Genomic DNA, 115343 nt, shown 5'->3' on the forward strand with positions numbered 1-115343 from the left:
TTTGGGTCAAGACGCCCAGTCTTGACCCAAATTCGCGCCTTGCACTTCATCCCAAACGGGACTCGCTCGCACTCACGTCTATTTATGAAATGGGTTCTAGCCACAGCGCTTGACGACCGACGCTCGCGAGTGCTTCAAGTCCAAGATCGTTAAATGTGGCGCACTCCTTGAGTGTTCCTGAAGGCTTTCCGGTCCAGAAAAATTGAGGAGTGCCATGAGGGTCGTCGAGAGGCAAATAGATGCCGGTACGCGGCGGTGTTGTGCCGCTGTGGGCGTTGATGTCGCTTCGAAGTCTCAATGCCGTCGCGTCTCCAAGTGCTTCGGGATGTTTCGCGAGGCATACTGTCAAATCAAAATCATCCCATCCTCCAGAGATACCGGATTTCTTTAATGTTCTGTCGATATTGTGCGCGTACAGGTATAGATCATCGAAGCGGGATTGGAATTCATCTTCCTCCTCCGGTGTCATCCAGTTCAGAGAGTACTCCGACAGGCCGCGCCCACAATTGTACGCATCGGTAAATGAATAGACTTCGAATGCACGCTCTGCAATCTGCGTGGCGACAGATAGTTCGAAGGCGGCAAGAAATGGCCAGCCATTATTGGCCCAGTTCTCCGAGGTGTCACGTGTTCCCCAGCGGCTATTGGTCAGCAGTGCGTCGCGGCCTTGAAGCTTGGCCTTGGCCAACGTCGGGTCGACGAATCGCATCAGCTCGTGCAGGCGTACTTGAAGGCCTTTCAGATATTCGAGGGAGGCGAAATGGTAAAGCAGGCAGACAGACGTGTTTTTTCTGGGGCAGGCTGAGTTCAATGGGGTACTTGCTCATTCTATTTGTCCTGGATTTTTCGCTTCTTGAGGCAAGCAAGATGAGCTGATATGCCAGAGAATTCGGTCTTTATCCTGATCAAGCTGCTTTTCTTTGCATCTTGCGTTCAATCCTGATCTGCATCCCATTGCCAGATGGTGGCACCATATTGGGAATTCAGGGTTGGCATGGTCTCTCCGCGCTTGAACTTGCGTCGGGAATTCAGTTGGGCAGGCGTGAAATAATATCCATCCTCCGGGCAGAGTTCTCCGCTTGCAACGCGTCGCTTGAAATCCTGCGGTGCGCTTAGCGATGTTACCTTCCGTTGATGGGCCACCTTCTTGACCAGCGTCCATGTGCATGGAGCGGTCTGATGCAGAGCTTCTTCACCGTATTTTTCTGAGGTGCCCGGAATGTAGAGAGATTGCATTCCCAGGAATATGCTGCATTCGGGTGCCTCATCAATGTCCGGCCCCAGGAACTGAGCGCTGGAATTGGATTGGTCTGGAACATAGATGCCTGGTCTTGGCGGTTGCTGTCCTGTTCGCGCGGTGGCGGAAGGATCAAGCGCGTAGCCAGGCCAGGTATCCGGCGCATCGAGTGGCCCGCGGTCCTCCGGGGTATAGCGGGGTGACAAGGTTCCGGCCGACCAGTATGCACCTTGAGTAGAAATGATGTTGCGAGCCCGGACGAGCGCCTGACTCAAGAGGTGCCGATACGTAGGTACGCCTTCATCGCCCATCCAATCGGCGGAAAATTCGAGCTGCCCCTTGAAGTCCGAGCGCACTCCATGCGCGCTCTTGAGTCCATCGAAGTCTCCATGAGACAACTTGATATAACCGCTGCAGAGGCCGTCGAATGTATCTCGGAAGTTGGGAAGCACCTGTTCTCCCCAAACGATATCAGGTTGTTCAGGTAGAGCGCGGTTGCGGTAATCAGGAGGCAAGTTTTGCATGAACTGATTCAGTCGTGACTCCACAAATTCAAGTAGCTCTTGCCATCTGTCTCGCAATTGGCCCAGGTATTCAAGAGACGTGTAACGTTCCAAGAGAAAAATTTCTTGTGGATCGATATGGCCAGGAGAGTTAATCATTTCTTTTTTGACTCGTACCAATTGTTAGTGAGAACCGGAACACCAACCAGATCAGTTTTTTGACCGAATTCATCATAGCCCCAATGGGTAGGTTGTCGCTTGCTCACCAAGGCTTTCTTCAGGTCATCTTGGACGGGGTGAAGTAATATCCCGAACGATTACAGATGGCACCGCTTTCCAGTCGAGCTGCCTTTCCTGCCTGATCAAGGGGCACATCTTCAGAGAAGTCGATAGGCTGTCCGTGAAGTTGTTCTACGTAAATCCAATCGCAGGGACGTGAAGTAAAAGCTTGGCGCGCTATAAGACTTGCAGCGAGCTCTGGATCATTTGTACTTTCATTGAAGTACGGATCTGCCATCAAGCGAGGATCTTGAAGGTGACTTTGCACGAATTGATTCATACGGTAATCATCTAGCCACAGCGCTTGACGACCGACGCTCGCGAGTGCTTCAAGTCCAAGATCGTTAAATGTGGCGCACTCCTTGAGTGTTCCTGAAGGCTTTCCGGTCCAGCAAAATTGAGGAGTGCCATGAGGGTCGTCGAGAGGCAAATAGACGCCGGTACGCGGCGGTGTTGTACCACTGTGGGCGGTGATGTCGCCTCGAAGTCTCAATGCCGTCGCGTCTTCAAGTGCTTCGGGATGTTTCGCGAGGCATACTGTCAAATCAAAATCATCCCATCCTCCAGAGATACCGGATTTCTTTAATGTTCTGTCGATATTGTGCGCGTACAGGTATAGATCATCGAAGCGGGATTGGAATTCATCTTCCTCCTCCGGTGTCATCCAGTTCAGAGAGTACTCCGACAGGCCGCGCCCACAATTGTACGCATCGGTAAATGAATAGACTTCGAATGCACGCTGTGCGATTTGCCTGGCGACAGATAGTTCGAAGTCGGCAAGAAATGGCCAGCCATTATTGGCCCAGTTCTCCGAGGTGTCACGTGTTCCCCAGCGGCTATTGGTCAGCAGTGCGTCGCGGCCTTGAAATTTTGCCTTATCCAGGGTAGGTTCGACGAACTGCATTAGCGATCGAAGGCGATCCTGTAATCCTTGTAGGTAAGACAGCGACGCAAAGTAATACAGCAAAGAGACGTGTTTCTTTTGCGTCAAACTAAGTTGGAATGGAATGTCAGACATTTTTGTTTAGTGATTCAGTTTTGTGGTTTGACCCGGAAGACTTGGTAGTCCGATCTTTTCTCCTAATCCTGCTCCTCCGAAATCCGAATAGCCCCATCCGGTATCAAAGGGGCCGCTGATGTTGGGGTGATTGATTGATTCTCGCAGGCTGACGTAGTCTTCTCTTTGTGCGGCATCCAGCTTGTCATACTCTGCCGCACTCAGAGCATTCTGCAATTTTTTGGACTCATCGCCATGGCGAGGGTAGTAAAGCATCGTGTCGTTGCGTGCATCATTACGAGGTATGTTAAAGACGATTTGCTCCCAACCTCCCTCAAGATGCCGGTCTGGAAGGCTCTGCTTAAGTTGGGTGGATGCCTTAGGTACTTCATGGAGCAAGGGCGGATATTTCCGCGAGTGAAGCAGTTCCTTCAGCCATTCGTTGTAACGAACCGGGGCCGCTTCATCAGTGAAGCGAGATTCAAGAATATATTTTGCGCATTCGCCCCAAGCTTTTGCCAACTGGATAAGCGCTTCACGGAATTCAGCCCATCGTGGCGTATGCTCTTCGTCGATGCGATTTTCTCCAATGTCGATACGCTCCAGAAGCTGCGAATAGTGAGACAAGATACGCCGTGCCATAGCAAATTCTCCATTGGCGTCAAACTTGAAAACGCGTTTATCGCCCTTTTTCAGGCGCATAACACCTTCTTCGCAGTGGGCAAGGCATTTAAGAATATAGGCGTACTCGGAATGCGATAAAGAGGTCTCGTTGGTCCAGCCGCGATCATCAGCCTCGCGCACACTGTTCTCGGTGGCGTCCGCCCACGCGTTATAAAACCCTAGTATTCGTTGCCACGCTGTCAGCGAACTTAGTTTTTTTAGAAGATAGAAGAGCTGCTGTCGCTCGGACGGAGAGGGCAGCATAATGTCGTTGATCTTTCTGTTGCCGTATTGAGTCATGGATGAATGAGAACCTGTTCGTTATCTTTTTCCGCCTGTTCACGAGCGCCGACACGTGCAGTTTGCACTGAGCCTGTTCCAGGGGGGCGAAGGTAGCCCCAGATTCCGTTTGCATCTGTCCAGCCGGTTGCATGGAAAGTGAATTCCATGCCAGTCTCTGGATCAGTGAACGTCACTTTGGCTGTCTGTTTTGAACTTGAAAATTCTTTCCCTGTATGGCCAGTTCACTTGACCTGCAGCGGTAATTTTCAGCCAGTTAGCCAGTGAGTCGCTTGTCTGCGCCGGTCCGCAATCTTCATGCGAATGTTCACGAGTACCAACACGTATGAGGGATAATAGGAAGCTTCTGGTCAAGCCGATTCCTCATTCAGCCATCACCCAGCGCACCATCCGCCCCTGATGCAAGGGCAATAACTCACCAGCCTTCAGTTCGATGCTGGCTGTCATATCGGACTCCACCAGCCATCTACCCGTCTTAGTTGCCGCCGTACCGCTTTCAGTCCAGGTGATCTGATCGTTCTCCGAGACATTTTGCGGTGCAGAATGTTTTACTTCAGGCTGGTTGAAACGGTAATACCTCTCCTCTTCTGGAATTAAGCCGTCGATATAGCGGTCGTCTCGCCAGAGCAGGCGCCAGGTAGTGGCAAGATCGATTTCGTCATCCTTGGTACATGCGCAGATCGTCGGTGCTGGAGAAGCTCCGTGCAGATAGTTCATGCACCCCATGAGCGTAAAAGGAGGCAGTGGTGTTTCAGTTTTTCCAAGCAGGGTCATGATCATGGAAGGCTTAGGTGCATCTATAGGTTCCCAGATTCCCGAGCACGGTACCAATGAGCCGGTGCGGACTAACAAGTTATCTTGTGGATCTGGGACAGGCTCTAGAACGTCCGGAAAAGGGGATGCTTTCAGCAACGTTCTTAACCAATCGTTGTACGGAAGTAGTGCCGGCTCATCTTGATAACGAGGTTCCAGAATATTGACGCCGCATTCTCCCCATGCCTGACTGACCGTTAACAACGCTGAGGAGAATTCAGACCAAAGTGGTGTGTACTCTTCGTTGATCCGATTTTCCCCGATTTCTAAACGATAGAGTAACTGTGAATAGTGGCCCGTTGCCCTGGCAGCCATGGCGAATTCGCCGTTGGCATCGAATTTGAATACCCGCTTGTCTCCTAGCCTCAGACGGCGTACTCCATCTTCGCGATGGGCCAGGCTTTTTAAAAGGAATGTGTAGTCCGAATAAGGTAAGGATGTCATTTTCCCCCACCCCCGGGTATCTGCTTCCCGAACGCTACTTTCTGCAACGTTCACCCAGGCTTGGTAAAACTCGAAAATCCGCTGCCACGCAGTCAGCGAGCTGATCTTCTTAAGATAATGGAAAATTTGGCACCGCTCTTTCTCCGATGGGAGCATGATGTCTTGGATATTCATATCGTTGATTTGCCTTACGGCTGGACTGAGACTTGTTTATTGTCCTTGCTAGCTTGTTCGCGCACCATGCCGCAGGTGGATCGGCTGCCGCCTTTTATTGTTTAAAGACATCTTCGGTAATCCAGCAATCACTCATTGCTCGGCTATTTGGAGACAGGATTCTGTAGAGTCGAGCAGGATCTTTTATTCCATCTGCTATCAAAGTGTTGAACGATTCAATATTGCGTGAGGAAATCGGTGGCCATCCTTTTGAAATTTCTTATCAACATCTAACTTCATTTCAGAAGAAACCGGTCCCGGAATTCTTGATATTTTCCCTTGCTGAGCAACGACGGCGGAGGTACGGTCTCCCGCATCAGCTTGACCTGGATGATGAGCTGGAACTATCGGACTATGGGACCAACTTCTGCCGCATGTTCGGCGACGCGCGCATGGATGCGTCCATCGGATCGGTGAACGACAGCGTACGCTTCTTTGGCTTGACGCCGACCAGCATGAAGCTCGAAGGGCTGGATCGCCATCAGCACTTGCAGGATAGTTATCGCAAGCCGCACAAGGCGCGTGCCCGGTTTGCGCAGGCGGATTCTGCTTCAGCGGCTTGATGCAGTTGTCCTTGCTGTGCGGATGACCACTCGGCCTGATCTGCGATCAGGCCGTTTTTTTTTGGTGCAGAGCCCCGGCAGCTGCATCCATTCTCTCAACTTTCGCCTGAAGCAGGCTTTCAAGGAATAGATGGGTCCTGGTAAGCGCTATCGATGACAACGCCGCGTCGTCGCAACGTCTCTTCAGCCTGATCCCGGTCTTGCTTCAATAGCGGCAATTCCGAAGAGAGTGCGTTTTGCCAATCTGATCGCTTTGCAGGCCCAACTATCTGACGTGCCTCTTCCTTGCTGCCAACCAGGGATAACTTGAGGAAGTAAGCGCCTGGCTTGTTTCTGTCAAGTCGTTCCATGTCGCGGGTCAGGGTCAAGGTCAGGTAAGCATGTTCAAGCTGGAGGCACCATGTCGCATCAGCGGGAAGACTCATCCATTCATCCAGGTCAGGCACGTAGGCGGGATCCAGCAAGTGCACCGGTGAGGTGATGGCAAAGTGCAAGGCTTGCGCCCCATTCAGCCGCGGCAGTGAGCGCTCTATGTAGTGACGCCGGCCAGCGGCTCTTATGTTGTTCAGGATGCGCATCATTCTCTGCCTTGCCTCATCGTGCGGGATATGCTCTTCAGCGCCCAAGCCAGCGTAGATGTTCCATTCAATGATATTTTCGTCCGGGAAGTGGGGATCCTCGTTACCAGAAATTCCAAGAACATCATTGAGCATGAATGCGCGTGTGCCGTTGCGTATCTCCACGGCACCCGAGGCATCACGAGGCCAGTCCATTGAATAAAAGTTGACGTTGGGGGCCTGATGATCAGAACTATCTGATTTGGGTAGCGTGCGAGAAGTTCTTTGCCGGATTGGTTGGCGCTGATTTCGATCTGATGGAGCATATTGATCGACTTCTCTGATTTGTCGGGAGAACAGGCGGTCCGGAGCGCGATGATCCAGAACATGGAACTCATCGCGCCAATTCGGAATAGCCGGAATGCTTTCACTGGCATGAGCAATATAAAGTGAAGCTGCAGTGCGGTCTCATTGTCTATTTGGTCTTGCCCAGCTTGGGTACATGAGTCCTCATCTCGCTTTGGGTGGGGTGGACAATTATCAGAAGCCCGGCGGATCTTGATAGGCTTCGTCAATGTTGACTCCCTGTTTGCGTAAGGTGCTTTCGGCCTGCTGGCGCTTTTCTTTCAGCAGTTTTATTTCAGCGCGCAATGCTTGCTGCCAAACCGTCCGCTTGTCAGCGCCCACCAGTTGGTGGAATTGCTCTTTTTCACTCCGGAGGTTGAATTCAATGAAGTAGGCACCCGGCTGGTTGACGTCGTTTAGAGAAAGATCGCGGGACAAAGCAATCGTCAGGTAGCCCTCCTTGCTCCAGAGTTTCCAAAGCGTGCGGCCGGGAAGATGCATCCATTCGTCCAAGGTTGGCTCGTAGTCCGTATCCAATCCATAAACGGAGGGCGTGGACTCTGCATAGCGTAGCGCGTTTTCACCCGACAGCCGGGGGGCATCCGGATCGATATAGCGATGCCGGGAGCCCTTGCGCAGATTTGCACGAATGGATTGAAATTGCTTCCTTGCAGCGTCGTGCATGATCGGACTGCTTTCCGCCAGGCCAGCATTGATGTTCCATTCGATGATGTTTTCGTTGGCAAATGAAGGCGAGTAGTTCCCTGTTGCGCTCAACGCATGGTGAATGACAAACAGTGTCTCCGATGGCCCAATTTCAACTGTGCCGCGCGCGTCCTTGGTCCATCTGGCCGCATGGAACTTCGCACCTGAGGGATGATCGCTCATTGAAAATAGTCCGGGATAGTTCTCAAGGATATCGTCGCCGGACTGGCCGAGTTGGATATGAATGCGCTCGTTCATTGCGTGGTGCTCGGCTCCGCTGCTATTGCCGCAGCCGCCTAGCATTGCGGTCGCCAAAACGAAAATCACCATTCTGCCTATTGCGGATTTGAACGCGGAGCGCACACGAGTCCGCTGGTATTCAAGGGAGTAAAAAGATGAGTGCACGGGGAATTTCCTCAGCTTGATCGTCAGCGGTCAGAGATCACCATGCCAGCAATTCGTACGGGACGTTATTGGAAGACCGCCGGATCCTGATAAGCCTGATCGATGGTGACGTTGTCATTCTTCAGTTGCGCCTCCTTCTTTTCCCGGGCCTGCTTCAAGGCAGGCAGTTCCTTCCTGAATTCCATCTTCCAGTTGTCGAGTTTTTCATCATCTACATAGCCGCGCAGATAGGCGTCCTGCGCCGTCAATGAAGAGGTGACGAAGTAGGCTCCCCTCTTGTGCGGATCGAGCCGGTTGGGATCTCGGTACAGTTTGATTTCGAGGAACACGTGATCGGCGTAAAAGAGCCATGGAGTGCCGTCAGGCAGCGTCATCCATTGCGCCAGCGACAGGTCATACGAAGGGTCGAGCGGATAGCCGGGGTTCTTCAGCGCGTAGGCCAGCGCTTGTTCACCTTTGAGTCGCGGGCGGCTGATCGGGATTACCTTCGACCAACCTGCTGCGCTTAGTGCATGCAGCAATGCGGTAAATTGTTTGCGCGCGTCGTCATGGGAAATCGTTTCTGCATCGCTGACCCCACCATTCACGGACCACTGCGAAATATGCTCTGCAGCAAACCTGGTGGAGGCGGTTCCCGTGACGCTGAGCACGGACGGCATTGAAAACGATCGCGGACCATGGTCTAAGGTGACAGTACCTGGCTTGCCAGATTCCCATTTGGCCGTGACGAATTGCAGGCCGCTCGGGTGTTCGCTCGCTGTGAAAAGCCCGGGGTTGGCTTTATTAAGCGTATCGACGGGTTCGTTGATCGAAATATGAACAAGTTGGCTCATCTTGGGTTTTTCTGAAGAGTCGTGGGGGGGGCAGGCGCTTAGCCCAGCAAGCAGGAGCAGCGGCAAAAGTGCGATCCGGACGCGTGTCCGGATCGGGAGGTGAATATGTTTCAACATGGCGTGGAATTGATGTCAGATCGGAGGCAGCATCATGGGGCGGTTTTCGAGTTCCAGCGACTCGTCCATATGGACCCATCCCGCCATGGTACTGAGCTCCTGTTCCATATACGCGCGCTCTTGACCCATCAGTTGATGGAAACGACCGGCTGCTTGCGTGATCCAGTCCATGCGGCTCTTGTAGTCTTCTAGGATAGTGCCCTTGGGCGCAACTGACTTCTTCAATGGCTGTTTGCTGTCGCACGCGCTGGTGAATGCCAGGCGCAGTTCAGGCGATACGAGGTCGACAAGGCGCCAGCGTTGGACTGCGACCCAATCAGAGAAATCCTTGTCAGCATAAATCAATGGCTGGAGGATGACATATTGCTCATGCTCGGCAATCTTGATCAAGTGATCCCACTGCAGCTTGCGGCGCTCGACGCGATCTGATTCTTCTTCAATCTGCTTGACCAAGGCAAAACCGGCCTGAATCTTGTCAAAGGTCCGCATGTTATTGATCTTGGAGAGGGCCTCGTCCTTCCATGGATAGTTCGTGACCTGTTCCTTGACCGCAGTGATATAGGCGGAAGCATCCCGTTGGCTAATGCACAGATCGAAGCTCGTGCCGAATCTCGTGTAATACCAATGCCAGCCACTGATGTCATAGAAGAGCCAGAGATTTCCTTTTGCCAGCCCTTTGAAGACGGTATCAATCGTTGCGACGCGGATGTCGTCCAGAGAACAAGCGACCGTCTTGCTGGCAAACGCACCCAGGGCCATCCAGTAGAAGCGGCCCTTTTTGGCCGGATCTCCATAATCTTCCTTCTCCAGATAGAAGCGCGCATAGGTGGCTGCGATCCTGCGAGCGCGGTCACTGTAGACCGGAATGATGGAACCTTCATTACGCCCGTGTAGTTTGCAAAGGCGCTTGGTGCTCATCTCCTGGATCATCGACCACATCAGATTGCAGTCGCACTTGAGTTCTTTCTTCGAGTTCCCAGTCGTATTTGTCTGTGACTGGATTTTATCTGCGGCTCCCATCGAGCATCCCCTTTGCACCTTGGTTTATCTGTTCAGGTTTTGGTCGGCACGACCTTGAACCATTCCATGGCAAATTCCACGTTTTCGCTGGCCTCCGTACTGACCCGCTCGCTCATGCCGTCCTTGGTGGTGGCCGCCAGCTGATCACCGGCTGAACTCTTGATCCGGTAAGGAACATTGGAAAGTGGATTACCATTCGGATCCTTCACCACGAAGGCCTCGTCAAAGAGCTTGTACTTGGTGTCTGGCAGTGCCATCAGATCCGGCGAAACGCTCATCCCACCCGGAAACGCATGCGTCCCCCCCTTCACCGAAAACGTCCCCGGACAGGCAAACGTAATATTCCCGCCCTCCAACGTCACCGAAGCCTGTCCTGCCTGCAGCACGATCTTCTGGCGCGCCTTGATCTCGATGCCCTCACTGACGCTGATCACGCTCACGTCCTTGTCGGCCAGGATCTCCAGCGCATCGGTATGCGCCTGCAACGAGACCGGTCCATTGCCCGCATAAGCCTGGATGCCTCCGTCATGCGCAAACAGGGTAGCCGCCTTGCCAGCGGCCAGGCTGGCGGTGTCGGCAGCAGTCCAGTGGGTATCGCCCTGGCTGGCCCAGTGCAGGTTCTCGCCGGCATAGAGCACCGTGGAGGCAGCGCTGGCCCAGTTGATGTTGGCCGGAGATTCCATCAGCACCGCCGCCTTGGCGAACTTCTCGACCGGTTGCGCGGTGTCGCTCTCGCGAGACCCCTCTTTGCTCTTGAAGGCGTCCTGACCATTGACGCTGCCCGGATGCTTTCCTTGATCAGCAGGGTCGATGATGGAGATGAAATCCCTCTTGGCCTGCAAGGCATCCGCACTATGCAGCGCCTGCTGCTGCGTGGCGGCATCCCCCATGGTCTGGGCCAGTTGCTGCGCCCCCTTCAGTTGGGCGACGGCTTCCTGGGCGTCCATCTGCGTGCTGGTCACACTGGCACCGGCAGCCGGGCGCGCCGTCGAGGAAATCAGCAAGCCCTCCGCACCGCGTACCACGCCCCAAGCGTCACTACGCAGTTCAAAACCCTGACCGCGATAGCTGCCGCGCTGTGCGCCGGAGTCGGCCTGTTCGATCAGGTGGCCGAGATTGAGCTGGGACCTGGCCTGGCTGGAGGCCAGCCGCATGCGCAGTTGCGACTGCGTATCGTCCACCACCCATTGATTGAATCCACTGCCATCATGCGCCGTGCTGTGCCAGCCCGAGATCGTGCCGGCATGGTTGGCTCCGGAATCGGCACCAGCCGGGAAAGGCGGTACATCGCTGCCGTTGTAGAGCTGCGCGACCACGACAGGCCGGTCGATATCGCCCTCGATGAAATCGATCAGCACTTCACTGCCAATGCGCGGCGTGAACTGGCTGCCCCAGTTGGGGCCGGACTGGGCTTCGGCCACGCGTACCCAGGTGCCGGAGGCGTCGTTGCCGGGCGCGTTGCCGTCTTTGTCATCGAGGTTGCCGGTCTCGCGCAGGCCGCCCGGGTTCGGCGCCTGGCCGCGTTGCCAATGGAACTGCACCTTGACGCGATGATTGCGGTCCGTGGTGACAGCGGCGTCCGGCAGGCCGGTGACCAATGCGGTCTGCGTGCCGCGTGCAGTTGGCTTGAGACGCTCCGTGATCGCGGTCGGCACGACAGGAACCACATCGCGCACGGCCACGAAGCTGTTGCGGTAGGTGCCGGCTTTGAGATCGTCGTCTGAGCTGGTGCCCGGAGAGAGTGAGCTGACCAAGCCTTGCCCGAGCGAAGCGGGCAATACCTCATCAAGGATCTGGGCGATATTGTTGTCGAAATTGTTGCGAGCACTATGGCTGACCGAAAGCAGCATGAAGCGGTTCTCTCCCTCCGGATAGCGCTCATGCTGGATCAGGGCGAACTGAACACCGGCACAGAGCTGGCGCACCGCGCCTGCGCCTTCGAAGCGCTTGTTCTGCAGTTCCATGGCCTGCAGCATCAACAGGGCATGGTCCGATGCCGCCTTCTGGTCGGCGAAGTCCTGCTGGCCGCTGCCGTCGTAGACCGGCAGGGCAGGGAGCTCGCCAGCATCCAGGCTGGAGCTCTCTTCGGCCGAAGCTGAAGAAATCTTCTCAGGATGCCAGCTGGCCAGGGCCACCGCGTTGGAACGCACGCTGCGCACGGCGCTGAAGTCGGTGATGGCATCACTGGACTCGGTGGCTGCGACACGGTGAAAGCGAATGCGCGCATCGCCACCCGGCAGGTCCGGGGCCTTGGCGTTACGGTCGAAGATGATCAGTTTGTGCCGTGCCTGTTGCTGGCCGGAGGCCTGGCCATCGTCACCATCCTGCTGATGTTCGAAACGGAAGTTGAGGCCTTCGCTGGCCAGGATGCGGCGCAGGAAGGCGTAATCGCTCTCGCGGTATTGCGTGCAGATCTCGCGCCTGGCAAGCGTCTGCGTGACATCCAGCGAGAAATTGGCTTGCGGATACTCCTTCAGGACCGCGCTGGCGATGTCGGTGACGCTCATGTCCTGGAACAGGAAGCTGTCGCGGCGCCGGTCGAGGAAGGCGAGGAAGGATTCCAGCCGCAACCGGTAGCGTGCCAGACCGCCATCAGCACCCAGCCAGGAAGCCTGGGTGCAGTAGCCGTGCCAGGCGCGTCGGCTGCCATCGACCTGCAGCAGGCGCAGCGTCAGCTCGCTGCCGATGAATTGCTTGAGGTCGAGATCGGTGGAGACGGACAGCGCATCAATGTCGAACCTGAAGTTGTCATTGACGCTCTCCTGGCCGTGGAAGCGCTCCACCACCAAGGATTCAGGGAGGTTTGCGGTCTGAGCGCTGCTCAGAGTGATCAGGCGCGCGTGTTGCGACAGGCCGGGGCCGAAAAGCTGGTTGATGACACTGTTGAGAGTATCGGAAAAAGGCAGATTCATCCGAGTGGTCTTCCATGACAGTCAGGGGAGAGATCACGCTCAGGGCAGCGTAATGGTCAGGTTGGCAGTACGTGGTGCCAGCTTGACGATATCGGCATAGCCGGCCAGTCCGTTCTCGGTGCCGCTGGTGAGCATCCAGTTCAGGCCCAGGTAGGCAAACATGCCGATAAAGGCAAACAGCGAGGCCACCACCCACAACGGGACGTCATTGCGCAGCTTGTTGACGATGGCATCCGGCCGCGCCCAGTGCGGCGCGAATCCCGCGCTCTTGCCCTTGAGATGAGCGATTTCGTCACCCAGCCGCGCGGTCAGATAATTCAGTTTTTCCGGTCCTTCGAGTGCGTACTTTCCCTGGAAGCCCAGCAGCAGGCACATATGAAACACTTCCAGCGCCTGGATGTGCGCGTTGCCACGCACCCGCAGGTCTTCCAGCTGCTTGAAGAAATTTTCACCTGCCAGTTGATCGCCGAACATGGTCAGCTGCAACGGGCGACGTTCCCACGCATCGCGGATGCCGAAGCTGGAACGCAGGATGATCTCATCGACCGAGGCACAGAACGCATATTTGGCGGCGTAGACGTCTTCCGGAGAGACGTCAAGCTTCTTTGCATTGCGCTCTACGTCGCCCAGGAATTTCTGCATCTTCACCGAGAAGGATGCTTCATCCACAGGCGCACTGCCGTTCTTGAGCATGAAGAGCGCATAGAAGCCGTCATACATCAGATCCAGCAGCGACTTCGCATTCACGGGGGCGCTGGCCAGCTGGGTAGGCGGAAGGTGATCTTGATCGAGCAGGGAGGGGGCCGAGGTCATATTCATTGCGTCACCGCCAGGAGTTCGAGTTTGAGGTCACGGATGCCGGAGGGTACATAGATGCAGATCGATTGCGCCTGCAGCATGCGTTCGTACATGGCGCCCTTGCTCTCCAGCGTGAAGTAGTAGGTATCAGGGCGTACGGGCAACGCCGCCGGCACCTGCGGCGAGTGCACCAGCTTCACGCCCGGCAGTGCGGCCAGCACGAATTTCTCGACGTCCTCGGGCGCGCCGATCTTGAAGCGCAGCGGCACCACGTCGACCAGCTCGATGGCCGGGAGGTCGGCATTGACGGCCAGGTAGAAACTGGTCTTCTCGTCGATCTTGCCCGAGTCCAGCATGCCCATGTGATAAGACGGCTTGTTCTCGTGCAGGGCAATGGCGAAATAGCGCGACGAGATGACGGTGTCGAGCAGTTCGCGGATGATGCCGTCAAGCCGCGCAAACGCCGGTCCGGGATCGCGATGCTCATAGGGCGGCAGGTCCGCCAGGGCCAGGCTGCGCGAGAACGTCATCAGCGACCCTGCCAGGGCGAGCAGTTGTTCGTAGAGCCGTTCAGGATGCAGCATGGGATTGTTCAGGTAGTGCGAGAGACTGGCATAGGCGGTGCTGGCCGTATGCAGCAGCCAGAAAGAGGTGATGTCGCCGGAACGGAATTCCACCACGCTCTTGCTGGGTTCGCGATGGTGCCCGTACAGCGCGCTGACCTTGGCCTGCAAGGCATCGAGCAGGCGGCGAAGCCGCAGGAACAGCAGCGGTGCTGCATGTACCGACAGGCTGGGCGCCACGAAATCAGGATCCAGTTCGAATCCTGATGAGCTTGCCCGACGCAGTCGGACGATAGGGATGCACACCAGCGAATCGCGCGGTTCGTTCTCCGACACCAGCCTCACCGCCTTCTTCAGATAGCTCATTTCGGCCTTGGCGGCATCGGTGAAGAGATCGGGCGTCTCGATATTGTGCTGGATGTAGCGGCTGGACTGATGATTGCCGCTTCCGGTGCCGGCGGCGAAATTGCTGCCGAAGCTCTTCAGTGCGGGCAGCGCCGCGTAGAAGGTCACGGATTGCTGCGATAGCGCAATCTCGGTCAGTTCGATGGGGTCGGGCAGGTCATCGCCATCCGGAGCCTTGTATATTTCGCCATCCTGGAAGATGGCCGACAGTTCCAGGATGCGCAGTGTATTGTTGCTCAGGGCATCGCGATCGACCTGAAGCGAACAGATGCCCCAGCAATAGGGATTGAGCGCCAGCGCAGTCTGGTGCAGGCGCGTTTCGTGATAATGATCCTGGCGCTGGAAGTGTTGCGGCCGGAGGAAAAGACCTTCGCCCCAGAGGACTTTGTTGGAGTGATTCACTTGGATTGCCCCGTCGTGATGATTGTCATGTCGCGATGTCCTGCGAATTGTTGTTTGAATTTCACTGACACTGAACTGGTGCCAGCATCAGATTCTTTTCCAGCGGCTTGCCCTGCGTATCGATGGCCACGGCACCAGCACCTACGGTCAGCGAGCAGGACTGCAAGCCGACGGTGATACCGTTCTTCTCGGCCTCATCAGCCTTGAAGACGGCACGCCAGCGCTGCGGCGCCGGGTTGACGAACAGCGCTGCCACGCCGATATAGCCGGCTTCATAACTGACCTTCTCGGAAATCTCATAGCGCTGGCCCGGGACCAGCGTCACTTCCTTGACCTCCAGGAGGTCAGCTCCCAAGGCTTCCTTTTCTTTCTGTGCGCTCAGGAACGTGTCGTATGACGCCTGTTGGAAACTAATGTTCTGCTTGAGCTTATAAATTTTTACGACCAGGGCCAGAGGACGCTGCTGCGAATCGACGTTGAGAGCCTTGGATGCGTGCAGCTTGATGGGTACCGTGCGCGGCTGCTTCATGGAATCGGGGACTTCCGGCGTGTCGGGTTTCTTCAGTCCCAGCGCCTCCAGCGTGGACTTGGCGGCCTGGGCGACCCCGGAGGCTGCACCCACGGCGGCACAGCCGGATAGGGAAAAGATGGCAACTCCCGTTGCCAAGTGATTAATCAATCGTTTTTTCAACTCTGCCCCGTTCGTTCTATTGGATTTCTCATGCGCGAATTCTCGCGTGCCGAAAAAATTTTAGGAAGTCTTTACAGATTGTGGAACTGCATTTTCCCGTGAAGGTCTATGCGATACATTTGGACGAGCTTAAGTTCAAATTACTCAAAACTATTAAGTCGGGCAACAACCTGATAGTCGTAATTAGAACGTGGCGTAGTTGAAAAGTGCGGTTTCCAAGAGCATCAATTTCGCCGGAAAACTGCCGTCGCATCTCATTTGCAGCCTAAAAATCAGGAATCTCCGGAATTTTTCGGTCCCGACTAATTTGCTTGTGCGATTTCGCGCAAGGTTTTCTTAATGTCAAAAATATAAGGAGTGAATTCCAATGCGTGCGAGCAAATTGAAGGCTGGTGTGATCGTTCCGGCACTGCTGGCGGTGATGTTGGCCGGTTGTGCCAATATTCAGAACAAGCCCAATCCGGAGGACGACGCCAAGAACACGCTGGAAAACGGGGTGGCCCAGGCCAACACCGCGCAGGCCGAAGGCAAGACCGATGAAGCCGTGTCAGTGCTGAAGATAGTGGCCAGCCGCTTCCCTGCCGACAAGACTCCCTGGGTGCGCATTGCCCAGATCCGCTTCGACGCCGGCGATTACAGCGATGCGATCGTCAATGCCCAGGAAGCACTCAAGCGCGACCCGTCCGACAAGGTCGCCAACAGCATCGTGACTGTGTCCGGCCTGCGTCTGGCGACGAAGTCGCTGGCGGATCTGCGCTCGCAGAATGCGCTGAACGGCTCGGTCAAGACCGAAGCCCAGGACCTGACCAAGATCCTGCGTGAAAGCCTGGGCGAAAACACCTTGGTGCCGCCACCGGGCAAGCCTGTCGCTGCATCTCGTGCGCGCGGCAAGGTCGTGCGCAAGGCGGTCGCACCCTCAGTTGATACCGATGCAGGCAATGGTGGCGGCAGCGGCCCCAATCCATTTGGCAATCTGAAGTAAGGCGAGCCGGCGGGACGCCTTGCGTGTTCCCGCTTTTCAAGCCGCCTCAGGCGATGGGGCGAGTCACTCAAACAGCAGCGGAGCAAACATGGCCAAAAGAGAAAGCATCCAGAAGAAACTGCAGAAAGTGCGTCCCCCGCGCGTGCAGATGACCTATGACGTCGAGATCGGTGACGCCATCGAAAAGAAGGAACTGGCCTTCGTGACCGGCGTGGTCGGCGATTTCGGCGGGAACTCGGAGGTGCCGCAGCCGCGTCTGAAGGATCGGAAATTCATCAATATCGATCCCGATAATTTCGATGAAGTCATGAAGGGTATCGAACCGCGGGCCGTCTATCGCGTGCCCAACGAGCTCTCTGACAAGGGGGGCGAATTCGCGGTGGAACTGAAGTTCCGTTCGATGGAAGATTTTCGGCCCGAGTCCGTGGTGCAGCAGGTCGAGCCCCTGCGCAAGCTGCTGGAAGCGCGCACCAAGCTGGCAGATCTGCGTAACAAGATCGCCGGCAACGACAAGCTGGAAGACATTCTCAGCGACGTGCTCAACAGTACCGAGAAGCTGGCCGAACTCAGCAAGCAAACCAACAAGTAAAAGAGATCCCCATGTCCGCTCAAGCCAATACCGAAGCTGCCGCAAGTGCCGCGCCCGCTGCTGTCGGCAGCACTCTTCTGGATGACATCGTCGAACAAAGCAAGGTCGCCAAGTCCTCTTCCGAACATGATCGTGCCAAGGATCTGATTTCCGAACTGGTCAGCCAGGTCATGGAAGGCACGGTAGTTGTCTCGGAAAACCTGTCGGCCACCCTGGATGCGCGCATCGCGGAACTGGATCATCTGATCTCCAGTCAGGTCAGCGCGATCATGCACGCGCCCGAGTTCCAGAAGCTGGAAGGCAGCTGGACCGGCTTGAACTACCTGGTCCGCAACACCACCGTTGGCGAGAACCAGAAGATCAAGATCCTCAACGCCACCAAGAAGGAACTGGTCAAGGACTTCAACTCGGCACTGGAATTCGACCAGAGTGCCATGTTCAAGAAGGTATATGAAGAAGAATTCGGTACCTTCGGTGGCGCGCCTTTCGGTGCCTTGCTGGGCGATTTCGAGATCACGCGCCAGCCTGAAGATATGTACTTCATCGAGCAGATGTCGCGTATCGCCGCAGCCTCCCATGCGCCCTTCATCACGGCGGCCTCGCCCGAGCTGTTCGGCCTGGAGAGCTTCTCCGACCTGGGCAAGCCGCGTGACCTGTCCAAGGTCTTCGATACGGTTGAATACGCCAAGTGGAAGTCTTTCCGTGAATCCGAAGATTCACGTTATGTCGGCCTGACCCTGCCGCGCTTCCTGGGTCGTCTGCCCTTCAATCCCAAAGACGGGACGACGGTCGAAGGCTTCAACTTCGTCGAGGATGTCGATGGCACCGATCATTCCAGATACCTGTGGTGCAACGCCGCCTATGCCTTTGGCAGCAAGCTGACCAAGGCCTTCGAGGACTTCGGCTGGTGCGCGGCCATCCGTGGTGTGGAGGGCGGCGGTCTGGTCGAGGACCTGCCCACCCACACCTTCAAGACGGATGAAGGCGAAGTTGCCCTCAAGTGCCCCACCGAGATTGCCATCACCGATCGCCGCGAGAAGGAGCTGTCGGATCTGGGCTTCATTTCCCTGGTTCACTGCAAGAATACCGACTATGCCGCCTTCTTCGGCGCACAGTCTGCCCAGAAACCCAAGAAGTACAACACGGACGCCGCCAATGCCAATGCGGTCCTGTCCTCGCAGTTGCAATACATCTTTGCCGTCTCGCGCATCGCTCACTACATGAAGTCGATGATGCGGGACAAGATCGGCAGCTTTGCTGCCGCTTCGAACGTCGAAGACTTCCTCAATCGCTGGATCGCGCAATACGTGCTGCTGGACGACAACGCCACGCAGGAAGCAAAAGCGCAATTCCCGCTGCGCGAAGCTTCGGTACAGGTGTCGGAAGTGCCGGGACGGCCAGGCGTTTATCGCGCCGTGTCGTTCTTGCGTCCGCATTTTCAGTTGGATGAACTGTCGGTGTCGCTCCGGCTGGTTGCGGAGCTGCCGCAGGCAGGTAAATCCTAACTATTTTTTCCTCCCTCATGTTTACAGGATAAGTTATGGCAATTGACGTCTATCTGCAAATCGACGGCATCAAGGGTGAATCCACTGATGACCTGCACAAGGATTGGATCGAGTGCAAGACCGTTGACTGGGAAGTCCTGCAGCCGAAGTCGGCAACCGCATCGACCGGTGGTGGTCACACCGCCGAGCGCTGCGAGCACAAGGACATCGTGTTCACCAAGGTGGCCGACCTGGCCTCGCCCCTGCTGCTGCAAAACTCCTCCTCGGGCAAGACCATTCCGAAGGCCAAGTTCGAATTCATGCGCGCCGATGGCAAGGGCGAGCGCGTCCGCTACTTCGAGATCGAACTGACCAACGTCATGATCAGCAGCGTCAAGCCGACCATCGAGTCGGGCGAGATCCTGAACGAAACGGTCGGCCTGAAGTACTCCACCGTGAAGTGGAAGTACACCCAGCAGAAGAAGGATGGCGGTACCGCCGGCAATACCTCGGGCGGCTGGGATCTGTCCACCAACAAAGTCATCTAAGGGAACCTTGTACTGAACGGATGAGCTGTCGTCAAAAGAACAGACATTCATGAAGCTGTACGACGTCCGCCGGTCTTCCGGCGGACTTCCGCTTTCAACGCCTGTTATGCCGACTTCAATGTCGTGCGATCCAAGCAATAACCATTCGATCATCCGATCACCAGACGGGGGAAACGCAGATGAAAGGCTTCGCGCCCAGCCTGTTTGACAAGCTGATGAATGACGGACCCCGTTCCGCCGTCAGTCCTGTCGTCAGCCGTCTGTCGATAGAAGAGCTCAAGGATGTGGTGGCACGTGACCTGGAGGCGATGCTCAACACGCGCTCGGTGGTGCCTGAGGAATTGCTCCAGCAATATCCGGAGTGCAGCAACTCCATCATCGCCTACGGCCTCAATGATTTCGCCGGGATGAGTCTGGCCAGTCTCGATGACCGTACCGCGATCTGTCACTCCCTGGAAGAAGCGATCTCTCGGCACGAGCCGCGGCTGCGCAATGTGAAAGCCACGCTGGAAATCCAGGAGGGTTCGATCAACCGTCTCAACTTTGCCATCAGCGCATTGCTGGTGGTCAACGCTGCGCGCGAGACTGTCAATTTCGATGCCGTACTGCAGCCGTCGACCCTGCAATATTCCATCAGCAAGTCGCGAACGACCCGCATAGGAGTTTAAGTGCAAGAGCTGCTACCTTATTACGAGCGCGAGCTGAGCTTCCTGCGGCGCTATTCCCGCGAGTTCTCCGAGCGCTATCCCAAGATCGCGGGCAGCCTGCTGATGGCCGGCGAGATCTGCGAGGATCCGCACATCGAGCGCATGATCCAGTCCTATGCGTTGCTCAATGCGCGCGTGTCCAAGCGGCTCGATGATGACTATCCCGAATTCACCGAGGCCTTGTTCGAGGTCCTTTATCCGCATTACCTGCGTCCTTTTCCCTCCTGCTCGATCGCGCACATGGATTACGCGGCGTCGGCCGCGCAGCTGACCAATGCCACCGTGATCCCGCGTGGCACGTCGCTGGCCACCCGCCCCGTCAAGGGCGTGGTCTGCCGCTTCCAGACGGTCTACGATATTCCGGTCGCTCCGATCCGTCTGTCGCAGGCAGTCTTCTCGCCCATCATCGATGCGCCCGAGGCCGTGGTATTGCCGACTTCGGTGAGCTCATCGCTGTCCATCACCATCGAGACGACGGCGGAGTCGCTGGCCCTGGCCAAGCTGGGTCTTGCTTCACTGCGGGTCTTCATCGATGGCGAGGCTTCATTCTGCGCGGCCCTGCGTGACAGTCTCTTCATCCGCAGCACGGCGGCCTGGGTCGAATTGCCGCGCAGTGGCCGTTGGACTGCCCTGCGCAAGCTGCCTCTGGCCGAGGTCGGGTTTGCCGAAGAGGATGCACTGATCGATTTCCCCTCGCAGTCGCATCCAGCCTATCGCTTGCTGACGGAGTATTTTGCCTTCCCGGAGAGATTCAATTTCTTCGATATCGATCTGTCGGCCATCCTCGCCATCCTGCCTGCGGGGGCCAAAAGCTTCACCTTGCACCTGGGCCTGTCCGGCCTGCGTGCCGATTCGCACATCGCCCGCCAGCTCGGTGGTGTCAGTGCGGCCAATCTGCTCTTGGGCTGCACACCGGTCATCAACTTGTTCAGTCAGCGCGGTGATCCGATCCGCCTCACGCACGCGGGTGCCACCTATCCGGTACTCCCTGACGGGCGGCGCGCCTTCGGATACGAAGTCTATTCGATCGATTCGGTACAGCTGGTGCGGCAGACGCCCCAGGGGGAGTCAGTCACGCAGTTCCGTCCCTTCTATTCGCTGCGCCATGGACAGGCCCCCGAAACGGATGGCCATTACTGGGCAATGCGTCGCGATGAACTGGTCGCCCTGAAGAGTCCGGGCTATGAGACCGAAATCTCCATCGTCGATATCGATTTCAATCCGGCCAAGGTCGAAACCGATACCCTGAGCATTGACCTGACCTGCACCAACCGCGATCTTCCGGCGCTGCTCACCTACGGGCTGCCCGGTGGCGACCTCAGCATGGAGGGTGGTGGCGTCACCCGCACAGCCGCTCTGTTGCGCAAGCCGACCCTGCCTTCGCGCTTCGAGCGAGGGCGCGGGGCGCAATGGCGTTTGATCTCGCATCTTTCGCTGAACCATCTGTCCCTCATGCGCGGCGGGCTGGAAGCCTTCCAGGAGATGCTGACGCTCTACGACCAATCCAATTCACCCATTTCTCAACGCCAGATCAGTGCTATCGCCGCCATCGAGCACAAAGCCACTACGGCGTGGTTGCCGGGTAATCCCTTCGCCAGCCTGGTGCGGGGCATCGAGGTCAGATTGACCGTTGACGAGGAGGGCTTTGTGGGCAGCGGACTGCACGCCTTCGCCAGCGTGATCGATCGCTTCATGGGCTTGTACGTCCACGCCAACAGCTTCTCGCAGTTGATCGTGATATCCAAAAGAACCGGGGAGGAACTGCTCAAATGCAGGCCACGCAGCGGAGATTTGAACCTAGCGTGATCGAGCGGCTGTTTGCCGCTCCTCACCGCTTCCAGTTTTTCCAGGCCGTGCGCATGATTGAACTCTGGTTCAAGCGCAACGGCGTTCCGCATGAACGTGCGGTCAGCGATTTCCTTCGCTTTGCCAATCGCACGGTACTAGGATTTCCTGCCAGCGAAATCGAGGGCATCGACACCTACCCACCGCGCCAGGAGGCATCGGTCTCGGTCAGCGACATGGAGCAGGCGCTACGCAGCGGCCAGATGAAGTATGTCCGGCTTACGCCTACCTTCATGGGCTTTCTGGGCGGCAGTGGTTCTCTTCCGGCCCATTACACCGAGCGCATCGCGCGTCATCAGATCGAGCAGCGCGATGAAGGCCCGCGGGCCTTTCTGGATGCCTTCTCCACCAGGTCGCTGGCCTTGTTCTACCAGGCGTGGACCAAGTATCGCCTGGCCTTTCAATATGAGGCCGGTCGGCGTGACACCTTCCTGCCTTTGCTGTTGTCCCTCTCGGGGCTTGGTTTCCGTTCCTTGCGCGAGCGCCTGCAGGATTGTCATGGCAACGGCGTACGTGACGAGTCGCTGGCGCATTTCGCCGGTGCCTTCCGCCACCGTCCGGCCTCGGCACCCTACATGCAGAAGGTGTTGGGCGAATATTTTTCAGTACCGCTGCAGATCGAGCAGTTCGTCGGCTACTGGTACAAGGTGCCGCGCGAACACCAGACCATGTTGGGCTCGACCAATTCCGCTCTGGGCACGGCCATGGCTGGTGAACGTGTCTGGCAGCGCGACCTGCGCATGCGGCTGCGTATCGGCCCGCTGGCGATGAAGGACTTCGAACAGTTTTTGCCTGGCAAGAAGGCCTCTCTGGCACTGGCGCGCATGTTGGGCATGTTCACCGGAGCCACCCTGGAATATGAAGTGCAGCTGGTGCTGCGTGCTCAGGACGTCCATGGGATGGCGCTTGCAGGCACAAGTGAAGGAGGACGCCTGGGCTGGGACACCTTCATCGCTACCGTGCCCGAAACACGGGACCGTGCCGATATCCGTTACGAAATTGCAGTTCAGTAATGTGAAGAAAAACCACAAAAACCGAGACGGCCGCCACGACCGTCGCCACTACCAGCAGGAAGGAAACGCAGCATGGGCATCAACCTCAAATCCCTGATCAGCAAGCTCAACGACACTGCGCGCCTGGCCACCGAGCGTGCGGCCACGCTGTGCATGTCGCGCGGCCAGTATGAAGTGGATCTGGAACACCTGTTCCTGGCCCTGCTGGAACAGCCGCAATCCGACTTCAGCCTTCTTGCACGTCACAGCGGCATCAGCGTCGACAGCCTGCAAGCCGATCTGGAACGCGAGATCGGCACCTTTAAGAATGGCAACACGCGCACACCTGTGCTGTCTCCCCATCTGCAGACGCTGTTCGAGCATGGCTGGCTGATCGCTTCGCTGGACGGCGGCAATTCCGCCATCCGCAGTGGCCATCTGCTGCTGGCGTTGCTGACCCAGAGCGAGTTGTCGCAACTGGCCTATCGCGGCTCCAAGCTCTTTGCCAGATTCAAGGTCGATGAACTCAAGCATGATTTGCACAGGCTCACCGAAGGATCGGTGGAGGCCCCGGCGACGGCAGACACCGGTGGTGAGGTTGGCGATGACGAGATGACTGGCGGCGACCCCGTGGGAGAACTCAAGCAGCGCGGCGCCAGCAAAACGCCGGCGCTGGACCAGTACACCACCCAGTTGACCCAACGCGCCCGCGACGGCAAGATCGATCCGGTCATCGGGCGCGATGCGGAAATCCGCCAGGCCGTCGATATCCTGCTACGCCGTCGCCAGAACAATCCCATCCTGACCGGCGAGGCCGGTGTCGGCAAGACTGCCGTGGTCGAGGGCCTGGCCCTGCGCATTGTCCAGGGGGATGTGCCGCAACCCTTGCGGGGCGTGGAGATTCATACGCTGGACATGGGCTTGCTACAGGCCGGCGCCAGCGTCAAGGGTGAGTTCGAGAGTCGCCTCAAGAACGTGATCGACGAAGTCAAGAAAAGTCCGCACCCCATCATCCTCTTCATCGATGAGGCGCACACCATGATCGGTGCCGGTGGCCAGGCCGGACAGAACGATGCCGCCAATCTGCTCAAGCCCGCCCTGGCGCGTGGTGAGTTGCGTACCATCGCCGCTACCACATGGAGTGAATACAAGAAGTATTTCGAGAAAGATGCTGCGCTGGCCCGGCGATTCCAGGTGATCAAGGTCGAGGAACCGACTGAGGAAGTGGCGTGCGCCATGCTGCGCGCCATGGCACCGCTCATGGAAAAGCATTTTGGCGTACGCGTCTATGACGAAGCCATCACCGAGGCTGTCCGGCTCTCGCACCGCTACATCAGCGGCCGCCAGCTGCCGGACAAGGCCATCAGCGTGCTGGATACGGCTTGTGCCAAAGTGGCGTTGGGACAGAACGCCACGCCCGCCCTGCTGGAGGGCGTCACGCGGCGGCTTGAGCGGCTGGATGCGGAGATTGCCGCGCTCCAGCGCGAAACTGCCAGCGGCTCGGAACACCAGGCGCGACTGGTCGACCTGCAGGTGCAGCACGCCAGTGCCCTGGCTGAACAGGGCGAACTACAAACACGCTGGGAGCACGAGCGCGGCTTGAATGAAAGCATCCAGCAGGTGCGCGCCGCACTCGAAGATGCCAACAAGGAAGGCAGTGCCGCCGGCGAGGCCGACGCTGCACGTGCCGAACTGAAGCAGTTGCTGGAAGAGTTGAAGCAGCATCAGGGCGAAACGCCGATGGTCCCGGTCCAGGTGGATGGCCATGTGGTCGCCGAGATCGTGGCCGGCTGGACCGGCATCCCGCTGGGCAAGATGGTCAAGGACGAGATCAAGACCGTGCTGGGCCTGGATGCCCTGCTGCGCGAACGCGTGCTCGGGCAGCCGCAGGCAACTTCCGCCGTGGCGCAGCGCGTGCGCACCTCGCGGGCCAACCTGGATGATCCCGGCAAGCCCAAGGGGGTGTTCCTGTTCGTGGGGCCGTCCGGTGTCGGCAAGACCGAGACGGCGCTCGCCCTGGCCGACGTGCTCTACGGTGGCGAGCGCAAGCTCATCACCATCAACATGAGCGAGTACCAGGAGGCCCACACTGTCTCCGGCCTCAAGGGCTCGCCGCCGGGCTATGTCGGCTATGGTGAAGGGGGCGTGCTGACCGAGGCGGTGCGGCGCAATCCGTATAGCGTGGTCTTGCTCGACGAGGTCGAGAAGGCTCACCCGGATGTACTGGAGCTGTTCTTCCAGGTCTTCGACAAGGGAGTCATGGATGATGGCGAAGGGCGCGAGATCGACTTCAAGAACACCATCATCATCCTCACCAGCAATGTCGCCTCCTCCCAGATGATGCAGGCTTGCCTGAACAAGACGGTTGAAGAATTGCCGACCCCCGATGAACTCGACGCGCTGATCCGTCCACAATTGGTGAAGGCCTTCAAGCCCGCTTTCCTGGGACGCCTCAAGGTGATTCCCTATTACCCGATCGCCGACGAGGTGCTGGTAGAGATCATCAAGCTCAAGCTGGCCCGCATTGCCAAGCGGATCGCCGAGAACCACAAGGCCGAGTTCAGCTACGACAAGGCCCTGGTCGAGGCCGTACTGGCACGCTGTACCGAGGTCGACTCCGGCGCTCGCAATGTGGACAACATCCTCAACGGCAGCCTGTTGCCGGAGATCGCCGAAAGCGTGCTGGCGCGCATGGCCGAAGGCCAGGGCATCGCCCGCATCAAGGTATCGGCCAGCAAGAAGGGCGATTTCAAGTACACCATCCAGTAAGCTCGCGAAGTGACCAAGACCATGCCGTATTCATCTCCATTCCTTCATGCAGCCAGTTCCGCCAGTGACGCAATCCGGCCAGACGTGAGGCAGCCATGATCGCCTCAGCTATCGCCGCCCTGGCCGGTGCGTGGAATCAATCCACGCGTGTGATGCGGCTGCACCTGCCAGCGGGTGCGGACCTGGGCGCAGATGCGCTGATGGCCGAGAAGCTGCAGGCCGTCGAAGAAATCAGTGCCTTCCACGACCGAAATGACATCCCCGAGGTTGACCGGGCCATTGCCGGTTATCGCCTGCAGTTGTCTTGCCTCAGCCTGAACGCCGGCATTTCCCTGCGCAAGCTGCTGGGGCAGGCGGTGCTTGTCGAACTGGACACCGATGGCGCACCGCGCGCCTTCCATGGCCATGTCACCGATTGCAGGATGGAGGGCGCCAACGGCGGCATGGCCCGATACGTGCTCACCATCGAACCCTGGCTGGCCTTCCTGCGGCATCGCCGCGACAGTGCGGTATTCCAGGACATGACGGTGCCGGAGATCATTGACTCCGTCTTTCGCGACTATCAGGGCCAAGGCAGGCTGCAACCGGCCTGGCGACTGGACTTGCAGGATGCCTCGGTCTATGCCAAGCGCAGTCTGGCGACGCAGTACCAGGAAACCGACTTGGCGTTCGTCAACCGGCTGCTGGCCGAGGAAGGCCTGTTCTACACCATCGAGCACAAGGGCGATGCCAGTAGCGCCAGCCTGGGCACACATACCGTGGTGATTGCCGACCACAACGGCAGCTTCAAGCCCAATGCGCGCGAGCGGATCGCCTTCAGCCAGCCGGGCGCGGTGATGCCGCAGGACAGCATCGATCGCTGGCGCAGCGTGCGCCGCTGGCAGAGCAATGCAGTTGAAATCCTCACCTGGGATTATCGCCAGGCCGCAGTCAGGGAGGCCAGCAGCACGAGCAGTGGCGGCGACCACGCCAATGGCAGCCAGGGCGAAACGCCGGGCGGGCTGTTACTGACCCTGCGCGATGCGCCCGGCGTCTACGCCAACGAGAATCGCGCGCAGGCTGAGCGCCAGGCACGCAACCAGCTACAGGCCATCGAAGCGCGCAATGAAATCTTCACCGGTACGGGCACCGTGCGCAGCCTGACTCCTGCGACAACGTTCACGCTCACCGGTCATTACGACCATGTTGGCGGCGCGGAGGATCACTTCGTGCTCCTGCGTGTGGTCCATCAGGCGCACAACAACCTGAACGCCGATCTCAAGGCAGAGGCCATGCGCTTGCTGGGCGAAGCCACGCTCGACCAGGACGCAGTCACGAGTTCCCTGCTGGATGCGGCCTTGCAGCCTGCTCGCGGGGAAGCTCGGCCGGTCTACCGCAACCGTTTCGAGGCGATCCGCAGCAAGGTGCCGTATCGCCCCTTGGTAACCGATGCCGATGGCAAGCTCCTCCATCCAAAGCCGGTGGCCAGCGGCCAGCAGACAGCGGTGGTCGTCGGGGCCCAGGGACAAGCGGTGCACACTGATCGCGACAACCGCATCCGCGTGCAATTCCACTGGCAGCGCGGCGAACGTAGCCATAGCGGCCTGAGCTCGCCGGCGCCGGATGGTCACGTCGGCGCGCCTGCCAATGAACAATCCGGCACCTGGGTACGCGTGCTGGCGGGCATTGCTCCCACGGCGGGTGTCAATTGGGGCGGTCAGGCAGTACCGCGTGTGGGGCAGGAAGTGCTGATCGACTTTATCGAAGGTGACATCGACCGCCCCGTGGTCATTGGTACCTTGTACAACGGCCGTGGCCAGGACAATGCCCAGGGCAACCAGGCCGGGCAGGGTGCGGGAGCAGCCACCGGCAATGCGCCCGCATGGTTCCCAGGTGACGCCGAAGGACATCAGCATGCGGCGGTGCTCTCCGGTATCAAGACCCAGGCATTGGGTACCAGCCAGAGTGGAGGTGGCGCGTACAACCAATTGGTGTTTGACGATACCCCCGGCCAGTCGCGCGCCTCGCTGCAACAGCACGCGGATAGCCATGACGGGGCCAGCGAACTGAACCTGGGCTTGCTGCGCCAGCAGACCGACAATCAGCGGCTGGCCGCCACGGGTCAGGGCTTCGAGCTGAAGACCCGTTACAGTGCGGCCATACGTGGAGGGCAGGGGTTGCTGCTCTCTACGGAGAAGAGTTCGGGGGCTCAGCTCGATGTGCGGGGTGCGCTTTCGCAGCTGGCCGACAGCGTCGAGAAGCAGAAGCAACTGGCGGAGACTGCGCAAAAACACAATGCCAAATTCGAGGGCGAGACCGAAGCGGGAAAATTGCCCGCCGTGGAGTCCTTGGCGGAGTCCGTCGAGGTGCTCAAGGCGAGTGCCACGGCTTCGGCAGGCAGCAGTGGTGGTGACGATGGCGGTGAAGCAGGCTCAAGTGCCGCGACGGCTTTCAGCGCACCGCAGTTGCAGCTCTCCAGTCCGGCCGGTATCGCTGCGGCCACTCCGGCCAGCGCTATCCTGGCTGCGGGTGTGACCAGCAGCGTCACGGCCGGCAAGGACATCAACCAGATTGCGCAAGGCAATCTGCATCATCTGGCCAAATCGGGCATCAGTCTCTTCACCTATGGCAAGGCCAGTGATGCCAGCAAGCCGGTTCAGGATGCTGGCATGGCGCTGCATGCGGCGTCGGGCAAGGTCATCGTGCAGAGCCAGGCTGGCAAGACGCTCATGACGGCGGCGAAGCAGGTGACGGTGGCCAGCGTGGGGCAGGATGTGCAGATCACGGGAAAGCAGCATGTGCAGTTCAGTGCGCAGGGTGCGTGGCTGAAACTGGAGGGCGGCAATATCGAGGTGCATGGGCCGGGGGCGATGGAGTTCAAGGCGAGTGCAAAGGAGTTGACGGGGCCGGCCAGTAGTACATCTTCCTTGACCATGTCCAGCGGCGACATCAAGGGCTGTTCCCAGGCCAGCCAGGACGCCAGTGCGGCGATGGCCGGTGCCCAAAATCTATAGGGCAGGATTCAATGGAAGATAACGTGACAATGACCGCAATGCCGCTCTGGGATTCGTATGTCCGCGCATTGCATTCCCGTTTCCAGGAAGAACCTTGCCTTGCCTGGATCAACCCGGCCCAAGGCGATCCCTTCGAGATCGATGAATTGGTGGCGGCCAGAAAAGTATGCGTGCCCATCATGCATCCACACTTTGACTTGCGTTACGCACCTTACTTGCTGGAGCTGGATCTGTCCCGATTCCAGGATGGTGATGTACTGGCTCGCACAGTGGAGTTGGCAGCCAATGCTTGGACACTGGACAGCTTGCAGAAAATGAACGGCCAGCCGGTATGCGGCTGGGTGGCAGCCTCATGCTCAGCCAGGGACCTGGCGGCTTACTGGGCTCGTACCTGCCACATCCACCACCGTAACGGCCAAGCCAAGCTGCTGCGCTTCCATGACCCCGGGGTGCGCGAATGGCTGTGGCCTGCGCTCGAGAGACTGCAGCGCACCACTTTGTTGGGGCCGGCGACCCACATCCTGTCGATTGGCCGTAACGGGGAACTACTGGAGCAGGGCCTCGACGATACCGAGCCGCAGCAACAGCATACATCCCTGACATTGACCGCAAAACAATGGAACGAGGTAGAGGATTATGCCGTCGTCCACGCTGCCTGGCTTGCCCTGTGCGGGCAGGATGAGGCATGGCGTGGCCGCCTGTCGCAGCAGTCAGGTTGGCAATACAACGTGCTGGATTGTCTTCGGCAAGCGACCGAGTACGGCATTGTGGACGCGCAGGATCGCGCCTTGTTTGCCAGGCACGCCTTGGAAGTCGGCACGAATTTTCATTTGAATGCCTTGCTCTCTCCAGTATGGGAAAGGACGCGCACTGGCCAATACTATGGCGGCGTGCTCGAAGAGGTTATTGGCGATAGCGCCGACCGCCTGTTTATCCATTTGCATCACGAGACTTGAGCTATGGCTTGCAACAACCCCCAGAATCCGCAGTGCCCCAACTGCAACAAGAGTGGCCTTGCCATCCTGCCGGCGCGCTACGCCGTGGTGCCGATGCACGTCGATGCGACCTTGCCAGCCCCCTTGGGCAACAAGGTAACTAGCGTCAGGCTGAATCATCACAAATATGCGTTGCGCGCCTTAAGGGCTGGATTCCTTTACGTCTTTCATGAGAAGCATCCACGCGGCAGTCACATCAAATGGGAGGTGTACGGCGTTTCGGAGGAAGGTACATTGTGGAAGATGCCTTCGACCAGCGCCATCAAGGCCGTGAGCGAGGAACCGCAGTGCTCACGCAACGGACACAACCTCCCGGCCTCGGTCATCACGATCGAATCTCCCGAGAAGTGCAAGCGAGTCTGGATCGCTTTCTCGGAGCATATCTGGAGTGCCGAGACACTGGCAGACTTCGAGAAGGACGCCAAGCTGCGTGACCGGCGCATGCAGACCTTCCTGCCCGCCACCTGGATTGCGACAGGCGGTTATCGCCACGGGTTGCCGGCGACAAAGGCGAACATCGAGCAGATTCTTGAATACAAGCCAGGCTTCCGTGCGGATAGCGTGAATCCAAAGGTCGTACCGAAGATCAGCCGGCCTTCCAGGAATGGCAGCTATTTTGCTGACGTGCTCAAAAAGCAGAGCACCATTTACACAGTCGTTGAGCGCAGTGGGCAGAGCGAGCCCGTCTCCAAGCTGATGACCGAGATCGGAAAGAACCCTAAAGGCAAAGACCATCTGCCGCTGGTCATGGGGGTGTGGGATGCCGTCGGGATTGTTCATGAACTCAACGGCTTCCGTAACGATGTTGTCGGCTGGTCGGAAAAGTACATGGAAGAATTGCAGATGGAGGTCTCTGCGATGATGGCCATTGATGGACTCAAGGAGGTCCTGGGCCAACGGGCCGCCGATGCGCAGGACAGCTTCCAGCAGGACATGAAGAGCCACAGCATGTCTCAGCCGGATACCACCGGTCGGCGCCAGTACGCTTCCAAGCTGCCTCCGGTCGAACAGGCCAAGGCCAACGAGATTAGCGACTTCATTGATGAACTGAGGCAGAAGCAAGTTCCGACTGTCGTTATCCAGCCGACCTATCTCGATCATGTCAATACGATGCCAGAGCCTCAGCGTAGTGCCGAGTTGGCAAAGTTGCGAAAGCAGGCAGATGACTTCGTAAGCACGCGGGACAAGAATGGCGTGAGAAATATCGAGGATGCCAGAACCAGCGCCTGGTCAAAATATGAAAAGAGGTTGGACAAGAAGCGCTATTCAGACTTCAAGAAGAATTACAACGCTTTCCAGGATGACGTAACCAAGATCGCCAATGATCGTACCGGGGATCTGGTGAACTGGCTTGAAGCGAAGAATCTGATTGATGCGTTTACAGAATTCCATGGAAGGAGTGTCAGCGACGGTGTGGTGTTCGATGATCAGGTGGGCAGGGCGATCTTCGGCATGAACCATAGCAATGTGGGACAGGACAAGATTGCTGCTTGGGTCAAGGAGCTGAAAACGACCGAGACCAACCTCCTGTGGCGCGCCATGGCCTTGAACCAGATTGACGCGATGCCTGAGTTGGATGCGTACCTGCAGGAGGCCAAGCAAAACAATGAGAAGAAGATCCTGGCGAGCACGGTCGATTGGATTGCCATCGGTCAAAAGAGCCTGAAGACCCTCGCCGATACCTATAAGAAAGCTATTGGCATCTACAACGCCAATACCAATGCCGCCTCCGAAAAGGGCTCCATGGCATTCAACGTCAGGGTCAAGCCGATCAAGACTTTCGGGGTCGACCTGAAGATCATGACGGTCGGCGATGCCATCATGAGGGAATTCAAGTTGGCAAGCACGCTTGATTACGTTGGCGAAAAAATGGTTCAGCACATGCTGAGTGTGCGAGCACTCGTCAATCCACTGGATTCTTTGCAGCTAATTCAGGCGCAAGCCAGGAATGACGGCGTGATCAGGCAGCAGACTATCGAACGCTTGCGCACTGCACGTGCGTTTCTGGCCAGTGATCAGCCAGCCATGCGCAATGCACAGACTGAAAGCATGCGTCGAGCTTGGGAGGACTTCAAGAAAAGTGAGAAGGCGCCCACCGCGATCAAAGACGTACGAGCGGCGCTGCTGGTGATGATCATCGAGGGGGTTAACTTCTCCAAGATGGCGCATGCCTGCATAGAAAAAGGAGATGCGAAGAGCTGGTGGGGGCTGGTGGCCTCTGGCATGACCATTACTAGTGGTCTGTTTGATGTGGCCGGAGGTATTCTGAAAAACATGACGCAGAATGCCAAGGGAGAATTCGACAAGGGTGCCAGCTTGTGGAGTTACCAGCGGCTTAAGCTTGTTGGTGGAACGTTGGGTGCAGCGACTGCTGCAATAGGAGTAGTGTTTGATACGCTGGATATGAAAAAGAATTGGGAGATGGGCAAGAGAGGAATGGCTTCGCTATATTTCCTCAAGGTTGTCTTCGGATCTGGAAGCGTTTTGTTGTCGACGGCCACTGCGATGACGTACTCAACACCCCTTATTCGCCAGTTGACTGTGAGGGCGACTCTCAGTTTGACAGCCCAAGTTGTTGCTGAACGAGAAGTGGCCTTGATTGCCGCACGTATCCTGCTGATGGCTGCAGGCTTCTGGGTAGGCGTGGCTATCTTCACCATCCAGGTATTGATCTGGATATTCAGCGACGATGATCTTCAATCATGGTGTGCGCTATGTGTTTTTGGAGAAGACCATAACGAAAAATCAGCGTTTCATTCATTGAAGGAGCAAAGTTCCGGATTGAATCAAGCGCTCGTTGCGATTGGTTTGCCACCAGCGGACTAGGCGAAGAAGGTCGATGTTCGGTTTTGGGAAAATGAATCGAAGCCCACTGTTAAAAAAATGAAACTGCACGACTGAAAGACTATGGCTGAATACGTTACACACCCTGATTCTGGACCTACTCTAAAGCTGAGAGGCTGTATCTCCAATTACAAGAAGACGAGGGAAAGCGCTAGCTTCTTCTTCACCTCGGGGGATCAAGCAAAAATTGGTGCAATGGCCGTCCTGTCGGCAGCTTCCGGTTTGGCTGGACAAGCCGCGATCATGGCTAACTATGCTACCTCACTGGAGGAAGAGGCCGATTTCATTGAGTTCGACTTGGATGGCAAGTCGTTAAGTGGATGGGTATGGCGCAGCCCTTTCCAAGAGGGCGATATTGTAGAGGTGGCTGCTCAGAAACGCGACGATCACTACGAACTATTTGCCGTCGCAAGGCCCTCTGATCGGGTTATTGCTCTATATCCTCATTGCTCGCGAGGGCGCGCGACTCATGTCAGGAACGCTGCGAAGTGGGTTGGCTATTTAGCTATCTATTTCTTTTTTGCGGGGATTCTGCTGGGTTGGTTGATCGGTGCTGGACCTCTGGGGATATGGGGTGACTTCTATTTCAATTTCCCGCAGGGATTTCTGATAATTGGAGCTGGCTGGTTGGCATCGGCGCTTATTGTTGGACACCTGGCACGAAAATGGATGCCATTTGTACGATTGGCCGAAAGGGTCTTTCGAATACTGGAATTGCCATCGCCTTCCAAGATCGATTTGAAGAAATCTAGCAAATTACACAAGACAGAGAATGATCCGCCTGAATGTGGAGTGATGTATTTCAAATATTAGGAATCGTGGTCTTGGTGAGAAAATCTGCCGAAGGAATTCAGTACAGCATTTATCGGACGGCCCGGATTGCGTACGGACAATAAATCAGCGACCACTTCCGTATTAAAGAAAATGTGTGCGACAGGATGGTAATGCTTGCTAAATCGTTTCAGAGATCGGCGCCAATAAATATTCGATATCATTTGCCTGGGTCTATTTTATCGTTCCCCGGCCGACGGATATTCTTATGACCAATTACGTAAGCCATTCAAACGAAATACCGCTTCTGAAGCTCTCAGGAAAAATAAGCTCTTATGATAGAAAAAGACTAAGTGCGAGCTTCGTGTTTACTGAATCAGATCAGACGAAAATTGGAGTGCTTGCTGTCGCGTCGGCGACTGCTGGTCTGGCCGGGCATGCAGCAATCATGTCGAACTATTCTTCTGCAATGGAGGAAGAGGCCGACTACGTTCAATTTGAATTAGATGGTAAAAGGATCAAGGGCTGGCTATGGAGGAGCCCATTTAAGGAAGGTGATGAGGTCGTCGTCGCTGTTGAAAAAAAACTAGAACATTATGAGTTGTATGGAATGATGCGCCCCATGGATAAAGTCATAGCGTTATACCCTCATTGCTCACGCGGACGAATTCGACACATCAAGACTATCGTCAAGTGGTGGTTTATTTTGGTGCCGGCTTTTTTTCTTCTTTTCCTTTTGTTGCCAATCACTGGCGGATACCTGAAATTTTGGGAGTTCTGGGGTGAAATTTTTAAGGGGGATCCTAGTGGCTGGTTCATTATTCTAGGCCTCATTGCTTTCTTCGTGGCGATGTTTGCCAGCTTAGGAAGAAAGTGGATGCCATTTGTGCGATTAGCCGAAAAGGTCTTTCGAATACTGGAATTGCCATCGCCTTCCAATATTGATCTGAAGAAGTCCACCAAATTGCATAAGACTGAGAACGATCCTCCTGAATGTGGCGTGATGTACTTCAAATATTGAAGCATCTGATGAACATTCGCTTACCCCTCGGATTTTGAGGAGGCTCTAACTCTTGAGAGAATAGAGCCATGAACAAGAAATCAAGTTAGCTTTCCCCTGAGGTGCGAGAGCGTTCCGTGCGCTTGGTGCGTGAGCAGGGGCAATCGCAGTTGCCTCGGCAGCAGCAAGTTTGGCCGGGCAGGCTGCGAGTCGATGGAATGATCGCTTTCCCCAACGCGATACACTCTCTCAAAAACCACGAAGGTCACCGTAAATCCGGATGAGAAGATGAAGGAAATGAAGATGCTGATCTTTGATCATGTGACCGGAGACGATATTATCGATTTCGATCCAGCGACCGGGCTATGGCGTTATCCAGAAAAGCCGAGAGTGACGCCTGAACTTGAGATCATGGCAAGGTTCACCCTCCCGGTGCGAGGGAGCTTTACTGAAGTCGATGGCAAGCGTTATTACCTTTATTGGACAGCGGACCGGATCTTGCTCTTCAGACTTCCGGATGGCACCGAATACACGTTGTTCCGCCACCTTTCAGATGCACGTTTTGAAGATCTGCGCGACGGGCTGAAATTCGAGATTGTCCCGGCGGAGAGAAGAGATGGCAGTGCTATTCCCGGATATTCAACAGTGCGAATGCACGACAAAACCGGTACGTTATTGCACGAAGTTTCTTATTTTTTCGCAACGGTATCTTCAGCTCTACATGATGGATATCACACCCTTTACCGATAGAGATCTTGGAACATGGGATTTCTTTGTTGCGCTCAAAGATGCTGTCGAAAAATAAGTAAGAAATGCTCAAGCGAGCAGAACGAAAGTCCGCTTGCATCCAGGATACGGGCGAGAACTGGAGAGCGCTGTCCCCTAGATGGTTTTTGGTTGGTAGCCGATTCCGTGGATTATCGGATAGAGGCCAAACAAGGCGAGCTGATGCCCTCCAGTCAGGGTCGCAATGTGAATTGGGAATGGATTTCTCGTGAACTGATTCCTGCGGCTCTTTTCACCGACTAGAACAAATCGAGATATCTCCCACGGCACAGCGCACCTGCGGATCGTTGAGGAAAATAGCAATGCTTGTTTATCAGCACTACACAGGTAGCGAAATTATCGACTTTGATCCGGAAAATGGGCACTGGCGATACCTGGAAGAAGAGCAACGAACGTCCGACCTGGAAATTCTGGGCCGATTTTCGCTGCCCGTTCGAGGAAGCTACACCGAGGTAAATGAAAAACGCTACTACCTCTATTGGACTGCAGATCGCATATTGAATTTGATAACGCCTGACAACAAGACATATCCATTGTTTCGACATCTCAAAGAAGCGCTCTTCGAAGATTTGAGCAATGGCTTGCAGATCGCCATCGCACCTACGCAGAACAATGATGGGAGCGAGAAGCAAGGTTACTCTACGGTTCGTCTATCAGACAAGGATGGCCGTATCCTCCACGAAGTATCGTATAACTCACGATACTATCTGGAGCTATACATGAGCGACCTGACCCCATTCACCGACCGGACTCTATCGACTTGGGATTTTTTTGTGGCGCTCAAGGACGGCGTGGAAAAAATCAGGAAGAAGTGCGTACCGTGTCCAGAGACAATAACGGATGTCGTACGCATCAGGTCAAAGTCTGGCCAAATTTGCCCGAAAAGCGGCTTCTGGCTTGTCGCAGATCTTGTCGATGACAAAATCGAGTGCGAGCAAGGAGACATCATGCCTCTATCGATGGGACGTGATGTGGCATGGGAATGGATATCTCAGGATATCGTTCCTCGAGAACTTTTCCTGGACGAGGACGAAGGATAGCCGCAAGCATCCATCGGATCGTGAGATCCTGTTTCATGGTCAAACACGTCCGGAAGGCAAAGAGAACTGAATCATGCTGCTGTACCTCCACCATACCGCTGGCGATGTGATTGAGCTGGCTCCCGGCACCTACCTATGGCATTACGCAGAGACATCTCGAGGCGGTACAGATACGTCGATTATGGGATTCGTGGTCGAGCCAATCCGTGGTAGCTACACCGAGGTGGATGGAAAACGCTATTACCTTTATTGGTCAGCAGATCGAATTTTGAAATTTGTCACACCCGAGAATAAGGAATACAAGCTCTTTCGTTACTTGAAAAAGGCTCTTTTTGAAGATCTAAGGGATGGACTGCATATGGAGTTGGTCCCCACCGAAAAGAAGGATGGATCTGCAGTTCCAGGCTATTCGACCTTTCGCCTGCTCAACAGCCGTGACGAGATATTGCATGAGGTCTCCTATCACGCTCAGTTCTTCGTTGATCTCTATCTCGGAGATTTCACTGCATCAGTTGATCGCGATCTCGGAACATGGGACTTCTTCGTGGGATTGATGCGTGGCGTAGAAGAAATCGCCAGCAAGTGCGTAGAAAATCCTGAGCTGATCGGTCCGGACCTGGATCGTATCCGTGTACCCACAGGAGCAACCTGCCCCAAGACAGGATTTTGGCTTGTCGCGGACTTATTCGACGACAAGAAAAGAATTGAAGAAGGAAAGCCGATGCCGAGCTCGCTCGGGCGGGATGTGGTGTGGGAATGGCTATCGGTTGATATTGTTCCTCCAGAATTCTTCTTATAACCTGTCACGTCTGATTGTAGCCGCGACAGGATCGAACGCAGTGACCCAAGTTCATACTTATGTTGATTTGCCAGCACCACACCAGCAGCGACGTCATTGATTTTGAACCGACTACCGGACTGTGGCGGTACGTTGATACTGCATGGAGAGGCAGTGACACGGATCTCATTGCTCACTTCGCACTACCCATAAGGGGTTCGTACATTGAAGTAGAAGGAAAGCGCTTCTACGCCTATTGGACAGCAGATCGTGTATTGATGTTTGTCACGCCGGACAACAAGAAATTTGCACTTTTCCGCCATCTGGCTGGAGCCCTGTTTGAGGATTTGCGAGACGGCCTGCAATTGGATCTGGTCCCGGCGCAAAAGAATGACGGCAGTCTTGTGCCCGGATACTCAACCATGTTTTTGCGAGACGAGGATGGAGGCTTGCTTCATACGATTACCTACAATTCAAATTATTATCTGCAACTCTATCTCGCCGACTTCACTCCGTTCACCGATAGAAATCTAGCCTCGTGGGATTTTTTTGTCAGCCTGAAGAACGGAATTGAAAAGATATCTGGGATGTGTATATCCGCAGAAAAAATAGCTGATGTTGATACCAGTCGGATTCGCATCAAGTCAGGAGTGACGTGTCCGCAAACTGGTTATTGGTTAATTGCGGATTTGGTCGACGATAAAGAATATGTTGAAGCAGGGGCGCCCATGCCACGCTCATTCGATAGGGAAGTGACTTGGGAGTGGTTATCTGAAGACATCATTCCACATGAGCTATTCCCAGAAGATCAATAGTCGATGGAATGATCGCTTTCCCCAACGAGATTACAGCGATCATGTCCTTGAAATTAGTACCGCAATCATATGAAGTCTGCCTCCCGTGGCGGCAGCATTCGCAAATTCTCAATTATTGCCGCTGCACAGATATCACACGGCACCACTCACACTGATCAGCTTGGAGAGTACGAGCCACATACGAGGTCGAGAATCGGCTCATAATTTCCCGCTTATTCATCTGCCACCGCGAACACCCGCCCCTAACCCTTGTCCAACCCGCTCCAAGGCCCGCCAGTTCCAGCAAGCAAACGCAGGACCAGCGGGGATCATCATGACAAGAAAATAACTGATCGGGATCGCATCGACCATGAAACTGCCTACCCTGAAATCCTTGCTCGGCGTCAAGCCACCCACCTCCGCCGTGGACCCGCTGCTCAAGCCCATCAATGACAATCACCCCGGCGGCGAAGACCTCTCCTTCACCGCCGATCTGGACGCCATCGCCGAGGCCCGTCGCTTCGACGATCCGACCCTGGACCAGGGCGAATGGGTCACCGACATCAAGGAGGCCGACTGGATCTTCGTCGAGCAACGCTGCGCCCAGCTCATCGAAACCCGCAGCAAGGACCTGCGCCTGGCCGTCTGGTACAGCGAAGCTGCCTGCAAGACGCGCGGCCTGCGCGGGCTGGGTGATGGCTTCCTGTTGGTGGCCGGCCTGTTCGACCAGTTCTGGGATCACCTCTACCCCCTGTCTGAAGAGGGCGACCACGACCGCCGCGTCGGCAACCTCACCTGGCTGCTGTCGCGCTCGGTGCAGATGTCACGCGAGATCCCGCTGACCGAAGGACGCGGCAGTGCCTTCTCCCTGCTCGACTTCGATGGTGCACGCACGCGCGCCGCCAATGCCGAGCGCATCGCCAACGAGGGCGGGCAGCCAGAGGAGGGCGTCAAGCTGGCCGTGATGGAATCGGCCCGCAAACGCAGCTCACATGCCTTCTACGAAGCCATGCTCGCCGATACCCAATATTGCCTGCAATGCCTGGAACAATTCGAAAAGTCGGTGGACCAGCGTTTGGGCGTCGACGGCCCCGGCTTCTCTGCCGCACGTGAGGCGATCACGCTGGTGCATGACACCATCGCGCGTTTCGCTGCCGACACCGGCCTGCGTTCAGTGGCACCCGCGGAAATCGTCGTCGCAGACGAGAACACCGCCGCCCTGGCCGCCCAATTTACCGAGCCCGGAAGCCCAGTTGCGGCGCAGGTCCAGCATCAAGGGCCCATCCGTACCCGTGCCGAAGCCATCGCCCAACTGCGTGCGGTGGCGGAATTCTTCCGACGCACCGAGCCGCACAGCCCGGTCGCCCACCTGGCGGACAAGGCAGCGCAGTGGGGCGAAATGCCCTTGCATGCCTGGCTCAAGACTGTCATCAAGGACAATGCCGCGCTGTCCCATGTCGAGGAACTGCTGGGATTGCAACCGCCTCCGCAGGATTGAGCCCGTAGCGGCCTCAGCTCAAATGCAAAAAGGAACCGCCAAAAAACGGTTCCTTTTTTCTTTTACGAGATTCGCCCAGCCCTTACTTGGCGATGCGGAATTCGATGCGGCGATTCTTGGCGCGTCCTTCCGCCGTGCTGTTGGAGGCGACCGGTCGGTCAGGGCCCTGACCAGAGGTAGTCAGCAGGCTCTCATCGACGCCCTTTGCACTCAGGTAGGCTTTGACCGCATCGGCCCGCGCCAGCGACAGCGAAATGTTGCTGGCGCGCAGACCTTCATTGTCGGTATTGCCGATGATCTCCACATGCCGTCCTTTGAGTCTCAACATGGTGGCAGCGATCTCGTCGAGGATGCGCTTGCCTTCAGGCGTCAAGGTGGCCTGCCCGCTCTCGAAGGACACCACGCGGTTGGCCAGTACATTGTCCAGCAAGCCCTGTTCCGAGGTGGAAACCCGCAAGCCATTGTTGACGGTATAGGAAGAATTCAGGCTGCTGGCCATGTCGCTGGCGATTTGTTGTCGCTGTGCTTCATTGGCCACTTCGCCGGAAATGCTGACGCTGGTGCCGTCGATCTTCAGCTGACCTCGGCTGACCGCCTTGAGGTTGGGCGAAATCAGTTTCTGCACGTGACTGTTCCAGTTGGCCGGTAATACCACCTGGCCCACCGCAATCTGGTCGACTACACGATCGGCGCCGTAGACTTCACGCAGACGCGCCAGGGCCGCGGCCTTGCTGGCTTCGTCCGGTACCGTTCCGGTGACCAGGACCTGGCCCGGCGCGGGAGTGGCAACAGGCGGCGCAACGTTCTGCGCCAGGCCGATTGAGCAGGCAAGCGAGGCGGTGCTCAACAGCGCCAGCCGACGGGTTTGGGAAAGAAGGTTCGTCTTCAAGATTCAGGCTCCGATGAAAGCTTCGCGGAACGAGGCCAGGGCCGAGGTCAGCGAGAGGTCTGGATGGGCCAGGTAGCTGGACAGTTTCTGGATGCCGTAGTCACCGCTCACGTGTTCCTCCACCCAGTCGGCATCGTCGAAGGGAATGTTGTGCTCGGCACCGGCCTGGACATCCATCACCGAATGCAGGGTGCGCGGTGAAGCTCCGGAGAAGCCAAGGAACATGACCGGTTGTTCATCCATTCTGGTCAGCAACAGCACCAGCTCGAAATCGGCCCGCGTGAGGAAGGGCGTAATCAGGTGCATCCAGAAGCTGGCTACCAGGCTGCGATACATCGGGTCGCGCGGTAGTGGCAGGATCAGGTTCTTGTCGAGACGGCTGGAGGTGCTGGCCATGACAGGTTGCAGCAGCAGGCCCAGTGCCAGCAGCAGCTGACGCAGATTGCCGGCGAAGCCTGCCTCGGTCAGCATCTGTTGCAGCGAACCGGTCGTCTGCAGATCAAGGAAGTCAGCGAAGGCGGCGCGGTAGCCGGCGCTGTTGATGTCCAGTTCCAGCGTGGTCGAAGCCAGTGTCTGCAGTGGCTGGCCAGGATCGGGCGCGCTCAGTACCCCCTGTGTGAGCGACTCCAGGCGCGTCCACAGTCGCGAGAGGATCAGAGGACTGTTGCTGACGAAGGCCACCGGATCTTCGATATCGAAGGCACTCATCGAGATGAACGGGAAGCGGCGCTGCGACTGGTCGCCGCTGGCACGCAGGTGGCCCGCCACGGCACGCCGGCTGCGCGGACCCATGACCACGAAATGCAGGGGCTTGACGCCGTCATAGATGATCTTCCAGCGCGCATCGCGCGAGAGCAGCTCCATGGTCTGCGCCAGCCAGTTGTCCAGCAGCGTGATCAGCGCGGCGTTGTCGTTGGCCTTGATGAAATCCCCGCGTGCCGGAATCTTGCCGAAATAGCCGATTCTGATGGGGGTGCCGGATGCACTCATTGCTTGGCCCCTGTAGTCATGGATTGAGTTTGCGATTGCACCGGCGACGCCGGTGCAGGCGCTGGCGGCGCGCCGCCAGCGATGGTTTCCGGCAGCTTCAGGCCACGCAGAGCCGCCGTGCCGCGTGCGGCACCATTGCTGTTGCCGGAGACTTCGGCGCTGCTGATGATCTTCAGGTTCACCACCACCGTCACCCCGTCATTGGTCCACGACAGCTCGAAGACCCCGTTGTCCTTGCGCTTGCGCTGGGCCGTGTTGATCAGGCGTTCCAGACCGAAGCGTCCGGGCTGGTTGGCCACTTCCACCGTACGACCGTCATAGGTGACGGCAGTCACCCGGGCACCCGGCGCACCCTGCGGATTGGGCCAGACGAAGTTGCTCCACTGGGCTTGGGTATTGCGGTAGCGTAGCTGCTGACCATCGATCTCGATGGTGTATTCCAGCGCACCCGGCGCTGGCTGGGGCTGGATCTGGAACACCGTCTGCGCATCTGCAGCACCGCCACCGCCGCCTGCACCAGCACCGCCCGGGGTGCTGATCCAGTCGGCGAAGCTGGTGGTGATGGTCGGCGACAGGGTGATGCCCATGTCGGCCCACTTGCGTGGCGACAGCGTATCGCCCCGGCGTACCACCAGCGGACCCATGGCCGTGGTCACGAACTTGGAGATCGCGCCATTCTCGCCAAACACGGTACCAATCTCGCCACTATTGGCCTCGATCTTCGAGTTGGGCGAGAACGGATACTTGGCCGCCAGATTGTTCTGGAACGGCTCGTATACCTGGGCACGCCAGATCTTGTTGACCTCGCCTTCGGTCGGACGCACCAGCGCATTGAAGCCCTGTACCAGCGGCCGCACCAGCAGCGGCCGCAGGGTGGTCTTCTGCTGGTCGTTCAGGCCGGGCAGCATCTCCTCATCGACGAACTTGAGCGAATCCGACAGTTCCGAGCCGCTGCCTTCCAGCGTCTGCTGCATCAGCTGCTTGGCACCGGGGCCGGTGTCTCCCTGGTTCTTGATGGTGTTCAAGCGGGTACGCAGCTTGGAGAGATTTTCCATGTAGCCGCGCATGAGCGAATTGCCCTTGTCCTTGCTCACCACCAGGCGCGCCACGCCGGCGAATTCGCGGCCGACCGGCCCCATCGGGATAGCGGTGCTGCCATCGGTATTGAGCTGGGTCGGCGCCGGTACCGGGGCCGGCGAGCGACGCAGGATGGTTTCCTTGAACCAGCCCATGAAGCCCTTGCTGGCGTTCGCCAGGCCGGCATCGACCAGCGAGGGGTTGTCCCACGAGGTTTCGTCGTAGACCGTATTGATCACCTTGTTCAGCGGTGAGGTTAGCGGGTCGCCCAGACGGTTCATGGCATTGGTGGCCTCGTCCAGGTTGTGCAGTTCGACGATGCTCACGCCCTGCAGGAATTTCTGCCACTCACGCGCGTATTCGGTCTTGTACTGCGATACCAGGGCCTTCTGGATCTGCTCGGGGCTACCCTCCAGTGTCAGGTCGTCCTTGGTGGAGGTCTTGAGCACCCAGTCGGCGCTTTGCAGTTCCTTGTTGGCGGCCTCCTTGAAGGCATCCTCCACGAACTTCTCCCAGGCATCGCGAGTGAAGGTGCCGGGGATGGCGTAGCTGCCCATCACCAGTTCCTTGTCCTTGTCGCCGACGATGCGGGCGACCGTCATGGACGCGAAGCGGGTCGCGGCACGTGCCTTCACGTCGGCATATACGCGCTCGCGCGCCGGCATGCCACGAACCACACGACGCAGGTTTTCACGGGTCTGGTCGACCAGGGTCAGCTTGTTTTCCACGGTCGGCCAGGAGGGATCATTGATCTGTTCCAGCGAGAAGCTGATGAGTCGCTCGGCACTGCGGATCATCTGTTCGCGCGGCATGGTGCCCCGGTTGGTCTCCAGCCAGCCGCGCCAGAAGCGGGTGATCTGGTCGCTCAGGTGACTCGATTCGGCACGTGACTTGTCGGCCAGCATCAGATAGGTCTTCAAGGCGTTGTAGGCATCTTCCACACTGGTGGCCGAGCTGTCCTTGTAGGTGCGCAGGGCGTTGCCGGCCTGCGCGCCATTGTCGGCCACCGGCGTGATGCCGCCGGCTTGGGGCGGCTTGGACATCGGTTCCAGCTTGCCGGAATTGGCGTTGACTTCCATCAGGTAGGTCTCGATGTTGGAGGCCACCGGTTTCAACATGATTTCCTTGATGCCGGCGAAGTATTCCTCGCGCAGCTTGCGTTCCAGCAAGTCGCCCTGATAGAGCCCGAGTCCGACCGAAATCGGGCGGCTGGAGCGATAGCGGTCCAGTTGTTCGATACGGTCCTGCAGGATCTCCAGTGCTTCGAAGCGCGATTGCAGGTCCAGGCGCTTTTCCTGCAGTTTGACGGCCTTGTCCATGTCGGCCTGGACGTTGGCCACCAACTGGCGGTTGCCCATGTAGGACCAGCTCCATCCACCCAGCAGCGCCCCCAGTACGGTCACCGCCGCGAAGAAGGTGATGTAGCGCATGCGGAGCTTGTGGCGGCTGGTGTACTGCGCCACCAGCTGCTTGTCCGCAAAGATCACCTGCTTGAACAGGTTGTGCAGGAAGAAGCCGTGCTGGGAGGAGATATCGCGCTGCGGCTTGTGTTCCAGCGTCAGGCCGAAGCGGTCGGCGATGCGCTGCGAGGAGGCGCTCACGGTCGCGCCTTCCTGCAAGGCACTGGTGAAGTAGAAGCCTCGGAAGACCGGCTTGAACTGGAAGGGATTCTCCTCGAACAGGGTGGTCACGAAGGAACGCAGCACGCCCTTGATGGAGGAAAACTCCAGCGGGAAGGTCAGTACGCCCGGCGCCAGGTTTTCGCCGCGCTTGACCGACATGTTGACCAGGCTCATTTCCTTGAGGCCGGCGTACAGTTCGTCGAAGCGCTCATCAAAGAAGCTGCTGACCTCCTGTCCGCTGCGCTTGCGGTCGTAGGCGAGGGTGGCGCCCCAGACGCGGTCGCGTTCACTGCGTTCGGTGTCGAGGAAGAATTCGTTGAAACCGGTGATCAGGTCAGCCTTGGTGAAGACCACATAGACGGGCGCAAAGACTTCCAGCTTTTCGGTCAGTTCCTGTACGCGCTGGCGCAGATTCTTGGCCAGATTGATGGCGAATTCGGGACGATTGCCGGTCAGCTCGGCGATGCTCACCGCAATGATGATGCCGTTGATCGGCGCCTGCTTGCGATAGCGCTTGAGCAGGCCCAGAAAGCTGAACCATTCATTTCGGTCATCCTCGTACACCGAATAGCGCCCGGCGGTATCGAGCAGGATGCCATCGGTGGTGAAGAACCAGTCACAATTGCGTGTACCCCCCACCCCATGGACGATCTTGCCCCCCTTGTCGGCGAAGGGGAATTGCAGGCCCGAATTGGCGATGGCAGTGCTCTTGCCCGCTGCCGGGTTGCCGATGACCATGTACCAGGGCAATTCGTACAGCGCGGCAGCGCCCGACTTCTGCCCCAGCTTGGAGGTCTTGATGGTATTGATGGCTTCCAGCATGCGCTGGCGCAGGGCGTTCACGTCGTCGCGGCGCGCGCCGTCGCTGCTGGTGGGGGCAGCCTGGGTGGCTTGCTGCTCCAGCACGTTTTCCAGCTTGCCGGCGGCACGCCGGGCTTTCCAGCGCTTGCAGAGCCAGAACCCCAGCCAGACCAGCAACAGCAGGCCGAGCAGGGCAACGGCCCAGATCAGCGCCACTTCGAGCTGATCGGCGCCGATGAAGAGAAAGGCCGCCAAGGCGGCGAAGCCCAGGAGGATGAGGACACGCGTGTCGCTGAGGATATGCCAGAGTCGTTGCATGATGTGAGCGCTTTGGTGTGGAGTTCTTGTTATACGGTCGCTGAAGCAGGGGCGTGAGATGCCGTGGATGTCGAGGATGCTGCGGGATCGGAAACCGGTGCGGCTCCTGCCGCAATGACGGGAGCGAGGCTGAGGGCCACCACGGCGCGCCGGTGTGCGTCTTCGTTGCAGACGCACAGGGTCGGTTCGCCGCTCTCGGAGGTGGCAGTGTGTGCCAGTACCAGCGCCGACAGCGCCGTGGCCTGGCCGGCCGAGCCGCAGGTGGCGCCGAGCTTGACGCATTGGCTCCCCAGGTCCAGTTCGGGCAGGGCGGCGTAGCCCAGTTTCATGATTTCATCGGTACGGCTGGCGCGGTAGTCACCATCGCTTACCAGCAGGGCCAACTGATCGGGGGCAATCGCGGCATCGCGCAGCGCAGCCTGCGCCAGCTGGATCAGCAGTTCGCCCGATACGCGGCGAGCCTGGTCGACCGATTGCTCATGCCGGCCCACGCTGGCCCGGTGCAGCAGGACCGGATCGGCCGTCCCCATGGCCAGCGCCTGGGTGGCGTCGGCCAGGATCAGACCGGCGGCGGCTTCTGCCGGCGCTTTGCCGATGTTCTGCGACCCTTGCAGCAATTGCTTGTCCTGCTGCCAGGCCTTTACGATCTCCGGATCCAGGTTGCACTCGGCTGCAATGACCATGGCCAGGTAGGACGAGGCCAGATAAGGGGAGGGCTGTTGCGTGCGCGCATCGCGACTGGTGGCGACCAATCGGTCCAGGTGCTGCAGCGGGTGCGCGTTTTCGCCGGCCGCGGCGGGAAGCACGTTGAGCTTCTCGGCCGGCCAGCCGGCCAGGCATACCTGCTCAGCCAGCCAGCGTGCAGCCTGCATGCGGGTTTCGCTTCCCCAGTGGGCAGGCAGCAGGACCAGCAGATGCAGATGCGGCAAACCGACTTCCTCCTGACGGTGACGCGCAGCCTCGCGATACTCCTCCAGCAGGGGGTGCCACTGCAGCCGTCCTCCCAGCTCCCGCGCGATATCGGCGGCCAGCGTCAGGCTGCGCCAGTGAGCATCGCCCATCAGCATCAGATCCTGCCCGGGGAAATGTTGCTGATGCCAGGTCTGGTAGATTTCGCGTGTTTCTTCACTTTGGAGGTCGCCGATGCGCCCGGCGAGGATGGGCATGTCCTGATCGTTCACCAATTCGCCATCCAGGGGCAGGCGCAGGGATTGCGACTTGATCTGTTCCAGCAGGCTGCTGGCGTCGGCACCGAAGGGTGAGCGCAATGCAGTGGCCACGATGGCCAGCGTCCACCTGCGCTCGGGAGGATGTCCCGGTTCGCTGGGTGCAGCCGTCGGGGCAGGTGCGGCAGCCGCGGCGGCGGCCTTGGCGGCGGCTGCCGCGACCAGCGCGCTCCTGGCCTTGCTCACGCCCCACACCAGCAGCAGAAAGGCGGCCGGCAACACCAGTAGATAGACGATGACATCGCCGCCATCGGGCATGTGGTTGGCGCCTGACCAGTAGGTGATGAACATCACCCAGGTCATCAAGAAAACTGCGACGGTCAACAGACCCCGCTTTATCCATGTGCTCATCAGCGTTCGCTTTCTGGATTCTTATTGTTGTAGTCGGCCCTGCCCCTGTCATGATGGTTGGGTTCGCTCAGAGCGTCGTGGTCGCCTGACCGGCAATGAGTACCGCGCCGCAGGCGGTCTTGTCGCCATCGCGCGCTACCGGCGCGCCATCCACCACCATGGTGGGGTCGCCGCTGACGATGGTGGTGGTGCCGTGGTGCGGGCAACTGACCTTGTCGCCGATGCGCGCCACCGGCTTGTTGCCGACCAGAGTCTGACCGGAACCTTCGATGACGCTGCCACCGTGCGAAGTCTTGTCGCCGAGGACGATGATCGGCTTGCTCATGGTGTATCCCCTTGTATTTCTATGGTCTGTCTTTATGCGGGCGGCCGGGCAAGGGGCCGCCTCCAGCTTCATTTCTTCATCACGCCCGGCATGCGGTATTCCGTGTGGCCGAAATCCATCAGCTTCCAGCGGCCGCCCCAGGTCAGTCCCACCGACTCGGCGACCTCGCCATAGAGACGATAGCCTTCCATGGCCCATGGATCCTTTTCGCTGATGACTAGCTTGCCGTTCCGGACAAAGGCGCAGTCGCCCGCAAGGCCGTACTGGTGGTAGCTCTGGAACGCGGCTGCATTGGTGACGTTGCCCCCCATCCCGGCCAGCATGTTCTGGCGCTCCGGACTGCGGTAACCCTCGATGAGCGCCATCTCGTAACCATGCTTTTCCTTCATGATCTTGAAGACCAGCAGCAGGCGTTGGGCGTATTCTGGATTGAGCAGTTGCCAGTTGCGGCTGGCGTTGACCAGCATCGGACGGACCTGGACCACTTCCGCAGTGGTAAACATGTCCGGCGGCAAGGGCGGCGGTGGTACGAGTTGCTCGCCTTTTAAAAGTTCCGCAATTTGAGAATTGGTTACGCGCTGGGTGTCGTCAAAACCCTGCAGCATCGACTTGTCGCTTAACAGAAATGCAACGATGGCTGGACCTATCAGCAATACTGCGATCGTTGACACAATTACGTAATTATTGCGCACGTAGTCGACACTCGCTGTCAGGGAACTCCGTACGCTGGATGTGGTCCCTGCAATCACCTCGTCGCTTCTTCTGTTCCAGCGTTCCCACCGTGAGCGCAGACCTGCAAGCCGGGCGTGCAGGAAGCGTAACGTCAGTCCTCTGCCGGACGGAAACAGCAGCAGCCACATCGCGAAGCCGGTGACCAGCAGATAGGTGGCAATGAGAAGGAACAGCACGACGAATCCCCTTTTTATTCTGGTCGACGCTGGGTGGCACTGAAGGTGCGGACGCCGACACGTTTCTGGAATTGATCCGGCTCATTGGCAAGTGATCCAGCCGGACTGGCAGTCAACGGAAAATTAATAAAAATCAAACAACTTGTTTCAAGTTGGATAACTCAGGAGTACGGCCTTGCAGCCTCCGAACCAAGAAAAACCTGGATCCAAAAGACCAAGCTTGATGCCTGCATCGGACACTTCGTCTGCGGATGAAGTTCGCATCCTCAATTCGATTTCGGACGGAAAGAAAAAAGCCCGCAGCAATGGCAGTGGCAGTGGCGCAGGTACACACAAGCCGCGTCGTGTGCTGTTCATCGTGCTACTGCTGTTGCTGGTCGCCGGCGGCATCACGCTGGCAGCCTTGCGTCTGCACGGTCATGATGGTGGAAGCACTTCCGTGCAAGCCTCTGCAACCCCATCCAGGCCGCCACCGGCAGCCGCTGCACCTGCATCGACCACCGACACCGGGCCAGCTTCAGGCGTCGCTTCGGCCGCGACCGATACAGCGGTCATCAACGATATCAGTGCCCCGGCACCAGACTCGGCGGCGGACTCCAACCCCGCCCGTGGCCCGGACCAGTTGACTTCGGCGCTGGAGGAAGGCGTCAAGCCGCCGCCGGCGACGCTGAAGAACGCCCTCGAAGCCAAGCCGGAAAAAACCGTGAAGCCCCCCAGGTCGACAGCCCAGCATGAGGAAAAAAAGAGGAAGGCAGCCAAGGCCGAGAATCGCAACGACAGCGATGTCGATCTGATCAAGGCCCTGGTCGCCCGCTCCGGCGAGGTCGAGAAGAAACGCAGTCCCGAGGGCGCCGGCAATGCAAACGGTGGCGACGGTGCGAGCGGGCAAGGCGCCCCGGCGAAGCCTTCCCAGGCGCATCCGGGGCCCTCCCGGCAGAAGGATGCCCGCAATGTCGATGTGGTGGAGCGCAAGAACGGCGAGAGTACCGCCTCACTGCTGCAACGCTGTCATGCGCTGGGTTTCGTTGAAGGTGAATTCTGCCGTTGGCGCATCTGCTCGGGACGCTGGGACAGCGATCCCGCCTGCAAGGTGGCCAATACGAACAATTGATGCAGATTGCCCGACCCGGGCAGTCTGCAGAGAATTCTGAGCTCAATCTTGTTTCTTATTCTGCACAATCGGTGACCGATGTCTGAGCTGCTCAACCAGCTGGTGCAATTCACCAGCGCGACCCGTCTCTATCGGCTCTCCCTGGGAGAGCGTGTCGCTACCGGCGATCTGCTGGTGGAAGCCTTCGCCGCCTCCGAAGGTCTGCATGCCGTCGGCTTGCGCGAGGTGATCGCCCTTAGCCTGGACGCCGGCTTGTCGCTCAACACGCTGATCGGTCAACGGGCCAGCTTGCAGGTGAGCCTTGCCGACGGTTCCAGTGCCAGCTTCTCGGGGCTGGTCAACGAAGCCGCCAAGCTCGGCAGTGAGGGAGGGCTGGCCCGTTACCGGCTGCGCCTGGTCCACTGGATCTGGTTGCTGAGCCAATCACGCAACAGCCGCGTGTGGCAGGACAAAAGCGTCGTCGAGATCGTCGAGGACGTGTTCGGCGGCTATGCCCCGCATGCGGCCTGGCAGTGGTCGGACGAAGTGATGTCCTTTCTGCAGGACCTGCCGCCGCGTAGCTATACGGTGCAATACCGTGAGTGCGATCTCGATTTCGTCAGCCGCCTGTTGGCGGCCGAGGGCTTGTCCTGGCGTGTCGAGGAATTCGCCGAGGCCAGTGCCGGGCACCGGCTGGTATTGTTTGCCGATTCTTCCCGGGCCACCGTCTTCCCCGAGGATGCCAGCAGTGCTGCCGAGCTGGGCGGGCAGGGCATCCGCTTCCATGCCGGTACTGCCCGCGAGGAACAGGACAGCATCCAGGCCCTGGCTGCGCGCCGGACCTTGCAGCCGGCATCCTTCACCTTGCTTTCCTATGACTACAAGAGCAAGCAGGCGGTCGCCACCAGCATGCCGACCTGCCATGAGTTCGGCCACCAGGATGCGCCGCGCCTGGAAAGCTACGATAGCCCCGGACTCTACGCCTATCGCAGTGCTGCCGAGGCCGACCGCTACGCGCGGCTGCACCTGGAAGCCAGCGAGGCGCGCAACAAGCTGTGGCAGGCGCGCAGCACCGTGCGTACCCTGCGTCCGGGCACTCGCTTCACGCTGGCCCAAGGCCCGCTGGGCCTTTCCGCAGCAACCGGAAAGTCCCCCGAATACGCGGTATTGTCGGTCGCGAGTGTGGGTATAAATAATTTACCCAAAGATGCGCAGGAAGGCTTGGCCGAACTGTTCGGTCCGCTACCCCCACTGCTGGAAGAATGCCTGGTCGCATGCCAGTCGCAGCACCAGACTGCGCAAGGCAGCCAGCATCCTGATGCTGCCGCCATGAGCGAGCGCGCCGATTTCGACGCAGTCATCTCCCAGGCGCGCAAGCTCGGTTACGCCAACGCTTTCGAGGCGATACGCGCGGACGTCGTATGGCGTCCGGTGCTGGCAGATGGCACTGGCCTGTATCGCCACGCGGGGGCCACCGCCCGGGGCAGCCAGAGTGCCATCGTAGTGGGTCCCGATGGACAGAGTACGGCCAACGGCGGCGATGAGATTCATTGCGACCGCCTGGGTCGGGTCCGCATCCGTTTCCACTGGCAGGGCCGCAACAACGATGCCGCTGCAACCTGCTGGGTGCGCGTGGCGCAGCGCTCGGCCGGTGGCGGCAATGGCATGCAGTTCCTGCCGCGTATCGGACAGGAGGTGCTGGTGCAGTTTCTGGAAGACGACATCGATCGCCCGGTCATCCTGGGCGCGCTCTACAACGGCCAGGGTGAAGGTTCTGCCGCGCCCACGCCGGGAGGCGAAGCAGCGCAGGGTGGCGAGCAGGAGCGCAACAAGGTCTTCATGAGTGCCAGCGATCTTTCTCCCAGTGGCCAGGGCAATCTGGCCGGCGGCAATGCGCCGACATGGCACGGCGGCAGTCAGGATGGCGACGGGCATCGCAGCGCTGCTGCGCAGTGGGGCATTCGTTCCAAGGAATTTGGCGGGGCCGGCTACAACCAGTTGCTGTTCGACGATACCGATGCCCAGGGCCGCATCCAGCTCAAGACTTCGCAGGCGGCGTCCGAACTCAACCTCGGTCATCTTGTCCACACGGCGGACAACTATCGCGGCAGTTTCCGCGGTACCGGTGCGGAACTGCGCACCGATGCCTATGGGGCGATCCGCGCGGGCAGCGGCATTCTGTTCTCCAGCTACCAGATCCAACATGGCGCCTCCAGCCGCGACCCGGCCGGTGACAATGCCGGCGGCATGGCCCTGTTGAAGCAGGCCACGCTGCTGGGCAAGACCTTCAATGAAGCGGCGGTGACCCACAAGACCGTCGCGCTGGCCGGCCATGTCGGCCCGGCGCAGGCCAATGCCAGCGTCATCAACGACAGTGCCGCGCCCCTGGAAGCCATTCGCACGGCTGCAGCCGGCATGGTCGATGGCGTGCCCGACAAGAGCGGCGAGGACGTGGCGGCCGCCAACACGCAGACGGGCGAGGGCAAGCTGCCGCAGAGCACCTCCGCCCTGATCGGTATCGCTGCCAGGGAAGGCCTGGGCGTGGTCGTGGGCCAGCATCTGCAACTGGCCAATGGCGAGACGGTGAGCTTGATGTCCGGCCACGACAGCCAGCATGTGAGCGGCAACCAGCTGCGCATGCGCAGCGGGCAGGCCCTGGGCGTGCTGGCCGGCGCCGTTGCTGCGGGCGAGGGTGGAGCGGGTTTGCAGATGATCGCCGCGCAACAGAATATCGATGTGCAGGCGCAAGCCGATACGCTGGCGGTACAGGCGCGCGATCAGGTGAGCGTGGTGAGTGCCAAGACCAGTGTGGATTGGGCGGCGGCCAAGAAGATCACGCTGTCCACTGCGGGTGGGGCCAACATCACCATCGAGGGCGGCAATATTACGGTGCAGTGTCCGGGGAAGCTCACTATTCATGCTGCGCAGAAGCTGTTCCAGGGGCCGGTGCGGCAGGAGGTTCCGATGCCTGTCTTGCCCAACAGCGTTTGCAAGGACTGCATTCTGGCCGCGATGAAGCAGGGTGCGCCGGGAATACTGGTATGACCGATAACCCTTGTCAGCCTCTGCTGGACTGGTGCAGAGCGCCTGCGCAAGCTCGGCTTCATCGCTTTGCTCTGCTCGACAGTGCACCGGTGGAAGGCGCGTTCCGACAGCGGCCCCTGCAGGGCCAGCGTTTTTCCTCATTGTTTGAAGGACGACAGGAAGCCGTCCTGCCCGAGATCGCCCCCTTGCTGATCGATCTGGACAGCGCGCAGGACAGCAGCTTGCAGCGTCTGTGTGAATGGCTATGGTCGATGGGTCTTGAGCATCCTTGCCTGTCCTGGATGGCATCACCGTTGCCGCTTGATGCGCTGGCAGCCCATCTGCGGCTGTTCCACACGGTGGATCTGAGTGAGGGACAAACCATGCTGTTGCGTTGGTACGATACCCGCATTCTTCCGCAATGGCTGGGTTGCCTGACGCCACAGCAACATGCGCAGTTCTGCGCACCGCTGGTCAGCCTGTCCTGCCTGGACCGAACGGCGTGTGTGCAGACGTTTTTCCAGGACCGCCAGGCAGAGCGTATTGCGCCCCTGTCCGAACCTGCGTTGGGCAGATCATTGGTGCAACTCGATGACCGGCAGTTGGCGCAGCTGATGCAGTCCTCCCAAGTCGATATCCTGATCAATCGTCTGCAGTCGCTGATTGCCCCGGAGCTCGCGCGTGTGGCGCGCGGACGCTTGGCTGCGTTTTTGCAGGCACATGTCGACCAGCTCTGTGCTGCGGGGATAGACGATGCCGAGCGTCAGCTTCAGTGTCTCTTGCCTGCCTTGTACACCTCGGGTGCCGCCTGGCTGCACCCTGCCTTCGCCTCCTTGCTGCAAGCTCCGCCTGCCGGGTTCGAGGCCTTCGCTGCGGCGATTCAGGCGCTTCCCGATGAGATCTATGCGGTTGATCTTCCCTTGTGGGATAAGGAAGAGCTTGTCGGCAGAGAGGATGCGGCTGCATGAGCGTAGTAATAATGAAAATTGCTGTTGGAGCGCTGCTGGTAGTGCTGGCGGGATGTGATCGATTCTCTTCCGAACCGACCTATAGTGGCTTGAGTCTTGAGGCGTTCAACTACACGCCTTACAACCTTGACCGCTTTGTGATCAAAGACAAATACGGAAACAAAGGTTCAGGTGGTGGTGATTTGCCACCTGGTTCGGGGGAAGGGAGCTTGTCCTGCTGCCATGAACTAAAGGGGACCGAGTTCGAAGTGGAGTGGGATGCGTATGATGCTGATATCGCCTCACGTGATATTTACGCACCGATCAAGATGATCAAGTCGACTGCAAAGGTACATATTTCTCCGACCAATATCAGCCGAGGATCAGGTGCCAGGATTCTGGGTTTGCATTTTTATCCGGACGGTCACATCGAGCCTGAATTCAGGAATGACCTCGGCGGATCTCGCTTCAACTTTGGCGCAATTGATCAACGCTTGGTGACGAAGTACGGCAATCAGATGAATCCCGATGGTCAGCTGAACCTCTTTGAAGTTTTCAGGCGCACGGCCCGTATCGCAGGGCAGGGCTGGATCAAGCTTCGCCTGATTGATGATGCGGACCTGGAGCAGTATGTGTATTTCAATCTGTTGGTAAACAAGAACTTTGATGAACATCCGCAAGTGAAGAAGATCTTGCAAGAAACACAGGGAAAGCCGGGCGCTTTTGCGGCGGCGATGAAACAATTGCCCGCTTCGACTATTGCCGAGATACGCCAGATCCCCTAGCGGGAAATTGGAGGCCGGATTGATCATGAAGGTTTTCGCTGAAACCGCGTGAACACGAAATTGAGATAACAGGAGATGGGATGAAAAAAATTGGCGGCGCCCTGTTCAGTGCGGTTGCGATGGTAGTGGCGTTGGTAGGATGTGATGGACTTTCCTCCGAACCGACTTATAGCGGCTTGAGTATTGAGGCCTTCAATTACACGCCTTATAACCTGTCCAGATTTGTTATTACCGACAAGTATGGAAATCAGGCCAGCGGCGGCGGAGATTTGATGCCGGGTTCTGGTGCGGGCAGACTTAGCTGTTGCTATCAATTGCAAGGCACGGAATTTAGCGTTGAGTGGAAGATGTATGACGCAGACGTCGCCTCCAAGGACCTTTACAAGCCAATTCAATATATTAGTTTTAAAGAAGATATCCATCTTCCTCCGACCAAGTTGGAAGGAAACGCCGGTACCAGAATATTAGGATTACATTTTTACCCAGATGCTCATGTCGAGCCTGAATTCAGGAGTGACTTGGGAGCTTCGCGGATCAGTTATCGAACCGTCCATCGAACGCTTCTGGAGCAATATGGGGAAAAAATTGATCCGGCAGGAAAACTGAATGAAGCAGAATTGTTCAGGCGGACGGCACGGATTGCCAGTGAAGCATGGAAAAAATATCGTCTTACGGACTCCGAGGATTTGGTGCAGTTTGTTAGGTTCTATTTATTGGTTAACCCCGGATTTGACCGATTTCCGCAGGTGCAGGAGATTCTAAAAGACACAAAGGGAAAATCGGGTGATTTCGGCAGAGAAATGAAGAACCTGCCAGAGGCCGCTGTAGATCAAATCAAGACTTTTTCTGTCAGTGGCAAGGAGCAGCAACCATGACTCGTACTACCGGAGAAAGAGATCCTTCCAGAATAGCTCAGGAAGATCGTTCCCCGCCGGACCTTGCTATAAAGATGGCAGGCGCGAGGGCCAAGCAGAAAGAGGCAGAGAAACTTGCTTGCCAAGCTGATATACACGTCGGATTCTTTTTTGATGGCTTCGGCAGAAATCGAGATATGGATGATCCACAGACATCCCGTTATTCGAATATCTGCCGTCTGTGGGAAGCGCACAGAGATAACGAAGATGTTCGTCGGCCAGACAATCAGTTCTGGTATAGCTTCTATTACTCAGGATTAGGGACGCCTCTCAATAAGGATGCAGCTAATCGTGATCTTGTCCGCGCCGCTACCAAGATTGCGAAGAATGCCGGGGGCGTCGCCCTGTCTGCGGCGAGCAAGATCGCAGGCTACGATCGTGTGGAAAAGTCCGTAAAGACAGTAACTGGTGTTACTGATCCGATGAAGCTGGGCGGCAAGGTATTGAAGGACTCGTTGACTGAGATGTCTTTCCGTCCAGTGGTCAAGGCTTACAAGGACGTAATCAAGGAAACCAAGGCCTTGCCCGGTAATGCGCGGCGAATGCTGACCATGGCCAGCGGTGATCGTTGGGTCATGCGTGGCAAGGCATCATTGCGAGGTTTCCTGTATGACCTCAAGAAAAATCCCTTGAAAGCCAGTTGGTCTGCCGCCAAGGTATTGATGGCCGATGTGGTGGCCGATTCCATTCCCATGGTCCGCGACAGTGCCGCCAGTGCCAGTCTCTTTGGAACCGGCGTTGACGTGAGGCTCAGTGCGGCCTTGGACCAGTTCAAGGCCGCCTACGCGGATGCCAAGGGCAAGATTCCCAAGGTTCAGCGCATGCAGGTCAGTGTCTTTGGTGCCGACCGGGGATGTGTCATCGCGCGAACATTCGTCAATGAACTCGCTCGTATCTACAAGCGCGCCAATGAGCAGGACTTGGCCATTGACGGTAGCCTGATCGAAATCAAGTTCGTCGGGTTGCTGGATAGTGTCGCTTCGATCATGGAGGAAAACAAGCTCATCGGTTTTCTGCCTCTGGTCGGTGTGATCAAGCAAAACTACGGCGATCGTGCTTTGGCAATACCGCCGGCTGTACAGCGTTGCGTACATTTCGCGGCGGCTCATGAACTACGTTTCTATCAACGCCTCGACAGCTTGGAAAAAACTCGCGGAGAACAATATCTTTATCCGGGTACCAGCGAAGACGTCACAGGTGGTTCCCCGGATGGAACGCTCAACTTCCGTGGGGAATTGCAACGAGTTCCTCTGCGGGACATGCTCCATGAGGCGCTGATTTCGGGCGTCATGATGGACCGCATGGAGGATCTTGCGATTTACAAGACTGAGACATTTCAAAAGTTCTCCCTGGCGGCCCCCATCGTCGACGACAAATCCAGCTACCGCATGATGGAACTGGTCAACGCCTATCGCGCCGTCGTCCCGCGCGCGCCAGGCCTGGATTTTCTCAAGCACATGAGCGTCTTCATTTCCTGGCTGGCCGTACGCTACCAGTCAAAGGAATTTCGCGAATCCGTGACCACCCATGCAGACGCGGTGCGCGCCGCCCAGGATCAACGGCGCGAACGGCGTGAGCGTGCGGAGAAGGCGTTCGCAGAGGCGCGCCGCACGGCATCGACCGACCGCGAAGGCTATGGCCGGGCGATGGCCGAGTTGTTCGCGGCTCAGGATGATGAAACCCGCAACATGCCAGACACCATCCTGGAAGTGCACCGCCCCTTTGTCAGCGTCTGGGAGCGCCTGGACAAGGAAGCTCAGGAGGTCATTGCGCAGCGGGCCCGCTATCAGAAACAGCAGGACGACGAACCCCAACGCAAGATGAAATGGCAGAAGTACGTTGACGAGCATGCGGCCATTTTCGTGGACCCCTCGGGCCAGAAACCGACCTACAAACCGGCACGTCCTTTGATGTCGCCCGGGGAGCTCACGCTGGCCGATGCCTGGATCAATGCCACCAATGGCAAGAACCCGCTGCCGGACAAAGTGATGGCCCTGTTCGATCTGCTGGTGCATGACACCATGCTCACCAGCTGGCACGACCATGTTCTCTCTGCCACCTTGTATTTCCAGACACGCGCCATCGATACCTTCGGCAAGACCGATGCCAAGAAGGAAGAGGAGACCAGGAAGAGCGACGACATGAATGCCGCAGCGGTGCGGCGGTTGCAGGGCAATGCGCTTGTTCTCCCGAACTAGAACACCGGGACTGATGCCATGAGTGACGTGCATGACGATCCGCTGGCGCTGTTGCATTGGGCGCAGGCATGTCGTGAACGCGGCCACCAAGCCTTCCTTCTGCTCGATACGGCGCAGGCCGAGGCGAGCCATCTCAAGCTGCAGTCCATGCACGTTCCTTATACCTCGCTGTTTGAGGGAAAGCGCGAAGAAGCCTTGCCTGAAATTGCGCCTCTTCTGCTTCCCCTCTCGGGACTGGATGAGCAGCGTGCATTGAGGCTCGTGCGCTGGATCTCTCAGCTCGGCTTTGGCGCGCCTTGCCTGAGCTGGTATGAGAGCTCGCTCGGCCTGCATGACTTTGCAGCACATCTGCGCAACTTCCACCACGTGAGTCTCAGCGATGGGCAAGTCATGATGATGCGCTGGTATGACACGCGCATCCTGCCGATCTGGATACAGGCTTTGTCCAAGGATCAACTGGCGCTATTCACGGGCGGCATGCTCAGCCTGGCTTTCGTGGACCGTTTCGGCGAAGCACGGACGCTCTACCAAAGCGCGCAGATCCATCCGCCCAGCCAAGCTTTGCCGTTGGATGCACCGTTGGTGCGACTGGATGACCGTCAGTTCGTTCTTTTGGTGGACGCCGGGGATCTCGATGCCCTGCTCACGCATTTGCGCTTCGTGATCCCTGATGAGACGAATGCCTTGCCCACACGCACGTTGGTGGAATTCGTCGCCACCTATCAGCAGCGTGCGCGCGACGCCGGCGTGGATGATATCGATCGGCAGACGCAGTACGTGTTGCTGGCACTCTACACCAGCGGCATTGGTGTTGAGCATCTTGCGGTCAAGGCCTTGATGCAGCATCCGCCTGATTCACTGGCAGCCTATTTCGATGCCCTGCAGGAAATGCCTGGTGAAGTCTGGGAAGCAGGGCCACCTCTTTGGGAGAACGAGCATGTCGCATGAACACTGGCAGAAAAAAATTATTTTTCCGCAATGGGTACTGGTATTGGTACTGGGAATGGTGGTGCTGCTGGCCATGTCTTGTCCACGCGCGCATGCCCAGACGAATGACGATCTGAAGGCCCTGGTGGCGCATCTCAAGTTCGTGATTCCCGACGAAACGGCCCTGGTTGAACCACAAAAACTGGAGCGCTTCGTCGCGCAGTACCAGAAGCGGGCGGTTTCCGCAGGCCTGAAGGATATCGATCGTCAGACCGCCTACGTGCTGCTGGCCTTGTACACCTCGGGCAAGGGTCTCGAGCAGCCCGAGTTCAAGCAGGTGATGGCGCATCCGCCGGCTTCTTCGGACCAATTCAGTGATGCCCTCATCGGCCTTCCGCAACGTGTGTACGATAGCGGGCAGCCGTTGTGGGAGAACGCGGTCAATGGCAGCAGTCGTTAGCCCTTCGATGAACGCTGCCAGAGCATAGAGCCTCGTATCGTCCGATAGAGTTTTCGTTACTTTGAAATATATCCATGGAATACATCATCAAGATGTCCGGAAAGTCCCTGCTCCACATGTTGCTGCTGTCTCTACTCATCATGTTGGGCGGATGTGAAGAGAAGGAAGCGCCCGAGCTGGGGATGGAACTGGTCGGCTATAACCATACTGCCTTTGGTATATCGGACTTTGATGTCACCGTCATACCGGGAAAGCGCGCTGCGGGTGGCTACATCGCAGCCGGACAGGGTGGCGGAGGCTATATCTGCTGTATCAGTGTCCCAAAGAACTGGCGTGCGGGACTGATGGCGAACGTCAATGTCCGCACCGTGAATGGTGCGGGGGAGCCGGTTGAGCGTTCCTGGTCAGTGCCTGTGCCGCAATATACATCGGAACAGGCGGGTCACCTCTCGGTACATTTCTTGCGGGATGGGCAGGTGAAAGTATTCGCTACGAACCTCGCGCTCTGGCACCCTGACTATCCGTTGAAAGGACCAGAGGCTGAATTGAAGCCAGGATCAAACTAGTTGCGGGAGTATGAGCATGAGTATGCTTTACACGGGGCGTCCGGTACCAAGCAATGGGCATCGAAAATTTTCTGCCAAGGAGGCCGCGCAGCGTGCCAAGGCGCTGGCTTGTCTGCGGTCTCGGGGAAGTACTGAATGCAAGGGGCAGATCTTCGTCGGCATGTTCTTTGATGGAACCGGCAACAATGACAAGTGGGTAGAGGAAAAACAGACGGCGACACAGCGGCAGCGGAACAAGCATAGCAATGTCGCGCGACTATACGATGCCTATCTCGATGAGCCAAAAAACGGATTCTTTAAATCCTACATGCAGGGTGTGGGAACACCCTTTGCAGAGATTGGTGACAACAGCAAATTGGGAACCGACATCGGCGGAAATGCGTTTGGCTTCATGGGAGCGGATCGCATCAACTGGGGCATCACCTTTTTGCTCGATGCCGTCTACACTTATCTGACAGGAGCGGGTCTTTTTGGTGACCTCCTGCAACGACGCCAACTCGTCAACTTCATGAGTTCTTCCATGCTGGCGGGTGGCAACGCCTATGCAGCAACGGCGGACATGAAAGTCGGACAGTGGAATGTGCCCGGCTATCTGCTGAACGCACCGGAGCAGATGCGCCGCGCCAGATTGCCCAGCGTTAGTTGCACGGCGCATCTTTCTCTCTTCAAGCCATCTTCCCCACCCCCAGCCGAAACACGCTCACCGACTCCGCCAGCCTGCGCGCCTGTTCCTTGAGCGCCTCCGTGGCTGCCGCTGCTTCTTCCACCAGCGCCGCATTCTGCTGCGTCACCGTATCCATCTGTGCAATGGCCTGATTGACCTGTTCGATGCCGGCTTCCTGTTCGCCGCTGGCGGCGGAAATCTCGCTCATGATCTGCGTCACACTGCGCACGCTCACCACCAGTTCCTCGATGGTCGCACCCGCATTCCTGACCAGTTGACTGCCCGCTTCCACCTTCTGCACCGAGTTGCCGATCAGGTCCTTGATCTCCTTGGCCGCGGTCGCCGAACGCTGTGCCAGGCTGCGTACTTCCGAGGCAACCACCGCAAAGCCGCGCCCCTGCTCGCCCGCCCGGGCCGCCTCCACCGCCGCATTGAGGGCAAGGATATTGGTCTGGAACGCGATACCATCGATCACGCTGATGATCTCGGCAATCTCACGGGCCGAGCCCTGGATCTCGTCCATGGTGCTTACCACATCCGACACCACCAGCCCGCTGCGCGAAGCGACTTCAGACACCGATCCCGCCATCGCATTGGCCTGGCGCGCATGATCGGCATTGCGGCGCACGGTGGAGGTGATCTGTTCCATGGCCGCAGCTGTTTCTTCCAGCGAGCTGGCCTGCTGTTCCGTGCGGGCCGACAGATCCAGATTGCCCCCGGCGATCTGGGTAGAGGCCGTGACGATGGTATCGCTGCCGATGCGCACGCCACCCACTACTCGTTGCAGGCTGCCGTTCATGTCCTTGAGGGCCTGCAACAGTTCACCGGTCTCATCCTTGCGCGTAACCTCGATGCGGCTGCCCAGGTCGCCTGCGGCAACCGTCTTGGCGATGGTCACCGCCTCGCCAATGGGCCGTGTGATGGAACGCGTGGCCAAGGTGGCCAGCAGCGCCGCCAGCACCACCACCATTGCACCTACCCCCAGCTCGATGGATTGACCGTCGTGGATGGCACCGGAGATTTCTTCGCCGGTATTGTTGGCGTTTTCCCGCGCAATTGCCAACAAGCCTGCAAAGCCCGCCCCCAGTGCCTTGTCCGCGCCACTGATGGCGGCATCGACTTCGGCTACCGACGCGCCGGACGCTTTCATGGCCTGGGCCTTGGCCAGTGCTTCGCGGTACTGGCGTTCTCCGGCGCCAATCTTCTCCAGCAGCTCCTCTTCCTTGGGCTGCGCAATCCCCAGCTTGCGATACTCCCCGGTCAGACGCGCAATGTCATCCATATCGGCCAGGAAGCGCTTGTCATAGTCCTTGCCGCGTATTACATAGTCCTTGAAGTTGTGCACGCCATCACCCACCTTGATGTAGCCTTGGGTAGCGTAAGCCTGCTTGCCGAGTACGGTGCTGTAAAAACCGGTCCACTGACGCCCGATCCGGGTCAGTGTCACGATGGACGCTGCAATGAGCACGCACGCCAGCAGCGTGACGAGCAGGAAGGAGCCGCCAAGACGGGTACCGATTTTCATGCCTGTTCCCTGAAAATTATTTATAAGATTTAGCGATTCTGACGCCTGCTGACCCTGACGCAAAGCCAATGAAGGCAGGTAAAAGCCTTGCAACTCATCATTTGTCATACCAGCTGCCAGCAAAGGGAGAAGATGCCTGGCGGCATTCTTTCTGGAGCCGCAACAGAGCATTACCGGATTACAGGTTTTTCCTGAAGAAAGGAAATAATAAGATTCTTCCATGGGAATGAAGCACTCATAAGCGATACGCACCGTGCAGCATCCGCTTGCATTCCAGGGAGCAGAACATGAACAAGATCACACGCCAACTCGTCCTCGCCGCCACGCTTTCGGTGGCCAGCATCGCAGTGCAGGCAGCCTATGCAGCCGAACCGGTCAAGGCCGGGCCCACCTCGACCACCAGCATCCCGGCGCAACAAACGCGTACTGCGGCTGCCGATCAGCAACCACAGCAAGGACTGACCCGCGCACAGGTCATCGAAGACTTCAAGCAATACCAGCGCGCGCACGCCAACCCCAGCTATGCCGAGCTGGTCTTCCTGCGTTGAGAATGGAATGAAAAAGGCCGCTTATTGCGGCAGGAACATCTTCTGCAGCAAGCCGATGAGCTGGGCGCGCTCGGCATCGGACAACATCTCGGTGGCCTTGAGTTCCAGTTCGATGGCGGTCTGCTCGGCCTTGCTACACATGCGCATGCCCGCCGGCGTCAATGCCAGTACCTGTGAACGGCGATCCTGAGGATTGCGCTGGCGCAGCACCAGCCCGCGCTGCTCCAGCTTGTCCAGCAAGGTCGCCAGATTGGGCGGGGAGACGTTGATGGCCTTGGAGAGGCGCTTCTGGTTGATGTCGGGATTGGCCTTCAAGAGGCTGAGCACCGTGAAATCCACTGGCCGCAATGCGAACTTGGCCATCCGTTTTTCGAATAACGGCATGATGGTGATGTAGGCACGGCGGCAGTTGTAGCCGACCAGGCTCAACAGCAGTTGCTGGTCCAGCGGCGCGCTTGGCGCTGCATCTTCGTCGGAATCGAAATCAGCCGGCTTCTTGGGCAGCATGGTGGTCCAGGTCGGTGGGAAGAGGCGGCAGCCCGGTCGCCAGGCAGCCTTCGATCACGCTGGACAACTGGTGGACTTCCGCAAACACAAAGGCGAAATGATAGCACGCGGCATCCCGCTTGCCGCCGTACCAGGCCGGGTCCGACGCCATGGCCGATATCGCCCGTCGCCCGGCGCGCAGCCACATCCAGCCCAGTGCCACATGGCCGGTCAGGCGCAGCATTTCATCGGCCACGTAATAGGGCAGGGAAGGCGATTGCACTGCCGCCGAGGCGATACGGGTAGCGAATCCTGTTAATTTATCCACAGCGCTTGCGAGCAATCCGGCCTGATCTCCCAGCACCTTGCCATCGTCGATGTCCGCGCGCACCAGCGTGAGGAAATCATCCAGCCGTCGGCCCTCATCACCCAGCACCTTGCGCATCAGGAAATCGATCGCCTGGATCTCGTTGGTCCCCTCATAGATCATGGTGATGCGGGCATCGCGCATGAACTGTTCGATGCCGGTCTCCACCACATAACCATGTCCCCCGAAGACCTGCAGCGCGCGACTGGTGCACTGGAATCCCTGATCGGTGAGAAAAGCCTTGATGACCGGCGTGATCAATTCCAGTCGCTCATGATGACGACGACGCAGCACCGCATCGGAGTCATGTGCGGCCAGATCCAGCAGCAGCCCGGCCCAGCAGGTCAGCATGCGCGCGCCTTCGATGCGGCAGCGCTGCTCCATCAACAGCTTCTGCACGGCGGGATGGCGCACGATCAGATCATTGCCGGAAGAACCCGGCGCACGCGACTGGCGACGCTCGCGCGCATAGGCGCTGGCGCGCTGCCAGGCCGCCTCGGCCAGACCCAGCCCTTGTGCGCCCACATGCAGGCGCGCCGCATTCATCATCACGAACATCGCAGCCAGCCCGCGTCCGGGCTCACCGACCAGCCATGCCTGCGCCTGCTCGAAGTGCAGGCTGCAGGTGGCGCTACCGTGAATACCCATCTTGTGTTCGATGCCGGTACAGTGCACGCCGTTGCGCCGGCCATCGTCCAGCACACGCGGTGCCAGCAACAGCGACAGGCCCTTGCTGCCTGGCAGCGCATCCGGCAATCGGGCCAGTACCAGATGCAAGATGTTGGGCGTCAGGTCGTGTTCGCCTCCCGAGATGAAAATCTTGTCGCCGGTGAGGCGATAGCTGCCATCTTCTTGCGGCACGGCACGTGTGCGCAATTGGCCCAGGTCGCTGCCAGCCTGGGCTTCGGTCAGGCACATGGTGGCCAGCCATTCGCCGCTGGCGATCTTCTCCAGATAGCGTGCCTGCAACGCAGGCGAGCCATGCGCCGCCAGGCAGGCATAGGCCCCATGCAGCAAGCCGGGATACATGGTCCAGCCATGATTGGCTGCGCTCAGCATTTCATGGAGGGCGCAATCCAGCACATGCGGCAAGCCCTGGCCGCCGTGTTCCGGCGCACAGGCCAGGGCCGGCCAGCCACCCGCACAGAATTGCGCATAGGCGCGCTCGAATCCGGGCGGTGTGGTCACCGCTCCATTCTCGAAACGGCAACCCTCCCGATCGCCAATACCGTTCAAGGGAGCCACCACATTGGCGGCAAAGCGTCCGGCTTCTTCCAGTACCTGCATCATCAGTTCGCCATCGAATTCGGCGTGGGCCGGCAGGGCGCGCAAGAGCTGCGGAGCCTGCAGCACTTCATCAAGGACGAAGGCGAAGTCGCGCAGGGGTGGGGCATAGCTCATCGTCATTCCTTTCGTCGCGCTTCTTTCTTATGTTGTTTTTGCATACTGTGGTGCAGAAAACGCCAGGTCTCAGGAGGCTGTCGCCACCTCGGTTTCCGCCTTCTTGCCAAATCCCAGGTAGGCCTGGATCACTTGCGGATCTCCCGCCAGTTTCGCGGACTCGCCCTGCATGGTGACCTTGCCCAGTTCCAGCACATAGCCATAGTCGGCCGTCTGCAAGGCCGCGCGCGCATTCTGTTCCACCAGCAGTACCGAGATGCCGGCCGTACGCAGTTCGGAAACGATATGCAGAATCTCCTTGACGATGCGCGGTGCCAGCCCGAGGCTGGGTTCATCCAGCATCAGCAGTGCCGGCTTGGCCATCATGGCGCGTCCGATGGCCAGCATCTGGCGCTCACCGCCCGAGAGCGTACCGGCCTGCTGGGTGCGGCGTTCCTTCAGTCGCGGGAACAGGTCGAAGACAGTGGCCAGTTGATCCAGTGGTTGAGCCTGTCGCAAGCGTACGCGGCGAAAGCCGCCCAGCAGCAGGTTGTCTTCCACGCTCATGGTGGAAAACAGTTCACGTCGCTCCGGCACCAGGGCGATACCGGCCATCACGCGTTGCTCCAGGCTCCAGCGTTGCACGGCCTGGCCCTGGTAATGCACCGCGCCTTGCGCGGGCATCACGCCCATGATGGCGTTGAGCAAGGTGGACTTGCCCGCACCATTGGGCCCGATCACGGTGGCAATGCTGCCGCGCTCCAGCCTGAGGTTGATGTCATGCAGGGCCTGCACCTTGCCATAGCTTGCGCGCAATTGCGCGACGTCGAGGACCAGTTCGCTCATTCGATTCCACCCAGGTAGGCTTCGATCACGGCGGGATGCCTTTGTATCTCTTGCGGTGTGCCTTCGGCGATCTTGGCGCCGAATTCCATCACCACGATGTGGTCGGTCAGTTCCATGACGAACTCCATGTCATGTTCCACCAGCAGGATGCTCATGCCGTCGGCGCGCAGTTCCTGCAACACCCGGGAAAGCGCCTGCTTTTCCAGATGGCGCAGGCCCGCCGCCGGTTCATCGAGCAACAGCAGCAGCGGATCGCAGCACAGGGCGCGTGCGATCTCCAGGATGCGTTGCTGCCCCAGCGCCAGGTTACCGGCCTGCTCGTGCATCAGATGCTGCAGGCCGACGCGATGCAGGGCGCGTGCGGCTTCGTCCAGCAGGGCCTTTTCCTCGGCGCGTTCCAGATGCAGCATGGCGTTGATCGTATTGCGCAGGAAGCCTTGCTGGCTGCGCATGTGCGCGCCCAGGGCAACGTTTTCCAGTACCGTCATGCCCGGCAACAGTCGTACGTGCTGGAAGGTACGGGCGATGCCGAGCCTGGCGATGGCGCGCGCGGGCTGTCCGGCGATGTCGCGGCCATTGAAGCTGACACGACCACCGCTGGCATGCAGCAGACCCGTGACCAGATTGAAGGTCGTGGACTTGCCTGCACCGTTGGGACCGATCAGGCCGACGATTTCGCCCGCCTTGACCTTGAAGGACACATCATTGACCGCCACCAGTCCGCCAAAGCGCTTGTTGATCTGGTCTACCTCCAGCAGCGGCGCACCGCGCGCCGGTCCGTTGCGCTTGTCCAGCGGGGCGGCGGCGGCCACGCGCAGCGCCAGGGGGGCGGGCGGGAAGGCGCGCAGCCACAGCGCGCGCACCCAGGGCCACAGGCCGCCGCGTGCATACTTCAGCAAAAGGATCAGGATCAGGCCAAAGACGATGCTCTCGTAACTGCCACCATCACCCAGCAGTGCCGGCAGCAGCACCTGCAACTGGTCCGACAGCAGCTTGAGTACCCCGGCACCCAGCAGCGCTCCCCAGACATGGGCGATGCCGCCGACCACCACGATGAACAGATACTCGATACCCATGGCCAGGCTGAAGGGAGACGGATTGACGGTACGCTGCATGTGCGCGAACAGCCACCCCGACACAGCAGCCAGCAGCGCGGCAAAGACGAAGATGAGGATCTTGTAGCGTCCCGTATCCACCCCCATGGCCTCGGCCATCGAGCGGCCCCCCTTGAGGGCGCGGATGGCGCGGCCCGCGCGTGAATCCAGCAGGTTCAGCGAGACCCAGGCCGCCGCCAGCACGATGGCCCAGGTCAGGTAGTACAGGTGCCGTTCCTTGGACAGGTCCAGCCCCGCCAGTTGCAGCGGGGGGATGCCGGAGATGCCGTCATACTTGCCCAGAAAATCCACCTTGCCGAACAGGAAGTACAGGCTGATCCCCCAGGCGATGGTGGCCAGCGGCAGGTAGTGACCGGACATGCGCAGCGTGATGCGCCCCAGCACATAGGCCGATACGCCGGTGATGAACAGACCCACCGGCAGTGTCAGCCAGGGTGAGATCCCGTGCGCCGTGGTCAGATAGGACGTGGTGTAGGCACCCATGCCGACGAAGGCTGCCTGGCCGAAGGAAGTCATGCCGCCGATACCGGTCAGCAGTACCAGGCCGATGGCCACCAGCGCGTACAGTCCGATGTAGTTGGCCTGGATCACCCAGAACTGCGGCGTGGGCAGGATGGGGAACAGCGCCAGTGCCACCAGCAGGGCGTAGAGAGGGAGTCGTTTGTTCATGCTCATTCCTCGTCCTCGTCATGCGCGGGCGTGACCAGCGAGCGCCACAGCAGGATGGGCAGCAGCGCCAGGAACACGATGACCTCCTTGAAATCACTGGCCCAGAAGGAACTGAAGGATTCCAGCAAGCCCACCAGCAGCGCGCCGCCTGCCGCCGCCGGGAAGCTCGCCAGCGCACCGATGGTGGCGGCGACGAAACCCTTCAGGCCGATCAGGAAACCCGAGTCATAAAAAATGGTGCTCATCGGACCGATCAAGACGCCCGACAGAGCACCGATAAACGCTGCGACGGCAAAGGACAATTTGCCGGCCAGCGTCGTGGAGATTCCCATGAGCCGCGCGCCCAGGCGGTTCACCGCCGTGGCACGCAGGGCCTTGCCATACAGCGTGTATCCGGAGAACAGCCACAGCGCCACCAGCAAGGCCGCCGCAGCCGCCACGACCACCACGGTCTGGGCGTTGAGGGTGAGCGCAGCGAGGTCCCAGCGTTCATCCCAGAAGGCCGGGGTGCGGAAGCCCTCGGCGCCGAAGAACACCAGCCCCAGCCCGGTCATGGCCAGGTGGATGCCGACCGAGACGATCAGCAGTTGCAGCACGCTGGCATCGGCCATCGATTCATAGACCACCTGGTACATCAGCGGTCCGAGTGCGGTAATGAGCAGCAATGTCAGCAGGACCTGCACCGGTAGTGAGAACTGATGGGGCGCTGCCCACCACACCAGGGCGGCAACGGCCAGCGGCACACCCAGGGTGCCGAGCAAGGCGCGCGGCAACAGGGCAAGCTGGCCGGCGCGCAGCAATGCCGCGCCCTGCATGGCGGCCGCGCAGACGGCCAGCACCAGCAGCAGCCACAGCGGGCCGGGACGCTGGCCCTGTTGCAGCATGGCCAGGGTGAGCGCGCCATAGGCGACGAATTCCCCCTGCGGAATGAAGAGGATGCGGGTGACCGTGAAGACCAGCACCAGTGCAATGGCGATCAAGCCATAGACGATGCCGTTGGTCAGGCCATCCAGGGTGAGGATGGCGGCAATGGAGGAGTCCATGTATCGGATGTGGAGCGAAAGACATCAGGCAGGAAGGTGACGGCGCAAGCTGGAGTCCTTGCGCCGCCGCGACGGCAGGGCAGTGCGGATTACGGATTGACCGCCTTCCAGTTGCCGTTCTGGATGGTCAGCATGATGCGCGCATCATCCCCCAGGCCGAAGTGATCCTTGGGCGAATAGTTCAGCGTACCCTGCGAGATCTGAATCGGCCCGGCGGTCTCCAGCGCTTCCTTCAAGGCGGCGCGGAAGGCAGGGGTGCCGGGTTTGGCCTTCTTCAACGCCATCGGCACGACCTTCTGCAACACCAGCTGCGCGTCATAGGTATGGGCCGCGAAGAGGTTGCGGGTACCGGCGCCGAACTGCTTCTCGTAGCGCGTGACGAAATCCATCGCCAGCTTCTTGGAGGGATTGCTGTCCGGCAGCGCCTCGGGCACCACGGCCGGCCCGGAGATGACGTAGGAACCTTCGACATCCTTGCCGCCCAGTCGGATCAGGTCGCGCGAGGCGGCGCTATGGGTCTGGAAGATCTTGCCCTTGTAGCCGCGCTCGATCAGGGCCTTGTGCGGCATGGCCGCGCCGCTGCCGGAGGCTACCACCAGCACCGCATCCGGATGGGAGCTGACCACCCGCAGGGCTTGTGCGGTCACGCTGGTGTCGGCGCGCGAGAAGCGCTCCACCGTGCCCATCTTCATGCCGGCGGCAGTGGCCAGACGCTGCATTTCCTTGAGCCAGTTTTCACCATAGGAATCCGAGTAGCCCAGGAAGCCGATGGTCTTGACGCCCATTTTCTTCATCTGCTCCACCACGCCCCCGGCCATGACAGCCGTCGATTGCGGCAGGCGGAAGGTCCAGGCGTCTTTTCCTTCAGCAGTCTCGATAGGCGAGATGGCCAGCTGCACCGTCTGCGATTCCAGCGCCACGTCGGCTACCGCCAGCGTGGGCGGCACGGCCGCCGAGCCGATCAGCAGGTCGACCTTGTCCTCGGCCACCAGGCGGCGCGCATTCTTGCTGGCTTGGGTCGGATCGGTGGCGTCGTCGAGGATGATCATCTTGACCTTCTCGCCGCCGATGGTCTCTGGCCACAGCGCAAAGCCGTTCTTGGCCGGGATGCCCAGACCCGAGCCGGGACCGGTCAGCGACATCACCACGCCAATGGTCAGTTCGGCATGGGCCAGCCCTGCACAGGCCAGCATTGCTGCCAGTACGCCTGTCTTGATTGCCAGTTTCGTGTTCATTTCCGTCTCCTTTGTATTTTTGGTTCGAATGCTCGATGTGGGCGGATGCGGCTTGTTACCGCGTCTCGCTTGCTGCCGTATTGCCTAACTGCACATCTCCCTGATATCTGCCGGAATGGGAATGGCCTTGATGCGCGTCGGATCGTCCGGATGGCGAGTGGCGAAGACGCGCACGTCGCGTCCTTCGCACAGCAGTTCGCCATCGCGTCTGATCTCGTGCTTCATCACGAAGGTCTTGTCATTCCATTCGACGATGGTGGAATGCACTTCGATGCGGTCGCCATAGGTGGCCGGGCGCACGAAGCGCGAACTGATGTCCACCACGGGCGTACCGATGATGCCGCGCGTCTTCTCGGTATCACGCCAGGGGGGCAGGCCGCATTCGTGAAAGAAGTTGCGCGAAGCCGCGTCATACCAGCGGAAGAAGTTGGGGAAATAGACGATGCCGGCCGGATCGCAGTCACCGAATTCCACGCGCACCGGATGAATGATGGTCTTGCTCATGGATGCTCCTCGATGCTCAACGCGGCGCCAGGCGCAGCGCGCCATCGAGCCGGATCACTTCGCCGTTGAGCGAAAGATTGGTGACGATATGCAGGGCCAGCTGCGCATATTCCTCCGCCTTGCCCAGACGCTTGGGGAAGGGGATGGAAGAGGCCAGCGATTGCTGTACCTCTTCCGGCAGCTTGTAGAGCAGGGGCGTGAGGAACAGGCCGGGCGCGATGGTCACCACGCGGATGCCGTGTTGCGCCAGATCACGCGCCAGTGGCAGGGTCATGGCGGTGATGCCGCCCTTGGAGGCGGCGTAACCCGCTTGTCCAACCTGACCGTCGAAGGCGGCTACCGAGGCGGTCGCAACGATCACGCCGCGCTCGCCCTCGGCCAGTGCTTCAGCCGCCGCCATGCGGGCAGCGGCCAGACGGATCACGTTGAAGGTGCCGATCAGGTTGACGTTGACGATGCGGCTGAAGTCTTCCAGCGGCATCGGGCTGCCATCCTTGCCGACCATGCGTTTGGCGCCACCGATGCCGGCGCAGTTGATGAGGATGCGCGCTGCCCCGTTGGCCTCTTGCGCGGCATCGAGGGCCGCTTCCACCGAGGCGCTGTCGGTGATGTCGCAGCGTACCGCGTGGCAACGCAGTTCATCGGCCAGGGCCCGGGCCGCATCCATGTTGACGTCCAGGATGCAGACGCGGGCGCCTGCCTGTACCAGTTGGCGCACGGTCTCGGCACCGAGTCCTGAGGCTCCGCCCGTCACCAGGGCGGCTTGTCCTTGCAGCTGCATGAAGAATGTCCTTCTCGAATGAACGGTTCAGTGGGAGGCCGACGGGTTTTCCAGCAGCAGGGCAATGCCCTGGCCGCCGCCGATGCAGGCCGAGGCCACGCAGTAGCGCGCGCCGCGGCGATTCATCTCGCGTGCCGCCGTGATCGACAGGCGCACCCCGGTCGCCGCCAGAGGATGGCCCAGGGCGATGGCGCCGCCGTTGACGTTGAGGCGCTCGCGGTCGATCCCCAGCTCACGTTCCACCGCCACGATCTGCGCGCCTTGCGCCTCGTTGATCTCGAAGCAGCCGATGTCGGCCACCGTCAGCCCGTTGCGTTCCAGCAGGGTGCGGATGGCCGGCACCGGGCCGATGCCCATGATCTCCGGTGGCACGCCCGCGACAGCGGCAGCGACCACGCGCGCCAGCGGCGCCTTGTCGTGGCGCCGGACGTAATCGCCCGAGGCCACGATGGTGGCCGCTGCCGCATCGACCAGTGCCGAGCTGTTGCCGCCGGTCTGTACGCCATCCGGATAGAGCGTGCGCAGCTTGGCCAGCACTTCCACCGGCGAGGGGCGTGGATGCGTATCGGCCGCTGCTTCGCTGACTTTGCCCTGCAGCTTGATGTGACGGTCGTTGTAGCCATCCAGGCGGAAGGTCTCGTTGACCACCGGCACGATCTCGCCCGCGTGGAAACCGGCGGCCTGCGCCTTGAGGGCGCGTTCGAAGGAATACGCGGCGTATTCATCGACCTCGGCGCGGGTGATGCCATACATCTTCGCCAGGTTTTCGGCGGTCTGGGGCATGGTGATGCCGGGGGCCGGATCCACCAGCGCTTCCCACATGTAGTCCTGGAATTCCACCGGCGCGCCCAACCTGAAGCCGCTGCGATGGCCGAAGGCCGCAATGGGATTGCGCGTCATCGATTCGCTGCCCACGATCAGCGCAGTCTCGGTATAGCCGCGTTCGATCTGGTCCCCGGCCTGGCGGATCAGTTCAAAACCGGTGCCGCAGATGCGCTGGACCATGATGGCCGGCGTGGTCACCGGCACCCCTGCATACAGGCCGATGTGACGTGGCAGCATGTACTGGTAGGCGTCACCGGGCGCCATGTTGCCGGCTACGACCGAGCCGATGTCGGTGGCGGCGATGCCGGTGCGGGCCAGTACCTCGCGCGCCACCTTGATGCCCATGTCGGTGGGCGAGAGCTGGCTGAAACTGGTGCAGTAATCCACCATGGGCGTACGCACGCCGCCGACGAGCCAGATGTCCTTGAAGCTGGAATAGAACGCTGCTTGTGCCATGTCTGTTGCTTTCTCAGTGAGCGGGGGAGAGCGCGGCCTGCGCGCTCAGCACGGCCGGATCGGTGCCGGCGTAGAGCGCCTCCACCAGCGCGGCGCGATGGGTCAGTACCGCGCGTTGGTTGATGGAACCCTTGTCGGTGATTTCGCCACGATCAAACGAGGGCGGATCGATCAGCACCAGCGCCCGGGTGACCCGGTTGGAGCTGCCGGTCGCATGGGTTTGCAAGCGATCCAGCATGCCCTGGAAGAAGGCGCGTACCGGCGCCGCATTGAGCACCTCAGCGCGCGAGGCCTCTGCCGGCAGATGCGCCAGCTGGCGGCAGCGTTCGATGTTGGGGACGATGAGCATGCCCACTTCGCTGCGGTCCTGACCGGTGATGACGGCATCCTGCAGGTAGGGGGCGCCTTCATGTGCGATCAGAGCGCGCAGCGGGCCCACGCTGACCCAGGTGCCGGTATAGAGCTTGAAGTCTTCGGCCACCCGGCCATCGAACATGAAGCCGCGATCCGGATGGGCCGGGTCCAGCCAGCGCACCGCATCGCCCGAGCGGAAGTAAGCCTCTTCATCGAAGGCTTCGGCGGTTTGCTCCGGGGCGCGCCAGTAACCGGGCGTGACGTTGGGGCCGCGATAGCGGATCTCGATCTTGTCGCCATTGGGAACCAGCTTGATTTCCATGCCCGGAGTGGGGATGCCGATCTGTCCGGCCTGCACTTCCAGGTCCGCCACGAAGAGTGCGGACGGGGAGGTCTCGGTCATGCCCAGGCCGCAGCACATCACGATGCGTTCGCCGCAGGTGGCTTCTGCCGTGGCGTGCAGCTTGTCCCACACGGGTTGTGCCAGCGCGGCACCGGCGTAGAACTGCATGCGCAGGCGACTGTAGAATTTTTCGCGCAGGACCTGGTCCTTCTCCAGAGCGTGGGCGATGCCTTCCCAACCGACCGGCACGTTGAAATACACGGTCGGAGAGATTTCATGCAGGTTGGCCAGGGTGGTGGCCAGGCCCTGCGGCGTAGGCTTGCCTTCGTCGATGTACATGGTGCCGCCGTTGTAGAGCACGATGCCTACGTTGTGATTGGCGCCGAAGGTGTGGTTCCAGGGCAGCCAGTCGATCAGGATGGGCGGCTCTTCGGCCAGGAAGGGGAAGGTCTGTACGATCATCTGCAGGTTGCTGCACATCATGCGCTGGGTATTGATGACCGCCTTGGGCATCTTGGTCGAGCCCGAGGTGAAGAGGAACTTGACGATGGTGTCCGGACCGGTGGCGGCATAGGCGCGCTCGACCTCATCACCGGCACGGGTGGCTTCCAGTTCCGCATACAGCGTGCATTGGCGACCGGCAGGCGGCGCCTCGGTCACCACGAATTCGATATCGGGGGCCACCGCATTGACGGCGGCGGCGAACTTCTCGCCATGTGATGCGAAGATCAGGCCGGGGGTGAGCAACTGCACCGCGTGGCGCAGCTTGGCGTAATCCCTGGACAGCAGCGAATAGGCCGAAGACACCGGCGCATAGGGGACGCCCGCATAGTGGCAACCCAGCACCAGCATGGCGTGTTCGAGGTCGTTTTCGGACAGGATCAGCAGCGGCCGTTCGGCCGACAGGCCGCGTTGCAGCAGTGCCTGGCCGATACGTCGTGCGCTTTGCAGCGCCTGCCCGTAACTGATGCGGCGCCATTGGCCATCTTTGTCGCGGCGTGCCATGTAGGTGCGGTCCGGATCGACCGTGGCCCAGTGGATCAGTCTGTCGGTCAGACGCGCCGGATAGGCTTCCAGCGGCTGACGGGTCTTGACCAGGGCGATGCCGTTGGCGCCCGGCACGACGTCAACGCCGCCGATGCCGAACCTGAAGCTGCGATAGCGAGGTGGAGTGTTCATACATGTCTCTGTTGTGTCACCCGTGCGGTCGTGGCCGGGCGGGTGTGTTGTTGTGGTCGTGCGCTGTATTACTGACTTGCTGGCCGCTGGTGTGGCTCTATGCCGGCACTGGTTGCCGTTGTTACCGCCGGTCGTGCTGCGGATCGTGCTGCGGGTATCAGGTCGGCTTGACCTTGTTCTGCTTGTGATCGAGAAAGGCCGCCAGACGTCCCTTGGTATCAGGATCGCTGCCAGCGACGGCGGCCATGAGCGACTCCGTCATCAGGCCGTCCTGGATGGACTGATCATGGATGCGCGGCAGCACGTGCATGATCCCGTAGTTGGTCATCGGTGCATTGCGGGCGATGCGTTCGGCCAGCTCACGCGCCTTGTCCAGTCCGGCGCCGGCGGCCACGCTGTATTGCGAGATACCGGCCTGGTGGCCCTCCTCGGCGGTCAGCACGCGGCCGGTGAGCATCATGTCGGCCATGCGCGCCACGCCGATCAGGCGCGAGATGCGCACCGAGCCGCCACCACCGACGAACAGACCACGCTGTCCTTCCGGCAGACCGTAGAAGGCGCTCGGTTCGGCCACGCGGATGTGCGCCGCCGATGCCAGTTCCAGTCCGCCACCAATGACCGCGCCATGCAGCACCGCGATCACGGGGACCCGGCCAAAGGCGATCTGCTCGAAGGCCGCATGCCACATGCGCGAGTGATGCAGGGATTCGGTGGTGTCGCGTTCGCGCAGTTCGGACAGGTCCAGGCCGGCGCAGAAGTGTTCACCGATGCCGTGGATGATGGCCACCTTCACGCCCTCCGGCAGATCCTGGAAACAGTCGCGGATGGCACGCACCAGCGGATCGTTGAGGGCGTTGCGTTTGGCGGCGCGGTTGAGCGCGATCTCGGCGATGGCGCCGTGAACTTGGATGTCGAGGAGGTCGCTGTGCTGGTTCATGCTGTCTCTGGTCATGCCGTGGTCGGCGTTTGAATTAGTTATAAGTTATAACGGTTATTCAGTATAAGTAAAGTGGAGGTAAACGCAAGTCCCATCAGCGTGTCGCCTTGTGCGAACAACGTAAAAGCGGGCGATTAACGAACGAAAAATGAAGGCATCATGCGGCATGGAATTGCTGCGCCGCGTCGCAATCATGAGGTGCTCATGACCGGGATGCCGCCAGGCAGCGTGCTTGCTGGAGGGGCAAAGAAAAACGCCGGTGTGCACTGCATCACCGGCGTTTCCTCGAAGCACGGACAGGCGTTTATTTGCCGGTGTCCTTCATGTTCTCGAACTTGTCGAATTCGACGTTGTAGAGTTCGTTGCCGACTTTCTCGACCTTGCGCACGTAGACGGTCTGCACGATATCGCGCGTGGCCGGATCGATGGCGATGGGGCCGCGCGGGCTGGTGAACTTCATGGTCTTGAGGATGGCCATGGCACGGTCGCCGTCGATCTTGCCGTTGAGTTTCCTGCTGACCTCGTAGATGGCGTTCATGCCGTCATAGGCGGCCACGGCCATGAAGTTGGGGCGGCCCGCACCGGGGTTGGCCGCCGCAAAGCTCTTGAGGAAAGCCTTGTTCTCGGGTGAATCATGTGCGGCCGAATAATGGAAGGTGGTGATCACGCCCAGGGTGCTATCGCCCATGGCGGGCAGTACGTGGTCGTCGGTCAGGTCGCCGGTGGCGATGACCTTGATGCCGGCTTCGGCCAGGCCGCGTTCACGATAGCCCTTCATGAAGGCGATGCCCTGTTCCCCGGCCGGGACGAAGATGAAGACTGCCTCCGGTTTGGCATCCTTGATGCGCTGGATGTAGGGCGCGAATTCCGGATTGCGCAGCGGCACGCGAATCGATTCGACCACCTGGCCACCGCCGCCCAGCAGATTCGTCTTGAACGCGGTCTCGGCATCGATGCCCGGCCCGTAATCGGCCACCAGCGTGACCACGCGCTTGATGCCGTTCTTCAACGCCCAGGTGGCCATGGGGCCCGAGACCTGCGGCAGGGTCATCGAAAAGCGTGTGATGTAGTTGGATTTGGTGGTGATGATGGAGGTGGCCGCGTTCATGATGATCATCGGTTTCTTGGCCTGCTCGGCAATGGGCGCCACCGCCAGGGCCTCCGGCGTGAGACCGAATCCGGCCAGGAAGTCCACCTTGTCGCGCACCACCAGTTCCTGCGCCAGGCGCTTGGCGATCTCGGGCGAAGGGCCGGTGGTGTCCTTGATGATGATCTGGATCTTCTTGCCTGCGACCTGGTCGCCATGCTGCGCCATGTAGGCTCTGATGCCGCCTTCCATCTGCTTGCCGTAGTCGGCGAAGGGACCGGAGAAGGCGGCGATCAGTCCGACCTTGATGGTTTCCTGGGCCTGCGCCAGCGATGCCAGCGCGGTGCTGGCGGCGGCCATGACGGCCAGCATTGCAAGTTTCTTGAACCTCATTTTTTCAGTCTCCTTTGTGATTGTGATGAGTGGCGATGTGCGGGCGGTTCTGCTGCCGTCCTCATTGTCGCATCGCCGGTCCGACTGTTGCAGACGGACGACGTATCGCTTTCCCTTCCTTGGCTCGCCTTGTTGACAAAGCGGAGGTGCCGACAATAGTATCGCACCATCCGTTCGGTAAACAAACTGATGTGCGGCTACCGAACGGAGAATAAAAGTTATAAAAAATAAGCAAAGAGACGCTTCTTTCTGCGATGCCCGCCTGGCGGCATCGAACAACTCGCATTCTTGAATGGACGCCGCAGGCGTCCTTGCAGCAAGCATGCCGATGGCACTGACCATGGGGGCAGGGGGCGGTTTTGCGTCCACGCTCCGGATCATTGCCGGGCGGCAGCAGCAATTCGCAACAGGTAGTCGCAGTAAACACCAGGGACTGACATCACTGGAAGTCACCTGGCCGGCGAGCAGCGAATCGTTGGCGTGTGCCTGGAGGAGGGTGCGCGCCGGCAGCGGACCGGCCATTCACCATTCAATGAAATCAGGAGGAGATGGCAATGACAAGAAAAATCACCCTGCGTGCAGTGGCTCTGGCCGCTGCCGCATGTGCGATGACTGCAGGTGTATCCGGCTCGGCCATGGCACAGAGTTCGGTAACGATTTACGGGATCATCGATACCGGCGTGGTCTATACCACCAATGCCAACGCCAATGGCAATTCGGTCTTCAAGATGCCATCGCTGACGGGCAGCTTCCCTTCGCGCATCGGTTTCCGCGGTACCGAAGACCTGGGCGGCGGACTGCAGGCGATGTTCGTGCTGGAAAGCGGCTTCGCACCCGATACCGGTGCCATGGGCCAGGGCAACCGCATCTTCGGTCGCCAGTCGTATGTGGGGCTCAAGGGGGGCTGGGGTCAGGTCATGCTGGGTCGGCAGATCAACATGACCTATATCTCGCAGCTCAAGACGGACGTGATGGGTCCCAACATCTTCGCCATCGGCAGCATTGATTCCTATCTGCCCAATGCCCGCAGCGACAACGCCATCGGTTACCTCGGCAGCTTCAGCGGCTTTACCGTCGGTGCGACCTACAGCTTCGGTCGCGACGCATCGGCCACCGGCGGTCCTGCCGCTACCAACTGTCCGGGCGAGGTGGCCGGCAACAGCAAGGCCTGCCGCCAGGTCACGGGTCTGCTGGGCTATGACGGCAAGGGCTGGGGGATGACCTCATCCTACGACATCCTCTATGGCAACACCGGCGCCTCCGGCGGCCTGACCAGCAGCAGCAACAGCGATCAGCGCATCACCCTGAACGGATACTTCATGCTCGGTGACGTCAAGGTCGGCGGCGGTGTGGTGGATCGCCGCACCCGTGCAGCGGCCAATACCAATACCGATTCCGATCTCTACTACCTGGGCGTGAGCTATCCGCTGACCACCACCCTGGTGCTGGATGCGCAGCTCTCGCGCCTGGCCGTCAAGAACAGCCCCAACGATGTCACCCTGTCGGTGGCGCGCCTGACCTACAACCTGTCCAAGCGCACCGCCCTCTATACCTCGCTAGGTTACATCAAGAACGGCGGTACCGCTGCCGTGGCCGTCGATGCCGGTGGCTCGGTGGGCGCGGGCAAGAACCAGTTGGGCGTGATGACAGGCATCCGTCACACCTTCTGATGGTGGCGGCAAACAGTGGCTAATAGCGGCAAGCAGTCTTGAGGAGGATGGCGTACCTGCAGTTGCGAAGGGTGCGCCGACATCCGCAGCATGGCAAAGGCAGGGTCTGTTTTTGTCTTCGGTCCGCCTCCCCGAATCGGGGAGTGCGGACCTGTTTTTTATGGCAACAGCACCGACAATTCCTGTGCGCCACGCAGCAGCACCGGCAGGATTTCCTCTTCCATCTGTGCGACCGAGACGCGCGCGGCCTGTGCCCCCACGTTCAGTGCCGCCAGTACGTTGCCGGAGGCCCCGCGCACCGGGACGGCAATCGAACGCAGGCCAACCTCGAGTTCTTCATCGATGACCGCGTAACCCTGTTCGCGCACGCCGGCCAGGATGTCGCGCAGACGCTTCTGCGACACCACCGTCTTGTCGGTCAGGGCCCGCAGCTTGACCTTCTCGAAGTAGGCTTTCAACTGCTCATCGGGCAGGTGTGCCAGCATGGCCCGGCCCAGCGAGGTGCAATAGGCCGGCAGGCGGCTGCCGGTATTGAGCGCCACCGACATCACGCGCGATGTCGCCGAGCGCGCGACGTAGAGCACTTCATTGTCATCGAGCACCGCCAGCGAGCAGGATTCGCCCAGGGTACGGCTGATGTTGTTCAGGTGGGGCTGTGCAGAAACGGTCAGCGGAGTGGAAGACAGATAGGAGTATCCCAACGTCAGGATCTTGGGTCGCAGCGAGAAGTTGTTGACGTCCGAATCGGCATAGCCGAGTTGCTTCAGGGTATGCAGGCAGCGCCGTACGGCAGCACGCGGGATACCGGTCTTCTGGCTGATCTGGGCGATGGTCAGGCTGCGGCGCGAATCACTGAAGGCGCGGATGACCGCCAGGCCGCGCGCCAGCGAGGTCATGAAGCTGGGATCGGTGAGCGCGTCGATTTCCTCGGCGATGGTCAGCTCGCGTTCGGTCTCGGCAGCGCCGCCGGAGGCCTCGGCTTGCCTGGCCTTGCCGCGGCCTTTGGCGACGGGGGCGGACTTCGGTGCCTTGCTGTCCTTGGTGGCAGGGACGCTCTTGGCAACGGTTTTGCGGGTCTTGGCAGCGGGTGCGGTGGACATGGGCGCGAATGGGCTCTCTGGTCGGATGGTCAGGACGGATCGTCGGTGCGGCCGCCCGGCGTTGCCGCCGTGCAGGAGTGCGTCGGAATTTTAACGTTTTGTGCGGCAAGCGAACACATCCTGCTGGTTTTTCTTGACGTCCGTCAAGCCGGATCGCTAAACTCTTTTTGTGCGAAAATCAAACATTAGTTCGGTGATCGAACATTGCGGTGCAAAAAACGTCACGCAGCTGACCGCGCCGCCATGCCCGTCCACACCGGCAGAGACGAGTCCCAACCCGCCTGGTCGCACCGCAAGCAAACGTGTGGCAAGGCATCCAGCCGGCGCAGTTGCAGGCGCCGCATCTATAGTGAGAGCAACGTGATCAATAAAATTTCTGACTCCCTGGAGCAGGCGGTGGCCGACATCCATGATGGCGCCACCATCATGATCGGCGGCTTCGGCAATGCCGGCATGCCCTCGGCCCTGATCGATGCGCTCATCGCCCAGGGCGCGCGCGACCTGACCATCGTCAACAACAATGCCGGCAATGGCGATACGGGCCTGGCCGCATTGCTCAAGACCAAGCGCGTCAGGAAGATCATCTGTTCCTTCCCGCGCCAGACCGATTCCCACGTCTTCGATGCGCTCTACCGCGCCGGTGAAATCGAGCTGGAACTGACCCCGCAAGGCAACCTGGCCGAGCGCATTCGTGCCGCAGGTGCCGGCATCGGCGGTTTCTTCAGTCCGACCGGTTACGGCACCATGCTGGCCGAAGGCAAGGAAACCCGTCTCATCGATGGCAAGCACTACGTGCTGGAGTCGCCCATTCACGCCGACTTCGCGCTCATCAAGGCGCTGCGCGGCGACCGCTGGGGTAACCTGGTATATCGCAAGACCGCGCGCAACTTCGGTCCCATCATGGCCATGGCCGCCAAGGTCACCATCGCGCAAGTCACCGAGGTGGTGGAACTGGGCCAGCTCGATCCGGAAAACATCATCACGCCCGGCATCTTCGTGCAACGGATCGTGCAAACCAAGGAGGCACAGCAATGAAGCGCTTTACCCGTGAAGAGATCGCCGCCCGCGTGGCGCAGGACATCCCCGAGGGCGCCTACGTGAACCTGGGCATCGGCCTGCCCACCAAGGTGGCCAACTATCTGCCGGCTGACAAGGAAATTTTCTTGCACAGCGAAAACGGCGTGCTGGGCATGGGCCCGGCCCCGGCCCCCGGTGAGGAAGACGAAGACCTCATCAATGCCGGCAAGCAGCCGGTGACGCTGCTGACCGGCGGTTCCTATTTTCATCACGCCGATTCGTTCTCGATGATGCGCGGCGGTCATCTCGACATCTGTGTGCTGGGCGCCTTCCAGGTCTCGGCCAAGGGTGACCTGGCCAACTGGCACACCGGCGCGCCCGATGCCATCCCCGCCGTGGGCGGTGCGATGGACCTGGCCATCGGTGCCAAGCAGGTGTTCGTGATGATGGACCACCAGACCAAGACCGGCGAGAGCAAGCTGGTGGAGGCCTGCTCCTATCCGCTGACCGGCATCGCTTGCGTCAACCGCATCTACACCGACCTGGCCGTCATCGACGTGACCCCGCAAGGACTGCAGGTGCGCGAGATCGTCGAAGGTCTTTCGTTCGCGCAATTGCAAGAGATGACAGGCGCACCGCTGCATCCGGCGGCCTGATCCGGCCCAATCCATCGTTGATATCGCTGTGAGGAAGACATGAAAGACGTATTGATCTGTGACGCCATTCGCACCCCCATCGGCCGCTACGGTGGCGCGCTCAAGGACGTGCGTGTCGACGACCTCGGGGCCGTGCCGCTGCGCGCACTGATGGAGCGCAACCCGCAGGTGGACTGGAAGGCTGTCGATGATGTCATCTATGGCTGCGCCAACCAGGCTGGTGAAGACAACCGCAACGTGGCGCGCATGTCGCTGCTGCTGGCGGGTCTGCCGCAGGAAGTGCCGGGCAGCACCATCAACCGCCTGTGCGGCTCCGGCATGGATGCGCTGGGCACGGCCGCGCGCGCCATCAAGTCTGGCGAGACGCAGCTGATGATCGCCGGTGGCGTCGAGTCGATGACCCGTGCTCCTTTCGTGATGGGCAAGGCCGATAGTGCCTTCTCGCGTCAGGCTGCCATCCAGGACACCACCATCGGCTGGCGTTTCGTCAATGCGCTGATGAAGCAGAAATACGGCGTCGATGCCATGCCCGAGACGGCCGAGAATGTGGCCGTCGACTTCAAGGTCAGCCGCGAAGACCAGGACCGGTTTGCCGTGCGCAGCCAGGCCAAGGCTGCTGCGGCCCAGGCCAATGGCAACCTGGCTCAGGAAATCGTGCCGGTGGTGATCCCGCAGAAGAAGGGCGACCCCATCACCGTGAGCCAGGATGAACATCCCCGTGCCACCAGCATGGAAGCGCTGGCTCGCCTGAAGGGCGTGGTCAGGCCCGATGGTAGCGTTACCGCCGGCAATGCCTCGGGCGTCAACGATGGTGCCTGCGCGCTCTTGCTGGCCAGTGCTGACGCTGTCGAGAAATACCAGCTCAAGCCGCGCGCACGCATCCTCGGCATGGCCACGGCCGGGGTGGCGCCGCGCATCATGGGCATGGGCCCGGCGCCGGCCAGCAAGAAAGTGCTGGCGCAACTGGGCATGAGTATCGATCAGATGGACGTGATCGAACTCAACGAAGCCTTCGCCTCGCAGGGGCTGGCCGTGTTGCGCGAGCTGGGCGTGGCCGATGACGATGAGCGCGTCAATCCGAACGGCGGCGCCATTGCGCTGGGCCATCCGCTGGGCATGAGCGGTGCGCGTCTGGTGACCACGGCGATGTACCAGCTGGAGCGCACCGGCGGCCGCTATGCGCTGTGCACCATGTGCATCGGCGTGGGGCAGGGTATCGCGATGGTGATCGAGCGCGTGTGATGAGTTCATGAAGATCGCAAGGGTCTTCGTGAAAATTGATCAAGCATGAGTTGAGGCAGGCGCAGCACAATAGAAAAAAATTCATATTGATTTCCGAGCGGTCACCCATCAAAGAGCCGCAGGACAGAAGGAGACAAATCGCATCATGTATCTGCATCATGACTGTGCGCCGCGTCCTGCTGCGCGCGCCCGTTCCGGTCAGGGAGGTATGCCATGCTAGGCAACTTCCTCGGCGTACTCTTTGACGGCATTGCCTACGGCAGCCTTCTGTTTCTCATCAGCGTGGGCCTGTCGGTGACGATGGGCATGATGAACTTCATCAACCTGGCGCACGGTGCCTTTGCCATGCTGGGTGGCTATGTCTGCGTGACGCTGCTCAACGGCATCGGCGTTCCCTTCCTCGCGACCCTGCCGCTGGCCTTCATCGCTGCGGCGGCGGTGGGACTGGTCCTTGAGCGCTCCCTCTATCGTCGTCTCTACAAGGCCAGCCATCTGGATCAGGTGCTGTTTTCCATCGGCCTGACCTTCATGGCCGTGGCCGCTGCCACCTGGCAGTGGGGGCCGACCCAGCAACCGGTCGTGCTGCCGGACTGGCTGCGCGGTCAGGTCTCGCTGCTGGGACTGGACGTCGGTGCCTATCGTGTCTTCCTCATCGGTGTGGTGGTGCTGGTGACCATTGCGCTGGGCCTGTTGATCGAGCGTACCCGCTTCGGTGCGCAGATTCGTGCCGCGGTCGATAACCAGGTTGCAGCAGCCGGACTGGGCATCAACGTCAGCCGTGTCTTCAGCCTGACCTTCGCGCTCGGTTCGGGCCTGGCCGGACTCGGTGGCGGGTTGGGCATCGACGTGCTGGGACTGGATCCGACTTTCCCGGTCAAGTACATGGTCTATTTCCTGCTGGTGGTGGCCGTCGGTGGTGCCGGCACCATCAAGGGCCCGTTGCTGGCCGCGCTGCTCCTGGGCGTGTTCGACGTCGCCGGCAAATACTACGTGCCGGAGACCGGCGCCTTCGTCATCTACGGCCTGATGGTGGTGTTGCTGATCCTGTTCCCGGCCGGCCTGATGCGGAGGCGCGGATGAGCAGCCTGAATACGACAAGCCGGTCCACGACGAAACCTGTACTGCATCTGCCCAATGACCGCTGGACGCCCTTGGAGCTGATCTTCTGGCTCTTGCCGGTGGCGGCCTATTTCCTCTTCCCGGATTATCTGGTGCTGATCAGCCAGATCATGATTGTGGGTCTGTTCGCCGTCTCGCTGGACCTGATCCTGGGCTATGCCGGCATCGTCTCGCTGGGGCATGCGGCTTTCTTCGGCCTCGGTGCCTACACTGCCGGCCTGCTGGCCGTGCATGGCTGGGGCGAGCCTATCACCGGACTGCTGCTGGCCGCCATCGTGGCAGCCGTTGCCGGATTCCTGGTGAGTTTCCTGGTCGTGCGCGGGACGGACCTCACCCGCCTCATGGTGACGCTGGGCATCGGACTGATGCTCTTCGAGGCGGCCAACAAGGCAGCCTTCATCACGGGCGGCGTGGATGGTCTGTCCGGCATGGTGATGGGCAAGATCTTCGGGGTCTTCGAATTCGATCTCAACGGCCGCGTCGCCTTTTGCTACAGCTTCGCGGTGCTGTTGTTGCTGTTCGTGGTCTTGCGACGCTTGGTGAGTTCGCCCTTCGGCCTGGGCTTGCGGGGTATCCGCGAAGGAGGTCGCCGCATGCCGGCCATCGGGGCCGACGTCAATCGCCGGCTGGTGGTGATCTTCACCATCGCCGCTGCGGTTGCCGGGGTGGCCGGTGCCTTGCTGGCCCAGACCACGCAGTTTGTCGGGCTCGATGTGCTGGGCTTCCCGCGTTCGGCCGAGTTGCTCATCATCCTGGTGCTGGGCGGCACCGGTCGGCTCTATGGTGCACTGGTGGGCGCGCTGGTCTACATGCTGGCGCAGGACACCCTCTCCGGACTCGATCCGGCCTACTGGCAGTTCTGGATCGGCCTGCTGCTGATCGTCATCGTTCTCTTCGCACGCGGTGGTCTGTTGGGTGGACTGGCCGTGCTGCGTGACAAGTTCTTCAAGGGAGGGCGCGCATGAGCTCGCATCCGGCCGATACCACCTTGCGCACCGAAGCGCTGAGCAAGCGCTGGGGCAGCTTCGTGGCCAACAGCGACATCTCGCTGACCTTCACGCCCGGCGCGCGCCACGCCTTGATCGGCCCCAATGGCGCAGGCAAGACCACCTTCATCAACTTGCTCACGGGTGGCTTTGCACCCAGCAGTGGCAAGGTATGGTTCGGTGGCGAGGACATTACCGCGCTGGCCCAGCACGAGCGCGTCAAGCGCGGCATGACGCGTACCTTCCAGATCAATACGCTCTTTGCCGGACTGACCGTACTGGAGTCGGTGGTGCTGGCGATCCAGGAGAGGCGCGGCCTGCAATACAAGTGGTACCAGACCGTGGCCCGTCAGACCGACGTGGTGGACGAAGCCATGGCACTGCTGGCGTCGCTCAAGCTGGCGCAGGAGGCCAACAGCATCACGCGCAGCCTGGCCTACGGCAAGCAGCGGCTGGTGGAAATTGCGCTGGCGCTGGCCACGCAACCCAAGGTGCTGTTGCTGGATGAACCTGCCGCAGGCATTCCGTCGGCGGAAAGCCGCGAATTGTTTGAAGTGATTGCGCAACTGCCCCGCGAGGTGACGATCGTCTTCATCGAACACGATATGGGACTGGTGTTCCGCTTTGCCGAACGCATCACCGTACTGGTCGGCGGCAAGGTGCTGGTGGAAGGCACACCGGCCGAGATTGCGGCGGATCAGCGCGTCAAGGAAGTCTATCTGGGGGAGGCCGAACATGCCTGAACTGCTGGCACTGGACAAGGTGAGCGCCGGTTATGGCGATTCCATCGTCCTGGAGGAGGTGTCCTTCTCCATGCAGGAAGGTGAGAGCCTGGCCCTGCTGGGGCGCAATGGCGTGGGCAAGACCAGTCTGTTGATTACCCTGATGGGACTGACTCGCCTGCATGGCGGCAGCATCCACTGGCGCGGCAGCAACATCGCCCGCGTGCCGACCCACAAGCGCGCGCATGCCGGGCTGGGCTGGGTACCGCAGGAGCGTTTCATGTTTCCTTCGCTGTCGGTGGAGGAACACCTGACGGTGGTGGAGCGTGGCGGAAAATGGAACTTGCAGAAGATTTATTCGATTTTTCCCCGCCTGCATGAGCGCCGCCACAACATGGGCAATCAGCTCTCCGGTGGCGAGCAGCAGATGCTGGCCATTGCGCGCGCCCTGATGGTCAGTCCCAGCATCCTCTTGCTGGATGAACCGATGGAAGGGCTGGCGCCCATCATCGTGCAGGAACTGTTGAAGGTGATCCGCCGCCTGGTCAGCGACGAAGGGATGTCGGTGATCGTGGTGGAGCAGCATGCACGCATGGCGCTGTCGCTGACGCAACGGGCCATCGTGCTTGATCGTGGCCGCATCGTGCATGCCTCGGATAGCCAAAGCCTGCTGGACGATGGCGAAAAATTGGATCGACTGGTAGCGGTCGCCTGAGGCTCAGTCCTCCTGGCAATCCTGGTCGCGCAAGCGTGCCAGCGGTGCGCGGCTTTGTGGATTGTTCTCGTGCACCAGCTTGTCCAGCAGCCGCATGAACTGCTCCTGCTCGGCGTCATCAAGGGGCGCCAGGATGCGCTTGCGCAGGCGCTGCAGGCCGGGGATCAGTTCTTCCAGCAGGGCTTCGCCCGCTTGCGTGATGCGCAATGCGCGCTGGCGGCGGTTGTGCGGAATGACTTCCCGCACCAGCAAGCCCTTTTCTTCGAGGCGGGCGCAGACCGTGGCGCCGGTGGAGGTGTCGATGGCGACCAGCCCCGACAGGCTCACCTGGTCTATGCCGGGATGATTCGACAGCATGCGCAGGATGGCGTATTGCACCGGGGTAATGATGCCGCCGGTTTCATCATGGAAGATCGATACCGAAATCTGCTGCGCGCGCCGCAACAGGTGGCCGGGGTGCTCGTAGAGATCGATGAGCTGGCTTTCGTCCTTGGGCGGTGTGGTCTCTGGCATGGCGGATTCGCTCAGGTTCGGTCAGGCAATGGATGAGCTGCAATCAGTATGCAGCGATGCGGCAGTGTAAGGTCCGCGACGTTTTCCCTCAATCAATTGATGCGATGCGCAATGAAAAAAGTCCGCCGGCGCGTTTACTTGCGCAGCGGATTGGCGGATACTTTTCCTAACATTCAGTGTACTGAATATTAAATCAGAAAAATGCGAGACCCGACAGGATCTGGATCAAGCCACCTGCGGAAAAGAACAAGTTGGAGCAGTCCATCAAGGAGGGCACTGGCCGCGCGAGGCCGGTGCCGGTTGAGGAATTTACCCAAGGAGACCGTCATGTTCCCCAAGAATGCCTGGTACGTTGCCTGTACCCCCGACGAAATCGAAAGCAAGCCCCTGGGCCGTCAGATCTGTGGCGAGAAGATCGTGTTCTATCGTGGTGCCGAGGGCAAGGTGGCCGCCGTCGAGGATTTCTGTCCGCATCGTGGTGCGCCCCTGTCTCTGGGTTTCGTGCGCGATGGACAGCTGGTTTGCGGGTATCACGGTCTGGAGATGGGCTGTGACGGCCACACCCGCAGCATGCCCGGTCAGCGCGTGCGTGGTTTCCCTTGTATCCGCAGCTTCCCGGTGGTGGAGCGCTACGGTTTCATCTGGGTCTGGCCGGGTGAGAAGGAGCAGGCCGATCCGGCGCAGATCCATCACCTGGAGTGGGCCGAGAACCCTGAATGGGCCTATGGTGGCGGTTTGTATCACATCAACTGCGACTACCGTCTGATGATCGACAATCTGATGGACCTCACCCACGAGACCTACGTGCACGCCTCCAGCATCGGCCAGAAGGAGATTGATGAAGCCCCGGTCAACACGCGCGTGGAGGGTGAGCAGGTCATCACCAGTCGCTTCATGGAAAACATCATGCCGCCGCCGTTCTGGCGCATGGCCCTGCGAGGCAACGGGCTGGCCGACGACGTCCCGGTGGACCGCTGGCAGATCTGCCGCTTTTCGCCGCCCAGTCACGTGATGATCGAAGTGGGCGTGGCGCATGCCGGGCAGGGTGGTTACGAAGCTGCGCCGGAGCACAAGGCGTCGTCCATCGTGGTGGATTTCATCACGCCCGAGACCGAGACTTCGCACTGGTATTTCTGGGGCATGGCGCGCCACTTCCGTCCCGAGGACAAGGAGCTCACCGACACCATCCGCGAGGGCCAGGGCAAGATCTTCGGTGAGGACCGTGCGATGCTGGAGCTGCAGCAGGCCAATCTGCTCAAGTATCCGGAGCGTCGGCTGCTGGCGCTGAACATCGATGCCGGTGGCGTGCAGTCGCGCAAGGTGCTGGACAAGTGGCTGGCGCGCGAAGCCGATGCCGGCAAGGCTGCTGCAGCCTGAGGGGGGATGATGACGACATTGCAGGTCAGGATCGCGGCGCGCCGTGAGGAAGCCGACGGCATCATCGGGCTGGAACTGGTGTCGCCGGATGGCAGTGCCTTGCCGGCCTTTACTGCGGGGGCACATATCGATGTGCATCTGCCGGGCGGCATGCTGCGTCAGTATTCGCTGTGCAACGCGCCGCATGAGCAGCATCGCTATCAGATCGGTGTATTGCGTGATGCCCATTCGCGGGGCGGTTCCGTGGCGGTGCATGAGGTGTTGAAGGTGGGCGACCTGCTCACCATCGGCGTGCCGCGCAACCAGTTCGCGTTGGTGTCGGCGCCGCACAGTCTGCTGCTGGCGGGTGGTATCGGGGTGACGCCCATTCTGTGCATGGCCGAGGCGCTGGCGGCTTGCGGGGCTTCTTTCGAGATGCACTATTGCGCCCGTTCGCCCGCCCGCCAGGCGTTTCGCGAGCGCATCGCGGCATCGGGATTCGCTCGGCGCGTGGTGCATCACTATGACGATGGTGATGTTGCACAGAAGCTCGACCTCGATGCCTTGCTGTCACAGGCCGATCCGGCCACCCATCTTTACGTCTGCGGCCCTGCCGGTTTCATCACGCATGTGGTGGAGACTGCCCGTGCGCGTGGCTGGCCGGAGGCGCAAGTCCATTTCGAATACTTTGGTGCGGCGCCGGTGCAGGCTGACGGCAATGGCAGCTTTGAGGTCAGGCTGGCCAGCAGCGGGCAGGTCTACCGCATTCCGGAGGACCGCACGGTGATCCAGGTCTTGTGCGAGCACGGTGTGGATGTGCCGGTGTCCTGCGAGCAGGGGATCTGCGGCACCTGTCTTACGCGCGTGCTGGAGGGTGAACCGGATCATCGTGATCAATATCTGACCGATGAGGAACGCGCGGCCAATGACCAGTTCACGCCGTGTTGTTCACGGGCACGGAGTCCCTTGCTGGTGCTGGATTTGTAGCGTAATACGAAGCAACTGGCCGTAAATCATTTATACCAATTAAAACGTGAGGAGACATGATGAGCGAGATGATCAATACCCGACGCCGCCACCTGATGTTGGCCGGGACGGCATTGGCCGCCGTTGGTGCGCCGCTGGTGGCGCAAGCGGCAGAGACGTTGAAGGTGGGGCTGATCGTGCCGATGTCGGGGCCGTTTGCCTCGACCGGGCGGCAGATCGAGGCGGCGGTCAAGTTGTATCAGCAGAAGTTCGGTGACAGTGTGGCCGGACGCAAGGTGGAGATCTTGTTGAAGGATGACGGCGGGGTCTCGCCCGATGTGACCAAGCGTCTGGCGCAGGAGTTGGTGGCGCGTGAGAAGGCGCAGGTGCTGATGGGCTTCGGGCTGACGCCCTTGGCGCTGGCGGCTGCACCCATTGCCACGCAGGCCAGGGTGCCGATGATCGTGACGGCGGCGGCGACTTCCATCATTGTCCAGCGTTCACCCTATATCGTGCGTACCGGGTTTACGCTGGCGCAGGTGACCTCGCCACTGGCGTCCTGGGCGGCGAAGAATGGCATCAAGAGTGTGGTGACCTTTGTTTCCGATTACGGGCCGGGGCTGGATGCAGAGAAGGTGTTTGTGAAGACTTTCTCTGAAGCCGGTGGCAAGGTGATGGAGAGTGTGCGGGTGCCTTTGCGCAATCCGGACTATGCGCCGTTCCTGCAGCGGGTCAAGGATGCCAGGCCGCAGGCTTTGTTCGTTTTTGTACCTTCCGGTGAAGGAGCTGCCGTGTTGAAGCAGTTCACCGAGCGGGGATTGGCGGCGGCGGGAATTCGCCTGATCTGTACCGGCGATGTGCTCGATGATGACCTGATGGCGGGTATCGGTGCGGCCGCCAAGGATGTGGTGAGCAGTCATCATTATTCTGCTGCGCATCCTTCGGCGGCCAACAAGGAATATGTGGACGCGATGGCCAAGGCTAACAAGGGGATGCGGGCCAATTTCCATTCTGTCGGTGCCTACGATGGTATGCACCTGCTCTATGAATCCCTCAAGAAAACCTCCGGCGATGCGAATGGAGAAAAACTGCTGGCTGCCATGAAGGGGATGAGCTGGGAGAGTGTGCGCGGGCCTGTTTCTATCGATCCTGCTACTCGCGATATCGTGCAGACGGTTTATATGCGCAAGGCTGAGTTGCGCGGGTCTGAGTTTTATAACGTGGAGTTTGATCAGGTGGAGAAGGTGCGGGATCCTGGGGTTTGATTTTTTTGGGAGGGGTAGTCTGCACGGGCTGCTTTCCTGCGCTCTAGCTTAATGCTTATCTTTCTCCGGTCGGGAGAACGCGCCGGGAGCGGCCCGGCAGCCGCTCACTTTTCTTGTCTCGCCAAGAAAAGTAAGCAAAAGAAGGCGACCCCAAAGAGCCAGCCCTCCTTCGGAGGGTCCCCGCCGCAGCGAAGCGAAAAGTGGGAAGGATAGAGTCGCTACGCTCCGACTATCCTTCTGATCCACTTTTCGCTCCGCTGCGGCGGCTGGCTCTATGGGGAGAGTCCACTCGGGCTCGCCTGCGGCCTCGCCCGGTCTCCGACTCGCCTTCGGCTTTGGGTTGGCTCGCCTGTGGCATCGATTTTTTCTTCGATCAACGTCCTGCTTTGGTTTTTATTGTTTAAGTCATTAAATTATTTCTGTCCGTTCGTCCTGAGTAGTCGCGCAGCGACGTATCGAAGGCGCAAGAACGCCAACGCAAAGCCGAAGGCGAGTGGTGTGCCTCACGATGCCGAAGGCGAGGCGTTTAGGTCGTCCGCATCTGCGCCGCCGGTTCAGAAGCCAACAAAACGGATCAGAAAAATAGTCGGAGCGAAGCGACTCTATTTTTCCCGTTTTGTTGGCTTCTGAAGCGGGGACCCTCCGAAGGAGGGCGGTGCAGTTGCGGTCGCCTTCTTTTGCTTACTTTTCTTGGCGAGACAAGAAAAGTGAGCGGCTGCCGGGCCGCCCCCGGCGCGTTCTCCCGACCGGAGAAAGATAAGCATTAAGCTAGAGCGCAGGAAAGCAGCCCGTGCAGACTACCCAAAACCGTAAATCATCAAAACAGCAAAACAGAAAAACAGCAAAACCGCATCAAAGCCCATCAATAAACCCACAAACCAATTCAGCAAACACAGCCGGCTGCTCAACAGCACTGACATGCGAGGCTTCTGTAATGACCTCCAGCCGTGCACCAGCAATCCCATCCACCAGCGCCTGCGCCATGGCCACCGGTGTCCCCTGATCCAGTTCCCCCGCAATCACGAGGGCAGGCACGTGAATGGCCCCCAACCGGGAAGACGTATCGACAGTCCCGACAGCATGACAGCACCCCACATACCCCACCGCATCGGTGGTGACCAGCCGATGCCGATAGCGCGCAACAGTGGCCGCTTGTGCAGCACGGAAGCCCTCGTGGAAATACCGCCCCATGACCGCATCGGCAATCACTTCGATCCCTTGAGCCCGCACGGTAGCAATCCGCTGCTGCCAAACCTCGCGCGCCGCCTCAGGATAGGCAGACGTGGTATTGGCCAACACCAGCGATCGCACCAGCCCCGGATGCCGCAAGGCCAGCTCCTGCCCGACCATGCCGCCCATGGACAAACCGACCCACACCACCGGCCCTGTATCCAGCTCGCGCAACAAACGGGCCGCATCATCGGCCAGATCCGCCATGCTGTAGAGCCCATCGATCTTCTCCGAACTGCCATGCCCACGATGATCGTAAGCAATCACCCGACAATCGGCCGCCAGCAGATTGGCCAGCCCGTCCCACATCATCAGGTCGGTACCCAGCGCATGCGAGAGCACCACTGTATGACGCGGCGCCTTGCCATTGCGGGGTTCGCGCAAGGTGTAATGCAAGGCCGGTGACGAAACGGTGCGGCCCTCGTGCCCCACACCCGGATGCACGCTGCCGGCCGGCGCCTGCGGTACCACGGCATAACCGATCTGCTCACCCACTTCACGCAGGATTTTCTGCGCATGCGTGAAAGCCGTATTGCCCGCCGGCACACCCGCATAGACCGCCGCCTGGATCATGACTTCCTTCATCTCGTCCGGGCTGAGCCGCGTGGTCGCATCACCGGTCAGCCCGGCGCGTACGTGCAGTTCGAATTCTTCCCAGCGCCCCAGCGCAATGGTGATGGCCAGCACGATGATGCGGCGTGTCTTGTGGTCCAGCCCGGGACGACCCCAGATCTCGTTCCACGCAAAACGCGTGATCAGGTTCTGAAAGTCGGCGTTGAAATTGGTGGCATTGGCCACCGAACGGTCAACCCATTGGTCGCCCAATACACTGCGGCGATTGCGCATGCCGCGCTCGAAATCATGGTCCAGCGGATCGTAGCTCATGTGGTGCTCTCTTTGTCTCGGTGTGATGGGTGGAGGTGGAGAATTCAGCAGGTCAGTGCGCCAGCTGGGCGCGCAAGTGTTCAAGCCGCCCTTCGGCAATGCGGCGCGCAGGGCGGGTGGCTTGCACCGGATCGAACAGGCCACGCAACATGCCCAGGTCGATTTCCTGGCGCAACTGCGCATCCCCCTCTACGGCATCGACCAGCACGTCAACCAGCTGCGCGCCATCGGCTACAGCCTTGCGCGTGAGTTGTTCCAGCAGACTATGTGCCCGTGGGCGACCGATGACGCCAGCCAGCGCAATCGAGGCCGACTCGGCAAACACCAGACCCTGCAAGGCATCGATGTTGCGCAGCATGCGCGCCTCATCAATGACCAGCCCGGCAAAGGCATCATTGAGCGCGCGCAGTGCACCGTGCACACCAAGGAAAAGCCCCGGCCATTCGGCCAGTTCGGCCTGCCAGTTGCCCAGCCCGCGTTCGTGCTGCTGCGACATCGCACCCAGCAGCGTGGCGGCTTGCTGTGGCGCTCGGGTAGCAGCGGCCAGGGCGATCATGGACGACACCGGATTGCGCTTGTGCGGCATCGCCGACGACCCGCCACGACCATTGCCGGAGGGCTCGGCCAGTTCGGCAATCTCGCCCTGTGCCATCAGTGACAGGTCGGTGGCGATCTTGCCCAGGCTGCCCGCCAGCACCGCCATCTCGGTACCCAGGCGTATCCACTCGTCACGCTGGGTATGCCAGGCCGCCTCGGGGGTCTTCAAATCGAGGGCCGCAGCCATGCGTGCCGCCACCGCTGGCCCTTTGTCACCCAGCACCGCCAGCGTACCGACCGCACCACCCAGTTGCAGTTGCAAGGCGCGCCCGGCCAGCGCCTGCAATTGCGCGCGCGAACGCAACAGGGGCGCGGCCCAGTTGCAGAACTTGAAGCCCAGACTGGTCACCTGCGCCGGCTGCATCAGCGTGCGCGCCAGCACCGGTGTATCCAGATGGGATTGCGACAAGTCCAGCAGGCGGCGCGCCAGCTGATCCAGTTCGCCATCGACCAGCCGCAAGGCTTCACGCGTGACCAGCACCATGGCCGTATCCAGCACATCCTGGCTGGTGCTGCCCCAGTGCACGTGGGTGGCGGATTCTTCGCTGTAGAGGGCGACCGTGCGTTGCAATTCCTTGACCAGCGGAATGGCCAGCGCACCGGCGCGCCGACCGGCCACGATGAGGGCGTTGATGTCGTAGAGCGGGGCGCGGCAGACGCTGGCAATGGCACGCGCGGCGGCCTCGGGGATGATGCCCTCGGCGGCTTCGGCCTCGGCCAGAACCTGTTCGAAGCGCAGCATGGCTTGTACCACCGCCTGGTCGTCGAACACCGCAATCATGTCGGAAGTGGTGAGGAAGCTGTCGAAGATCGAAACGCTCATGAAGTCTCCAGTGCTTGCCCTTGCGGCGCGATCCAACGCAAGCGGGATCCGGCAAGCAAATGCTTGCGGATCCCCATGCTCGTCACGCCGAAGAGGGCGTTCAGATGTAGTCGAAGAATACCGTCTCGCGCGCACCCTGCATGTGGATATTCCACAGGTAGCTGCCGTCAGGCTGCTTGCGGGCAATCAGGGTGTCACGACGGTCGGCCGGGACCTGCTCCAGCAGGGCCGATTGCGCCAGCGCCGGGTCGTCCTCCAGGAAGACGGCCGTGAACTGGTGCTTGACCAGGCCGCGCGCAAACACGGTCACGTAAGCGACCGGCTTGCCAGCCGGCGCCTGGGGCTGCGAAATCGAAAATGTGAACCCGCCCTCCTCATTGGTGGGCACGCGGCGATATCCGGGAATGGCATGTGAAGTTTCTGACGCAGCGCTGCCCGGCAGCCAGGCTTCGGCCCAGGCGTCATTGATGGGAACGCCATCGCCATCGAGAATGGCGCCGCTGATCTTGACCTGCGGTGCACTGCTCTCCACGCGGGAGGTCAGTTCCACGGCCCAGGCCCAGGCTTCGTGCGGGAAGGGGCCGATGGTTTGCGAAGTGGTGATGTTGCTCATGTGGTCTCCTGCCTTGTGTTCAGATGCCCATGGGCGTGGCGTTGCGGCCGCGCAGGACGATGTCGAATTCATAGCCCAGCATCTTGTCATCGACCGTCTCCTCCAGCGAGAAGCGCGAGATCAGGCGCTGGCGGGCAGCCTCATCAGGGATGCTCTGGAAGATCGGATCGTAGGCGAACAGCGGATCGCTGGGAAAATACATCTGCGTCACCAGACGCTGCGCATAGATGTTGCCGAACAGCGAGAAGTGGATGTGCGCCGGACGCCAGGCCTTGTGGTGATTGCCCCAGGGATACGGACCGGGCTTGATGGTGACGAAACGATAGCGGCCATTGTCATCGGTGAGCATCTTTCCAAAACCGGTGAAGTTGGGATCCAGCGGCGCATCGTGCTGGTCCTTCTTGTGGAAGTAGCGCCCGGCTGCATTGCATTGCCAGACTTCCAGCAGGGAGTTGCGCACCGGCTTGCCATCTTCGTCCAGCACGCGACCGGTGACGACGATCTTCTCGCCCAGCGGCTCGCCCTTGCCCTGCGCGGTCAGGTCCATGTCGTGCGGCAGGATCAGCCGGGGCGAGGCGAACAGATTGGTGCCGGTGGCGGTCTCGTCGCGCACGCGCAGCGGTGCTTGCGTAGGGCCGCGCTTGACGGTGGACTTGTAGGGGGGATAGATCAGTTCCGGATAGACTCCGGGTTCGATGGCATCGAATTGCATGAGGTCTCCTCAGGTCGACGGGGATGAATGCGGCGTCGTCCTCGAATTCCTTGCCTGCCGGAATGGGCGATTGGCGCGCCGTGCTTGGGTGTGGACAGATAGTAGGCAAGCCCGACACCGCTCTCAAGGCCAACGCAGCGCAGCATATTCGCCATGCGCCCGCTTTGTGCGAGAATCGCACAAATGGCCGATTTTCTGCATCCACGGGAAAACGGTAGAGATCAGCTTGTTTTATCCACAGGGCGGGGAACCCATGCAGCAACAGCCAATCGATGACGAGCCGGAGGCGAGCGAAGACGGCCCCCTCAAGCGTGACCTGGTGGCAGGGCTGGAAAAAGGCTTGCAGGTCATCGAAGCCTTCGACCAGGAGCGCTCGCGCCTGACCATCGCCGAGGTGGCGCAACTGACCGGCCTGACCCGCGCCGCCGCCCGTCGCTATCTGATCACGCTTACGCACCTGGGCTACATGCGGCACGACAACAAGACGTTCTCGCTCACGCCGATGGTGCTGCGGCTGGGACAGTCCTATCTGCATTCGGCGCGGCTGCCGCGCATCGTGCAGCCGCTGCTGTACCGGCTGGCCTATTCGCTGGGCGAGGCGGCTTCCTGCGGGGTGCTCGATCATGACCAGCTGGTGTGCGTGGCCGCGGTCAGCGCCGGGCAACTGGTCTCGACCACCCTGCAGCCCGGTACGCGGGTGCCGGCCTACTGCACCGCCAATGGCCGCATCCTGCTGGCCAACCTGGCCCCGGCGCAGCTCGATGCCATCCTCGCGCGTGCCCAGCCGGAGGCCATTACCGCCCATACCATCACCGATGTCGAACGATTGGGACTGGAAATCGCCCGCGCCCGCGCGCAGGGTTATGCGCTGGTGGATCAGGAACTGGAACTGGGTCTGCGCACCATGGCCGTACCGGTGCGCAACTTCCGCGGTGAGGTGGTGGCGGCGATGAATATCAGCGTGCATGCGGCCCGCATGAAGCTGGAAGACATGGTGGAGCGCTGCTTGCCGGCCATGTTGAAGATACAGGTGGAGCTGGGGGCGCTGCTGTGAGGCGTGGCTGAATTTCAAAGATGGCGCACCGGTTTTTGTTTTTGCGCCATTGCCGGAAACGGCATGCGAAATACTCATTGCTCCACGTGCGTACGCCGATATTGCTTGGGCGTCACGCCCATGTGCCGTTTGAAGAGCCGGCTGAAATACGCCGGATCCTGAAAGCCCAGTTCATAGGCAATCGTCGAAATCCCCGAAGGCACATAGGTCAGCTTGCGACAAGCCTCCAGAATCAAGCGCTGCTGCGCCAGGTCGAAGGCTGAATGCCCGGCCAGCTTCAGGCACAGGCGATTGAGCCGGCTGGGGGTGATGCGCAACTTGTCGGCATACACCGCCACCTGCCACTGCTGCTTGAAATGCTGCTCCACCAACGCACGAAAGCGCGTGAACAATTCAAAGTCGCCGCGTCCGGACAACTCCGCCGAGCGATGATCCGCTTCCAGTCGCACCAGCAGCAGCATGACGCTGCGCGCCAGCCATTCCAGCATCAGCGTGTGACCGGTGCGGGGCGCAGCGGACTCGGCGATGAGCAGGCGCAGCAGGGTTTCCATGCGTTCTCGCAGCTCCGGCACACGCGCCAGTTCGATGGCCATCGGTCGCAGGAACAAGGGCGAGAACAATTCTCCATGCGCCTCGCTGCCGCCGGCCGAAAACACGACGTGCGGATCGACCGTGAGTACGAAGCCGATCGCCTGTTCCGAAAAATCGAAACCGTGTACCAGCGAGGGATGAATGGTAATGACCACCGGTCCGTCGGCCTCCCAGACTTCCTCTTCCATCAGCGCGCTGACATGACCGGACATCAAAAAAAGTACCTGAAAAAGCCCGGCATGCGTGTGCGGTGCAATATGCCAGTCATGCACACGGCTGCGTGTCTCGATCAGCTCGATATGGACAGACTCTGCGTCCTCCTGCCGGGAAGCCTCGCCATACAAGGAAAATTGCGGTACGTCGGCGGTGCGGGGTTTGCTGCGGGGCAAGGGCATAGGGTCTCCATCTTCTATGTCGCGATCAAGCGTTGTGATTGTGCTCTGTAAAAATAGTACAAGTAATTGGCGGAATCATCCATTTTTTATTCGACCACCGCCGTCTAAGATCGCTCTCACATCAAGAACAAGAACAGATGACATGCCACCCGCTTCGGGCGCGCGCCACGGTGCGCCTGCAACGAAAACGGTGCCTGACCTTTACACGGAGACCTCCACCATGCGTACCCAAGTCGCCATCATCGGCGCCGGCCCGGCCGGTTTGTTGCTGTCCCATCTGCTGCATCTGAAGGGCATCGAATCAGTCGTGCTGGAAACGCGCAGCCGCGAAGACATCGAATCCACCATCCGTGCCGGCGTGCTGGAACAAGGCACGATGGACATCCTCACCGAGACCGGCGTGGGCGAGCGCATGAAGCGCGAAGGCGCGCTGCATCACGGTATCGAGCTGGCCTTCGGGGGGCGTCGCCACCGCATTGACCTTACCGAGCTGACCGGCCAGGCCATTACCGTCTATGCCCAGCATGAAGTCATCAAGGACCTGGTGGCCGCCCGCCTGGCTGCGCAGGGGCAGTTGCTGTTCGGTGTGAGCGGCACCAGCATCGAAGGCATCGAGACCAGCAAGCCGTGCGTACGCTTCATGCACGCGGGTGAGCAGCATACGCTGGAGGCCGATTTCGTGGCCGGTTGCGATGGCTTCCATGGTGTCTCGCGCCCGGCCATTCCCGAGGGCAAACGCCAGGACTACCAGCGCATCTATCCCTTCGGCTGGTTCGGTGTGCTGGTGGAAGCACCGCCCTCTTCGGATGAGCTGATCTATGCGCAGCACGATCGTGGTTTCGTGCTCGTCAGCACACGCTCGCCGACGGTACAGCGTCTGTATTTTCAGTGCGATCCCAAGGACAGCGTGGACAACTGGAGCGATGACCGCATCTGGAATGAATTCCATACCCGCCTGGAAAACGGCGATGGCTGGCGTGTCAAGGAGGGCAAGATCTTCCAGAAGGGCATCATCGGCATGCGCAGTTTCGTCTCCACGCCGATGCAGCATGGCCGCCTGTTCCTGGCTGGTGATGCGGCCCACATCGTGCCGCCCACCGGAGCCAAGGGGCTGAACCTGGCCGTGGGCGACGTCAGGCGCCTGGCCCAGGGCATCGAGGAGTTCTATCGCACCAACAGCGAGCAAGGGCTCTCGTCCTATACCGAGCAGGCCTTGAAACGCATCTGGCGCGCCGAGTATTTCTCCTGGTGGATGACCAGCATGCTGCATACCTTCGAGGATGCCTCGCCCTTCCAGCGCCAGATCCAGCGCGCCGAGCTGGAGAACGTGGTCAATTCGCGCGCACTGTCGACGGCACTGGCGGAGAATTACGTCGGCGCATTCTGAAGCGTTGGCGCCCCGTTGCAGCCACAATCCGGAACGCCCGCGCAAGCGGGCGTCGTCATTGCCGGAGCATGGTCCCGACGGCATCCGCAGCACGCACCCGCCTGCGCGCGAGGCTCTACAATGGCGGCATGAACCTGCCCGAACTCCACACCCTGATCTGGGACGAATTGTGCCGCGGTGCCAGTCCCGCACGTTCCCCGTTTACCATCTGGCAACTGGCCACTGTGGGCCTGGACGGTGCGCCCCAGTTGCGTTCCATCGTCTTGCGCGAGGCCAATATCTCCGCCGGGACGCTGTGCTTTCACACCGATCTGCGTTCACCGAAGCTGGCCGAGCTCCGTGCCGATGGCCGCGTGGCGATGTTGGCGGTTGACCTGGATCGTCATCTGCAACTGCGCCTGAACGGCGTGGCGCAGGTGGTGCAGGATGCCACGCGCATTCGGGGCATGTGGACCGGGTCCAGGCCGCATACGCTGATCCTGTACAAGACCCCGCATGCACCCGGCACACCGATTGCCCAGCCCGAAGAGGGGCATGTGCGGGAGCAGGACAGGGGCGATGGCTTCGAAAATTTTGCCCTGGTGGAAGTGCGGCTGGAGCGCATCGAATGGCTGGACCTCACACCGAACCAGCATCGCCGCGCGCGTTTTGAACGTGGGCAGGTGCCATGGCAAGGGCAGTGGATTGCGCCCTGAGGGTGGCGCGCATCAGGCCAGTGCGGGATAGGTGAATCCGAGGAAATGCACGGCATTGAGCATGAAGTGCAGCAGGATCGGCGCCTCCAGACGTCCGGTGCGCCGGAAGACCCACGCATAACCGAGGCCGGCCATCCCGGCCATGACCGCATAGCTCAGGCCGCCGCCAAGATGGGCGGCACCGAAGAGCAGCGCGGAGGCCGTCATTGCCAGCCCTGTCCCGCCGCGGATGTGCTGCAAGGCGCTTTGCAGCCGATGCTGGATGACGCCGCGGAAGAAGGCTTCCTCTGCCACCACCGTCAACAGCAGATTGATGGACAGGAACTCCACGGTAAAGTCCGGCCACTTCAGTGCGGGCCTGACCAGGCCCGCCACACAAGCCGCTCCCATCACGAGCGCGATCGTCACGGCACCCGGCAGCAGCGTCTTGCAGAGCATCTCCCGCCATTCCCGCCACGCATGGCAGCGTGGCGCCAGCAGTGCCAGCAACAGCAGTCCGGCGCTTCCTTTGTCGAGATTGGCAAAGAGCATGAAGGGCCGCGCATCGGCAGTCATGGCCGCTGACGGGAGCACCAGCACATTGTGGAAACCCGGCCAGCGATGCAATGCCAGCAGCAGGGCCAGCAGCAAACTCAGCGCCAGCAGACTGCGGCGTTGCCATGCGTTGGACGCATGGGTCGTTCCCAGGGCGGTGACGCCCAGCAGGACGATGCCTGTGGCGGCGCCGGCATCGAGTCGTCCATCCTGCAGGCCCATGGCCACGGCCAGTGTCAGCAGCGGCAGCCACGGTGCGAGGGTCCAGCAGCCCGGCAGCCTCAGGGAGGGCAGCCAGACGCTGCAGATGGCGAGCATCAAGAGAACAGCGGAAGGCATGGAGAAAAAGGCAGAGTGCGACGAAGCCAGTGTTTTAACATGGCGACCCGTCAGAGGGCCAGAGCTTGAGGTCTGTTCACGATGCGCAATTTCGGTCAGGATTTGTTCCGCTCTTTCTTGCACAGTATGTCCCGTGAACCGAGGACCCGATGAACGACGACCGCCAAAAGACCAGCCAGGCCCGCTATCAAGCCCGCTTCGAACGTGTGCTCGATCATATCGAGGCGCATCTCCATGCCCCGCTGGAGATGGAGCAGCTGGCGGCTGTCGCCCATTTTTCACGGTTCCATTTCCAGCGGCAGTTTGCTGACTTTACCGGCGTCGGGGTGGCGCGCTACATCCTGCTGATGCGTCTGAAGCATGCCAGCCATCAACTGGCCTTTCAGCCAAAGCGGCGCATCATCGACATCGCCCTCGAAGCCGGTTTCGAAAATCCGGAATCCTTCACGCGCGCTTTCAGAAGTGCCTTCGGCCAGTCGCCTTCGCAGTTTCGGCGCGCACCGGACTGGCCTTCATGGAACGAGCGTTTCGTCTTCCGCATCCCTGAAAGGAAAGTGCAAGTGCAAGTAGAAATCGTCGACGTCGAACCCATCCGTATTGCCCTGCTGGCGCATCGCGGCCCCGTCAACCAGCTCAACGCCACCGTGGCGCGCTTCATCGAATGGCGCAAGGCGTCCGGGCTGTCGCCGGTGGAGCGCTGCCGTACCTTCGGTCTGGCCTGGGATAATCCCGACACCACGCCCCCGGAGCAATTCCGCTTCGGCATCTGCGGCGAAGTGGACGCACAGGTGCCGGGCAATGCGCAAGCCGTGGTGAGTTCCCTGATCCCGGGTGGGCGCTGCGCGCGTGTGCGTCATGCGGGCGCGCATGAACGCCTGGGAGAGAGCATCTATCCGCTGTATCGCCAGTGGCTGCCGGAGAGTGGTGAGGAGTTGCGCGATTTCCCGCTGTACTTCCACTATCTCAATCTCTTGCCCGATACACCACCGGGCGAGTTGCTCACGGATATCTACCTGCCCTTGAAGTAAGCGCTGTGGCGAGGGGGAAAACGGGAAGAAGACTTCACGCCACCAGGGCGCGCGAGAAGTGCGCCATCTGGTGCGCGGGCACCAGCAGCGGCACGAAGGAAGCATTGTTCATGGCGAGCCAATAGGGCAGGTGCGGGCTGGTATCGAAGCCGTAGTTGCTGTCGTCGAGCTGCCAGAAGCGTGGTATCGCCAGCGGCGGCGGTACCCGATGTTTGAGCTGGTCGAGGCTGACCAGGCGCTCGGGACAGGGCTGGAAGCGGGCCAGCGCGCTCTTTTCTCCACCGGGCGCAAAGCCGGAGCTGGCAAACCATTCCAGCACCTTGCGCGGCGTGGCCTGCAGGCTGGCCCAGTCGTGCAGGGCATCGGCGCGCTGGCCGGTGCTGCGGGTGCAGGCGCTGACATACAGCTCGACCATGCCCAGCAAGGCGGTGGGGACGGGGACTCGGACTTTGGCAAACGGCAACATCGGCGGGGCTTCCTGGCTGTACAGATGGGCAGATCCTGCTGGAGCGGATCATCGAGCTTGTCACTGTAGTCATTCTTGCTACTGTCGGCGATCGGGGAAATCCTGACCGTCTGTCTCCCTCTTGTCTGGCGCAGTCAGGAATTTCCCGATGCCGGGCGCCGCGCCAGTCCTGTAAAACGTGTGCTGTAGCCATTGTCGGCTTGTGTACTCTGACAGGATGTTCTCTCGCAGCATGAATTTTCCCAGCATCATCATGATCGACCCCAGCCAGGAGGCCGCCGAGCTGGCGCGCTTCGCCTTGTGGCGTGCTGGACTGCATTGCCTCTTCCGGTCCTGCCCGGACCTGGCGACGGCGCGTCGCTGCCTGCTGCAGGGGCGCCGCCAGAGCGATGGCGGCGCGCCCAGCCTGATTCTGCTGGAGTCCGAGATGGAGTGCGGCGACGGCCTGCAGCTTTTGCGCGAGTTGCGCGCGAGCAAGCATCTGGCTGCTGCCCCGGTGGTGGTCTTTCCTTCCCACGAGACCGAGGGCGAGCGTGCGGCACTGGAGGCCGGTGCGACCGAATACCTGCCCAAGCCGGTCGATGGAGAACACTATGCGCGTTGCGTGGTAGCGATGGTGGAGCGCTGGTGCGATGTCAGCGAGGCAGCCGCACCGCTGGCCGAGGCCGTGGTGCAGGATGCGCTGGCAGGCGAGCCCGCGCATCCGCAGCGGCGCCAGGAGGATGGCTTGCCGCGCGGCGGACGGTCGCACTGAGTGAGGCAAGGTGGGGCGCAGCAATCAGCAAACATCAAACAGCAAAGGGCCGCAAGGCCCTTTTTTCATGTGCGCCGCAGCGCCTATCGCCGCGTCTTGATCTTGGGCGTGGGCAGGGCGGTCTTGTACTTGATCTGCTTGAGGGCGAAGCTGGAGCGGATGTTCTTGATGCCGGGGATCTTGGTCAGGTGATCGACGATGAAATGCTCCAGCGTCAGCAGGTCGGGCACCACGATGCGCAGCAGGTAATCCTCGTCGCCGGTCATCAGATAGACTTCCATGACCTCATCGAAGGCACTCACCGCCGTCTCGAACTGGGCCAGCGCTTCGGCACCCTGGCGCTCCAGGATGACTTTGACAAAAACGTTCACCTTCAGGCCCAGCAGGTGCGGATCGGCCAGCGCTACATAGCGGGAGATGATGCCTTCGGTCTCCAGACGCTTCACACGGGCCAAAGTCGGCGAGGGGGAGAGGTTGATGCGGCTGGCCAGCTCCAGATTGCTGATCGAACTGTTCTCCTGCAGGATGTTCAGGATGCGCAAATCGGTGGTGTCGAGTTCCATTATCGAAATTTAATTCTGTCAGTTTCAGTTTCGCAGCACTGGATGCTGAATATTGTACGGCAACTTCCCATCTTAAGTGACTCATGCCGGGGCATAGGGCGTATCGTAGTCCGGTGCTTCGATCACAGTAGCCCTCAACGACAACAAGGCCAAAAAGGCGTCGGGTGCTCGGAGACGGATGGCGCGGCCTGTGTTTTACCGGCTTTTCGTCTCTTTGCATAGAGCAGTGATGCACCCGGCCCGGCGCACCCAGACAGGAGAACAGGAAGTGGACATGTCCCGCCCCAGCGACAGCGATATTGCCCGCGATATCGACCTCGATACCCAGGAAACCCAGGAGTGGCTGCAAGCGCTGCACAGCGTGCTGGCCGAGGCCGGTCCGGAACGCGCGCGCTTCCTGCTTTCGCGGCTGTCGGCAGCGGCTCAGCAATGGGGCGTGAACTGGCGCGATGCGCGCAATACCCCTTACGTCAACACGATCCGCCCGGAACAGGAGCCGCCCTTCCCTGGTGGCTCCGATGCCCAGGCCATTGAGGAGCGCATTGCCAGCATCATGCGCTGGAACGCGCTGGCCATGGTGGTGCGCGCCAACCGCGCCTATGGCGAACTGGGCGGGCATATCGCCAGCTATGCCTCGGCGGCGGACCTCTTCGAGGTCGGCTTCAACCACTTCTTCCGCGCCCGCGATGCGCAATTCGCGGGCGATGTCGTCTACTTCCAGCCGCACTCCGCGCCCGGCATCTATGCGCGGGCCTTCCTCGAAGGCGCCCTCGCCGAAGAGGATCTGGCCTACTACCGGCGCGAGATCGAGGCCAAGCGGGTGGGGCGCCAGGGTCTGTCGTCCTATCCGCATCCCTGGCTGATGCCGCAGTTCTGGCAGTTCCCGACCGGTTCCATGGGCATCGGCCCCATCAATGCCATCTACCAGGCGCGCTTTTTGCGCTACATGGAGCATCGCGGCCTGTTGCAGGATCAGGGGCGCAAGGTGTGGGGCGTCTTCGGCGATGGCGAGATGGACGAGCCCGAATCGCTGGCCGCGCTCTCGCTGGCCTCGCGCGAGAAGCTGGACAATCTGATCTTCGTGGTCAACTGCAACCTGCAGCGGCTCGATGGGCCGGTGCGCGGCAATGGTCATATCGTCGATGAACTGGAGACGCTCTTTGCCGGTGCCGGCTGGAACGTCATCAAGCTCTTGTGGGGCTCGGACTGGGATGGGTTGTTTGCGCGTGACCGGGACGGCGAACTGGTCGATGCCTTGAATCGTACGGTGGACGGGCAGTTGCAGACCTTCGCCGCCAATGATGGTGCTTTCAATCGCCAGCATTTCTTCGGCCAGACGCCGGGCACGCGCGCCATCGGCGCCACGCTCACCGATGAGGAAATCAATCGCCTGCGTCGCGGTGGCCATGACATGAAGAAGATCTTCTCGGCCTACCAGGCGGCGGCCAGCCATCGTGGCCAGCCCACGGTGATTCTGGCGCAGACCAAGAAGGGCTACGGCATGGGCGCGGCGGGCGAAGGCAAGATGACCACACACCAGCAGAAGAAGCTGGATGAAGAAAGCCTGCTGCAGTTCCGCGACCGCTTCAAGCTGCCGCTCACTGATGATCAATGCCGTGAGCTGGCCTTCTACAAGCCGGCCGATGACAGTCCGGAGATGAAGCACCTGCATGCCCGTCGCGCCGCGCTCGGCGGGTATCTGCCGCGCCGCCAGGCCGGGCAGGCAGGGCGCGCGGTGCCGCCGCTGGAGGCGCACGCCCGGTTCGCGCTGGAGGCCGACGGCAAGGAGATGTCCTCCACCATGGCGCTGGTGCGTCAGCTCGGCAATCTGTTGAAGGACAAGGATTTCGGCCAGTATGTCGTGCCCATCGTGGCCGATGAGGCGCGCACCTTCGGCATGGCCAACCTGTTCCGTCAGGTCGGCATCTATTCGTCGCAAGGGCAGTTGTATGAGCCGGAGGATATCGGTTCCATCCTCTACTATCGCGAAGCGAAAGATGGACAGATTCTGGAGGAGGGCATCACCGAGGCCGGCGCGATTTCTTCCTGGACCGCAGCGGCCACTGCCTACTCGGTGCATGGCACGCCGATGCTGCCCTTCTACATCTACTACTCGATGTTCGGTTTCCAGCGCATCGGCGATCTGATCTGGGCCGCTGCAGACCAGCGGGCGCGCGGCTTCCTGATCGGGGCTACCTCGGGGCGCACCACACTGGGCGGCGAGGGCCTGCAGCATCAGGATGGCAACAGCCTGGTGACGGCAGCGTCGATTCCCAACTGTGTTTCGTACGACCCGGCCTATGCGTATGAGCTGGCGGTGATCCTGGATGAGGGCATGCGCCGCATGATGGAACGCGGTGATGACGTGTTCTACTACATCACTGTCACCAACGAGAACGAGGCTCAGCCCAGTCTGCCGGACGGCGTGCAGGAGGGGATCCTGCGCGGTTTTTACTGCCTGGGTAGCAAGGCGGGTGCGCAGGTGCGCTTGCTGGGCTCGGGCCCCATTCTCAAGGAGGCCGTGGCCGCAGCGGCGCTGCTGCAGCAGCACTGGCAGATCGAGGCCGAGGTGTGGAGCGTGACCAGCTATACCGAGCTGGCACGTGATGGCGTGGCGACGCAACGTGCCCAGCGCCTGTCGGCCAGCCCGGCCCAGCCCTATGTAACGGCGCAATTGCAAGGCAGCGCAGCGCCGGTGATTGCGGTGAGCGATTACATCCGCAGCTTGCCCGAGAGCATCCGCGCGTTCGTGCCGGCGCCGTATGTGACCTTGGGTACGGACGGGTTTGGTCGCAGCGATACGCGGGTGAATCTGCGTGACTTCTTCGAGATCGATGCGCGCTGGATTGCGTATACGGCCTTGTGTGAAGTGTGGGGGGAGGATCGTGCGCGCTTGGAAGACGCGGCGCGGACCTTGGGTATCGATACCGGCAAGCCCCTGTCTTCCACAGTATGAAGCGTGAGAGGCAACAGATGAATGCCGGGCCGCCGGATTGAAAATCTCTCATCTGGCGCGACCCCGTGTTTGCTATAGTGAAAACCGCCCGTGCATCACGGGCGGTTTTTTATTGCGCCGTGATGCGCATCGTCCATGACATACCGTGAGTGAGGAGTACACACGATGGCTGCACCCAAACGTATTGCGCTGGTGACCGGCGCAGGTTCCGGCATCGGCCGGCAGATCACCCTGGCGCTGCTGCGCGAAGGCTATGGCGTGACGCTGGCCGGACGTCGCCAGGAGGCGCTGGAAGAGACGGTCAGGCTGGCCGCTGAACACGCTGCCCATGCGCTGGTGGTGGCGGCCGACGTGACTGATCCGGCGTCGGTGAAGCAGCTCTTCGCCAGGACGCGCGAACGCTTCGGGCGGCTGGACATGCTGTTCAACAATGCCGGCATCTTCGCCCCGCCGGTGTCGCTGGAAGAACTGAGCGTGGAGCAGTGGAAGGCGGCGGTGGACATCAACCTGACCGGGGTTTTCCTCTGCACCCAGGAAGCCTTCCGCATCATGAAGGAGCAGTCGCCGCGCGGTGGCCGCATCATCAACAACGGTTCGATTTCGGCGCATGCGCCGCGTCCGTTCTCGGCATCCTATACCGCGACCAAGCACGCCATCACGGGTCTGACCAAGGCCACCTCGCTGGATGGCCGCGCCTATGACATCGCCTGCGGCCAGATCGATATCGGCAATGCCTCCACCGACATGACCACCCTGATGAAGAAGGGAACGCTGCAGGCCGACGGCTCCACCAAGGTCGAGCCGACCATGGATGCCGAACACGTGGCCCGGGCCATCCTCTACATGGACAGCCTGCCGCTGGAGGCCAATGTGCAGTTCATGACCGTGATGGCGACCAAGATGCCCTATATCGGGCGGGGTTGATGGCCCTTGTTTGTTCCGAAATGAAGAAATGGCCGCAGTGATGAGCTGCGGCCATTTTTCTGAAGCGCTGAAAGGCTTGATCCTCTAGCCGATGATCAGCGCAGGACCCACGCCAATCTGAGATATTTGCAATCCGGCGTCGGAAGAGATGTTGCGGGACACGAAGAACGTCAGCCCGGATTACCCTTCATGCCCTGCCACTCCGGCGTCAACTGCATGGCAATCCCGAACATGTCCAGCACGCGCCCCAGGGTGTGATCCACCATTTCTTCCATGGACGCAGGGCGCTGGTAGAAGCCGGGCAGGGGCGGGAAGATCACGCCGCCCATTTCCGTGACTGAGGTCATGTTGCGCAGATGGGCCAGATTGAACGGGGTCTCGCGCACCATCAGCACCAGTCGGCGGCGTTCCTTGAGCACCACATCGGCTGCACGGGTGATGAGATTGTCGGAGAGGCCATGCGCCACGGCGGCCAGGGTCTTCATCGAACAGGGCGCCACCACCATGCCGGCAGAGGCGAACGAGCCACTGGCGATGCACGCGCCGACATCGCGCACGTTGTGCACCACATCGGCCAGCGCTTCCACATCCTTGCGCCGCATGTCCAGTTCCTGGTGCAGATTGAGCACGCCGGCTTCGGAGACCATCAGATGCGTCTCCACCTGACCATGCTTGCGCAGGTGTTCCAGCAGCCGGACACCATAGATGGCCCCGGTGGCCCCGGTGATCGCAACGATCAGGCGCTGGCGGGGCTGACTGGAAGAAGCACTCATGCGCGCTCTACGGGGCAGGGCAGACTCAGCCCTTGATCAGGGTCTGCAGCTCGCCCGAGGCGTACATCTCGCTCATGATGTCGGAGCCACCGACGAATTCGCCCTTCACGTACAGCTGGGGAATGGTCGGCCAGTTCGAGTATTCCTTGATGCCCTGGCGCACGTCGGGGCTTTCCAGCACGTTGACGGTGACGATGTTCTCGGCGCCGCTGGCCTTGAGCAGCTGGATGGCCTTGCCGGAAAAGCCGCATTGCGGGAACTGCGCGGTGCCCTTCATGAACAGCACCACAGGGTTTTGGGTCACGGTTTCTTTGATCCAGGATTGGACGTCGCTCATGGCTGTGCCTTTAAAAATGGGATTGCCCGACATTATAGGGAAAAGCCGGCAGGCGCGTTGAAATCGGCAGCACGCCATTCGTCCGTCTGAGCCGGCGGGAAATTGCATCAGGGAAATGATTTATATCGTATGCAGTTTCTTCTGGGCAGCAGATGAGGGTGCTGCGCAAGACATTCAAGCAGAGCGATGAACAATGTTCACTGCGGTTTTGCCGGGAAGTTGCCCGGCGTAATGATTTATATGTTTTTCACAGGCATCGCCGATGCTGTGGCCCCAATGAAAAAGGGCGCTTGCGCGCCCCTTCCTCGTGAAATCCGGCTGGCTTTCTCAGCAGCCCTGCAGGCTGCGAGGTGGCTTGCCGTTGGTGTCCTGGCTTATGCCGCTCCGGCTACCGCATCCTCGGGCGTGTCGTCCGGCAGGCGCTTGGCAATGGAGTGATGCTCCTGCAACTTGTCCTTGTGCTTGATGACCTGGCGATCGAGCTTGTCGATCAGGGTGTCAATGGCAGCGTAGAGGTCGTGTGCGATGCTTTCCGCATGTAGATCCTTCCCCTTGATGTGGACGTTGATTTCCGCTTTTTGGCGCTTTTCCTTTTCTGTGAGTTTATCTACGCTCAGGATCACGCTGACGTCGATCACGTTGTCGAAATGGCGCTTGATACGCGAGAGCTTGCTTTGCACGTATTCCCGGATGGCGGGGGTCAGTTCGAGGTGGTGTCCACTGATGGTCAGATTCATACAAGACTCCTATCGTGAAGTCACTGGAGGTTCGTGCAATCGATCCTGCTGCAGCTGTACCACGGGCACGGTCTTCGTGTCGGATGGCGTGGGCATCAGTCGGGATGCTTGCCTGAACACAGCAACGGTACTGCAGAAAAACTGAGGAAAAACTCAGAGGGACTTGCGGAGATTGACTGGCGGAATCTTCAACACTTCGCGGTATTTGGCGACTGTGCGTCGCGCGACCACCATGCCTTGTTCTGCCAGCATATCCGCAATCTTGCTATCGGATAATGGGGTCTGCGGGTTTTCGGCTCCTATCAACTGTTTGATCAGCGCCCGTATCGCGGTGGAGGAAGCTTCGCCTCCGGTTTCAGTCGCGACGTGGCTACCGAAGAAGTATTTCAACTCAAACATACCATGCGGAGTGAGCATGTATTTCTGAGTCGTCACGCGAGAGATGGTGCTCTCGTGTAGACCCAGTGTATCAGCAATTTCACGCAGCACAAGGGGGCGCATGGCCACTGCACCATGGGAAAAGAAGTTTCTTTGACGTTCCACAATAGCCTGCGCGACGCGCAAAATTGTATCGAAACGTTGCCGCATGTTCTTGATGAGCCACTTGGCTTCCTGCAACTGCGAGGACAGCGAACCTTCGCCCTTGGCCTGCTTCAAGGCACTGGCGTACATCGCATTGACGCGCAGCTTGGGCATGACCTCATGGTTGAGCATGACCTGCCAGCCGTTCTTTGTCTGCTTGACAATCACGTCCGGCACCACGTAGTCCGAGGCGTCACGCGCGAATTCGGCACCCGGATGCGGACGGCACTGGCGGATCACGGCCTGGGCTTCACGCAGGTCTTCGTCATCACAATCGAGAGCCTTCTTGATCTTGTTGAAGTCGCGCTGGGCGAACAGCGGCAGGTAATCCTCAACGATCCTCAGCGCCAGCTTGCGCGTGACAAAGGGGATCTTGGGCAGGCGGCGGATCTGCAAGGCCAGGCATTCGCCGGCACTGCGCGCGCCCACGCCGGCCGGGTCCAGGCTCTGCAGCAGCTTGAGCGAAATCGACAGCTCTTCCATGTCGATACCCAGCTCTTCAGGCAGGCGCGCGAGGATGTCTTCCAGCGGTTCTTCCAGATAGCCGCTCTCGTCGAGCGCATCGGTGAGCAGTTCCAGCAGCGCACGATCGCGCAGGGTGCGCGCAGTCACGCGGATCTGTTCCAGCAGGTGTTCGCGCAGGGTCAGTTCATGGGCTTCCAGCTGCGGGCGGGCATCGTCGTCATCGGGTGACTTGCCGCTGCGGGCGACGTCATCGAAGCTCCAGTCGGCATCACCGGTGACACCGGTGTCCGGATTGTTGTCCTGGTACTCGAAGCTGGAATCGCCATCGCTGGCAGCGGGCGTCGCTTCGCCGCTGTTTTCATGAGGGGTGTCGGCCACGCCACTGGAAGGCGAACTGGAGACGGCACCGTCGGCCAGCAGACGCACCGAATTGTCGAGAGCGTCATCGAGACGCTCCAGCAGGGGATTGTCGGAGAGGATCTGTTCCAGTTCCTGGTGCAGTTCCAGCGTCGACAGTTGCAGCAGCCTGATCGACTGCTGCAGTTGCGGCGTCAATGCGAGGTGCTGCGAGGTACGTAACTGGAGCGACTGTTTCATCTGTCTTTCTGAAAGCGGCGTGGCCCGCGGGTTGCTGTGCCTGTCGTTGCGTGATGCCTGGGTGTCGGTGATGCTCGATACGTAGGGCGACTGTGCTGCTTACATGCGGAAGTGCTCGCCCAGATAGACGCGGCGTACCGACTCGTTGGCAATGATCTCTTCCGGATTGCCGCTGGCCAGCACCGTGCCCTGGTTGATGATGTAGGCGCGATCGCAGATGCCCAGCGTCTCGCGCACGTTGTGGTCGGTGATGAGCACGCCGATGCCACGCTCCTTGAGGAAGCGCACGATACGCTGGATCTCGATCACCGCAATCGGGTCGATACCGGCAAACGGTTCATCGAGCAGCACGAAGCGCGGATCGGTGGCCAGCGCGCGAGCGATCTCGACGCGTCGGCGCTCACCGCCCGACAGTGACAGGGCCTGGCTTTCGCGCAGCTTTTCGATCTGCAGTTCGTGCAGCAGGTTGTTGAGGCGGCCCTCGATTTCATCGCGCGAGAGCGGCTTGCCGTCTTCCTGGCGCAGCTCCAGCACGGCGCGGATGTTGTCTTCCACCGTCAGCTTGCGAAACACCGAGGCTTCCTGCGGCAGGTAGGATAGGCCCATGGTGGCGCGCTTGTGAATGGGCATGCGCGAAATGGGCGCGCCATCCAGGTCGATCTCGCCGCCATCGGAGGGTACCAGCCCCACGATCATGTAGAACGAGGTGGTCTTGCCGGCACCATTGGGGCCGAGCAGGCCGACCACTTCGCCGCTGCGCACTTCCATCGAGACATCGCGCACCACCTGGCGCGCGCCGTAACTTTTCTTCAGGCCGCGAACGACCAGCGAACTGGCTACCATCCTTACTGGTCCTTTCCGTTCTGACGACGCGCTGCCGGCTGGGCCGGTGCTGCGGGCTGGGCGTCCGTGGCCGGCGGCGGGTTCTTGGGCTGGATCACGGCCGTGATGCGGCCCGCGCCCGGCTTGCTCTGGCCGCTGGCAGTGTTGTTGACCGAATAGAATTCGGCGCGGCTGTCATAGGAAATGAATTCGCCGTTGACTTCATCGGTGATGCGGTCGCCGTCCATGCGCTGGATGTGGGCGCGCTGGAACAGCTTGGACACTTCCGTCTGCTCCGAATACTCGATGCGCTCGGCCTGGCCTTCGATCCACAGATTGGGGCCGCCGTCACGCTTCTGGCGGAAGGTTGCCAGCGCACCAGGCGCGGCATACAGCACCGCATTTTCATAACCGTACTGATCGGTCGTCAATACCACGCGGCCGGCCTTGATGATCAGGGTGCCACGTGTCATCACGACGTTGCCGGTGAAGGTCTTCACCTGGCGCACGTCGTCATAGACCATCTGGTCTGCCTCGATGTTGGTGGGCTTGGTGGAGTCCGCCTTCTCGGCGTTGGCCACACCGCACACGGCAGCCAGCATCAGCATCGGCAGTAAGAGTGAGCGTTTCATTGGTTTCCTGTCTGTTCGATTCTTGGCGTTCTTGTCCGGGACTGAACCGGCTTAGCGTTTCTTCGGTGCGGGCTCGTAATAGCCGCGTACATTGCCGAGCAGCTGCACCACCTGCGTCGCATTGTTGGCCACCATGCCCACCCCATTGAGGCGCGTGGTCCCCATGGTCATGGCGACCGGCTTGTCGGTCTTGACGATTTCATCATCGGGCAACAGCAGCAGGTATTGCGAGACCAGGTGCATTTCTTCGCGGCCCTTGTAGGGCGCGCGGATTGCATTGGCATTGCCGTACATGTGGATCTGGGTCTGGTCGTCGGTGACCCGTGCGGTATCCGAATAGAGCTGCATGGGCGCCTGGTTCTGGTCCAGGTTGTGCACCACCGGCTTGGTGATCTCGAAGGAGTCATCGCTGGGGAAGTGCACCATCTTGACGCCGGAAACGTCATAGCGCGGCAGGCCGGTCGGACCCATCTTCACGTAGCTGAAGTTTTCCAGATAGTAGTCGGGTTTGCCGCGCGGACGCTGCGCCGGCTGCTGGTCGCCGGAGGCGCGCATGACCTGCATGACCCAGAAGCTGCCCAGGGCCGCCGCGATCAGGATCACCAGGATCACCGCCAGGCGGATGCGTTCGGCCTGGCGTTCGCCGCTGCGCCCGCTCATGTCAGGTACGGCGCCAGCGCCGCCTCGTAGTTGCCTTGTGCGGCCAGTACCAGGTCGCAGATCTCGCGCACCGCGCCATGGCCGCCGGCGGCCTGCGTGACATAGTCGCTGCGCGATTTCACCTCACGATGACCGTTGGCCACGCAGGCCTTGAAACCCACGCGGGTCAGCACCGGCAGGTCGATGATGTCGTCACCCAGGTAGCCGCACTCCTGCGGGGTGAGCTGTACTTGCTGCAGCAATTGTTCGAAGGCCTGGCGCTTGTCATGGATGCCCTGGAACACATGGGCAATGCCCAGGTCGCGCGCGCGGCGCAACACGTAGGGAGACTGGCGCGCGGTGATGATGGCGGCGGCAGTACCGTACTGCTGCATCATCTTGATGCCGTGGCCGTCGAGGGCGTTGAAGCGCTTGAAGACTTCCCCCTCGTCGCCGTAGTACAGACCGGCATCGGTCAGTACCCCGTCGACGTCGAAGATCATCAGGCGGATCGCGGCCGCCTTGGCGAGTGCTGCAGCGGGCAGGGTGCTGGCGAAGGCTGGCGCGTTCATCAGATCACCTTGGCGCGAGTCAGGTCGTGGATGTGCAGCGCGCCCGTGAGCACGCCGTCCGCATCGGTGACCAGCAGCTGGTTGATGCGGAACTGTTCCATGAGCTGCACCGCGTCCACCGCCAGTTGGTCCTGCTGGACGGTCTGCGGATGGGCGTGCATGACATCGGCGATACGGAACCTGGTGAAGTCCGTACCGCGCTCCAGCAGACGGCGCAGGTCGCCATCGGTGAACACGCCGATGGGCCGGAATTGCTCATCGACCACGGCGGTCATGGCCATGCCCTTGCGCGTGATTTCCATCAGCGCGGCCGAGAGCGACACATCCGGACGCACGGCGGGAATCGCTTCGCCGCTGCGCATGACGTCGCGCACGTGGGTCAGCAGGCGCCGGCCCAGCGCACCACCGGGGTGGGAGCGGGCAAAATCCTCCTCGACGAAACCGCGTGCGTCCAGCAGCGACACCGCCAGCGCATCGCCCATGGCCAGGGTAGCCGTGGTGCTGGCCGTCGGGGCCAGGTTGAGGGTACAGGCTTCCTTGGCCACGCCGACGTTGAGGTGCACGGCGGCCAGCCTGGCCAGGGAGGAGTCGTCGTTGCCGGTCATGGCGATGATCACCGTGCCCATGCGCTTGATGATGGGAACGATGGCCAGCAGCTCGGCCGTTTCGCCGGAATTGGAAATGGCGATGAAGACATCACGTGCCGTCACCATGCCCAGGTCACCATGCGCGGCCTCGGCCGGGTGCATGAAGAGCGCGGGGGTACCGGTAGAGGCCAGCGTGGCGGCCATCTTGCGGCCGATGTGGCCGGATTTGCCGATCCCCGAGACGACGGCGCGGCCTTCGCATTGCAGCACGGCTTGCACGGCCCGCGCCAATGGCTCGGCGCTGTCGTCGCGCAGGCGGTCTTTCAGTGCCAGGATGGCATCGGCTTCGATCTGCAGGGTCTGGCGTGCCAGGTCGATGGCGCGACGGGCAGCCCCGGCCGAAAAAGATGCAGGCGTGGTTTTGTCATCGGTTACACTCATAACCGAAGTATAAACGAATTAGCAAAGCAAAAAACTTGCCAGATGTAAGGGAATGCTGCCGGATTTGATGCCAAGCGCCGCGTTGCGTCGCACCGCAGCACCGCAGCCACGGGGGATTCCCGGCCAGGACGGGGATGGCGAATGGCATCGCAACAGGGGCAGAGGGTACTCTGCGGTGGTGAATAACTCTGCTGTTGTGGCGCTACACGTATGAATTCTACGGCGTTTCTTCTGGTCGCCGCCCGGTATTTTCCTTCACTCTGCACGCTGGCTGGATGAACTGCCATTTGCTGGTGCGTTGCCAATTTATTCACATCGAACCCGCCGTCTGCGGCGGCTTTTGACTAGAAACCCAACAGCAATGTTTTCCGGACTGGAACTGACCCTTTTCCTTCTGGCTGCGGCGGTGCTCGGCGTGGTCGCCTTCCGCATGATGCAGCTGCCGCCCATGCTGGGCTACCTGGTCGTGGGCATCATCATCGGCCCGCACGGTCTGGCCTTTGCCGAGGACAATGAAACCACCCATGCCCTGGCCGAATTCGGCGTGGTATTTCTGATGTTTTCCATCGGGCTGGAGTTTTCGCTCTCCAAGCTCTCGGCCATGCGCCACATCGTCTTCGGCCTGGGCGTGGCGCAGGTGGCTGCGACCATCGCCGCCACCATGCTGCTGGCCTGGGGGGCGGCGATGGTGTTGCCGCAGTTCGCCAACGTGAGCTGGCAGGCGGCCTTCGCGCTGGGCGGGGCGCTGACCATGTCCTCCACGGCCATCGTCTCCAAGCTGCTGACCGAACGGCTGGAACTGGAAACCGAACACGGTCGCCGCATCCTCGGCGTGCTGCTGTTCCAGGACCTGGCGCTGGTGCCGTTGCTCATCGTGGTCCCGGCGCTGGCCAACAATTCCGGCAACATCATGGTCACGCTGGGCTGGGCGGTGGGCAAGGCGTTGGTGGTGCTGGCGCTGCTGCTGTTCTTCGGCAGCAAGCTCATGCGCGGCTGGTTCCGCATCGTGGTCAAGCGGCGCTCGCAGGAATTGTTCATGCTCAACCTGCTGTTGATTACGCTGGGTGCGGCATGGATCACCGAGAAGGCCGGCCTGTCGCTGGCCCTGGGCGCCTTCATCGCCGGCATGCTCATTTCCGAGACCGAGTTCAAGCACCAGGTGGAAGAAGACATCAAGTCCTTCCGCGATGTGCTGCTGGGCTTGTTCTTCATCACCATCGGCATGCTGCTCAATGTGCGTACGCTGGTCGATCACTGGTTCCTGGTGCTGCTCCTGCTGACCGGACCGGTGCTGCTCAAGTTCGCCCTCATCGCCGGACTGGCGCGCCTGTTCGGTTCGACCACCGGCGTGGCGCTGCGCGTGGGCCTGGGCCTGGCGCAGGCGGGGGAATTCGGCTTCGTGCTGTTGAGCCAGGCCGGTGGTCTCAAGCTGGTCGATCCCATGCTCATTCAGGTGATCCTGGCGGCGATGGTGCTGTCGATGCTGGCCACGCCCTTCATCCTGGCCAAGTCCGATGCCATCGTCATGAAGTTCTCCGCCAATGAATGGATGTTGCAATCGCTGGCCCTGACGCAACTGGCGACCCGCACCATGGGTGTGCAGAAGCACGTGATCATCGCCGGCTTCGGCCGCAGTGGCCAGAGCCTGGCGCGCCTGCTGGAAGAGGAGGGTATCGCCTATCATGCGCTGGAGATGGACCCGGAACTGGTGCAGGACGCCCGCAACGGGGGGGCCAATGTCTCCTACGGCGATGCGGCACGGCGCGAGAGCCTGGTCGCCGCCGGCATCCACCGCGCGGCGGCGCTGGTGGTGACCTATGCCAGCACGCCCTCGGCGCTGAAGGTCCTGCATCACGCCCACGAACTGGAACCCGAGTTGCCCGTCATCGTGCGCAGCCACGACGATGCCGACCTGGAAAAACTGCTGGCCGCGGGGGCCACCGAAGTCGTGCCGGAAGCACTGGAAGGCAGCCTCATGCTGGCCTCGCACGCACTGGTGATGCTGGGTGTTCCGCTGCGCCGGGTGGTGCACCGGGTGCAGGATGCGCGCGATGAACGTTACGCCTCGCTGCGTGGTTATTTCCACGGCATGTCGGACGCCGAGGCCGATGGCGTGGGCATGAACGTGCGTCTGCAATCGGTGACGCTGATCGGCGGTGCCAGTGCAGTCGGTCATACCCTGGCCGAGATCGACCTGCCCACCCAATGCGGTGCCGAAGTCGCCATGTTGCGGCGCGGAAAGCAACGCCTGGAATCCCCCGAGAATACCGTTCTGATGGCGGGCGACATCGTGGTGCTGCGCGGCAGTTCCGAAAGCATCCTGCGGGCCGAAAAGCGTCTGCTCAGCAAATAGCCGATCCGGCAGACGATCCGGCGGACTTCAGCAGGTCAGCTCATCATTCCAGCCTGCCAAAAATAAATATTCACTTGCGCCTTCGCACACCTGTTCCCCTGGTACGGGAAATGCTAGTGTTTCCGGGCGGCAGGGAAGCGACCATATCGCTTCCCTGCACGCATCAGGACTACGGGTCCACACAATGAATCCGTTGTAGAGAAAACAAAAGTGAAGTCCGGGAGGAACATGTTCAGCAAACTCACCATCAGGGCACGCCTGATTTTCGTCATCGGTTTTCTGGCGCTGCTGCTGGTCGCCTCGGGCGTAGTGGGCCTGGTCGGTCTGCGCTCGACCAATGCCCAGATGCGCTCGCTCTATGAAGACCGACTGGTCGCCTTCTCTCAACTGGAGCGCATGTCGGCCGCACTGGATGCGGCGCGCAACGGCATCTCCACCTCCATCGCGGGCGACTCCGGCGACATTGACGCCAACATGGACAAGATCGAGAAAGCCCTCAAGGCCAACGACGCCGTCCTCAAGCAATATCAAGACACCCAGCTCAACAGTGATGAGCGCGCACTGCTGGAGAAGCTCATACCCCAGCGTCGGAAGTTCG

At 60.1% G+C, this 115343-nt stretch carries 101 protein-coding genes and 1 pseudogene (1 of these 102 running past the window's edge); 50 read left to right on the plus strand and 52 right to left on the minus strand.

From position 1 onward, the window contains the following. Positions 1-82: 82 nt before the first annotated feature. The 6 genes from HWE01_RS13925 to HWE01_RS13950 all read right to left on the minus strand — a co-directional run bounded on the left by HWE01_RS13925 (position 83) and on the right by HWE01_RS13950 (position 5410). Positions 83-709, minus strand: coding sequence for a hypothetical protein (locus HWE01_RS13925; RefSeq protein WP_241822118.1), 627 nt, complete (start codon positions 707-709; stop codon positions 83-85). A gap of 224 nt (positions 710-933) precedes the next feature. Next, complete coding sequence (locus HWE01_RS13930; RefSeq protein ID WP_241822119.1) at positions 934-1899, minus strand: hypothetical protein; 966 nt, start codon at positions 1897-1899, stop codon at positions 934-936. Positions 1900-2017: 118 nt separating this feature from the next. Next, a complete protein-coding gene (locus tag HWE01_RS13935; RefSeq protein WP_241822120.1) occupies positions 2018-3037 on the minus strand; it encodes a hypothetical protein in 1020 nt (339 codons plus the stop codon). 6 nt (positions 3038-3043) lie between these two features. Then, positions 3044-3979 carry an Imm71 family immunity protein gene (locus HWE01_RS13940; RefSeq protein WP_241822121.1) on the minus strand — a complete coding sequence of 312 codons (936 nt, stop codon included), beginning with the start codon at positions 3977-3979 and terminating at the stop codon, positions 3044-3046. Continuing rightward, positions 3976-4128, minus strand: coding sequence for a hypothetical protein (locus tag HWE01_RS13945; RefSeq protein ID WP_241822122.1), 153 nt, complete (start codon positions 4126-4128; stop codon positions 3976-3978). Before HWE01_RS13945 ends, HWE01_RS13940 begins: the two co-directional genes overlap by 4 nt. 214 nt (positions 4129-4342) lie before the next feature. Next, positions 4343-5410, minus strand: a complete 1068-nt coding sequence (locus HWE01_RS13950; protein WP_241822123.1) for an Imm71 family immunity protein — start codon at positions 5408-5410, stop codon at positions 4343-4345. A gap of 356 nt (positions 5411-5766) precedes the next feature. On the opposite strand from HWE01_RS13950, the pseudogene HWE01_RS13955 reads away from it, so the two are divergent. Then, positions 5767-6012 (plus strand): annotated as a pseudogene (locus HWE01_RS13955) (OsmC domain/YcaO domain-containing protein); the annotation flags it as partial. A 119-nt stretch (positions 6013-6131) separates the two neighbouring features. Here the strand turns inward: HWE01_RS13955 and HWE01_RS13960 are convergent. From HWE01_RS13960 to tssJ, 8 genes are all read right to left on the minus strand, one after another. Then, complete coding sequence (locus HWE01_RS13960; RefSeq protein ID WP_241822124.1) at positions 6132-6725, minus strand: hypothetical protein; 594 nt, start codon at positions 6723-6725, stop codon at positions 6132-6134. A 384-nt stretch (positions 6726-7109) separates the two neighbouring features. Continuing rightward, a complete protein-coding gene (locus tag HWE01_RS13965) occupies positions 7110-8024 on the minus strand; it encodes a hypothetical protein (protein ID WP_241822125.1) in 915 nt (304 codons plus the stop codon). 65 nt (positions 8025-8089) lie between these two features. Next, positions 8090-8857 (minus strand): hypothetical protein, encoded by a 768-nt coding sequence (locus tag HWE01_RS13970; RefSeq protein ID WP_241822126.1) that lies wholly within the window; start codon positions 8855-8857, stop codon positions 8090-8092. Between the two features lie 132 nt (positions 8858-8989). Continuing rightward, on the minus strand, positions 8990-9892 hold the full coding sequence (locus HWE01_RS13975; RefSeq protein WP_349641003.1) for a DUF2515 family protein: 903 nt from the start codon (positions 9890-9892) through the stop codon (positions 8990-8992). 134 nt (positions 9893-10026) lie between these two features. Then, a complete protein-coding gene (locus HWE01_RS13980; protein ID WP_241822127.1) occupies positions 10027-12906 on the minus strand; it encodes a type VI secretion system Vgr family protein in 2880 nt (959 codons plus the stop codon). Between the two features lie 39 nt (positions 12907-12945). Then, on the minus strand, positions 12946-13725 hold the full coding sequence (gene icmH / locus HWE01_RS13985) for a type IVB secretion system protein IcmH/DotU (protein ID WP_008332283.1): 780 nt from the start codon (positions 13723-13725) through the stop codon (positions 12946-12948). Beyond that, a complete protein-coding gene (gene tssK / locus HWE01_RS13990) occupies positions 13722-15074 on the minus strand; it encodes a type VI secretion system baseplate subunit TssK (RefSeq protein ID WP_008332282.1) in 1353 nt (450 codons plus the stop codon). Before tssK ends, icmH begins: the two co-directional genes overlap by 4 nt. A 61-nt stretch (positions 15075-15135) precedes the next feature. Continuing rightward, the gene (gene tssJ / locus HWE01_RS13995) at positions 15136-15765 is read right to left on the minus strand and encodes a type VI secretion system lipoprotein TssJ (protein WP_034351050.1); all 630 of its coding nucleotides are present in this window, start codon (positions 15763-15765) and stop codon (positions 15136-15138) included. 367 nt (positions 15766-16132) lie between these two features. Between tssJ and HWE01_RS14000 the strand changes: the two genes are divergently transcribed. The 18 genes from HWE01_RS14000 (at position 16133) to tssA (ending at position 39180) form a co-directional block, all read left to right on the plus strand. Beyond that, positions 16133-16747 (plus strand): outer membrane protein assembly factor BamD, encoded by a 615-nt coding sequence (locus HWE01_RS14000; RefSeq protein WP_241822128.1) that lies wholly within the window; start codon positions 16133-16135, stop codon positions 16745-16747. An 88-nt stretch (positions 16748-16835) separates the two neighbouring features. Beyond that, on the plus strand, positions 16836-17336 hold the full coding sequence (gene tssB / locus HWE01_RS14005; RefSeq protein ID WP_008332276.1) for a type VI secretion system contractile sheath small subunit: 501 nt from the start codon (positions 16836-16838) through the stop codon (positions 17334-17336). Positions 17337-17347: 11 nt separating this feature from the next. Continuing rightward, complete coding sequence (tssC, locus tag HWE01_RS14010) at positions 17348-18841, plus strand: type VI secretion system contractile sheath large subunit (protein ID WP_008332275.1); 1494 nt, start codon at positions 17348-17350, stop codon at positions 18839-18841. Positions 18842-18876: 35 nt separating this feature from the next. Next, complete coding sequence (locus HWE01_RS14015; protein WP_008332274.1) at positions 18877-19368, plus strand: Hcp family type VI secretion system effector; 492 nt, start codon at positions 18877-18879, stop codon at positions 19366-19368. A gap of 179 nt (positions 19369-19547) precedes the next feature. Further along, positions 19548-20036: a type VI secretion system baseplate subunit TssE gene (gene tssE, locus HWE01_RS14020; RefSeq protein ID WP_241822129.1), complete on the plus strand. Its 489-nt coding sequence runs from the start codon at positions 19548-19550 to the stop codon at positions 20034-20036. Beyond that, positions 20037-21881, plus strand: a complete 1845-nt coding sequence (gene tssF, locus HWE01_RS14025; protein ID WP_241822130.1) for a type VI secretion system baseplate subunit TssF — start codon at positions 20037-20039, stop codon at positions 21879-21881. Continuing rightward, on the plus strand, positions 21845-22933 hold the full coding sequence (gene tssG, locus HWE01_RS14030) for a type VI secretion system baseplate subunit TssG (protein ID WP_241822131.1): 1089 nt from the start codon (positions 21845-21847) through the stop codon (positions 22931-22933). Before tssF ends, tssG begins: the two co-directional genes overlap by 37 nt. A gap of 72 nt (positions 22934-23005) precedes the next feature. After that, positions 23006-25681, plus strand: a complete 2676-nt coding sequence (tssH, locus tag HWE01_RS14035; RefSeq protein ID WP_241822132.1) for a type VI secretion system ATPase TssH — start codon at positions 23006-23008, stop codon at positions 25679-25681. Between the two features lie 95 nt (positions 25682-25776). Next, positions 25777-28674 (plus strand): type VI secretion system Vgr family protein, encoded by a 2898-nt coding sequence (locus HWE01_RS14040; protein WP_241822133.1) that lies wholly within the window; start codon positions 25777-25779, stop codon positions 28672-28674. A gap of 11 nt (positions 28675-28685) precedes the next feature. Beyond that, entirely contained in the window at positions 28686-29630 is a 945-nt protein-coding gene (locus tag HWE01_RS14045) for a DUF4123 domain-containing protein (protein WP_241822134.1), read from the plus strand. A gap of 3 nt (positions 29631-29633) precedes the next feature. Then, positions 29634-32495, plus strand: coding sequence for a T6SS effector BTH_I2691 family protein (locus tag HWE01_RS14050; protein ID WP_241822135.1), 2862 nt, complete (start codon positions 29634-29636; stop codon positions 32493-32495). Positions 32496-32576: 81 nt separating this feature from the next. Next, on the plus strand, positions 32577-33326 hold the full coding sequence (locus tag HWE01_RS14055; RefSeq protein ID WP_241822136.1) for a putative type VI secretion system effector: 750 nt from the start codon (positions 32577-32579) through the stop codon (positions 33324-33326). A gap of 226 nt (positions 33327-33552) precedes the next feature. After that, positions 33553-34305: a putative type VI secretion system effector gene (locus tag HWE01_RS14060; RefSeq protein WP_241822137.1), complete on the plus strand. Its 753-nt coding sequence runs from the start codon at positions 33553-33555 to the stop codon at positions 34303-34305. Positions 34306-34581: 276 nt separating this feature from the next. Beyond that, positions 34582-35034, plus strand: a complete 453-nt coding sequence (locus HWE01_RS14065; RefSeq protein WP_241822138.1) for a hypothetical protein — start codon at positions 34582-34584, stop codon at positions 35032-35034. A gap of 338 nt (positions 35035-35372) precedes the next feature. Beyond that, positions 35373-36110 (plus strand): hypothetical protein, encoded by a 738-nt coding sequence (locus tag HWE01_RS14070; protein WP_008332261.1) that lies wholly within the window; start codon positions 35373-35375, stop codon positions 36108-36110. Positions 36111-36183: 73 nt separating this feature from the next. Then, positions 36184-36909 carry a hypothetical protein gene (locus HWE01_RS14075; RefSeq protein WP_034351045.1) on the plus strand — a complete coding sequence of 242 codons (726 nt, stop codon included), beginning with the start codon at positions 36184-36186 and terminating at the stop codon, positions 36907-36909. A gap of 59 nt (positions 36910-36968) precedes the next feature. Further along, positions 36969-37703, plus strand: a complete 735-nt coding sequence (locus tag HWE01_RS14080; protein WP_241822139.1) for a hypothetical protein — start codon at positions 36969-36971, stop codon at positions 37701-37703. Positions 37704-38052: 349 nt separating this feature from the next. Beyond that, positions 38053-39180 (plus strand): type VI secretion system protein TssA, encoded by a 1128-nt coding sequence (gene tssA / locus HWE01_RS14085; protein WP_241822140.1) that lies wholly within the window; start codon positions 38053-38055, stop codon positions 39178-39180. An 82-nt stretch (positions 39181-39262) separates the two neighbouring features. On the opposite strand, the gene HWE01_RS14090 is transcribed toward tssA, so the two are convergent. From HWE01_RS14090 to HWE01_RS14115, 6 genes are all read right to left on the minus strand, one after another. After that, complete coding sequence (locus HWE01_RS14090; protein WP_241822141.1) at positions 39263-40069, minus strand: OmpA family protein; 807 nt, start codon at positions 40067-40069, stop codon at positions 39263-39265. 3 nt (positions 40070-40072) lie between these two features. Beyond that, positions 40073-41059, minus strand: a complete 987-nt coding sequence (tagF, locus tag HWE01_RS14095; protein ID WP_241822142.1) for a type VI secretion system-associated protein TagF — start codon at positions 41057-41059, stop codon at positions 40073-40075. Then, positions 41056-44877 carry a type VI secretion system membrane subunit TssM gene (gene tssM, locus HWE01_RS14100; RefSeq protein WP_241822143.1) on the minus strand — a complete coding sequence of 1274 codons (3822 nt, stop codon included), beginning with the start codon at positions 44875-44877 and terminating at the stop codon, positions 41056-41058. Before tssM ends, tagF begins: the two co-directional genes overlap by 4 nt. Before the next feature lie 29 nt (positions 44878-44906). Beyond that, on the minus strand, positions 44907-46406 hold the full coding sequence (locus HWE01_RS14105; protein WP_241822144.1) for a hypothetical protein: 1500 nt from the start codon (positions 46404-46406) through the stop codon (positions 44907-44909). A gap of 115 nt (positions 46407-46521) precedes the next feature. Next, positions 46522-46779, minus strand: a complete 258-nt coding sequence (locus tag HWE01_RS14110; protein WP_008332251.1) for a PAAR domain-containing protein — start codon at positions 46777-46779, stop codon at positions 46522-46524. Positions 46780-46847: 68 nt separating this feature from the next. Further along, positions 46848-47687 (minus strand): M15 family metallopeptidase, encoded by an 840-nt coding sequence (locus HWE01_RS14115; protein WP_241822145.1) that lies wholly within the window; start codon positions 47685-47687, stop codon positions 46848-46850. Between the two features lie 223 nt (positions 47688-47910). Here HWE01_RS14115 and HWE01_RS14120 point away from each other — a divergent pair, with 223 nt between their 5' ends. The 10 genes from HWE01_RS14120 to HWE01_RS14165 all read left to right on the plus strand — a co-directional run bounded on the left by HWE01_RS14120 (position 47911) and on the right by HWE01_RS14165 (position 59334). Next, the gene (locus HWE01_RS14120; protein WP_241822146.1) at positions 47911-48798 is read left to right on the plus strand and encodes a hypothetical protein; all 888 of its coding nucleotides are present in this window, start codon (positions 47911-47913) and stop codon (positions 48796-48798) included. A 78-nt stretch (positions 48799-48876) separates the two neighbouring features. Beyond that, positions 48877-51822, plus strand: a complete 2946-nt coding sequence (locus tag HWE01_RS14125) for a type VI secretion system Vgr family protein (protein WP_241822147.1) — start codon at positions 48877-48879, stop codon at positions 51820-51822. Next, positions 51819-52769 (plus strand): DUF4123 domain-containing protein, encoded by a 951-nt coding sequence (locus tag HWE01_RS14130; protein WP_241822148.1) that lies wholly within the window; start codon positions 51819-51821, stop codon positions 52767-52769. The genes HWE01_RS14125 and HWE01_RS14130 overlap by 4 nt, the downstream gene beginning before the upstream one ends. Further along, positions 52766-53533: a DUF3304 domain-containing protein gene (locus HWE01_RS14135; RefSeq protein WP_034351036.1), complete on the plus strand. Its 768-nt coding sequence runs from the start codon at positions 52766-52768 to the stop codon at positions 53531-53533. Before HWE01_RS14130 ends, HWE01_RS14135 begins: the two co-directional genes overlap by 4 nt. An 80-nt stretch (positions 53534-53613) precedes the next feature. After that, positions 53614-54408: a DUF3304 domain-containing protein gene (locus tag HWE01_RS14140; protein ID WP_050978130.1), complete on the plus strand. Its 795-nt coding sequence runs from the start codon at positions 53614-53616 to the stop codon at positions 54406-54408. Further along, positions 54405-56645 carry a T6SS phospholipase effector Tle1-like catalytic domain-containing protein gene (locus tag HWE01_RS14145; protein WP_241822149.1) on the plus strand — a complete coding sequence of 747 codons (2241 nt, stop codon included), beginning with the start codon at positions 54405-54407 and terminating at the stop codon, positions 56643-56645. The genes HWE01_RS14140 and HWE01_RS14145 overlap by 4 nt, the downstream gene beginning before the upstream one ends. Positions 56646-56663: 18 nt before the next feature. Continuing rightward, positions 56664-57593: a DUF4123 domain-containing protein gene (locus HWE01_RS14150; protein ID WP_241822150.1), complete on the plus strand. Its 930-nt coding sequence runs from the start codon at positions 56664-56666 to the stop codon at positions 57591-57593. After that, positions 57583-58032, plus strand: coding sequence for a hypothetical protein (locus HWE01_RS14155; protein WP_008332233.1), 450 nt, complete (start codon positions 57583-57585; stop codon positions 58030-58032). The genes HWE01_RS14150 and HWE01_RS14155 overlap by 11 nt, the downstream gene beginning before the upstream one ends. 74 nt (positions 58033-58106) lie before the next feature. Beyond that, entirely contained in the window at positions 58107-58598 is a 492-nt protein-coding gene (locus HWE01_RS14160; RefSeq protein ID WP_081486084.1) for a DUF3304 domain-containing protein, read from the plus strand. Between the two features lie 16 nt (positions 58599-58614). Beyond that, complete coding sequence (locus tag HWE01_RS14165) at positions 58615-59334, plus strand: T6SS phospholipase effector Tle1-like catalytic domain-containing protein (protein ID WP_241822151.1); 720 nt, start codon at positions 58615-58617, stop codon at positions 59332-59334. On the opposite strand, the gene HWE01_RS14170 is transcribed toward HWE01_RS14165, so the two are convergent. After that, positions 59264-60787 carry a methyl-accepting chemotaxis protein gene (locus HWE01_RS14170; protein ID WP_008332231.1) on the minus strand — a complete coding sequence of 508 codons (1524 nt, stop codon included), beginning with the start codon at positions 60785-60787 and terminating at the stop codon, positions 59264-59266. The genes HWE01_RS14165 and HWE01_RS14170 overlap by 71 nt on opposite strands. Before the next feature lie 287 nt (positions 60788-61074). On the opposite strand from HWE01_RS14170, the gene HWE01_RS14175 reads away from it, so the two are divergent. Further along, complete coding sequence (locus HWE01_RS14175; RefSeq protein WP_008332230.1) at positions 61075-61335, plus strand: hypothetical protein; 261 nt, start codon at positions 61075-61077, stop codon at positions 61333-61335. Positions 61336-61356: 21 nt separating this feature from the next. Here HWE01_RS14175 and HWE01_RS14180 read toward each other — a convergent pair whose 3' ends face one another. The 12 genes from HWE01_RS14180 to HWE01_RS14235 form a co-directional block, all read right to left on the minus strand. Continuing rightward, positions 61357-61842, minus strand: coding sequence for a MarR family winged helix-turn-helix transcriptional regulator (locus tag HWE01_RS14180; protein ID WP_008332229.1), 486 nt, complete (start codon positions 61840-61842; stop codon positions 61357-61359). Beyond that, the gene (locus tag HWE01_RS14185; RefSeq protein WP_241822152.1) at positions 61820-63595 is read right to left on the minus strand and encodes an acyl-CoA dehydrogenase; all 1776 of its coding nucleotides are present in this window, start codon (positions 63593-63595) and stop codon (positions 61820-61822) included. Before HWE01_RS14185 ends, HWE01_RS14180 begins: the two co-directional genes overlap by 23 nt. Before the next feature lie 63 nt (positions 63596-63658). Next, positions 63659-64414 (minus strand): ABC transporter ATP-binding protein, encoded by a 756-nt coding sequence (locus HWE01_RS14190; RefSeq protein ID WP_008332226.1) that lies wholly within the window; start codon positions 64412-64414, stop codon positions 63659-63661. Then, positions 64411-66204, minus strand: a complete 1794-nt coding sequence (locus tag HWE01_RS14195) for a branched-chain amino acid ABC transporter ATP-binding protein/permease (RefSeq protein WP_241822153.1) — start codon at positions 66202-66204, stop codon at positions 64411-64413. The genes HWE01_RS14190 and HWE01_RS14195 overlap by 4 nt, the downstream gene beginning before the upstream one ends. Further along, positions 66201-67241, minus strand: a complete 1041-nt coding sequence (locus HWE01_RS14200; RefSeq protein WP_241822154.1) for a branched-chain amino acid ABC transporter permease — start codon at positions 67239-67241, stop codon at positions 66201-66203. The genes HWE01_RS14195 and HWE01_RS14200 overlap by 4 nt, the downstream gene beginning before the upstream one ends. A gap of 89 nt (positions 67242-67330) precedes the next feature. Continuing rightward, a complete protein-coding gene (locus HWE01_RS14205; RefSeq protein ID WP_175344778.1) occupies positions 67331-68476 on the minus strand; it encodes an ABC transporter substrate-binding protein in 1146 nt (381 codons plus the stop codon). An 84-nt stretch (positions 68477-68560) separates the two neighbouring features. Next, positions 68561-68980: an acyl-CoA thioesterase gene (locus HWE01_RS14210; protein WP_008332216.1), complete on the minus strand. Its 420-nt coding sequence runs from the start codon at positions 68978-68980 to the stop codon at positions 68561-68563. 16 nt (positions 68981-68996) lie between these two features. Continuing rightward, on the minus strand, positions 68997-69761 hold the full coding sequence (locus HWE01_RS14215) for an SDR family NAD(P)-dependent oxidoreductase (protein ID WP_008332214.1): 765 nt from the start codon (positions 69759-69761) through the stop codon (positions 68997-68999). A gap of 27 nt (positions 69762-69788) precedes the next feature. Then, positions 69789-71042 carry a thiolase family protein gene (locus HWE01_RS14220; protein ID WP_241822155.1) on the minus strand — a complete coding sequence of 418 codons (1254 nt, stop codon included), beginning with the start codon at positions 71040-71042 and terminating at the stop codon, positions 69789-69791. 13 nt (positions 71043-71055) lie between these two features. Then, on the minus strand, positions 71056-72918 hold the full coding sequence (locus HWE01_RS14225) for a feruloyl-CoA synthase (RefSeq protein ID WP_008332212.1): 1863 nt from the start codon (positions 72916-72918) through the stop codon (positions 71056-71058). 157 nt (positions 72919-73075) lie between these two features. Then, positions 73076-73855 carry a crotonase/enoyl-CoA hydratase family protein gene (locus tag HWE01_RS14230; protein ID WP_008332210.1) on the minus strand — a complete coding sequence of 260 codons (780 nt, stop codon included), beginning with the start codon at positions 73853-73855 and terminating at the stop codon, positions 73076-73078. Positions 73856-74159: 304 nt separating this feature from the next. Then, entirely contained in the window at positions 74160-75335 is a 1176-nt protein-coding gene (locus tag HWE01_RS14235) for an ABC transporter substrate-binding protein (protein WP_008332209.1), read from the minus strand. 554 nt (positions 75336-75889) lie between these two features. On the opposite strand from HWE01_RS14235, the gene HWE01_RS14240 reads away from it, so the two are divergent. Continuing rightward, on the plus strand, positions 75890-77005 hold the full coding sequence (locus HWE01_RS14240; protein WP_034351027.1) for a porin: 1116 nt from the start codon (positions 75890-75892) through the stop codon (positions 77003-77005). Between the two features lie 158 nt (positions 77006-77163). On the opposite strand, the gene HWE01_RS14245 is transcribed toward HWE01_RS14240, so the two are convergent. Continuing rightward, positions 77164-78105, minus strand: a complete 942-nt coding sequence (locus HWE01_RS14245; protein ID WP_241822156.1) for an IclR family transcriptional regulator domain-containing protein — start codon at positions 78103-78105, stop codon at positions 77164-77166. A 360-nt stretch (positions 78106-78465) separates the two neighbouring features. On the opposite strand from HWE01_RS14245, the gene HWE01_RS14250 reads away from it, so the two are divergent. The 7 genes from HWE01_RS14250 to HWE01_RS14280 all read left to right on the plus strand — a co-directional run bounded on the left by HWE01_RS14250 (position 78466) and on the right by HWE01_RS14280 (position 84562). After that, positions 78466-79140: a 3-oxoacid CoA-transferase subunit A gene (locus HWE01_RS14250; RefSeq protein WP_008332201.1), complete on the plus strand. Its 675-nt coding sequence runs from the start codon at positions 78466-78468 to the stop codon at positions 79138-79140. Then, on the plus strand, positions 79137-79778 hold the full coding sequence (locus HWE01_RS14255) for a CoA transferase subunit B (protein WP_008332199.1): 642 nt from the start codon (positions 79137-79139) through the stop codon (positions 79776-79778). The genes HWE01_RS14250 and HWE01_RS14255 overlap by 4 nt, the downstream gene beginning before the upstream one ends. Before the next feature lie 39 nt (positions 79779-79817). After that, a complete protein-coding gene (gene pcaF / locus HWE01_RS14260) occupies positions 79818-81020 on the plus strand; it encodes a 3-oxoadipyl-CoA thiolase (protein WP_241822157.1) in 1203 nt (400 codons plus the stop codon). Between the two features lie 213 nt (positions 81021-81233). Further along, positions 81234-82100, plus strand: a complete 867-nt coding sequence (locus HWE01_RS14265) for a branched-chain amino acid ABC transporter permease (protein ID WP_008332196.1) — start codon at positions 81234-81236, stop codon at positions 82098-82100. Further along, positions 82097-83104, plus strand: coding sequence for a branched-chain amino acid ABC transporter permease (locus HWE01_RS14270; protein ID WP_008332182.1), 1008 nt, complete (start codon positions 82097-82099; stop codon positions 83102-83104). The genes HWE01_RS14265 and HWE01_RS14270 overlap by 4 nt, the downstream gene beginning before the upstream one ends. Next, entirely contained in the window at positions 83101-83868 is a 768-nt protein-coding gene (locus tag HWE01_RS14275; protein WP_008332180.1) for an ABC transporter ATP-binding protein, read from the plus strand. Before HWE01_RS14270 ends, HWE01_RS14275 begins: the two co-directional genes overlap by 4 nt. Beyond that, positions 83861-84562: an ABC transporter ATP-binding protein gene (locus tag HWE01_RS14280; protein WP_008332179.1), complete on the plus strand. Its 702-nt coding sequence runs from the start codon at positions 83861-83863 to the stop codon at positions 84560-84562. Before HWE01_RS14275 ends, HWE01_RS14280 begins: the two co-directional genes overlap by 8 nt. A 3-nt stretch (positions 84563-84565) precedes the next feature. On the opposite strand, the gene HWE01_RS14285 is transcribed toward HWE01_RS14280, so the two are convergent. Beyond that, the gene (locus HWE01_RS14285; RefSeq protein ID WP_175344771.1) at positions 84566-85075 is read right to left on the minus strand and encodes a MarR family winged helix-turn-helix transcriptional regulator; all 510 of its coding nucleotides are present in this window, start codon (positions 85073-85075) and stop codon (positions 84566-84568) included. A 327-nt stretch (positions 85076-85402) separates the two neighbouring features. On the opposite strand from HWE01_RS14285, the gene HWE01_RS14290 reads away from it, so the two are divergent. From HWE01_RS14290 to HWE01_RS14300, 3 genes are read left to right on the plus strand one after another with little or no spacing between them, the layout of a single operon-like run. Beyond that, positions 85403-86452, plus strand: a complete 1050-nt coding sequence (locus HWE01_RS14290; protein ID WP_241822158.1) for an aromatic ring-hydroxylating dioxygenase subunit alpha — start codon at positions 85403-85405, stop codon at positions 86450-86452. 9 nt (positions 86453-86461) lie between these two features. Then, entirely contained in the window at positions 86462-87418 is a 957-nt protein-coding gene (locus tag HWE01_RS14295) for a PDR/VanB family oxidoreductase (protein ID WP_241822194.1), read from the plus strand. A gap of 56 nt (positions 87419-87474) precedes the next feature. Beyond that, positions 87475-88662, plus strand: a complete 1188-nt coding sequence (locus tag HWE01_RS14300; protein ID WP_502798443.1) for an ABC transporter substrate-binding protein — start codon at positions 87475-87477, stop codon at positions 88660-88662. An 852-nt stretch (positions 88663-89514) separates the two neighbouring features. Here HWE01_RS14300 and pcaCD read toward each other — a convergent pair. The 4 genes from pcaCD to pcaH form a co-directional block, all read right to left on the minus strand. Further along, positions 89515-90777, minus strand: coding sequence for a bifunctional 4-carboxymuconolactone decarboxylase/3-oxoadipate enol-lactonase PcaCD (pcaCD, locus tag HWE01_RS14305; RefSeq protein WP_008332174.1), 1263 nt, complete (start codon positions 90775-90777; stop codon positions 89515-89517). A 52-nt stretch (positions 90778-90829) separates the two neighbouring features. After that, the gene (pcaB, locus tag HWE01_RS14310) at positions 90830-92197 is read right to left on the minus strand and encodes a 3-carboxy-cis,cis-muconate cycloisomerase (RefSeq protein WP_241822160.1); all 1368 of its coding nucleotides are present in this window, start codon (positions 92195-92197) and stop codon (positions 90830-90832) included. Between the two features lie 100 nt (positions 92198-92297). Then, positions 92298-92810 carry a peptidase associated/transthyretin-like domain-containing protein gene (locus tag HWE01_RS14315; protein WP_008332171.1) on the minus strand — a complete coding sequence of 171 codons (513 nt, stop codon included), beginning with the start codon at positions 92808-92810 and terminating at the stop codon, positions 92298-92300. A gap of 19 nt (positions 92811-92829) precedes the next feature. Beyond that, positions 92830-93522 carry a protocatechuate 3,4-dioxygenase subunit beta gene (gene pcaH / locus HWE01_RS14320; protein WP_008332170.1) on the minus strand — a complete coding sequence of 231 codons (693 nt, stop codon included), beginning with the start codon at positions 93520-93522 and terminating at the stop codon, positions 92830-92832. A 253-nt stretch (positions 93523-93775) separates the two neighbouring features. Here pcaH and HWE01_RS14325 point away from each other — a divergent pair, with 253 nt between their 5' ends. Continuing rightward, complete coding sequence (locus tag HWE01_RS14325; RefSeq protein ID WP_175344408.1) at positions 93776-94576, plus strand: IclR family transcriptional regulator domain-containing protein; 801 nt, start codon at positions 93776-93778, stop codon at positions 94574-94576. Between the two features lie 74 nt (positions 94577-94650). On the opposite strand, the gene HWE01_RS14330 is transcribed toward HWE01_RS14325, so the two are convergent. Further along, positions 94651-95562 (minus strand): helix-turn-helix domain-containing protein, encoded by a 912-nt coding sequence (locus HWE01_RS14330; RefSeq protein WP_008332168.1) that lies wholly within the window; start codon positions 95560-95562, stop codon positions 94651-94653. 220 nt (positions 95563-95782) lie between these two features. Between HWE01_RS14330 and HWE01_RS14335 the strand changes: the two genes are divergently transcribed. Further along, the gene (locus HWE01_RS14335) at positions 95783-96949 is read left to right on the plus strand and encodes a 4-hydroxybenzoate 3-monooxygenase (RefSeq protein WP_241822161.1); all 1167 of its coding nucleotides are present in this window, start codon (positions 95783-95785) and stop codon (positions 96947-96949) included. Positions 96950-97077: 128 nt separating this feature from the next. Beyond that, complete coding sequence (locus tag HWE01_RS14340; RefSeq protein WP_175344405.1) at positions 97078-97644, plus strand: pyridoxamine 5'-phosphate oxidase family protein; 567 nt, start codon at positions 97078-97080, stop codon at positions 97642-97644. A 12-nt stretch (positions 97645-97656) separates the two neighbouring features. Here HWE01_RS14340 and HWE01_RS14345 read toward each other — a convergent pair whose 3' ends face one another. Beyond that, positions 97657-98496 (minus strand): CPBP family intramembrane glutamic endopeptidase, encoded by an 840-nt coding sequence (locus tag HWE01_RS14345; protein ID WP_241822162.1) that lies wholly within the window; start codon positions 98494-98496, stop codon positions 97657-97659. Between the two features lie 170 nt (positions 98497-98666). Between HWE01_RS14345 and HWE01_RS14350 the strand changes: the two genes are divergently transcribed. Next, on the plus strand, positions 98667-99545 hold the full coding sequence (locus HWE01_RS14350) for an AraC family transcriptional regulator (protein WP_241822163.1): 879 nt from the start codon (positions 98667-98669) through the stop codon (positions 99543-99545). 34 nt (positions 99546-99579) lie between these two features. Here the strand turns inward: HWE01_RS14350 and HWE01_RS14355 are convergent, their stop codons facing one another. After that, positions 99580-100011 (minus strand): hypothetical protein, encoded by a 432-nt coding sequence (locus HWE01_RS14355; RefSeq protein WP_241822164.1) that lies wholly within the window; start codon positions 100009-100011, stop codon positions 99580-99582. Positions 100012-100243: 232 nt separating this feature from the next. Here HWE01_RS14355 and HWE01_RS14360 point away from each other — a divergent pair, with 232 nt between their 5' ends. Next, the gene (locus HWE01_RS14360; RefSeq protein ID WP_008332160.1) at positions 100244-100765 is read left to right on the plus strand and encodes a response regulator; all 522 of its coding nucleotides are present in this window, start codon (positions 100244-100246) and stop codon (positions 100763-100765) included. Positions 100766-100848: 83 nt separating this feature from the next. Here the strand turns inward: HWE01_RS14360 and HWE01_RS14365 are convergent, their stop codons facing one another. Beyond that, positions 100849-101328, minus strand: a complete 480-nt coding sequence (locus HWE01_RS14365) for an Lrp/AsnC family transcriptional regulator (RefSeq protein ID WP_006461679.1) — start codon at positions 101326-101328, stop codon at positions 100849-100851. A 274-nt stretch (positions 101329-101602) separates the two neighbouring features. On the opposite strand from HWE01_RS14365, the gene mdeB reads away from it, so the two are divergent. Together mdeB and HWE01_RS14375 are read left to right on the plus strand one after the other, a co-directional pair. After that, positions 101603-104284, plus strand: a complete 2682-nt coding sequence (gene mdeB / locus HWE01_RS14370) for an alpha-ketoglutarate dehydrogenase (RefSeq protein ID WP_241822165.1) — start codon at positions 101603-101605, stop codon at positions 104282-104284. Positions 104285-104449: 165 nt separating this feature from the next. Further along, on the plus strand, positions 104450-105208 hold the full coding sequence (locus tag HWE01_RS14375; RefSeq protein WP_175344400.1) for an SDR family oxidoreductase: 759 nt from the start codon (positions 104450-104452) through the stop codon (positions 105206-105208). A gap of 170 nt (positions 105209-105378) precedes the next feature. Here HWE01_RS14375 and HWE01_RS14380 read toward each other — a convergent pair whose 3' ends face one another. From HWE01_RS14380 to HWE01_RS14420, 9 genes are all read right to left on the minus strand, one after another. Then, positions 105379-105981 (minus strand): UbiX family flavin prenyltransferase, encoded by a 603-nt coding sequence (locus HWE01_RS14380; protein WP_008332151.1) that lies wholly within the window; start codon positions 105979-105981, stop codon positions 105379-105381. Positions 105982-106006: 25 nt separating this feature from the next. After that, entirely contained in the window at positions 106007-106318 is a 312-nt protein-coding gene (gene grxD, locus HWE01_RS14385; RefSeq protein ID WP_008332149.1) for a Grx4 family monothiol glutaredoxin, read from the minus strand. Between the two features lie 374 nt (positions 106319-106692). Further along, on the minus strand, positions 106693-107055 hold the full coding sequence (gene hpf / locus HWE01_RS14390; RefSeq protein WP_008332148.1) for a ribosome hibernation-promoting factor, HPF/YfiA family: 363 nt from the start codon (positions 107053-107055) through the stop codon (positions 106693-106695). Between the two features lie 153 nt (positions 107056-107208). Further along, the gene (locus tag HWE01_RS14395) at positions 107209-108699 is read right to left on the minus strand and encodes an RNA polymerase factor sigma-54 (protein ID WP_008332145.1); all 1491 of its coding nucleotides are present in this window, start codon (positions 108697-108699) and stop codon (positions 107209-107211) included. A gap of 99 nt (positions 108700-108798) precedes the next feature. Then, entirely contained in the window at positions 108799-109542 is a 744-nt protein-coding gene (gene lptB / locus HWE01_RS14400) for an LPS export ABC transporter ATP-binding protein (protein WP_008332143.1), read from the minus strand. A gap of 2 nt (positions 109543-109544) precedes the next feature. Further along, positions 109545-110153: a lipopolysaccharide transport periplasmic protein LptA gene (gene lptA, locus HWE01_RS14405; RefSeq protein ID WP_008332141.1), complete on the minus strand. Its 609-nt coding sequence runs from the start codon at positions 110151-110153 to the stop codon at positions 109545-109547. Between the two features lie 51 nt (positions 110154-110204). Then, entirely contained in the window at positions 110205-110813 is a 609-nt protein-coding gene (gene lptC / locus HWE01_RS14410) for an LPS export ABC transporter periplasmic protein LptC (RefSeq protein WP_008332140.1), read from the minus strand. After that, entirely contained in the window at positions 110810-111364 is a 555-nt protein-coding gene (locus HWE01_RS14415; protein WP_008332138.1) for a KdsC family phosphatase, read from the minus strand. Before HWE01_RS14415 ends, lptC begins: the two co-directional genes overlap by 4 nt. Further along, entirely contained in the window at positions 111364-112392 is a 1029-nt protein-coding gene (locus HWE01_RS14420) for a KpsF/GutQ family sugar-phosphate isomerase (RefSeq protein WP_008332137.1), read from the minus strand. The genes HWE01_RS14415 and HWE01_RS14420 overlap by 1 nt, the downstream gene beginning before the upstream one ends. A gap of 361 nt (positions 112393-112753) precedes the next feature. On the opposite strand from HWE01_RS14420, the gene HWE01_RS14425 reads away from it, so the two are divergent. Then, the gene (locus HWE01_RS14425; protein ID WP_241822166.1) at positions 112754-114745 is read left to right on the plus strand and encodes a monovalent cation:proton antiporter family protein; all 1992 of its coding nucleotides are present in this window, start codon (positions 112754-112756) and stop codon (positions 114743-114745) included. Between the two features lie 228 nt (positions 114746-114973). After that, positions 114974-115343 carry the 5' end (the start) of a methyl-accepting chemotaxis protein gene (locus HWE01_RS14430; RefSeq protein WP_008332134.1) on the plus strand. 1286 nt of this gene lie beyond the right edge of the window, so only the first 370 of its 1656 coding nucleotides appear in the window; its start codon is at positions 114974-114976; its stop codon lies off the right edge, out of view.

Origin of the sequence: Herbaspirillum sp. C7C8, from assembly GCF_022627875.1 — a bacterium.
Lineage (GTDB): Bacteria > Pseudomonadota > Gammaproteobacteria > Burkholderiales > Burkholderiaceae_D > Herbaspirillum.

Bases quoted from the DNA above. Each gene is read 5' to 3' on its own strand.
- HWE01_RS14000 (WP_241822128.1), top strand. From the start codon at position 16,133: ATGCGTGCGAGCAAATTGAAGGCTGGTGTGATCGTTCCGGCACTGCTG.
- HWE01_RS14065 (WP_241822138.1), top strand. From the start codon at position 34,582: ATGAAGATGCTGATCTTTGATCATGTGACCGGAGACGATATTATCGAT.
- tssE (WP_241822129.1), top strand. From the start codon at position 19,548: ATGAAAGGCTTCGCGCCCAGCCTGTTTGACAAGCTGATGAATGACGGA.
- HWE01_RS14295 (WP_241822194.1), top strand. From the start codon at position 86,462: ATGACGACATTGCAGGTCAGGATCGCGGCGCGCCGTGAGGAAGCCGAC.
- HWE01_RS13945 (WP_241822122.1), bottom strand. From the start codon at position 4,128: ATGGAATTCACTTTCCATGCAACCGGCTGGACAGATGCAAACGGAATC.
- HWE01_RS14285 (WP_175344771.1), bottom strand. From the start codon at position 85,075: ATGCCAGAGACCACACCGCCCAAGGACGAAAGCCAGCTCATCGATCTC.
- lptC (WP_008332140.1), bottom strand. From the start codon at position 110,813: ATGAGCGGGCGCAGCGGCGAACGCCAGGCCGAACGCATCCGCCTGGCG.
- HWE01_RS14240 (WP_034351027.1), top strand. From the start codon at position 75,890: ATGACAAGAAAAATCACCCTGCGTGCAGTGGCTCTGGCCGCTGCCGCA.
- HWE01_RS14395 (WP_008332145.1), bottom strand. From the start codon at position 108,699: ATGAAACAGTCGCTCCAGTTACGTACCTCGCAGCACCTCGCATTGACG.
- HWE01_RS14220 (WP_241822155.1), bottom strand. From the start codon at position 71,042: ATGGCACAAGCAGCGTTCTATTCCAGCTTCAAGGACATCTGGCTCGTC.
- pcaB (WP_241822160.1), bottom strand. From the start codon at position 92,197: ATGAGCGTTTCGATCTTCGACAGCTTCCTCACCACTTCCGACATGATT.
- HWE01_RS13980 (WP_241822127.1), bottom strand. From the start codon at position 12,906: ATGAATCTGCCTTTTTCCGATACTCTCAACAGTGTCATCAACCAGCTT.
- HWE01_RS14210 (WP_008332216.1), bottom strand. From the start codon at position 68,980: ATGAGCAAGACCATCATTCATCCGGTGCGCGTGGAATTCGGTGACTGC.
- HWE01_RS14280 (WP_008332179.1), top strand. From the start codon at position 83,861: ATGCCTGAACTGCTGGCACTGGACAAGGTGAGCGCCGGTTATGGCGAT.
- lptA (WP_008332141.1), bottom strand. From the start codon at position 110,153: ATGAAACGCTCACTCTTACTGCCGATGCTGATGCTGGCTGCCGTGTGC.
- HWE01_RS14070 (WP_008332261.1), top strand. From the start codon at position 35,373: ATGCTTGTTTATCAGCACTACACAGGTAGCGAAATTATCGACTTTGAT.
- HWE01_RS14270 (WP_008332182.1), top strand. From the start codon at position 82,097: ATGAGCAGCCTGAATACGACAAGCCGGTCCACGACGAAACCTGTACTG.
- HWE01_RS14425 (WP_241822166.1), top strand. From the start codon at position 112,754: ATGTTTTCCGGACTGGAACTGACCCTTTTCCTTCTGGCTGCGGCGGTG.
- HWE01_RS14170 (WP_008332231.1), bottom strand. From the start codon at position 60,787: ATGAAAATCGGTACCCGTCTTGGCGGCTCCTTCCTGCTCGTCACGCTG.
- tssH (WP_241822132.1), top strand. From the start codon at position 23,006: ATGGGCATCAACCTCAAATCCCTGATCAGCAAGCTCAACGACACTGCG.
- HWE01_RS13940 (WP_241822121.1), bottom strand. From the start codon at position 3,979: ATGACTCAATACGGCAACAGAAAGATCAACGACATTATGCTGCCCTCT.
- HWE01_RS14255 (WP_008332199.1), top strand. From the start codon at position 79,137: ATGAAGCGCTTTACCCGTGAAGAGATCGCCGCCCGCGTGGCGCAGGAC.
- HWE01_RS14345 (WP_241822162.1), bottom strand. From the start codon at position 98,496: ATGCTCGCCATCTGCAGCGTCTGGCTGCCCTCCCTGAGGCTGCCGGGC.
- HWE01_RS13960 (WP_241822124.1), bottom strand. From the start codon at position 6,725: ATGCTCAATGATGTTCTTGGAATTTCTGGTAACGAGGATCCCCACTTC.
- HWE01_RS14145 (WP_241822149.1), top strand. From the start codon at position 54,405: ATGACTCGTACTACCGGAGAAAGAGATCCTTCCAGAATAGCTCAGGAA.
- HWE01_RS14340 (WP_175344405.1), top strand. From the start codon at position 97,078: ATGAACCTGCCCGAACTCCACACCCTGATCTGGGACGAATTGTGCCGC.
- HWE01_RS14040 (WP_241822133.1), top strand. From the start codon at position 25,777: ATGATCGCCTCAGCTATCGCCGCCCTGGCCGGTGCGTGGAATCAATCC.
- lptB (WP_008332143.1), bottom strand. From the start codon at position 109,542: ATGGTAGCCAGTTCGCTGGTCGTTCGCGGCCTGAAGAAAAGTTACGGC.
- HWE01_RS14360 (WP_008332160.1), top strand. From the start codon at position 100,244: ATGAATTTTCCCAGCATCATCATGATCGACCCCAGCCAGGAGGCCGCC.
- hpf (WP_008332148.1), bottom strand. From the start codon at position 107,055: ATGAATCTGACCATCAGTGGACACCACCTCGAACTGACCCCCGCCATC.
- HWE01_RS14045 (WP_241822134.1), top strand. From the start codon at position 28,686: ATGGAAGATAACGTGACAATGACCGCAATGCCGCTCTGGGATTCGTAT.
- HWE01_RS14155 (WP_008332233.1), top strand. From the start codon at position 57,583: ATGTCGCATGAACACTGGCAGAAAAAAATTATTTTTCCGCAATGGGTA.
- HWE01_RS14150 (WP_241822150.1), top strand. From the start codon at position 56,664: ATGAGTGACGTGCATGACGATCCGCTGGCGCTGTTGCATTGGGCGCAG.
- HWE01_RS14330 (WP_008332168.1), bottom strand. From the start codon at position 95,562: ATGCCCTTGCCCCGCAGCAAACCCCGCACCGCCGACGTACCGCAATTT.
- HWE01_RS14110 (WP_008332251.1), bottom strand. From the start codon at position 46,779: ATGAGCAAGCCGATCATCGTCCTCGGCGACAAGACTTCGCACGGTGGC.
- HWE01_RS14315 (WP_008332171.1), bottom strand. From the start codon at position 92,810: ATGAGCAACATCACCACTTCGCAAACCATCGGCCCCTTCCCGCACGAA.
- HWE01_RS14225 (WP_008332212.1), bottom strand. From the start codon at position 72,918: ATGAACACTCCACCTCGCTATCGCAGCTTCAGGTTCGGCATCGGCGGC.
- HWE01_RS14420 (WP_008332137.1), bottom strand. From the start codon at position 112,392: ATGAGTGTAACCGATGACAAAACCACGCCTGCATCTTTTTCGGCCGGG.
- HWE01_RS14050 (WP_241822135.1), top strand. From the start codon at position 29,634: ATGGCTTGCAACAACCCCCAGAATCCGCAGTGCCCCAACTGCAACAAG.
- HWE01_RS14335 (WP_241822161.1), top strand. From the start codon at position 95,783: ATGCGTACCCAAGTCGCCATCATCGGCGCCGGCCCGGCCGGTTTGTTG.
- HWE01_RS14215 (WP_008332214.1), bottom strand. From the start codon at position 69,761: ATGCAGCTGCAAGGACAAGCCGCCCTGGTGACGGGCGGAGCCTCAGGA.
- HWE01_RS14075 (WP_034351045.1), top strand. From the start codon at position 36,184: ATGCTGCTGTACCTCCACCATACCGCTGGCGATGTGATTGAGCTGGCT.
- HWE01_RS14235 (WP_008332209.1), bottom strand. From the start codon at position 75,335: ATGAGGTTCAAGAAACTTGCAATGCTGGCCGTCATGGCCGCCGCCAGC.
- pcaCD (WP_008332174.1), bottom strand. From the start codon at position 90,777: ATGAGCTACGATCCGCTGGACCATGATTTCGAGCGCGGCATGCGCAAT.
- tssM (WP_241822143.1), bottom strand. From the start codon at position 44,877: ATGCAACGACTCTGGCATATCCTCAGCGACACGCGTGTCCTCATCCTC.
- mdeB (WP_241822165.1), top strand. From the start codon at position 101,603: ATGTCCCGCCCCAGCGACAGCGATATTGCCCGCGATATCGACCTCGAT.
- HWE01_RS14180 (WP_008332229.1), bottom strand. From the start codon at position 61,842: ATGCTGCCCAAGAAGCCGGCTGATTTCGATTCCGACGAAGATGCAGCG.
- HWE01_RS14230 (WP_008332210.1), bottom strand. From the start codon at position 73,855: ATGAACCAGCACAGCGACCTCCTCGACATCCAAGTTCACGGCGCCATC.
- HWE01_RS13970 (WP_241822126.1), bottom strand. From the start codon at position 8,857: ATGAGCCAACTTGTTCATATTTCGATCAACGAACCCGTCGATACGCTT.
- grxD (WP_008332149.1), bottom strand. From the start codon at position 106,318: ATGAGCGACGTCCAATCCTGGATCAAAGAAACCGTGACCCAAAACCCT.
- HWE01_RS14290 (WP_241822158.1), top strand. From the start codon at position 85,403: ATGTTCCCCAAGAATGCCTGGTACGTTGCCTGTACCCCCGACGAAATC.
- HWE01_RS14120 (WP_241822146.1), top strand. From the start codon at position 47,911: ATGCCTGCATCGGACACTTCGTCTGCGGATGAAGTTCGCATCCTCAAT.
- HWE01_RS13975 (WP_349641003.1), bottom strand. From the start codon at position 9,892: ATGAGCACCAAGCGCCTTTGCAAACTACACGGGCGTAATGAAGGTTCC.
- HWE01_RS14245 (WP_241822156.1), bottom strand. From the start codon at position 78,105: ATGTCCACCGCACCCGCTGCCAAGACCCGCAAAACCGTTGCCAAGAGC.
- HWE01_RS14140 (WP_050978130.1), top strand. From the start codon at position 53,614: ATGAAAAAAATTGGCGGCGCCCTGTTCAGTGCGGTTGCGATGGTAGTG.
- tssG (WP_241822131.1), top strand. From the start codon at position 21,845: ATGCAGGCCACGCAGCGGAGATTTGAACCTAGCGTGATCGAGCGGCTG.
- HWE01_RS14300 (WP_502798443.1), top strand. From the start codon at position 87,475: ATGATGAGCGAGATGATCAATACCCGACGCCGCCACCTGATGTTGGCC.
- HWE01_RS14265 (WP_008332196.1), top strand. From the start codon at position 81,234: ATGCTAGGCAACTTCCTCGGCGTACTCTTTGACGGCATTGCCTACGGC.
- tssB (WP_008332276.1), top strand. From the start codon at position 16,836: ATGGCCAAAAGAGAAAGCATCCAGAAGAAACTGCAGAAAGTGCGTCCC.
- HWE01_RS14080 (WP_241822139.1), top strand. From the start codon at position 36,969: ATGTTGATTTGCCAGCACCACACCAGCAGCGACGTCATTGATTTTGAA.
- HWE01_RS14125 (WP_241822147.1), top strand. From the start codon at position 48,877: ATGTCTGAGCTGCTCAACCAGCTGGTGCAATTCACCAGCGCGACCCGT.
- icmH (WP_008332283.1), bottom strand. From the start codon at position 13,725: ATGAATATGACCTCGGCCCCCTCCCTGCTCGATCAAGATCACCTTCCG.
- HWE01_RS13950 (WP_241822123.1), bottom strand. From the start codon at position 5,410: ATGAATATCCAAGACATCATGCTCCCATCGGAGAAAGAGCGGTGCCAA.
- tssC (WP_008332275.1), top strand. From the start codon at position 17,348: ATGTCCGCTCAAGCCAATACCGAAGCTGCCGCAAGTGCCGCGCCCGCT.
- tagF (WP_241822142.1), bottom strand. From the start codon at position 41,059: ATGAGTGCATCCGGCACCCCCATCAGAATCGGCTATTTCGGCAAGATT.
- HWE01_RS14055 (WP_241822136.1), top strand. From the start codon at position 32,577: ATGGCTGAATACGTTACACACCCTGATTCTGGACCTACTCTAAAGCTG.
- HWE01_RS13935 (WP_241822120.1), bottom strand. From the start codon at position 3,037: ATGTCTGACATTCCATTCCAACTTAGTTTGACGCAAAAGAAACACGTC.
- HWE01_RS14190 (WP_008332226.1), bottom strand. From the start codon at position 64,414: ATGAGCGAACTGGTCCTCGACGTCGCGCAATTGCGCGCAAGCTATGGC.
- HWE01_RS14060 (WP_241822137.1), top strand. From the start codon at position 33,553: ATGACCAATTACGTAAGCCATTCAAACGAAATACCGCTTCTGAAGCTC.
- HWE01_RS14165 (WP_241822151.1), top strand. From the start codon at position 58,615: ATGAGTATGCTTTACACGGGGCGTCCGGTACCAAGCAATGGGCATCGA.
- HWE01_RS14195 (WP_241822153.1), bottom strand. From the start codon at position 66,204: ATGAGCATGAACAAACGACTCCCTCTCTACGCCCTGCTGGTGGCACTG.
- HWE01_RS14015 (WP_008332274.1), top strand. From the start codon at position 18,877: ATGGCAATTGACGTCTATCTGCAAATCGACGGCATCAAGGGTGAATCC.
- HWE01_RS14375 (WP_175344400.1), top strand. From the start codon at position 104,450: ATGGCTGCACCCAAACGTATTGCGCTGGTGACCGGCGCAGGTTCCGGC.
- HWE01_RS14135 (WP_034351036.1), top strand. From the start codon at position 52,766: ATGAGCGTAGTAATAATGAAAATTGCTGTTGGAGCGCTGCTGGTAGTG.
- HWE01_RS14275 (WP_008332180.1), top strand. From the start codon at position 83,101: ATGAGCTCGCATCCGGCCGATACCACCTTGCGCACCGAAGCGCTGAGC.
- HWE01_RS14415 (WP_008332138.1), bottom strand. From the start codon at position 111,364: ATGAACGCGCCAGCCTTCGCCAGCACCCTGCCCGCTGCAGCACTCGCC.
- HWE01_RS13930 (WP_241822119.1), bottom strand. From the start codon at position 1,899: ATGATTAACTCTCCTGGCCATATCGATCCACAAGAAATTTTTCTCTTG.
- HWE01_RS14200 (WP_241822154.1), bottom strand. From the start codon at position 67,241: ATGGACTCCTCCATTGCCGCCATCCTCACCCTGGATGGCCTGACCAAC.
- HWE01_RS14175 (WP_008332230.1), top strand. From the start codon at position 61,075: ATGAACAAGATCACACGCCAACTCGTCCTCGCCGCCACGCTTTCGGTG.
- HWE01_RS14185 (WP_241822152.1), bottom strand. From the start codon at position 63,595: ATGACGATGAGCTATGCCCCACCCCTGCGCGACTTCGCCTTCGTCCTT.
- HWE01_RS14355 (WP_241822164.1), bottom strand. From the start codon at position 100,011: ATGTTGCCGTTTGCCAAAGTCCGAGTCCCCGTCCCCACCGCCTTGCTG.
- HWE01_RS14105 (WP_241822144.1), bottom strand. From the start codon at position 46,406: ATGACCTGGGTGATGTTCATCACCTACTGGTCAGGCGCCAACCACATG.
- HWE01_RS14350 (WP_241822163.1), top strand. From the start codon at position 98,667: ATGAACGACGACCGCCAAAAGACCAGCCAGGCCCGCTATCAAGCCCGC.
- HWE01_RS14130 (WP_241822148.1), top strand. From the start codon at position 51,819: ATGACCGATAACCCTTGTCAGCCTCTGCTGGACTGGTGCAGAGCGCCT.
- HWE01_RS14325 (WP_175344408.1), top strand. From the start codon at position 93,776: ATGCAGCAACAGCCAATCGATGACGAGCCGGAGGCGAGCGAAGACGGC.
- HWE01_RS13925 (WP_241822118.1), bottom strand. From the start codon at position 709: ATGCGATTCGTCGACCCGACGTTGGCCAAGGCCAAGCTTCAAGGCCGC.
- tssA (WP_241822140.1), top strand. From the start codon at position 38,053: ATGAAACTGCCTACCCTGAAATCCTTGCTCGGCGTCAAGCCACCCACC.
- pcaH (WP_008332170.1), bottom strand. From the start codon at position 93,522: ATGCAATTCGATGCCATCGAACCCGGAGTCTATCCGGAACTGATCTAT.
- HWE01_RS14365 (WP_006461679.1), bottom strand. From the start codon at position 101,328: ATGGAACTCGACACCACCGATTTGCGCATCCTGAACATCCTGCAGGAG.
- HWE01_RS14380 (WP_008332151.1), bottom strand. From the start codon at position 105,981: ATGAGTGCTTCTTCCAGTCAGCCCCGCCAGCGCCTGATCGTTGCGATC.
- HWE01_RS14205 (WP_175344778.1), bottom strand. From the start codon at position 68,476: ATGAACACGAAACTGGCAATCAAGACAGGCGTACTGGCAGCAATGCTG.
- HWE01_RS14160 (WP_081486084.1), top strand. From the start codon at position 58,107: ATGGAATACATCATCAAGATGTCCGGAAAGTCCCTGCTCCACATGTTG.
- pcaF (WP_241822157.1), top strand. From the start codon at position 79,818: ATGAAAGACGTATTGATCTGTGACGCCATTCGCACCCCCATCGGCCGC.